The sequence below is a fragment of the Flavobacterium cupriresistens genome, from assembly GCF_020911925.1.
Taxonomy (GTDB): domain Bacteria; phylum Bacteroidota; class Bacteroidia; order Flavobacteriales; family Flavobacteriaceae; genus Flavobacterium; species Flavobacterium cupriresistens.
Genome location: NZ_CP087134.1, coordinates 4,497,219 through 4,612,561, shown reverse-complemented (window position 1 = coordinate 4,612,561; position 115,343 = coordinate 4,497,219). Strand labels below are relative to the sequence as shown.

53 protein-coding genes, 4 tRNA genes, 3 rRNA genes and 2 pseudogenes (2 of these 62 cut by a window edge) are annotated in these 115,343 nt (G+C 37.0%); 33 read left to right on the top strand and 29 right to left on the bottom strand.

Annotated elements, in window-relative coordinates; translation table 11 throughout:
- The 6 genes from LNP23_RS18670 to LNP23_RS18645 form a co-directional block, all read left to right on the top strand.
- Positions 1 to 23,174 carry the 3' portion of a non-ribosomal peptide synthase/polyketide synthase gene (locus LNP23_RS18670; RefSeq protein ID WP_230002378.1) on the top strand. The gene continues 5,701 nt to the left of window position 1, outside the view, so 23,174 of the gene's 28,875 nt are visible here — the last part of the coding sequence; its start codon lies off the left edge, out of view; it ends in the stop codon at positions 23,172 to 23,174.
- A 28-nt stretch (positions 23,175 to 23,202) separates the two neighbouring features.
- Positions 23,203 to 43,245 (top strand): non-ribosomal peptide synthase/polyketide synthase, encoded by a 20,043-nt coding sequence (locus LNP23_RS18665; protein WP_230002377.1) that lies wholly within the window; start codon positions 23,203 to 23,205, stop codon positions 43,243 to 43,245.
- Positions 43,246 to 43,519: 274 nt separating this feature from the next.
- A complete protein-coding gene (locus LNP23_RS18660) occupies positions 43,520 to 45,133 on the top strand; it encodes an MBL fold metallo-hydrolase (protein ID WP_230002376.1) in 1,614 nt (537 codons plus the stop codon).
- 911 nt (positions 45,134 to 46,044) lie between these two features.
- A complete protein-coding gene (locus tag LNP23_RS18655; protein ID WP_230002375.1) occupies positions 46,045 to 48,654 on the top strand; it encodes a TonB-dependent receptor in 2,610 nt (869 codons plus the stop codon).
- 4 nt (positions 48,655 to 48,658) lie between these two features.
- Complete coding sequence (locus LNP23_RS18650) at positions 48,659 to 49,498, top strand: DUF4249 domain-containing protein (protein WP_230002374.1); 840 nt, start codon at positions 48,659 to 48,661, stop codon at positions 49,496 to 49,498.
- Positions 49,499 to 49,941: 443 nt separating this feature from the next.
- Positions 49,942 to 50,022: transfer RNA gene (locus LNP23_RS18645), tRNA-Tyr, on the top strand.
- A gap of 759 nt (positions 50,023 to 50,781) precedes the next feature.
- On the opposite strand, the gene LNP23_RS18640 is transcribed toward LNP23_RS18645, so the two are convergent.
- The 9 genes from LNP23_RS18640 to LNP23_RS18600 all read right to left on the bottom strand — a co-directional run bounded on the left by LNP23_RS18640 (position 50,782) and on the right by LNP23_RS18600 (position 69,629).
- Entirely contained in the window at positions 50,782 to 51,672 is an 891-nt protein-coding gene (locus LNP23_RS18640) for a Fic family protein (protein ID WP_230002373.1), read from the bottom strand.
- Between the two features lie 192 nt (positions 51,673 to 51,864).
- Positions 51,865 to 52,413, bottom strand: a complete 549-nt coding sequence (locus LNP23_RS18635; protein WP_230002372.1) for a hypothetical protein — start codon at positions 52,411 to 52,413, stop codon at positions 51,865 to 51,867.
- 7 nt (positions 52,414 to 52,420) lie between these two features.
- Positions 52,421 to 53,674, bottom strand: a complete 1,254-nt coding sequence (locus LNP23_RS18630; RefSeq protein ID WP_230002371.1) for a condensation domain-containing protein — start codon at positions 53,672 to 53,674, stop codon at positions 52,421 to 52,423.
- A complete protein-coding gene (locus tag LNP23_RS18625; RefSeq protein WP_230002370.1) occupies positions 53,671 to 54,942 on the bottom strand; it encodes a condensation domain-containing protein in 1,272 nt (423 codons plus the stop codon). The genes LNP23_RS18630 and LNP23_RS18625 overlap by 4 nt, the downstream gene beginning before the upstream one ends.
- A 3-nt stretch (positions 54,943 to 54,945) precedes the next feature.
- Positions 54,946 to 57,351, bottom strand: a complete 2,406-nt coding sequence (locus LNP23_RS18620) for a glycosyltransferase (protein WP_230002369.1) — start codon at positions 57,349 to 57,351, stop codon at positions 54,946 to 54,948.
- A 10-nt stretch (positions 57,352 to 57,361) separates the two neighbouring features.
- The gene (locus LNP23_RS18615; RefSeq protein ID WP_230002368.1) at positions 57,362 to 58,126 is read right to left on the bottom strand and encodes an alpha/beta fold hydrolase; all 765 of its coding nucleotides are present in this window, start codon (positions 58,124 to 58,126) and stop codon (positions 57,362 to 57,364) included.
- Positions 58,117 to 58,416: an acyl carrier protein gene (locus LNP23_RS18610; protein WP_047779296.1), complete on the bottom strand. Its 300-nt coding sequence runs from the start codon at positions 58,414 to 58,416 to the stop codon at positions 58,117 to 58,119. The genes LNP23_RS18615 and LNP23_RS18610 overlap by 10 nt, the downstream gene beginning before the upstream one ends.
- Positions 58,404 to 62,642 (bottom strand): type I polyketide synthase, encoded by a 4,239-nt coding sequence (locus LNP23_RS18605; protein ID WP_230002367.1) that lies wholly within the window; start codon positions 62,640 to 62,642, stop codon positions 58,404 to 58,406. The genes LNP23_RS18610 and LNP23_RS18605 overlap by 13 nt, the downstream gene beginning before the upstream one ends.
- A 21-nt stretch (positions 62,643 to 62,663) precedes the next feature.
- Complete coding sequence (locus LNP23_RS18600; RefSeq protein WP_230002366.1) at positions 62,664 to 69,629, bottom strand: type I polyketide synthase; 6,966 nt, start codon at positions 69,627 to 69,629, stop codon at positions 62,664 to 62,666.
- 800 nt (positions 69,630 to 70,429) lie between these two features.
- Here LNP23_RS18600 and LNP23_RS18595 point away from each other — a divergent pair.
- The 7 genes from LNP23_RS18595 to rrf all read left to right on the top strand — a co-directional run bounded on the left by LNP23_RS18595 (position 70,430) and on the right by rrf (position 79,708).
- Positions 70,430 to 72,151, top strand: coding sequence for a flavin monoamine oxidase family protein (locus LNP23_RS18595; RefSeq protein ID WP_230002365.1), 1,722 nt, complete (start codon positions 70,430 to 70,432; stop codon positions 72,149 to 72,151).
- Between the two features lies 1 nt (position 72,152).
- On the top strand, positions 72,153 to 73,913 hold the full coding sequence (locus tag LNP23_RS18590; RefSeq protein WP_230002364.1) for an alpha-keto acid decarboxylase family protein: 1,761 nt from the start codon (positions 72,153 to 72,155) through the stop codon (positions 73,911 to 73,913).
- 540 nt (positions 73,914 to 74,453) lie between these two features.
- A 16S ribosomal RNA gene (locus LNP23_RS18585) occupies positions 74,454 to 75,967 on the top strand.
- Positions 75,968 to 76,091: 124 nt separating this feature from the next.
- Positions 76,092 to 76,165, top strand: a tRNA-Ile gene (locus LNP23_RS18580).
- 166 nt (positions 76,166 to 76,331) lie between these two features.
- Positions 76,332 to 76,405: transfer RNA gene (locus LNP23_RS18575), tRNA-Ala, on the top strand.
- Between the two features lie 147 nt (positions 76,406 to 76,552).
- Positions 76,553 to 79,431 (top strand): 23S ribosomal RNA (locus LNP23_RS18570).
- A gap of 167 nt (positions 79,432 to 79,598) precedes the next feature.
- Positions 79,599 to 79,708: ribosomal RNA gene (rrf, locus tag LNP23_RS18565) — 5S ribosomal RNA — on the top strand.
- Together the 16S, 23S and 5S rRNA genes with 2 tRNA genes alongside form the textbook arrangement of a ribosomal RNA operon.
- Before the next feature lie 657 nt (positions 79,709 to 80,365).
- Here rrf and LNP23_RS18560 read toward each other — a convergent pair.
- Positions 80,366 to 81,601 (bottom strand): sensor histidine kinase, encoded by a 1,236-nt coding sequence (locus LNP23_RS18560; protein ID WP_230002363.1) that lies wholly within the window; start codon positions 81,599 to 81,601, stop codon positions 80,366 to 80,368.
- 100 nt (positions 81,602 to 81,701) lie between these two features.
- The gene (locus tag LNP23_RS18555) at positions 81,702 to 83,045 is read right to left on the bottom strand and encodes a sigma-54-dependent transcriptional regulator (protein WP_230002362.1); all 1,344 of its coding nucleotides are present in this window, start codon (positions 83,043 to 83,045) and stop codon (positions 81,702 to 81,704) included.
- A gap of 140 nt (positions 83,046 to 83,185) precedes the next feature.
- Here LNP23_RS18555 and LNP23_RS18550 point away from each other — a divergent pair, with 140 nt between their 5' ends.
- The 8 genes from LNP23_RS18550 to LNP23_RS23000 all read left to right on the top strand — a co-directional run bounded on the left by LNP23_RS18550 (position 83,186) and on the right by LNP23_RS23000 (position 92,203).
- Positions 83,186 to 84,427, top strand: coding sequence for an efflux RND transporter periplasmic adaptor subunit (locus tag LNP23_RS18550; RefSeq protein ID WP_230002361.1), 1,242 nt, complete (start codon positions 83,186 to 83,188; stop codon positions 84,425 to 84,427).
- Between the two features lie 23 nt (positions 84,428 to 84,450).
- Complete coding sequence (locus LNP23_RS18545) at positions 84,451 to 85,164, top strand: ABC transporter ATP-binding protein (protein WP_230002360.1); 714 nt, start codon at positions 84,451 to 84,453, stop codon at positions 85,162 to 85,164.
- A 5-nt stretch (positions 85,165 to 85,169) separates the two neighbouring features.
- Positions 85,170 to 87,593 (top strand): ABC transporter permease, encoded by a 2,424-nt coding sequence (locus LNP23_RS18540; protein ID WP_230002359.1) that lies wholly within the window; start codon positions 85,170 to 85,172, stop codon positions 87,591 to 87,593.
- Entirely contained in the window at positions 87,586 to 88,881 is a 1,296-nt protein-coding gene (locus tag LNP23_RS18535) for a TolC family protein (protein ID WP_230002358.1), read from the top strand. The genes LNP23_RS18540 and LNP23_RS18535 overlap by 8 nt, the downstream gene beginning before the upstream one ends.
- 57 nt (positions 88,882 to 88,938) lie before the next feature.
- A complete protein-coding gene (locus LNP23_RS18530) occupies positions 88,939 to 89,364 on the top strand; it encodes a hypothetical protein (RefSeq protein ID WP_230002357.1) in 426 nt (141 codons plus the stop codon).
- Between the two features lie 826 nt (positions 89,365 to 90,190).
- On the top strand, positions 90,191 to 91,072 hold the full coding sequence (locus LNP23_RS18525; protein ID WP_230002356.1) for a bestrophin family protein: 882 nt from the start codon (positions 90,191 to 90,193) through the stop codon (positions 91,070 to 91,072).
- A 36-nt stretch (positions 91,073 to 91,108) separates the two neighbouring features.
- Entirely contained in the window at positions 91,109 to 91,564 is a 456-nt protein-coding gene (locus LNP23_RS18520) for an MgtC/SapB family protein (RefSeq protein WP_230002355.1), read from the top strand.
- A 207-nt stretch (positions 91,565 to 91,771) separates the two neighbouring features.
- Positions 91,772 to 92,203, top strand: a complete 432-nt coding sequence (locus LNP23_RS23000; RefSeq protein WP_428979166.1) for an IS6 family transposase — start codon at positions 91,772 to 91,774, stop codon at positions 92,201 to 92,203.
- Here LNP23_RS23000 and LNP23_RS18515 read toward each other — a convergent pair.
- The 6 genes and pseudogenes from LNP23_RS18515 to LNP23_RS18490 form a co-directional block, all read right to left on the bottom strand.
- Positions 92,122 to 92,835, bottom strand: a pseudogene (locus LNP23_RS18515) (arsenic resistance protein); the annotation flags it as partial. The gene LNP23_RS23000 and the pseudogene LNP23_RS18515 overlap by 82 nt on opposite strands.
- A complete protein-coding gene (locus tag LNP23_RS18510; RefSeq protein WP_230002354.1) occupies positions 92,822 to 93,451 on the bottom strand; it encodes an arsenate-mycothiol transferase ArsC in 630 nt (209 codons plus the stop codon). The pseudogene LNP23_RS18515 and the gene LNP23_RS18510, both read right to left, overlap by 14 nt.
- A 38-nt stretch (positions 93,452 to 93,489) precedes the next feature.
- Entirely contained in the window at positions 93,490 to 93,963 is a 474-nt protein-coding gene (locus LNP23_RS18505) for a DUF6428 family protein (RefSeq protein WP_230002353.1), read from the bottom strand.
- Between the two features lie 43 nt (positions 93,964 to 94,006).
- Positions 94,007 to 94,492 (bottom strand): GNAT family N-acetyltransferase, encoded by a 486-nt coding sequence (locus LNP23_RS18500; RefSeq protein ID WP_230002352.1) that lies wholly within the window; start codon positions 94,490 to 94,492, stop codon positions 94,007 to 94,009.
- A gap of 10 nt (positions 94,493 to 94,502) precedes the next feature.
- On the bottom strand, positions 94,503 to 94,835 hold the full coding sequence (locus tag LNP23_RS18495) for an ArsR/SmtB family transcription factor (RefSeq protein ID WP_047779333.1): 333 nt from the start codon (positions 94,833 to 94,835) through the stop codon (positions 94,503 to 94,505).
- Between the two features lie 112 nt (positions 94,836 to 94,947).
- Positions 94,948 to 95,403 carry a hypothetical protein gene (locus LNP23_RS18490; RefSeq protein ID WP_230002351.1) on the bottom strand — a complete coding sequence of 152 codons (456 nt, stop codon included), beginning with the start codon at positions 95,401 to 95,403 and terminating at the stop codon, positions 94,948 to 94,950.
- A gap of 129 nt (positions 95,404 to 95,532) precedes the next feature.
- On the opposite strand from LNP23_RS18490, the gene LNP23_RS18485 reads away from it, so the two are divergent.
- Positions 95,533 to 95,685, top strand: coding sequence for a hypothetical protein (locus LNP23_RS18485; RefSeq protein ID WP_230002350.1), 153 nt, complete (start codon positions 95,533 to 95,535; stop codon positions 95,683 to 95,685).
- A gap of 277 nt (positions 95,686 to 95,962) precedes the next feature.
- Here the strand turns inward: LNP23_RS18485 and LNP23_RS18480 are convergent.
- From LNP23_RS18480 to LNP23_RS18460, 5 genes and pseudogenes are all read right to left on the bottom strand, one after another.
- Positions 95,963 to 96,043, bottom strand: a tRNA-Tyr gene (locus LNP23_RS18480).
- Between the two features lie 858 nt (positions 96,044 to 96,901).
- Positions 96,902 to 97,288 (bottom strand): annotated as a pseudogene (locus LNP23_RS18475) (TlpA family protein disulfide reductase); the annotation flags it as partial.
- 18 nt (positions 97,289 to 97,306) lie between these two features.
- Positions 97,307 to 98,068 (bottom strand): DUF4369 domain-containing protein, encoded by a 762-nt coding sequence (locus LNP23_RS18470; RefSeq protein ID WP_047777119.1) that lies wholly within the window; start codon positions 98,066 to 98,068, stop codon positions 97,307 to 97,309.
- 260 nt (positions 98,069 to 98,328) lie between these two features.
- A complete protein-coding gene (locus LNP23_RS18465) occupies positions 98,329 to 98,769 on the bottom strand; it encodes a KTSC domain-containing protein (protein WP_047777121.1) in 441 nt (146 codons plus the stop codon).
- Positions 98,770 to 99,008: 239 nt separating this feature from the next.
- Positions 99,009 to 99,260 (bottom strand): hypothetical protein, encoded by a 252-nt coding sequence (locus LNP23_RS18460; protein ID WP_047777125.1) that lies wholly within the window; start codon positions 99,258 to 99,260, stop codon positions 99,009 to 99,011.
- Positions 99,261 to 99,349: 89 nt separating this feature from the next.
- Between LNP23_RS18460 and LNP23_RS18455 the strand changes: the two genes are divergently transcribed.
- The 10 genes from LNP23_RS18455 (at position 99,350) to LNP23_RS18410 (ending at position 108,402) form a co-directional block, all read left to right on the top strand.
- Positions 99,350 to 99,889 (top strand): hypothetical protein, encoded by a 540-nt coding sequence (locus LNP23_RS18455; RefSeq protein WP_230002349.1) that lies wholly within the window; start codon positions 99,350 to 99,352, stop codon positions 99,887 to 99,889.
- Positions 99,889 to 100,038, top strand: a complete 150-nt coding sequence (locus tag LNP23_RS18450) for a hypothetical protein (protein ID WP_230002348.1) — start codon at positions 99,889 to 99,891, stop codon at positions 100,036 to 100,038. Before LNP23_RS18455 ends, LNP23_RS18450 begins: the two co-directional genes overlap by 1 nt.
- Before the next feature lie 167 nt (positions 100,039 to 100,205).
- A complete protein-coding gene (locus LNP23_RS18445; protein ID WP_047777341.1) occupies positions 100,206 to 100,439 on the top strand; it encodes a hypothetical protein in 234 nt (77 codons plus the stop codon).
- Positions 100,429 to 100,809 carry a YchJ family protein gene (locus LNP23_RS18440; RefSeq protein ID WP_230002347.1) on the top strand — a complete coding sequence of 127 codons (381 nt, stop codon included), beginning with the start codon at positions 100,429 to 100,431 and terminating at the stop codon, positions 100,807 to 100,809. Before LNP23_RS18445 ends, LNP23_RS18440 begins: the two co-directional genes overlap by 11 nt.
- Before the next feature lie 106 nt (positions 100,810 to 100,915).
- Positions 100,916 to 102,034, top strand: a complete 1,119-nt coding sequence (locus tag LNP23_RS18435) for a vWA domain-containing protein (RefSeq protein ID WP_047777132.1) — start codon at positions 100,916 to 100,918, stop codon at positions 102,032 to 102,034.
- 56 nt (positions 102,035 to 102,090) lie between these two features.
- Positions 102,091 to 103,554, top strand: coding sequence for an AAA family ATPase (locus LNP23_RS18430; RefSeq protein WP_230002346.1), 1,464 nt, complete (start codon positions 102,091 to 102,093; stop codon positions 103,552 to 103,554).
- Between the two features lie 247 nt (positions 103,555 to 103,801).
- Positions 103,802 to 104,395 (top strand): 2OG-Fe(II) oxygenase, encoded by a 594-nt coding sequence (locus tag LNP23_RS18425; protein WP_047777135.1) that lies wholly within the window; start codon positions 103,802 to 103,804, stop codon positions 104,393 to 104,395.
- 62 nt (positions 104,396 to 104,457) lie between these two features.
- The gene (locus tag LNP23_RS18420; protein WP_230002345.1) at positions 104,458 to 105,309 is read left to right on the top strand and encodes an EamA family transporter; all 852 of its coding nucleotides are present in this window, start codon (positions 104,458 to 104,460) and stop codon (positions 105,307 to 105,309) included.
- A gap of 453 nt (positions 105,310 to 105,762) precedes the next feature.
- Entirely contained in the window at positions 105,763 to 107,049 is a 1,287-nt protein-coding gene (locus tag LNP23_RS18415) for a Glu/Leu/Phe/Val family dehydrogenase (protein WP_230002344.1), read from the top strand.
- Between the two features lie 129 nt (positions 107,050 to 107,178).
- Positions 107,179 to 108,402 (top strand): sterol desaturase family protein, encoded by a 1,224-nt coding sequence (locus LNP23_RS18410; protein WP_230002343.1) that lies wholly within the window; start codon positions 107,179 to 107,181, stop codon positions 108,400 to 108,402.
- A 115-nt stretch (positions 108,403 to 108,517) separates the two neighbouring features.
- On the opposite strand, the gene LNP23_RS18405 is transcribed toward LNP23_RS18410, so the two are convergent.
- The 3 genes from LNP23_RS18405 to LNP23_RS18395 all read right to left on the bottom strand — a co-directional run bounded on the left by LNP23_RS18405 (position 108,518) and on the right by LNP23_RS18395 (position 110,865).
- Positions 108,518 to 109,432 carry a hypothetical protein gene (locus LNP23_RS18405; RefSeq protein ID WP_230002342.1) on the bottom strand — a complete coding sequence of 305 codons (915 nt, stop codon included), beginning with the start codon at positions 109,430 to 109,432 and terminating at the stop codon, positions 108,518 to 108,520.
- Positions 109,433 to 109,703: 271 nt separating this feature from the next.
- Complete coding sequence (locus LNP23_RS18400; protein ID WP_230002341.1) at positions 109,704 to 110,138, bottom strand: DUF6526 family protein; 435 nt, start codon at positions 110,136 to 110,138, stop codon at positions 109,704 to 109,706.
- A gap of 223 nt (positions 110,139 to 110,361) precedes the next feature.
- Positions 110,362 to 110,865, bottom strand: coding sequence for a DNA-deoxyinosine glycosylase (locus LNP23_RS18395; protein ID WP_230002340.1), 504 nt, complete (start codon positions 110,863 to 110,865; stop codon positions 110,362 to 110,364).
- Between the two features lie 210 nt (positions 110,866 to 111,075).
- Between LNP23_RS18395 and LNP23_RS18390 the strand changes: the two genes are divergently transcribed.
- Complete coding sequence (locus tag LNP23_RS18390; RefSeq protein ID WP_230002339.1) at positions 111,076 to 112,098, top strand: helix-turn-helix domain-containing protein; 1,023 nt, start codon at positions 111,076 to 111,078, stop codon at positions 112,096 to 112,098.
- Positions 112,099 to 112,144: 46 nt separating this feature from the next.
- Here LNP23_RS18390 and LNP23_RS18385 read toward each other — a convergent pair whose 3' ends face one another.
- The 4 genes in view from LNP23_RS18385 to LNP23_RS18370 are tightly spaced (at most 18 nt apart) and all read right to left on the bottom strand, a layout consistent with a single transcriptional unit that may run on beyond the window.
- Positions 112,145 to 113,344 (bottom strand): NAD(P)/FAD-dependent oxidoreductase, encoded by a 1,200-nt coding sequence (locus LNP23_RS18385; RefSeq protein ID WP_230002338.1) that lies wholly within the window; start codon positions 113,342 to 113,344, stop codon positions 112,145 to 112,147.
- Entirely contained in the window at positions 113,341 to 113,829 is a 489-nt protein-coding gene (locus LNP23_RS18380; protein WP_047777160.1) for a low affinity iron permease family protein, read from the bottom strand. Before LNP23_RS18380 ends, LNP23_RS18385 begins: the two co-directional genes overlap by 4 nt.
- A gap of 7 nt (positions 113,830 to 113,836) precedes the next feature.
- Entirely contained in the window at positions 113,837 to 114,679 is an 843-nt protein-coding gene (locus tag LNP23_RS18375; protein WP_230002337.1) for an MlaD family protein, read from the bottom strand.
- Positions 114,680 to 114,697: 18 nt separating this feature from the next.
- Positions 114,698 to 115,343: the 3' portion of an ABC transporter ATP-binding protein gene (locus LNP23_RS18370; protein ID WP_230002336.1), read on the bottom strand. It continues 134 nt past the right edge of the window; 646 of the gene's 780 nt are visible here — the last part of the coding sequence; the start codon falls outside the window, past its right edge; it ends in the stop codon at positions 114,698 to 114,700.

Here is a 115,343-nt window from a genome sequence, read left to right as displayed (position 1 = left end):
GCATGAATGATTTCAAAAGAGTGTATGTTAGATTTGGACATTCCATGAGAATCATTAACAGTTATGGTACTACAGAAACTACCATTGACAGTTCTTATTTTGAAGTTGATACCATTAATAATCTGGATGGTTTAGTTCATGTACCAATTGGTAAACCTTTGTGGAATAATAAGTTTTACGTATTAAATCAATCGAATGTACTTTTACCGGTTGGTATAATTGGAGAGTTATGTATCGGAGGAACAGGAGTTGCCCTTGGCTATCTGAACCAAGAAGAGTTAAATAGAGAGAAATTTATCATAAATCCTTTCATAGAAGGAGAGAGAATATATAAAACGGGCGATTTGGCACGTTGGTTGCCTGATGGTAATCTTGAACTTATCGGTAGGAAAGACGACCAGGTTAAGATCCGTGGGTATCGTATCGAGCTGGGTGAGATTGAGAATGTATTATCATTATTAGAATCAGTTACCCAATGTTGTGTTTTGGCCAAGGAAGATGTAAGCGGTATCAAACGTTTGGTTGGTTATGTAGTGGTAGAAGGGAAACTCAATAAAGCCGATTTACAAGAACAATTAAAATCAAGTTTACCCGAGTATATGGTTCCGATGATCTGGGTTGAGCTGGATCAGATGCCGCTGACTCCTAATGGTAAACTGGACAGGAAAGCCTTACCGGATCCGGATAATTCTGATTTGTCTAGTCAGGCCTATGTTGCGCCACGTACAGAAACGGAAGAACAATTAGCAGTAATCTGGCAGAACTTATTGGGTATAGAAAAAATAGGTATTTATGATAATTTCTTTGAATTGGGAGGCCATAGTTTATTGGCTGTTCAGTTAATCTCTCGTTTACAGAAGTTAGATTTTCATATTGGAGTAAAAGATGTTTTTTCGGGACCAACGATAGCTTTAATGAGTGAGAAGTTGTCTTCTTTCTCTTTAGCATATCGTGTTCCTGCTAATAACATTAAAGTTGATAGTGAGACTATCACTCCGTCAATGGTTCCTTTGGTGGATTTGAGCCAGAGTGATCTGGATAAGATAATTGATACGGTAATGGGAGGTGTTTCCAATATTGAGGATATTTATCCTTTATCGCCATTACAGGAAGGGATTCATTTTCATCATTTGATGAGTGATTCTAAAGAGGGAGATCCATATGTTCTCCCAAGTTTACTTTCCTTTTCAGATCAAAATAAACGGGATTCTTTCATTGAGGCGCTACAATTTGTAGTGAACCGTCATGATGTTTTACGTACCTGTGTTTTAAGTTCGGGGTTACCAAGAGCTGTTCAGGTTGTTTTACGCGAAGCTCCTTTATGGATTGAAGATTTAGAATTGGATCGTTCTGAAGCTGTTTTACCACAATTAGAGCTTATGATAGCTCCGGGAGGCTGTTGGATGGATATTTCAAAAGCACCATTATTGCATTTGAAATCGGCAGAAGATGTTGAGAATGGCTGTTATTATTTGATTATATACGAACATCACTTAATAATGGACCATGTTAGTATGGAGAAAATTATATCAGAGGTGATATCGTATTTATCCGGAAAAGGTGCCAGTTTAGGAGTTCCTGCTTTGTATCGCGATTTTATAGGTCATACTTTGAATGCGCAAGCGGTTAATAATGGAGCATCTTACTTTAAGACTTTATTTGGAGCGATCGAAGAACCTACCTATCCTTTTGAATTATCTAATGTTTTAGGAGGCGGTAAGGGCATTGAAGAGTCTCGTGTAGTACTCTCAAAAGATTTAAGTACAGAGTTGCGTAAATTGAGTGTGTTGCATGCGATAAGCCCGGCAGTCTTGTTCCACGCCGCTTACGGATTGGTAGTAGCCAAGTGTAGTAATAAGGATTATGCTGTCTTTGGATCCTTGTTTTCGGGAAGACTTCAGGGTTCTGTAGGAGCAGCAGATTCTCTAGGGTTGTTTATCAATACATTGCCGGTACTTTTAGAGTTAAAAGGGAATGTAGTAGAATATGTGAATCAGGTAAAAGTTTTGTTACAGGATTTACTATCATACGAGCAAACTCCTTTATCCCATATTCAGGATTGGAGTGGTATAAGCAATGATAAAGCCTTTTTCAGTGCTTTATTGAATTACCGTCACTCGGCACCTGCTTTAACAGAAGAGGAAGATGCAAGTGAATTTGATTTCGGTATAACGGTTCTGGGAGGTCAGGAACGCACCAATTATCCATTCACTTTAAGTGTAGACGATTTTGGAGATGATTTTGGATTAACAGCTCAGATTGATGGAAGTATAGAGGCTAAGCGTATTCTGGTTTATATGGAAAATGCTTTGACGGAACTTCTGGAAGGTCTAAAAAACGAAGAAGTAAATACAACGGCTTTACCTATTTTATCAGAAGAAGAGTCGCACCAGTTATTGGATATTTTCAATGATACAACGGTAGAATATCCAAAGGATAAAACGCTGATTGATTTATTTAAGGAGCAGGTTAAAAAGACTCCTGATGCTATTGCAGTGGTTTATGAGGGAGAAGAGTTGAGCTATAAGGCATTGGATAAGCGTTCTAATGCGTTGGCAAATTATCTGTTAGCTCATAATACGATTCATTCGGAGCATTTAGTTGGCGTTATTTTAGAACGCAGTGATTGGTTAATTGTTTCATTTCTAGCAATATTAAAAACAGGTGCTGCTTATGTTCCTATTGACGCTAATTATCCGGAAGAAAGAAAAGAATATATAAAAAACGATAGTGGTTGTAGGGTAATTATAGATAATTCATTTCTGAATTTATTTAAAGAAACGATTTCTGATTATTCAGATGTTCAGCCTGAGATTGCTATAAAGTCAAATGACTTGGCCTATGTTATTTACACTTCGGGAAGTACAGGGCAACCTAAAGGAGTCATGATTGAACATAGAAATTTAATTCATTTATGTTTTTGGCACCAAAGAGCGTATGCTGTTACGGCTCAAAGCAGGGGTACTTTATTTTCCGGAATTGGTTTTGATGCCAGTATTTGGGAAATATGTCCTTATTTAGTTTTTGGAGCGAGCTTGTATCCTATCCCGGATAAAATGCGCTATGATTTGGATCAACTTTCAATGTTTCTGATTGATCATTCGATTACACATAGTTATATACCAACTTCCCTGTGTGAAAGTTTTATAGAAGAAGAGATTTCGTTGCCAAACCTTGTTGTTTTAACAGGAGGAGATGTGCTGCATTTAAATAAATCGACTGATATTACTATTTATAATAATTATGGACCAACAGAGATTACTGTAGTTGCGACTAGTTATAAAGTAAAAAAGGATAGACCAATTAAAATTCCTATTGGTAAACCTGTAGACAATACCAAGGTTTATATTATGGATGAAAGGCATCAGTCTTTACCCATTGGAGTAGTTGGAGAATTATGTATCGGAGGTTCAGGAGTGGCTCGTGGTTATTTAAACCAAGAAGAGTTAACTAAGGAAAAGTTTATAACAAATCCTTTTGTAGCAGGAGAAAGAATTTACAAAACAGGCGATTTAGCACGTTGGCTTGCCGATGGTAATATTGAATTTATCGGAAGAAAAGACGATCAGGTAAAGATTCGCGGTTATCGCATCGAGTTAGGTGAGATCGAAAATGCTTTATCGTCATTAGAAGCTGTCAGTCAGTGTTGTGTTTTAGCCAAAGAAGATGCAGGAGGTACCAAACGTTTGGTTGGTTATGTAGTGGTAGAAGGTGAGCTGAATAAGATTGATTTACAGGAGCAATTAAAGTTAAGTTTACCGGAATATATGGTTCCGATGATCTGGATTGAACTGGATCATATGCCTTTGACTCCCAATGGCAAATTGGACAGGAAAGCCTTACCGGATCCCGACAGTTCAGATTTGTCCAGTCAGAGCTATGTTGCTCCACGTACAGAGATTGAGGAACAATTGGCAATCATCTGGCAGAATTTATTAGGTATAGAAAAAGTTGGAGTTTATGATAATTTCTTTGAGTTGGGTGGTCATAGTTTATTGGCTGTTCAGTTAATCTCTCGTTTACAGAAGTTAGATTTTCATATTGGAGTTAAAGATATTTTTGCAGGCCCTACGATAGCATCGATGAGTGAGAAATTATCTTCTTTATCTTTAGCATATCGTGTTCCGGCCAATGGTATAGCTGTAAATAGTAGTTCTATTACTCCGTCAATGATTCCTTTGGTAGATCTGAGCCAAAGTGATTTAGATAAGATAAGTGATACGGTAATGGGAGGTGTTTCTAATATTGAGGATATCTATCCTTTATCACCATTACAAGAAGGGATTCATTTCCATCATCTAATGGGGGATCCTAAACAAGGAGATCCTTATATCCTTCCTAATTTACTTTCTTTTTCAGATCAGGATAAACGAGATTCTTTTATTGAGGCATTACAATTTGTAGTGAACCGTCATGATGTTTTGCGCACCGGTATTTTGAGTTCAGGTTTACCGGCTGCAGTTCAAGTTGTTTTACGCGAAGCGCCTTTATGGATTGAACATTTAGAATTGGATCATTCAAAAGCAGTTTTACCACAATTAGAACTTCTGATAGCTCCGGGAGGGTATTGGATGGATGTTTCAAAAGCACCATTATTGCAGTTAAAATCAGCAGATGACGCTGAGAATGGCAGTTATTATTTGATTGTATACCAACATCACTTAATAATTGACCATGTTGGTATGGAGAAAATTATATCAGAAATTACGCTGTATTTATCGGGTAAAGGAGATAGTTTAGGAGTTCCTGTTTTGTACCGAGATTTTATAGGTCATACTTTGCATGCGCAATCGGTTAATAATGGAGCATCTTACTTTAAGTCTTTATTTGGAGTGATCGAAGAGCCTACTTATCCTTTTGAATTATCCAATGTCTTAGGAAATGGCAGGAGTATTGAAGAATCTCATATAGTGCTTTCCAAAGATTTAAATACAGAGTTACGTAAATTATGTGTGTTGCACGGCATAACCCCGGCCGTCTTGTTTCATGCCGCGTACGGATTGGTAGTGGCCAGGTGTAGTAATAAAGATTATGCAGTTTTCGGCTCGTTGTTCTCTGGAAGACTTCAAGGCTCTTTAGGAGCAGCAGATTCCTTAGGGTTGTTTATCAATACGTTGCCGTTATTGTTGGATTTGAAAGGTGATGTAGTAGAATACGTGAATCAGGTCAAAGGACTGTTGCAGGATTTATTGTCCTATGAGCAAACGCCTTTATCGCATATTCAGAATTGGAGTGGTATTGGTAATGATAAAGCCTTTTTTAGTGCTTTATTAAATTATCGTCACTCGGCTCTGGCAGTAGCAGAGCAGGATGAGACTGTTGAATTTGATTCGGGCATCACCATTCTTGGTGGTCAGGAACGAACCAATTACCCATTTACCTTAAATGTAGATGATCTTGGAGATGGTTTTGAATTAACGGCTCAGATTGATGGAAGTATAGGGGCAACCCGTATTTTGGGATATATGGAAAATGCTTTGACGAAACTTTTAGAAGGTCTAAGCAAGGAAGGGGTAAGTATAAGTACCTTAAATGTTTTATCAAAAGAAGAAAGTGGCCAATTATTGGATGTTTTCAATAACACATTGGCTATTTATCCGAAAGATAAAACGTTGGTCGATTTATTTGAAGAGCAGGTTAAAAATACTCCTGATGCCATTGCGGTGGTTTATGAAGGAGCAGAATTAAGTTATAAAGAATTAAATGAGAAGTCCAATCAACTAGGATCTTATTTAAGAGCACAAGGCGTTGAGCCGGATACGCTTGTGGGTATCTGCATAGAGCGTAGTTTGGAGATGTTAATTGGAATCTTGGGAATCTTGAAATCAGGAGGGGCTTATGTGCCAATCGATTCAGATTATCCACAGGATCGAATTGCCTATATGTTAGATGATGCAGGTATGAAAGTGGTGCTAAGTAGCACAGCAAGTCATAAAGTGTTAGAGGAATATAGCGCTATTAATGTTGTATTGTTAGATACAGATTGGGATAAGATTTCGGGATATTCAAAAGAAAATCTAAGTGTTGTAGTGGCACCGAATCATCTGGCTTATGTGATTTATACTTCAGGAAGTACAGGTAATCCAAAAGGGGTGATGAACGAGCATGGAGGTATTGTAAATCGATTGTTATGGACGCAATCCCATTATCAGTTAACGGCTGAAGATACTATTCTTCAAAAAACTTCCTTTAGTTTTGATGTTTCTGTTTGGGAATTATTATGGTCTGTTATCTGCGGTGCTAAATTGGTTTTTGCGAAACCGGAAGGCCATAAAGATGCTGTTTATTTAAAAGAACTCATCGAGCAAAATAATATCACTACGATCCATTTTGTTCCTTCGATGTTAAGCGTTTTCCTTAGTTCAATTGAATTAGGAGACTGTAGTTCATTGCAGCGTGTTTTATGTAGCGGGGAAGCTTTACAACTGGATCATGTTAGTCTGTTTAGAGAGAAATTTAATAATGTACGTTTAGATAATTTATACGGTCCTACTGAGGCAGCGATTGACGTTAGTTCTTGGGAAGTTCCTTTGAAAGGTCACTTGTCAGCCGTTTTAATTGGTAAACCGGTCGCCAATACCAGCTTGTATGTTTTAGATGAAGCACACGAACTTTTACCACTTGGTGTAACAGGTGAATTATGCATTGGAGGGATTCAGGTAGCCCGAGGTTATTGGAATAAAGAAGAATTAACACAAGAGAAATTTATAGTAAATCCTTTTGTAGAAGGAGAAAGAATTTATAAAACGGGCGATTTAGCACGTTGGCTTGCTGACGGTAGTATAGAATATATTGGCAGAAAGGACAATCAGGTTAAGATTCGTGGTTTCCGTATCGAATTGGGTGAGATCGAGAATGCTTTGTCATTGTTAGAATCAGTTACACAATGTTGTGTTTTAGCCAAAGAAGATACATCAGGTAACAAACGACTGGTTGGTTATGTAGTTTCAGAGAACAAACTTGATAAGACTGATTTACAGGATCAATTGAAACTAAGTTTACCGGAATATATGGTTCCGATGATTTGGGTTGAACTGGATCAAATGCCATTGACTTCAAATGGTAAATTGGACAGAAAAGCATTACCGGATCCGGATAGTTCAGAATTATCTACACAGGAATATGTTGCTCCGAGAACAGAGATTGAGGAGCAATTAGCCGCTATTTGGCAGAATTTGTTAGGTATAGAAAAAGTCGGAGTTTATGATAACTTCTTCGAATTAGGAGGTCATAGTTTATTGGCTACGCGATTGGTATCGATGATTCGTAAAGAGCTGTCTATTGAAGTATCTATCAGAGAAGTCTTTGAATACACGACTATAGCAACTTTAAGTACTCATGTATCGAGGCAATCGGCAGGAATATTGCTGCCGGCTATTGTTGTTGAAGAACGTCCGGAACGTATTCCAATGTCTTTCAGTCAGGAACGTTTGTGGTTTATGGATCAGCTGCAGGGCAGTATAGAATATCATATTCCTATTGTACTGCGTCTGGAAGGAGCACTGTATGTCTCAATTTTAGAACAAACATTGCAAAGTATAGTTTCTCGTCATGAGGTACTTCGCACAGTTCTTTTATCAGAGGATGGAGTAGGTTATCAAGAAATAATAGGCGCAGAAAACTGGATATTAGATCAGGTAAAAATAACAGAGCAAGGATTATTGGAAAGTAATCTGCAGCAGTATTTAGTAAGCCCTTTTGATTTAGCAAAGGATTATAAGTTAAGAAGTTGTCTGTATGATTTAGGAAACCAACAGTTTGTATTGGCTTGTGTGTTTCATCACATTGCCAGTGACGGTTGGTCAGAAGGTATTTTGGTGCGTGAGTTTACGGAGCTTTACAGTGCCTTGCAGTCAGGAAGAGCAACGGTTTTACCGGAACTTACTCTGCAATATTCCGATTATGCGATCTGGCAAAGAAAGTATCTTGAAGGAGCTGTTTTAGAATCCCAATTAGCGTATTGGGAAACGAAACTTCAGGGAGTGGCTACTTTATCTTTACCAACAGATTATGCTCGTCCAGCTGTGCAAAGTACAGCAGGATCGAATGTTTCTTTGGTCTTAAATAAAGAAATTAGCGAATCGTTAAATGTTTTATGTCAAAGAGAAGGTGTTACCTTGTTTATGTTGATGTTATCGGCATTTAAAGTAGTGTTGTCTCGCTATAGTAGTCAGGACGATATTTGTGTAGGAACACCAATAGCAAACCGTACCCAGTCAGAATTAGAAGGTATGATTGGCTTTTTTGTCAATACGTTGGCACTTCGTACGGATCTTGGAGGCAATCCAAGCTTCAGGGAATTCTTAGGAAGAGTAAAAGAGACTACTTTGGGTAGTTACGATCATCAGTTGGTTCCATTTGAGAAGATAGTGGATCGAGTGGTTACTACCCGTGATAGAAGTATGAGTCCTCTATTTCAGGTGATGTTTGAATTAGAAAACGCACAGGCAAGTTCAGGAGATTCAGAAAAAGGGTTGCAAGATATTACCCTTTCAGGTTACGCGTTTGACATTGTTACGGCTCAATTTGATTTAACATTAAATGTATCCGAAAGCAATAATGGTATTGTTTTGAATATGAATTATTGTACCGCTTTATTCGATAAAGCTACGATTGATCGTATGTTGTGGCATTATCAGGAGTTATTGGCAGGTATTGTGAATGATGTCAATGAACCAATAGGTACTCTGTCAATGTTGACTATAGAGGAAGAATACCAGTTATTAGATATTTTTAATAATACGGCAGTAGACTATCCAAAGGACAAAACGATAGTTGCTTTATTTGAAGAGCAGGTTAAAAATACTCCTGATGCCATTGCGGTGGTTTATGAGGGAGAAGAATTGACTTATAGAGAATTAAATGAGAAGTCGAATCAATTAGGTCACTATTTGCTAAAACAAGGTGTCCAAGCCGGGGATTTAGTCGGCATTTGTTTGGATCGTAGTTTGGAGATGCTGATAAGTGTTTTAGGGGTTATAAAATCAGGAGGGGCTTATGTGCCAATCGATCCTGATTATCCGCAAGACCGTATTGATTACATTATAGAAGACAGTGGTATTTCCTTTTTTGTTACCCAAAAGGAGTATGAATTTCTAATTGCTGATAAAATTAAGATTACAGGAGTTGTAATAGATTTATGTAAAGAGCATATACATCAGCAACCGATCACAGCTTTAAATATAACTTTAGATTCAGAACAAAAGGTATATTGTATTTACACCTCAGGTTCTACAGGTAGACCCAAAGGAGTTGCCATTAGTCACACCAGTTTATTGAACATAGCCTTAAGCTGGGAAGCATCGTATAAACTCGATCATACGACTTGTTTATTACAAATGGCCAGTTTTTCTTTTGATGTATTTTCAGGAGATTTATGCAGAAGTTTGTTATTTGGAGGTAAAATGATACTTTGCTCTTCAGATATTCGACTTGATCCGGCTCGATTGTATAGCTTGATTTCAGAAACCGGTGTTACTATATTGGAGGGTACTCCGGGATTAGTAATTCCATTAATGGATTATATCCATGATCAGAATTTAGATTATAGCTGGATGAAGCTTTTGATTTTAGGTTCTGATATCTGCAGCATGAATGATTTCAAAAGAGTGTATGTTAGATTTGGACATTCCATGAGAATCATTAATAGTTATGGTACTACAGAAACTACCATTGACAGTTCTTATTTTGAAGTTGATACCATTAATAATCTGGATGGTTTAGTTCATGTACCAATTGGTAAACCTTTGTGGAATAATAAGTTTTATGTATTAAATCAATCGAATACACTTTTACCTGTTGGTATAATTGGAGAGTTATGTATCGGAGGAACAGGAGTTGCCCTTGGCTATCTGAACCAAGAAGAGTTAAATAGAGAGAAATTTATCATAAATCCTTTCATAGAAGGAGAGAGAATATATAAAACGGGCGATTTGGCACGTTGGTTGCCTGATGGTAATCTTGAACTTATCGGTAGGAAAGACGACCAGGTTAAGATCCGTGGGTATCGTATCGAGCTGGGTGAGATTGAGAATGTATTATCATTATTAGAATCGGTTACCCAATGTTGTGTTTTGGCCAAGGAAGATGTTAGTGGTATCAAACGTTTGGTTGGTTATGTAGTGGTAGAAGGAAAACTCAATAAAGCTGATTTACAAGAACAATTAAAATCAAGTTTACCCGAGTATATGGTTCCGATGATCTGGGTTGAACTGGATCAGATGCCGCTGACTCCTAATGGCAAACTGGACAGGAAAGCCTTACCGGATCCGGATAATTCCGATTTGTCCAGTCAGGCCTATGTTGCGCCACGTACAGAAACGGAGGAGCAATTAGCAGTAATCTGGCAGAACTTATTGGGTATAGAAAAAATAGGTGTTTATGATAACTTCTTTGAGGTGGGAGGTCATAGTTTATTGGCTACCCGATTAGTGTCGATGATTCGTAAAGAATTGTCTATCGAAGTATCAATCAGAGAAGTATTTGAATACACTACTATAGCAGCTTTAGGGGCACATGTATCGGTTCAGTCAGAGGGAGTATTGTTGCCTGCTATTGTTGTTGAAGAACGTCCGGAGCGAATTCCATTGTCTTTCAGTCAGGAACGTTTGTGGTTTTTGGATCAATTGCAAGGCAGTACAGAATATCATATGCCTACTGTACTTCGTCTGGAAGGAGCACTGGATATATCCATCTTGGAACAAACATTACAAACTATAGTTTCCCGTCATGAGGTACTTCGTACGATATTATTGTCAGATGATGGTGTAGGGTATCAGGAAGTTATAAGTACAGAGAACTGGACTTTGGACCAGGTAAAAATAGCAGATGAAGGATTATTGGAAAGTAATCTGCAGCATTATTTAGTAAGTCCTTTTGATTTAGCAAAAGGTTATAAATTAAAAAGCTGTCTGTATGATTTAGGAAACCAACGGTATGTATTGGCTTGTGTGTTTCATCACATTGCCAGTGATGGTTGGTCGGAAGGTATTTTGGTCAATGAGTTCATTGAGCTTTACAGTGCGTTGAAATATGGCAGAACAGCTGTTTTACCCGAATTAACTTTACAATATTCCGATTATGCGATCTGGCAAAGAAAATATCTCGAAGGAGCTGTCTTAGAATCCCAGTTATCCTATTGGGAAGAAAAGCTGCAAGATGTAGTTACCTTAACCTTACCAACAGATTATCCCCGTCCTTCGATACAAAGCACAGCGGGATCAAATGTTTCGGCTGTCTTAAATAAGGAATGTAGTGAGTCATTAAATACGTTATGTCAGAGAGAGGGTGTTACCTTGTTTATGTTGCTGTTATCGGCATTTAAAGTATTGTTATCTCGTTACAGCGGGCAGGAGGATATTTGTGTGGGAACTCCAATTGCAAACCGTACCCAATCGGAATTAGAGGGAATGATTGGCTTTTTTGTCAATACGCTGGCGCTTCGCAGTGATCTTGGAGGTAATCCAAGTTTTAAGGAACTTTTAAAGCAAATAAAAGAGACTACATTGGACAGCTATGACCATCAGTTAGTTCCATTTGAGAAGGTTGTAGATCGCGTGGTTACTACCCGTGACAGAAGTATGAGCCCTTTATTTCAGGTGATGTTTGTATTGCAAAATACACCGGAAGGTTCAGACGAACTGACTTTAGAGAATATCATGCTTTCGGGATATGAGTCTGATGCATTTAATTCAAAATTTGACTTAACGCTAAATATATCTGAAACTAAAGATAATATTATTTTAGATATAGAATATTGTAGTGCTTTGTTTGATAAGGCTACAATTGATCGTATGCTGTTGCATTATCAGGAGTTGTTGACAAGTATTGTGAAGGATGTCAATCAGCCTATAGATGGGCTTTCTATGCTTACCGGAGCAGAAGAACATCAATTGTTGAATATTTTTAATGATACGGAATTAGCTTACCCTCAAGATAAAACGATAAGTGATTTATTTAAAGATCAGGTTCTTAAAACACCGGATGCGACAGCATTGGTTTTTGGAGATCAGGTAATGACTTATAAAGAACTGGATGAGCGTTCCAATCAATTGGTTCATTATTTTGAATCGGTTGGAGTGATAAGAAACTCCCGAATAGGAGTCTTGTTTAACAGAAGTTTTGATATGATCATTAGCATATTAGGTATCCTGAAATCAGGAAGTACTTATGTTCCTTTAGATCCTACATTACCGGCTGAACGATTATCCTATATTTTGAAGGACTCGAGTGTCAATTTTCTGATTTACAGGGAAGAATCTTTATTATCAGGTCTATCTTCAGAGTTTATTGTCTTCCTGGATATAGATAAATCGGTTAATTATAAAGCTTCTGAAATTTCACATAAAACAGAGCCTGCTTCAGTTGCTTATATTATGTATACTTCAGGAACAACGGGTAATCCGAAAGGAGTGATGGTAACACATCGTAATATTGTCAGTTTATGTACAAGTTGTGATTATATCTCATTAAATTCAGATACGGTATGGTTGTCAACAGGATCTATTTCTTTTGATGCTACTACTTTAGAATTTTTTGGAACCTTACTAAATGGAGGTCAATTAATATTAGCAGATACAAATGCATTGCTAAATGTCAGCAATCTAAAAGAACTTATTGTAAAAAATAAAGTTACCACTATGTGGATGACAGCCTCTTGGTTTCATCAAGTAGTAGAAGATGATGTAACTGTTTTTGAAAATTTGAGTGATTTAGCAGTTGGTGGTGATGTGGTTTTGTTTAATTATACCAATAAATTAAAAGAGCTTTATAGCGATTTAAATATGGTCAATGGGTATGGTCCGACAGAAAACACTACGTTTTCGACGACCTATACGATTGATAAAGTTACTTATACCAATCTTCCTATTGGTAAGCCTATTAAAAATAGTCAGGCCTATATCGTAGATTCCAAATTGAATTTATTGCCAATTGGTGTTATTGGAGAATTATGTGTTGGAGGCTCAGGAGTTGCACTTGGTTATTTAAATCAAGAAGAATTAACGCAAGAGAAGTTTATAGCAAATCCATTTATAGAAGGAGAAAGAATTTATAAAACGGGCGATTTAGCACGTTGGCTCTCGGATGGAAATATTGAATATATTGGCAGAAAGGACAATCAGGTTAAGATTCGAGGCTATCGCATCGAGTTAGGTGAGATCGAGAATACATTGTCATCGTTAGCATCGGTTATTCAATGTTGTGTATTGGCTAAAGAAGATGCAGTAGGTACCAAACGCCTGGTGGGTTATGTAGTTTCAGAGAACAAACTCGATAAGACTGATTTACAGAATCAATTGAAATTAAGCTTACCGGAATATATGGTTCCGATGATCTGGGTTGAATTGGATCAAATGCCTTTAACTTCAAACGGTAAACTGGATAAAAAAGCATTACCGGATCCGGATAATTCGGATTTGTCTACAAAAGAATATGTTGCGCCTCGTACAGAGATTGAGGAACAATTAGCAGCCATCTGGAAGAACTTATTAGGTATAGAAAAAGTTGGAGTTTATGATAACTTCTTTGAGTTGGGAGGTCATAGTTTATTGGCTACCCGATTGGTATCGATGATTCGTAAAGAGCTGTCTATTGAAATATCTATCAGGGAAGTATTCGAATATACTACTATAGCAACTTTAGGAACTCATGTATTGGGACAATCGGCAGGTATATTATTGCCGGCAATTGTTGTGGAGGAGCGTCCGGAGCGCATTCCAATGTCTTTCAGTCAGGAACGTTTGTGGTTTTTGGATCAGTTAGAAGGAAGTATTGCGTATCATATCCCAATAGTGTTGCGTTTAGAAGGAGCAGTAGATGTATCAATTTTAGAAAAAACATTACAAAATATAGTATCACGTCATGAGGTATTGCGTACGATACTTTTATCAGAGGAGGGTGTAGGATACCAGCAAGTAATAGATGCGGAAGATTGGAAACTGGATCAGATAAAAGTAACAGAGCAAGGATTATTGGAAAGTAATCTGCAACATTATTTAGCAAGTCCTTTTGATTTAGCAAAGGATTATAAGTTAAAAAGTGGTTTCTATGATTTAGGAAATCAACAGTATGTATTGGCTTGTGTCTTTCATCACATTGCCAGCGATGGTTGGTCAAGTGGTATTTTAGTGAATGAGTTTATGGAGTTTTACGGCGCTTTTCAGTCAGGAAGGTCGGCTGTTTTACCGGAACTTGCTTTACAATATTCAGATTATGCGATCTGGCAAAGAAAGTATCTCGAAGGCGACGTATTAGAATCCCAATTATTGTATTGGGAAACGAAGCTTCAAGGAGTGGCTACTTTATCCTTACCAACAGATTATGCACGTCCTTCAATTCAAAGTACAGCAGGATCGGATGTTTTCTTAGTTTTGGATAAAGAAATCAGTGAGTCTTTAAAAGCATTATGCCAAAAAGAAGGCGTTACCTTGTTTATGGTAATGTTGTCAGCTTTTAAAGTGTTACTGGCGCGTTATAGCGGTCAAGACGATATTTGTGTGGGAACGCCAATAGCAAACCGTACCCAATCGGAATTAGAGGGGATGATTGGCTTTTTTGTCAATACCCTGGCGCTTCGCACTGATCTGGGAAGCAATCCAAGTTTCAGTGAGCTCTTAGGAAGAGTAAAGGAAACGACTTTGGAGAGTTATGACCATCAGTTAGTTCCATTTGAAAAGGTAGTAGACCGAGTGGTTACTACCCGTGACAGAAGTATGACACCATTGTTTCAGGTAATGTTTGTATTACAAAACACACCCGAAGAAGCTACAGAAACAGTATTAGAGGATATTGAGATTTCAAACTATGAATTTGAGACTTTCGGTTCAAAATTTGATTTGACCTTTAATGTATCTGAAAATAGTAATGGTATCGCCTTAAATATGGGATACTGTACCGATTTATTTGATAAAGGTACAATTGATTGTATGTTGTTGCATTATCAGGAGTTGTTGGCAGATATTGTGAATGATATCAATCAGCCAATCGGTAGTCTGACGATGTTGACTGCAGACGAAAAACACCAATTGTTAACTGTTTTCAATGACACAGCTCTTGCGTATCCAAAGGATAAGTCATTAGTTGATTTATTTGAAGAACAGGTTAAAAAGACTCCGGATGCCATTGCTGTGGTTTATGAGGGAGCAGAATTAAGTTATAAGGAATTAAATGAGAAATCGAATCAATTAGGATCTTATTTAAGAGAACAAGGAGTTCAAGCTGATACCCTTGTGGGGATCTGTGTAGAGCGCAGACTGGAAATGCTTGTAGGTATCTTGGGAATTTTGAAATCTGGAGGGGCTTATGTTCCAATAGATCCTGATTATCCATCAGATCGTATTACTTATATGTTGCAAGATGCGGGTATGAATTTGGTGTTAAGCAGTATCGCAAGCCATAAAGTATTAGCAGAACATACCCATCTTAAGGTGGTATTGTTAGACAAGGATTGGGATGTGATCTCAGGGTATTCTGCAGAAGATTATGGTGGTCTAGTAGCGCCGAATCATTTGGCTTATGTAATTTACACTTCAGGAAGTACAGGAAGACCTAAAGGGGTAATGATTGAACATACAAATAGTATAAATCTGGTTACTTCTCAGGTTAATACATTTGCGATTGATTCAAGTGATGTTGTTTTGCAGTTTTCAAACTTTGCTTTTGATGCTTCTGTTGAGCAAATTTTTATAACCTTGTGTAGTGGTAGTAAATTGATCCTTGTAAATAAAGAAACGATTCTTGATACTGAAAATTTACTGAATTTTATTGATGTTCAAAAGATAACACATTTTCATACTACTCCAAGTATGTTAAGCACTTTACCTGTAAGGACCGATTTAAAATCCTTGAGAAGAATAGTTGTTGGAGGGGAGATTTGTAATAAAGATTTAATGGAAGCCTGGAATGAAGGATATTCATTTTATAATAAATATGGCCCAACAGAAACGACCGTAACTTCTACCATCTCTTTTTATGATAAGGGTACTTGTAACGATAGAGAAATAAACATAGGAAGACCTATAGGTAATACTCAAATTTACATTTTAGATTCGCAGCTGAGTTTAGTACCGGTAGGCGTAGTTGGGGAGTTATGTATTGGCGGTTCAGGAGTATCCCGAGGTTATTTAAACCAGGAAGAACTAACCCAAGAGAAGTTTATAACAAATCCATTTATAGAAGGAGAAAGAACTTACAAGACAGGCGATTTAGCGCGCTGGCTTGCGGATGGTAGTATTGAGTTTATCGGCAGGAAAGACAATCAGGTTAAGATTCGAGGTTATCGTATTGAGTTGGGTGAGGTTGAGACTACTTTGTCATTGTTAGAATCGGTGATTCAGTGTTGTGTTTTGGCCAAAGAAGATGCAAATGGTAACAAACGTCTGGTTGGTTATGTGGTTGTAGAAGGGGAGCTAAATAAAACAGATTTACAAGAACAATTAAAGGTAAGCTTACCCGAATATATGGTTCCGATGATCTGGGTCGAATTGGATCAGATGCCATTGACTTCAAATGGTAAATTGGACAGGAAAGCGTTACCGGATCCGGATAATTCAGATCTCTCTACACAGGAATATGTTGCACCACGCACAGAGACAGAAGAACAATTGGCTGTTATCTGGCAGAATTTATTAGGAATAGAAAAAATAGGTGTTTACGATAACTTCTTTGAATTAGGAGGTCATAGTTTACTGGCGACCCGATTGGTGTCGATGATCCGTAAAGAATTGTCTATTGAGTTAGCTATCAGAGAAATATTTGAATATACTACTATAGCCGCATTAGGGGCTCATGTATCGGTTCAATCAGAAGGAGTCTTATTGCCGACTATTGTTGCGGAGGAGCGTCCGGCACGAATCCCATTGTCCTTTAGTCAGGAACGTTTATGGTTTTTGGATCAATTGCAAGGTAGTACAGAATATCATATTCCTACTGTTCTTCGTTTGGAAGGCACAGTAGATGTTTCGATCCTGGCGCAAACCTTACAAAGTATAGTTTCGCGTCATGAGGTATTGCGCACAGTTCTTTTATCAGAGGACGGAGTAGGGTATCAGGCAATAATACCTGCAGAAAACTGGAAGCTGGAGCAGGTAAAAATAACAGATGTATCCTTATTTGAAAACAGTCTGCAGGACTATCTGATGTTGCCTTTTGATTTAGCAAAAGAATATAAGTTAAGAAGCTGTCTGTACGATTTAGGAAACCAGCAGTACGTACTGGCTTGTGTACTTCATCATATTGCCAGTGATGGTTGGTCAGGTGGTATTTTGGTGAATGAGTTTATGGAGCTTTACAGCGCTCTTCAATCCGGCAGAACTGCTGTTTTACCGGAACTTACTCTGCAATATTCAGATTATGCGATCTGGCAAAGAAAGTATCTCGAAGGAGCTGTTTTAGAAGCACAGTTATCGTATTGGCAAGAGAAGTTACAAGGAGTGACTACCTTATCTTTACCAACAGATTACGCTCGTCCTTCTGTACAGAGTATGGCAGGTTCAAGTATTTTCTTAGTCTTGGATAAAGAATTTAGCAATTCCTTAAATGCATTGTGTCAAAGAGAAGGTGTTACGTTGTTTATGGTAATGCTGTCTGCCTTTAAGGTATTGTTGTCGCGTTATAGCGGTCAAGATGATATCTGTGTAGGGACACCAATAGCAAACCGTACCCAAGCAGAGTTGGAAGGTATGATTGGCTTTTTTATAAATGTGTTGGCACTTCGTAGTGATCTTGGAGGTAATCCAAGTTTCAAGGAACTTTTAGAAAAAGTAAAAGAAACCACATTAGACGGTTATGACCATCAGTTGGTTCCATTTGAAAAAGTAGTGGATCAAATGATTACGAGTCGTGACATGAGTACGAGCCCTTTATTTCAGGTGATGTTTATATTGCAAAATACACCTGAACTATATAAAGAGGAAAGTTTAGAATTACAAGATATTGTCCTCTCAGATTACGGGTTTGAAACTTCTAATTCGAAATTTGATTTAACATTGCATATAACTGAAAGTAATAACGGTATTACTTTAGATATGGGGTATTGTACCGCTTTGTTTGATAAAGCTACAATTGATCGAATGCTGTTGCATTATAAAGAATTGCTGGTAAGTGTTGTCAATGATATGAACCAACCAATAGAGAGTCTTTCTATGCTTGACCCAGAGGATAAGCAGCAGTTATTGACTGTTTTTAATGATACTGCATTTGCATACCCTCAGGATAAAACGATAGTGGATTTATTTAATGATCAGGTTCTTAAAACACCACAAGCGATAGCCTTGGTTTTTGAAGATCAGGTGATGACTTATAAAGAACTGGACGAGCGATCCAACCAATTGGTTCATTATTTTGAATCGATGGGAGTGATTAGTGATTCGCGAATAGGAATCTTGTTTAACAGAAGTTTTGATATGATCGTTAGTATATTAGGGATCCTAAAATCAGGATGTACTTATGTTCCTTTAGATCCTACCTTGCCTTCTAAACGATTATCATATATAGTAGAGGATTCGAGTGTGAATTTTCTTCTTTACAGAGAAGACTCTTTATTATCAAGTTTATCCGTTTCAGATTTTATTTTCTTCTTAGATATAGCAGAATCTTCTGCTTATGAATCTTCAAAAGTGGTAAATGAAAGACATTCTGCTTCCGTAGCCTACATCATGTATACTTCGGGCACAACAGGAGTACCAAAAGGAATTTCGATTAGTGACGAGAATGTAATTACTTTGATTAATGATCCATCGAGTGCGATCGCAATTAATTGTTCAGATCGAGTACTTCAATGGTCTAATTATGCTTTTGATGGATCGACCTATGAGATTTTTGGCAGTCTTTTAAATGGAGCGAGTCTTTATTTAATAGATAAATCTGTGGCTTCAGATGCCGGGGCTTTATCTAAGGTTATAAACAGGAATGAATTAAGTGTTATTTTTATTACTACTGCTTTGTTTAATTCTTTGGCAGAATATGATTTATCCTTATTATCGAGTTTAAGATTGTTGTTATTTGGAGGTGAAAAAGTTTCAATAACTCCAGTGCGAAAAATGTTATCAGGATTAGGATCCGGAAAAATTCACCATGTCTATGGACCTACAGAGACAACCGTGTATGCTACTTGTTATGCTGTTTTTGAAATCTCAGATTCAGCAACAACGATTCCAATAGGTAAGCCTTTGACCAATACCAATTTGTATGTTTTAAATCCTTCATTAGATCTAGTACCAATTGGTGTTATTGGAGAGTTATGCATTGGGGGATCAGGTGTGGCCAGCGGTTATCTGAATCAGGAAGAATTAACGAAAGAGAACTTTATAGCGAATCCTTTTGTTGAAGGAGACAGAATGTATAAGACCGGTGATTTAGTACGTTGGTTAGCTGACGGAAATATAGAATATATCGGTAGAAAGGACAATCAGGTAAAGATTCGCGGATACCGCATCGAGTTGGGTGAGATTGAAAATGTATTGTCTTCATTTTCAGAAATTATCCAGTGTTGTGTTTTAGTCAGAGAGGATGAAGTTGGGAACAAACGTTTGATCGGTTATGTAGTTTCAGGCGATAAATTAAATACAACAGATTTACAGGAACGCTTAAGAGTAAGCCTTCCGGAGTATATGGTTCCGATGTTCTGGGTTGAGATGGATCAGTTGCCATTAACCTCTAATGGTAAATTGGACAAGAAAGCTTTACCGGATCCGGATAGTTCCGAGTTATCCAGTAAAGAGTTTGTAGCTCCGGGTACAGACCTGGAAAAACAGTTGGCTGTTATCTGGCAGCAGTTGTTGGGAATAGAAAAAATAGGGATTCATGATAACTTCTTTGAGTTGGGTGGACATAGTTTATTGGCCACACGATTAGTATCGATGATTCGTAAAGAGTTGACGATAGAAATTGAAATTGTAGACGTATTTGAACACACTACTATAGCAGCTTTAGGAGCTCATGTATCGGTTCAGTCAAAAGGAGTATTGCTTCCTACTATTGTTTCAGAGCATCGTCCCGAGCGAATTCCATTGTCTTTTAGTCAGGAACGTTTGTGGTTTTTGGATCAGTTGCAAGGTAGTACAGAGTATCATATTCCTACAGTGCTTCGTTTGGAAGGAGTGGTAGATGTATCGATTTTAGAGAAAACATTACACAGTATAGTGTCACGTCATGAGGTATTGCGTACGATTCTTTTATCCGAAGATGGTGTAGGGTATCAGCAAATAATATCCGCAGAAGACTGGACACTGGATCAGGTAAAAATAACAGAGGAGTCCTTATTAGCAAGCAGTATGCAAGATTATCTGATGAGTCCTTTTGATTTAGCAAAGGATTATAAGTTAAGAAGCTGTCTGTACGATTTAGGAAATCAGCAGTATGTACTGGCTTGTGTACTTCATCACATTGTTAGTGATGGCTGGTCAGGTGGTATCTTGATAAATGAGTTTATGGAGTTTTACAGCGCTCTTCAATCTGGAAGAACAGCTGTTCTACCGGAGTTAACGTTACAATATTCCGATTATGCGATCTGGCAAAGAAAGTATCTCGAAGGAGCTGTTTTAGATGCACAGTTAGCGTATTGGGAAGCGAAGCTTCAAGGAGTGGCTACCTTATCTTTACCAACAGATTATCCTCGCCCTTCTGTGCAGAGTACGGCTGGTTCAACTATTTTCTTGGTCTTAGACAAAGAAATCAGAGAGTCTTTAAAAGCATTATGCCAAAGAGAAGGGGTTACCATGTTTATGGTAATGTTAGCTGCCTTTAAAGTATTGTTGTCACGTTATAGTGGTCAGGATGATATTTGTGTGGGAACTCCAATTGCTAACCGTACTCAATCGGAGTTGGAAGGTATGATTGGCTTTTTTGTCAATACCTTGGCACTACGCAGTGATTTGGGTGGTAATCCGGATTTTAAAGAACTTTTATCCCGAGTAAAAGAGACGACATTGGGTAGTTATAATCATCAGCTGGCTCCATTTGAGAAAGTGGTAGACCGGGTAGTGACTACTCGTGACAGAAGTATGACACCTTTGTTTCAGGTAATGTTTGATTTTCATAATGATATTGAAAATACCAGTGAAGAAAGCCCAATAGTAGAAGATGTTATAATTTCCAGGTACGAGTATTCACAAATGACAGCTCAATTTGATTTGATGTTGAGTATCTCAGAAAGTGATTTTGATATTTCGGTAGGAATAAATTATTGCACCGCTTTATTTGACCAGACTACGATTGATCGTATGCTGTTGCATTATAAAGAGTTGTTGGTGAATATGTTGAGTGATATCAGTCAGCCAATACATAGTTTGCCTATGTTGACTGCGGCGGAATCCCATCAGATAGCAGCTGTTTTCAACGATACGTTTGTAGAATATCCATTGGATCAGACGGTAGTTGATTTGTTTGAGCAGCAGGTACAAAAAACACCTGATGCTATCGCTGTAGTTTTTGGCTCGGAAGAGTTAAGTTACAAAGAGTTAGATAAGCGTTCTAATCAGCTGGGCCATTATCTTCGTGATCAGGGTGTGGTGGCAGATAGCTTGGTAGGTATCTGTGTAGATCGTAGTTTGAATATGCTTGTGGGGATCTTGGGTATTTTAAAATCAGGAGGTGCTTATGTGCCTGTTAAACCGGATTATCCGGCATCCCGTATTTCCTATATTGCTCAGGATACCGGTTGTTCTTTGGTTCTTACCGATGCATCAAGTAAAGAGGCTTTGTCTGCGATTTTAAGTGATAGTAAGATTATTGTTTTGGATGATTCCTCTTTGGTATATGCCAATTGCTCTGTAGAACCATTAGGTATTTCGTATTCACCTGCTTCGTTGAGTTATGTTATTTATACCTCGGGAAGTACGGGAGCTCCCAAAGGAGCTATGATTGAGCATAGTGGGTTATTGAACCATCTTTTGATTATGATTGATGACTTGAATATGGACAGTACCAGCGTTGTTGCCTTTACAGCGCCTTTTACTTTTGATATTTCGGTATGGCAATTATTAAGTGGTTTATTATGTGGAGGTCGTATTGCGATTTACAGTGAGTCCATGATCTTGGACACCAATGATTTTCAGAATGCTTTATGTTCTTATGGAGTTACGCATCTTCAGTTAGTTCCTTCTTACATATTGAATTTATTGGAAACAGGCTCAAGAAAAGGTTTGGAAGATTTACGTTATTTTCTGGTTACAGGAGAAGCGGCTACGATTTCATTATTGGAATCCTGGTTTGCATCGTTTCCTTCTATTGCTGTAGTGAATGCTTATGGTCCTGCAGAAGCATCAGATGATGTCAGTCTTCATATTATGTACGAGGCTCCTTCTGGAGTTGTAGTTCCTATAGGTAAACCTGTAGCCAATATGCAGTTGTATGTTGTAGATGCGTATGATAATTTATGTCCGATTGGAGTTATTGGAGAGTTATGGGTTAGTGGTGTAGGAGTAGGACGTGGTTATTTAAACAGAGAAGAATTAACCCAAGAGAAGTTTATAGCAAATCCTTTTGCAGGAGGAGACAGAATTTATAAGACAGGCGATTTAGTACGTTGGCTTGCTGACGGAAGCCTTGAGTTTATCGGCAGGAAAGACAATCAGGTTAAGATTCGAGGGTATCGTATTGAGCTTGGTGAGATCGAGAATGCTTTGTCTTCTTTATCTGGAATTATTCAGTGTGGAGTATTGGCCAAAGAGGATGCAAGTGGTAACAAACGTTTGGTTGGTTATGTGGTGGTAGAAGGCAAACTGGATAAAGCAGATCTACAAGAACAATTGAAATCAAGTTTACCCGAGTATATGGTTCCGATGATCTGGGTTGAGCTGGATGAGCTGCCGTTAACTCCTAATGGTAAATTGGACAGAAAAGCGTTACCGGATCCGGATAATTCGGATCTTTCTACACAGGAGTATGTTGCGCCACGCACAGAGACAGAAGAACAGTTGGCTGTTATCTGGCAGAATTTATTGGGAATAGAAAAGGTAGGGATTTATGATAACTTCTTTGAATTAGGAGGTCATAGTTTACTGGCGACCCGATTGGTGTCGATGATTCGTAAAGAATTATATATTGAAGTATCGATTCGAGAAGTGTTTGAGTACACAACAATAGAAGGACAAGCATCACTTGTTGACCTTTTTGAATTGGATTTTGATGAAGATGAAGAGGATGAAGAAAGCTATAATGAAAGTATTACACTATAACAAAACTATTAAAATATAATTTTTAACCATGCAGGCAGAAATTTTAAGTATTCTAAAAGAGGCTCATAATAAGAAAATTAAAATTGGGATTGATAAAGGATCTTTGACAATAAAATCAGTTAATCCGATTGATCCTGATTTATTGCAAAAAATAAAAGAAAATAAGGAAGCAATAATTAAATATTTTGAGAAGCGTCAAAGTAAAAAACAAAGAAATGTTTTAGAAAAAATTGTTGCTTACGATCGAAACAGTATAACACAAATTCCATTATCATTTGGCCAGGAACGTTTGTGGTTTTTGGACAAATTACAAGGCAGTGCAGAGTATCATATGCCTGTAATTTTGAGATTAAACGGGGATTTGGATTTTTCTTCTTTAGAGAGTTCTTTTTATAAAATTATAAATCGTCACGAAGTATTACGCACGAATATTCGTTCTGAAAATGGAGTAGGATATCAAGAAGTAATGTCGCCTGAAAATTGGAAATTAGAACATAAGGTTGTAAATGAAAATTACAATCTGGAAGAAATTATTGCTTCTTTTATAAAACTTCCTTTTGATTTATCCAACGATTATAAGTTAAGAAGTTGTCTGTATGATTTAGGAAACCAGCAATATGTACTGGCTTGTGTGTTTCATCACATTGCCAGTGATGGTTGGTCAGAAGGTATTTTGATAAATGAATTTACGCAGCTTTACAGCGCATTGAAGTCAGGAAGAACTGCTGTTTTACCGGAGCTTCCTTTGCAATATTCAGATTATGCGGTCTGGCAAAGAAAATACTTGGCAGGAGCTGTTTTGGAGTCCCAGTTAGCGTATTGGGAAGCGAAGTTAAAAGGAGCAGCTACCTTATCCTTACCAATTGATTATGCACGTCCTTCTGTGCAAAGTACAGCAGGATCAAGCGTTTCCTTGGTTTTGAATAAAGAGCTTAGTGAGTCTTTAAAATTGCTGTGCCAAACAGAAGGTGTTACGCTTTTTATGTTGATGTTGTCTGTCTTTAAGGTATTGTTGTCGCGTTATAGCGGACAGGAAGATATCTGTATAGGAACGCCAATAGCAAACCGTACCCAATCAGAGTTAGAGGGAATGATTGGTTTTTTTGTCAATACTCTGGTACTTCGCAATGATTTGGGAGGTAATCCAAGTTTTAAAGACCTCTTAGAAAGAGTAAGGGAGACTACATTGGATAGTTACGACCACCAATTGGTTCCATTTGAAAAGGTCGTGGATCGAGTAGTTACTACCCGAGACAGGAGTATGACTCCTTTGTTTCAGGTGATGTTTATATTGCAGAATACTGCGGAAGAGTCGGCAGAAGAAGGAAATGGAAATGGTCTGGAAGGGATAACATTCTCAGGTTATGATCTTGAGACTATTAATGCAAAAGTTGATTTAACATTGAGTGTATCTGAAAACAATAATGATATTGATCTGGATATCAATTATTGTACAGCCTTATTTGATAAAGTAACGATTGATCGCATGTTACTGCATTACCAAGAACTGTTGACAGGTATTGTAAGTGATATCAATCAGCCAATAAATACCTTGTCAATTTTGACTAAAGGGGAGGAACACCAATTATTGGATATTTTCAATAATGTGACAGTTGCTTATCCAAAAGATAAAACCATAGTAACCTTATTTGAAGAACAGGTTAAAAATACTCCTGATGCCATTGCGGTGGTTTATGAAGGAGCCAAATTAAGTTATAAAGAATTAAATGAGAAGTCCAATCAATTAGGATCTTATTTAAGAGAACAAGGCGTTGAGCCAGACACTCTTGTGGGGATCTGCGTAGAGCGTGGTTTGGAGATGTTGGTTGGAATCTTGGGAATTTTAAAATCAGGAGGTGCTTATGTGCCAATCGATCCGGATTATCCAGAGGATCGTATTGCCTATATGGTGGGTGATGCCGGAATTAATTTAGTATTGAGCAGTGCAACAAGTCATAAAGTACTGGAGGAATATACCAATCTTAATGTTGTACTCTTAGATACAGATTGGAATAAGATCTCAAACTATTCAACAGAAAACTTAAGTGTTGTAGTGGCACCGGATCATCTGGCTTATGTGATTTATACTTCAGGAAGTACAGGTAATCCAAAAGGAGTTTTAATTACCCATAGTAATGTAGTTCGTTTGTTTAAAAATGAATCTTGTCTATTTGATTTCGGAACTCATGATGTCTGGACGCTGTTTCATTCGTTTTGTTTTGATTTCTCGGTATGGGAAATGTATGGAGCCTTGCTTCATGGAGGCCGTTTGGTAGTGGTTCCAAAAGCAGTAACCAAAGACGCTATTTCCTTTAAAGAATTATTGATCAGTGAAGGGGTAACGGTTTTAAACCAGACTCCTGGATCTTTTTATGCACTTCAAGAAGCATTCTTATCCGAGAATTTTGATCATGCGATCAGATATGTGATTTTTGGAGGAGAGGCATTAAATCCTGTTTATTTACAAAATTGGAAAGCATTATATCCGTCTTGTAAAATGATTAACATGTATGGTATTACCGAGACTACGGTTCACGTTACCTATAAAGAGCTAACAAGTTCAGATATGTTAAGTTCTGTTAGTGCTATTGGTTCAGCGATTCCTACTTTAGGATGTTATATTTTAGATGCCAATCTAAATTTAGTACCGGTAGGGGTTATTGGAGAGTTATGTGTTGGAGGAGCAGGAGTTGCAAGAGGTTATTTAAACAGAGAAGAATTAACGCAAGAGAAGTTTATCACAAATCCTTTTGTAGCAGGAGACCGCTTGTATAGATCAGGTGACTTAGGGCGCTGGCTAGCTGACGGTAGTATAGAATATATTGGAAGAAAGGATAATCAGGTAAAGATCCGTGGTTATCGTATTGAATTGGGAGAGATCGAAAATGCTTTGTCATTGTTAGAAACGGTTACCCAATGTTGTGTATTGGCCAAAGAAGATACAGCAGGCAATAAACGTTTGGTTGGTTATGTAGTGTTGGAAGGTTCATTGAACAAAGAGGTACTACAAGAACAATTAAAGTTAAGTTTACCCGAATATATGGTTCCGATGATTTGGGTTGAACTGGATCAGATGCCTTTAACTTCTAATGGAAAGCTGGACAAGAAAGCCTTACCGGATCCGGATAGTTCTGAGTTATCCAGTAAGGAATATGTTGCGCCGCGTACCGATACAGAAAGACAGTTGGTGGAAATCTGGCAGAATTTGTTGGGTATCGAAAAAGTAGGGATTTATGATAATTTCTTTGAAATAGGAGGAGATTCTATTATATCGATCCGATTGATATCAAAAATAAATGAAACATTTAAGCAACGTATTCAACTACGTGATCTCTTTAAATATAGTACTATTGAGCGTTTTTCAATTTCAGTATTAAATGATGATAGTTATGATGATAAGACAGAACAGCTTTACCAAAGGATTGATGCTGAGTTAGTAACACTAGGTCAGTCTGTCAGAAGTTCTGTTGCGAATTCAGATCTGATAGAAGATATCTACCCTATGAGCGATGTTCAGCAAGGGATGATTATGGAATCATTAGTAGATCCAAGTTTAGGGGTTTTTCATGATCAGATGGTATTCCCTTTTATAGATGGCTCTTTCGATCCTATTAATTTTCATAAAGCAGTTGCATTATTAATTGAAAAGCACTCTATATTTCGCACCAGTTTTAATTTTTCAGATTATGAACAACCAGTTCAAATCGTATATAAGGATATTTCATTTGATATAGAAGAAATAGATTTAACGCTATTTAATAAACAAGAACAAGAAAGGAAAATTGAAGAATTTCTGGTTTCAGAAAGAACAGTTCCTTTTACTATTCAAGAAGGATCATTATATCGTTTTACTATTTTTACTATTGACGCCCAAACTAAGTTATTTGTATACCAGTTTCACCATGCTATCATGGATGGATGGAGTGTTGCTTCGTTCGTTACGGAACTGTATAAAACTTATTTTGAATTAAAAAAAGGAAATGATTCTATTGCTACTACAGCAATGGCTTGTAGTCAGCGTGATTTTATAATCAAAGAATTGATGGCTAAGCAAGATGTTGATGCTATTTCTTTTTGGAAGGAAGAATTGTCAGGATATAAATATTTAGATATTTTCTCAGAGGAAACAGAAATAACCGAATATTATACAGCACAATATGATCTTTCTTTTTTAAATGATCTAAAGCAACAATGTAAAGAGCATAATTTGACGCTTAAGAGTGTATTGTTTGGAGCCTACATCTATGCATTACAGCTCTTCACTCATGAAACAGAGTTGACCGTTGGTTTGGTTGCAAATAATCGTCCATCAATTAAAGATGGGGATAAAGTTTTAGGATGTTTTTTAAATACCGTACCAGTTCGCTATATTTTTGAATCAGGAGGAAGTTGGTTGTCCTATTTTAAAAATGTCGAAAAAAAGATGAATGAAATAAATCTCTATGGGCATTTGACCTTTTTTGAGATCAAACGTCTTACCGGATTAAACAGAGAGGATTCTTTTTTTGATGTATTGTTCAACTATATTGATTTTCATGTATATAATGATGTTATTTTAGAAAATTCTTCAACAGCTGTTTTGCCTCATAATGATGATGCAGATAGTATGGAAGAGTTAAAAACGTCTTCTTTTGAGCGAACAAGCTCGAGCTTAAATTTAACAGTCAATTTAACCGGAGGTACAGAAATTGAGTTTCAGTATGTCTTGCATAAGAACTTAAAGTCAGGAGTATCATTAGAACGTTTTCATATTTACCTGGACAGTATTTTGAATTGTTTTAAGGACCAGCTGCAGACTAATGTAAACAAACACTTAATTCTGCCAAAAGAGGAATCTTACCAATTATTAGATGTTTTTAATACTACGGCAGTAGAATATCCAAAGGACAAAACAATAGTTGCTTTATTTGAAGAGCAGGTTAAAAATACTCCTGCTGCTATTGCGGTGATTTATAAGGGAGAAGAGTTAAGTTATAAAGAATTAAATAAACGCTCTAATGCACTTGCTAATTATTTATTATCTACTAATAGTATTAATTCGCAGAGTTTAATTGGCGTTGTTTTAGAGCGCAGTGATTGGTTAATAGTATCATTTTTAGCGATATTAAAAACAGGAGCTGCCTATGTTCCTATTGACGTTAATTATCCGGAAGAAAGAAAAGAATATATAAAAAACGATAGTGGTTGTAGTATAATTATAGACAATTCATTCCTGAGTTTGTTTAAAGAAACTATTTCTGATTATTCAGATGTTCAGCCTGAGATTGCTATAAAATCAGATGACTTGGCCTATGTTATTTACACTTCAGGAAGTACAGGGCAACCTAAAGGGGTAATGATTGAACATAAGAGTATTACCAATACCATTTTATCTCAAATTAAGGCTTTTTCTATTGGCAATAGTGATAGTTGTTTGCAATTTGCGAGCCCTTCATTTGATGCTTCCATTTGGGAAATTTGTATTTCGCTTTTGAGTGGTTCTCGTTTGTGTATTATAGAAGAAGAAGTAAAGTCAAATATTGAATTTTTTAGAAGTTTTATAGACAACAATAGTATCACGTTTACAACTTTACCACCGGCATTTTTGCAATTGTTGTCCGTTGAAGACTTGAAAGGTATTAGAACTTTAGTTACTGCAGGGGAGTCGATACCTTTGGAATTAGCGAAGACATTTTCTAAGCACTATAATTACATCAATGCTTATGGTCCTACAGAAGCAAGTATCTGTTCTACAACTTTTAGAGGAGATATAAATAACCTTGTTTCTATTGGTAAGCCTATCGATAATACTACTGCTTACATTGTGGACGAAAGCAACCGACTTTTACCAATCGGTGTTGTTGGAGAGTTATGTGTGGGTGGAGCTGGTGTAGCCCGTGGTTATTTGAATCAGGAAGAATTAACGAAAGAGAAGTTTATAGTAAGTCCTTTTGTAGAAGGAGACCGAATGTATAAGACAGGCGATTTAGCACGCTGGTTACCGGATGGAAATATAGAATATGTTGGAAGGAAAGACGATCAGGTAAAGATTCGTGGTTATCGTATCGAGTTGGGTGAGATTGAAAATGCATTATTATCATTAGAAGCAGTAAGCCAATGTTGCGTTTTGGCTAAAGAAAATGCAGGAGGTACCAAACGTCTGGTTGGTTACGTAGTGCTGGAAGGTGAACTGGATAAAGTTGATTTACAAGAACAATTAAAATTAAGTCTGCCGGAGTATATGGTTCCAATGATCTGGGTCGAACTGGATTATATGCCGTTAACTTCAAATGGTAAACTGGATAAAAAGGCGTTACCGGATCCGGATAATTCGGATCTTTCTACGCAAGAGTATGTTGCACCACGTACAGATACAGAAAAACAGTTGTCTATAATCTGGCAACAGTTGTTGGGTATAGAAAAAGTAGGGATTTATGATAACTTCTTTGAGTTAGGCGGACATAGTTTATTGGCGACCCGATTGGTATCGATGATTCGTAAAGAGCTGTCTATTGAAGTTTCTATCAGAGAAGTGTTTGAGTACACAAGTATAGCAGCTTTAGGAACTCATGTATCAGTTCAGTCAAAAGGAGTATTACTGCCTACTATTGTTTCAGAGCATCGTCCCGAGCGAATTCCAATGTCCTTTAGTCAGGAACGTTTGTGGTTTTTGGATCAGTTGCAAGGTAGTACGGAGTATCATATTCCTACAGTGCTTCGTTTGGAAGGAGTGGTAGATGTATCAATTTTAGAGAAAACATTGCACAGTATAGTGTCACGTCATGAGGTATTGCGTACGATTCTTTTATCCGAAGATGGTGTAGGATATCAGCAAGTAATACCTGCAGAAGACTGGACACTGGATCAGGTAAAAATAGAAGATAAAACACTCTTAGAAAGTAGTTTGCAAGATTATCTAATGAGTCCTTTTGATTTAGCAAAGGATTATAAGTTAAGAAGCTGTCTGTACGATTTAGGAAATCAGCAGTATGTATTGGCTTGTGTGTTTCATCACATTGCCAGTGATGGCTGGTCAGGTGGTATCTTGATAAATGAGTTTATGGAGCTTTACAGTGCTCTTCAATCTGGAAGAACAGCTGTTTTACCGGAGTTAACGTTACAATATTCCGATTATGCGATCTGGCAAAGAAAATATCTCGAAGGAGCTGTTTTAGATGCGCAGTTAGCGTATTGGGAAGCGAAGCTTCAAGGAGTGGCTACTTTATCTTTACCAACAGATTATCCTCGCCCTGCTGTGCAGAGTATGGCAGGTTCAAGTGCTTTCTTGTTTTTGGACAAAGAAATCAGTGAGTCTTTAAAAGCGTTATGCCAAAGAGAAGGGGTTACTATGTTTATGGTAATGTTAGCTGCCTTTAAAGTATTGTTGTCACGTTATAGTGGTCAGGACGATATTTGCGTGGGTACTCCAATAGAGAATCGTACCCAATCAGAATTAGAAGGTATGATTGGCTTTTTTGTCAATACCCTGGCACTTCGTAGTGATTTGGGTGGTAATCCGGATTTTAAAGAACTTTTATCCCGAGTAAAAGAAACGACATTGGATAGTTATGACCATCAGCTGGCTCCATTTGAGAAAGTGGTAGACCGTGTAGTAACTACTCGTGACAGAAGCATGACACCTTTGTTTCAGGTAATGTTTGATTTTCACAACAGTGTTGAAAACGCTAAAGAAGGAACCTCAAGAATAGAAGATCTTGTAATTTCCGGACATGAATATTCAGATACTACAGCTCAATTTGATTTGATGTTGAGTATCACAGAAAATGATTTTGATATTTCGGTAGGAATAAATTACTGCACCGCTTTATTTGACCAGACTACGATTGATCGTATGTTGTTGCATTATAAAGAGTTGTTGGTAAATGTGTTGAGTGATATCAGTCAGCCAATACATAGTTTGCCTATGTTGACTGCGGCAGAATCCCATCAGATAGCAGCTGTTTTCAACGATACGTTTGTAGAATATCCATTGGATCAGACGGTAGTTGATTTGTTTGAGCAGCAGGTACAAAAAACGCCTGATGCTATCGCTGTAGTTTTTGGCTCAGAAGAGTTAAGTTACAAAGAGTTGGATAAGCGTTCTAATCAGCTGGCCCATTATCTTCGTGATCAGGGTGTGGTGGCAGATAGCCTGGTAGGTATCTGCGTAGATCGTAGTTTGAATATGCTTGTTGGGATCTTGGGTATTTTAAAATCAGGAGGTGCTTATGTGCCTGTTAAACCGGATTATCCTGCATCCCGTATTTCCTATATTGCTCAGGATACCGGTTGTTCTTTGGTTCTTACAGATGAATCAAGTAAAGAGGCTTTGTCTGCGATTTTAAGTGATAGTAAGATTATTGTTTTGGATGATTCCTCTTCGGTATATGCCAATTGCTCTGTAGAATCATTAGGTATTTCGTATTCACCTGCTTCGTTGAGTTATGTTATTTATACCTCGGGAAGTACGGGAGCTCCCAAAGGAGCTATGATAGAGCATAGCGGGTTATTGAACCATCTTTTGATTATGATTGATGATTTGAATATGGACAGTACCAGCGTTGTTGCCTTTACAGCGCCTTTTACTTTTGATATTTCGGTATGGCAATTATTAAGTGGTTTATTATGTGGAGGCCGTATTGCGATTTACAGTGAGTCCATGATTTTGGACACCAATGATTTTCAGAATGCTTTATGTTCTTATGGAGTTACGCATCTTCAATTAGTTCCTTCTTACATATTGAATTTATTGGAAACAGGTTCAAGAAAAGGTTTGGAAGATTTACGTTATTTTCTGGTTACCGGAGAAGCGGCTACGATTTCATTATTGGAATCCTGGTTTGCGTCGTTTCCTTCTATTGCTGTAGTGAATGCTTATGGTCCCGCAGAAGCATCAGATGATGTCAGTCTTCATATTATGTACGAGGCTCCTTCTGGAGTTGTGGTTCCTATAGGTAAACCTGTAGCTAATATGCAGTTGTATGTTGTAGATGCGTATGATAATTTATGTCCGATTGGAGTTGTTGGAGAGTTATGGGTTAGTGGTGTAGGAGTAGGACGTGGTTATCTGAACAGAGAAGAATTAACCCAAGAGAAGTTTATAGCGAATCCTTTCGCAGGAGGAGACAGAATTTATAAGACAGGCGATTTAGTACGTTGGCTTGCTGACGGAAGTCTTGAGTTTATTGGCAGGAAAGACAATCAGGTTAAGATTCGAGGCTATCGTATTGAGCTTGGTGAGATCGAGAATGCTTTGTCTTCTTTATCTGGAATCATCCAGTGTGGAGTATTGGCCAAAGAGGATGCAAGTGGTAACAAACGTTTGGTTGGTTATGTGGTGGTAGAAGGCAAACTGGATAAAGCAGATGTACAAGAACAATTGAAATCAAGTTTACCCGAGTATATGGTTCCGATGATCTGGGTTGAGTTGGATGAGCTGCCGTTAACCCCTAATGGTAAATTGGACAGAAAAGCGTTACCGGATCCGGATAATTCAGATCTCTCTACACAGGAGTATGTTGCGCCACGTACAGAGACAGAGGAACAGTTGGCTGTTATCTGGCAGAATTTATTGGGAATAGAAAAAGTAGGGATTTATGATAACTTCTTTGAATTAGGAGGTCATAGTTTACTGGCGACCCGATTGGTATCGATGATTCGTAAAGAGCTGTCTATTGAGGTTTCTATCAGAGAAATATTTGAATATACTACTATAGCCACTTTAGGGGCTTATATATCGGTTCAATCTACAGGAGTATTATTGCCGACTATTGTTGTGGAGGAGCGTCCGGCGCGAATTCCATTGTCTTTCAGTCAGGAACGTTTGTGGTTTTTGGATCAGTTAGAAGGAAGTGTTGCCTATCATATTCCTATAGTTCTTCGTCTGGAAGGAGCAGTGGATGTGTCTATTTTAGGACAAACTTTGCAAAGTATAGTTTCGCGTCATGAGGTATTGCGCACAGTTCTTTTATCAGAAGACGGAGTAGGCTATCAGGAAATAATAGGTGCAGAAAACTGGAAGCTTGATCAGATAAAAATAGAAGATACAGCACTGTTAGAGAGTAGTCTGCAGGATTATCTGATGTTGCCTTTTGATTTGGCAAAAGAATATAAGTTAAGAAGTTGTCTGTACGATTTAGGAAACCAGCAGTATGTATTGGCTTGTGTGTTTCATCATATTGCCAGTGATGATTGGTCAGAAGGGATTTTAGTAAATGAGTTTATGGAGTTTTACAGTGCTCTCCAATCTGGAAGAACTGCTGTTTTACCGGAACTTACTCTGCAATATTCAGATTATGCGATCTGGCAAAGAAAGTATCTCGAAGGAGCTGTTTTAGAAGCACAGTTATCGTATTGGGAAGAGAAGTTACAAGGACTGCCTACCTTATCATTACCAACAGATTATGCTCGTCCTTCTGTGCAAAGTACAGCAGGTTCGAGGGCTTCTTTAATTTTGGATAAAGAACTAAGTGAGTCTTTAAATGCATTGTGTCAAAGAGAAGGTGTTACCTTATTTATGGTAATGCTGTCTGCCTTTAAAGTATTGTTGTCGCGTTATAGTGGGCAAGATGATATCTGTGTTGGTACTTCTATTGCTAATCGAACCCAAGCGGAGTTGGAAGGCATGATTGGCTTTTTTGTAAATGTGTTGGCACTTCGCAGTGATCTTGGAGGTAATCCAAGTTTCAAGGAACTTTTAGAAAGAGTAAAAGAAACTACATTAGGAGGATATGACCATCAGTTGGTTCCATTTGAGAAGATCGTAGATCGAATGATTATTAATCGTGACAGGAGTATGAGTCCATTATTCCAGGTGTTATTTGTATTGCATAATGCACCGGAAGAGTCGGGAGAAACAGGAAAAGGTTTAGAAAATGTTACCCTTTCAGGTTATGAATTTGATGCCGTTACTTCGAAGTCAGATTTAACATTGAACGTGTCGGAAGAGGATTCAATGATTCTGTTAACTATAGAATTTTGTACCGCTTTGTTTGATAAAGCTACAATTGATCGTATGCTGTTGCATTATAAAGAATTGTTGGGAAGTATTGTCAAAGATATGAACCAACCAATAGAGAGTCTTTCTATGCTTGACCAGGAGGATAAGCAGCAATTATTGACTGTTTTTAATGATACTGCATTTGCATACCCTCAGGACAAAACGATAGTGGATTTATTTAATGATCAGGTTCTTAAAACACCACAAGCAATAGCCTTGGTTTTTGAAGATCAGGTGATGACTTATAAAGAACTGGACGAGCGATCCAACCAATTGGTTCATTATTTTGAATCGATGGGAGTGATTAGTGATTCGCGAATAGGAATCTTGTTTAACAGAAGTTTTGATATGATCGTTAGTATATTAGGGATCCTAAAATCAGGATGTACTTATATTCCTTTAGATCCTACCTTACCTTCTAAACGATTATCGCATATAGTAGAAGATTCAAGCGTGAATTTTCTTCTTTACAGAGAAGACTCTTTATTATCAAGTTTATCAGTTTCAGATTTTATTTTCTTCTTAGATATAGCAGAATCTTCTGCTTACGAATCTTCAAAAGTGGTAAATGAAAGACATCCTGCTTCCGTAGCCTACGTTATGTATACGTCAGGAACTACAGGCAATCCGAAAGGAGTGATGATAACAGATGATAATATTGTTAGTTTATGTAAAAGCTGTGATTATATCTCATTGAATTCAGATACGGTATGGTTGTCAACAGGATCTATTTCTTTTGATGCTACGACCATAGAATTTTTCGGTACTTTATTAAATGGAGGACAATTAATATTAGCAGATACAAATACATTATTGAGTGTCGTAAATTTAAAAGAACTTATTATAAAACATAAAGTTACTACTATGTGGATGACAGCCTCTTGGTTTCATCAAGTAGTAGAAGATGATGTAGCTGTTTTTGAAAATTTAATTGATTTAGTAGTTGGAGGTGATGTAGTTTTGTTTAATTATACCAATAAATTAAAAGAACTTTATCCACAGCTGCATATTGTCAATGGTTATGGTCCTACAGAAAATACTACTTTTTCTACCACCTATAGTATTGATGAAGTTACTCATAGAAACATTCCGATCGGTAAACCTATTAGAAATAGTCAGGCTTATATTTTAGATTCCAAATTGAATCTATTGCCAATTGGTGTTATCGGAGAGTTATGTGTGGGTGGATCAGGTCTGGCCAAGGGGTATTTGAATCAGGAAGAATTAACCCAAGAGAAGTTTATAGCGAATCCTTTTATAGAAGGAGACCGAATTTATAAGACAGGCGATTTAGCACGCTGGCTCCCGGATGGAAATATAGAATATGTTGGAAGAAAAGACGATCAGATAAAGATTCGTGGTTATCGAATTGAGCTTGGAGAGATCGAGACTGCGCTTTCTTCGGTATCAGGAATTATCCAGTGTTGTGTTTTAGCCAGAGAGGATGAAGGAGGCAATAAACGTTTGATCGGTTATGTAGTTTCAGAAGGTAAATTAAATACAACAGATTTACAGGAACGCTTAAGAGTAAGTCTTCCGGAGTATATGGTTCCGATGTTCTGGGTTGAGCTGGATCAATTGCCATTAACTTCTAATGGTAAATTAGACAAGAAAGCCTTACCGGATCCGGATAGTTCCGAGTTATCCGGTAAAGAGTTTGTGGCTCCGGGTACAGATACAGAAAAACAGTTAGCTATTATCTGGCAGCAGTTGTTGGGAATAGAAAAAATAGGGATTCATGATAACTTCTTTGAGTTGGGTGGACATAGTTTATTGGCCACGCGATTGGTATCGATGATTCGTAAAGAGTTGACGATAGAAATTGAAATTGTAGACGTATTTGAACACACTACTATAGCAGCTTTAGGAGCTCATGTATCGGTTCAGTCAAAAGGAGTATTACTTCCTACTATTGTTTCAGAGCATCGTCCCGAGCGAATTCCATTGTCTTTTAGTCAGGAACGTTTGTGGTTTTTGGATCAGTTGCAAGGTAGTACAGAGTATCATATTCCTACAGTGCTTCGTTTGGAAGGAGTGGTAGATGTATCGATTTTAGAGAAAACATTACACAATATAGTGTCACGTCATGAGGTATTGCGTACGATTCTTTTATCCGAAGATGGTGTAGGATATCAGCAAGTAATAGCTGCAGAAGACTGGACATTGGATCAGGTAAAAATAGAAGATAAAACACTCTTAGAGAGTAGTCTGCAGGATTATCTGATGAGTCCTTTTGATTTAGCAAAGGATTATAAGTTAAGAAGCTGTCTGTATGATTTAGGAAATCAGCAGTATGTATTGGCTTGTGTACTTCATCACATTGTTAGTGATGGCTGGTCAGGTGGTATTTTGATAAGTGAGTTTATGGAGCTTTACAGTGCTCTTCAATCTGGCAGAACAGCTGTTCTACCGGAGTTAACGTTACAATATTCCGATTATGCGATCTGGCAAAGAAAATATCTCGAAGGAGCTGTTTTAGATGCACAGTTAGCGTATTGGGAAGCGAAGCTTCAAGGAGTGGCTACCTTATCTTTACCAACAGATTATCCTCGTCCTGCTGTGCAGAGTATGGCAGGTTCAAGTGCTTTCTTGTTTTTGGACAAAGAAATTAGTGAGTCTTTAAGAGCGTTATGCCAAAGAGAAGGGGTTACCATGTTTATGGTAATGTTAGCTGCCTTTAAAGTATTGTTGTCACGTTATAGTGGTCAGGACGATATTTGTGTGGGAACTCCAATTGCTAACCGAACTCAATCGGAGTTAGAAGGGATGATTGGCTTTTTTGTCAATACTTTGGTTCTTCGTAGTGATTTGGGTGGTAATCCGGATTTTAAAGAACTTTTATCCCGAGTAAAAGAGACGACATTGGGTAGTTATGATCATCAGCTGGCTCCATTTGAGAAAGTGGTAGACCGTGTAGTGACTACTCGTGACAGAAGTATGACACCTTTGTTTCAGGTAATGTTTGACTTTCATAATGAGATTGAAAATTCGAAAGAAGAAAGTCCAAGTTTGGAAAATCTTATAATTTCCGAACATGAATATTCTGATGCTACATCTCTATTTGATTTGATGTTGAGTATCACAGAAAATGATTTTGATATTTCGGTAGGAATAAATTATTGCACCGCTTTATTTGACCAGACTACGATTGATCGTATGTTATTGCATTATAAAGAGTTGTTGGTAAATATGTTGAATGATATCAGTCAGCCAATACATAGTTTGCCTATGTTGACTGCGGCGGAATCCCATCAGATAGCAGCTGTTTTCAACGATACGTTTGTAGATTATCCGTTGGATCAGACGGTCGTTGATTTGTTTGAGCAGCAGGTACAAAAAACGCCTGATGCTATCGCTGTAGTTTTTGGCTCAGAAGAGTTAAGTTACAAAGAGTTAGATAAGCGTTCTAATCAGCTGGGCCATTATCTTCGTGATCAGGGTGTGGTGGCAGATAGCCTGGTAGGTATCTGTGTAGATCGTAGTTTGAATATGCTTGTTGGGATCTTGGGTATTTTAAAATCAGGAGGCGCTTATGTGCCTGTTAAACCGGATTATCCGGCATCCCGTATTTCCTATATTGCTCAGGATACCGGTTGTTCTTTGGTTCTTACAGACGAATCAAGTAAAGAGGCTTTGTCTGCGATCTTAAGTGATAGTAAGATTATCGTTTTGGATGATTCCTCTTCGGTATATGCCAATTGCTCTGTAGAACCATTAGGTATTTCGTATTCACCTGCTTCGTTGAGTTATGTTATTTATACCTCTGGAAGTACGGGAGCTCCCAAAGGAGCTATGATAGAGCATAGTGGGTTATTGAACCACCTTTTGATTATGATTGATGATTTGAATATGGACAGTACCAGCGTTGTTGCCTTTACAGCGCCTTTTACTTTTGATATTTCGGTATGGCAATTATTAAGTGGTTTATTATGTGGAGGTCGTATTGCTATTTACAGTGAGTCCATGATCTTGGACACCAATGATTTTCAGAATGCTTTATGTTCTTATGGAGTTACGCATCTTCAGTTAGTTCCTTCGTATATATTGAATTTATTGGAAACAGGTTCAAGGAAAGGTTTGGAAGATTTACGTTATTTTCTGGTTACAGGAGAAGCGGCTACGATTTCATTATTGGAATCCTGGTTTGCATCGTTTCCTTCTATTGCTGTAGTGAATGCTTATGGTCCTGCAGAAGCATCAGATGATGTCAGTCTTCATATTATGTACGAGGCTCCTTCGGGGGTTGTAGTTCCTATAGGTAAACCTGTAGCCAATATGCAGTTGTATGTTGTAGATGCGTATGATAATTTATGTCCGATTGGAGTTGTTGGAGAGTTATGGGTTAGTGGTGTAGGAGTAGGACGTGGTTATTTAAACAGAGAAGAATTAACCCAAGAGAAATTTATAGCGAATCCTTTTGCAGGAGGAGACAGAATTTATAAGACAGGCGATTTAGTACGTTGGCTTGCTGACGGAAGCCTTGAGTTTATCGGCAGGAAAGACAATCAGGTTAAGATTCGAGGGTATCGTATTGAGCTTGGTGAGATCGAGAATGCTTTGTCTTCTTTATCTGGAATTATTCAGTGTGGAGTATTGGCCAAAGAGGATGCAAGTGGTAACAAACGTTTGGTTGGTTATGTGGTGGTAGAAGGCAAACTGGATAAAGCAGATGTACAAGAACAATTGAAATCAAGCTTACCCGAGTATATGGTTCCGATGATCTGGGTTGAGCTGGATCAGTTGCCGTTAACCCCTAATGGTAAATTGGACAGAAAAGCGTTACCGGATCCGGATAATTCAGATCTTTCTACACAGGAGTATGTTGCACCACGCACAGAGACAGAAGAACAGTTGGCTGTTATCTGGCAGAATTTATTGGGAATAGAAAAGGTAGGGATTTATGATAACTTCTTTGAATTAGGAGGTCATAGTTTACTGGCGACCCGATTGGTGTCGATGATTCGTAAAGAATTGTCTATTGAGGTTTCTATCAGAGAAGTTTTTGAGTACACTAGCATAGCCGCATTAGGGGCACATGTATCGGTTCAATCTACAGGAGTTTTATTGCCGACTATTGTTGTGGAGGAGCGTCCGGCGCGAATTCCATTGTCTTTCAGTCAGGAACGTTTGTGGTTTTTAGACCAATTGCAAGGCAGTACAGAATACCATATCCCGATTGTCTTCCGTTTGGAAGGAGCAGTGGATGTGTCGATTTTAGGACAAACCTTGCAAAGTATAGTTTCGCGTCATGAGGTATTGCGTACGATTCTTTTATCCGAAGATGGGGTAGGCTATCAGGCAATAATACCTGCAGAAAACTGGAAGCTTGATCAGATAAAAATAGAAGATACAGCATTGTTAGAGAGTAGTCTGCAGGATTATCTGATATTACCTTTTGATTTAGCAAAAGAATATAAGTTAAGAAGTTGTCTGTACGATTTAGGAAATCAGCAGTATGTATTGGCTTGTGTGTTTCATCATATTGCCAGTGATGCTTGGTCAGAAGGGATTTTAGTCAATGAGTTTATGGAGTTTTACAGTGCTCTCCAATCTGGAAGAACAGCTGTTTTACCGGAACTTACTCTGCAATATTCAGATTATGCAATCTGGCAAAGAAAGTATCTCGAAGGAGTTGTTTTAGAAGCACAGTTATCGTATTGGGAAGAGAAGTTGCAAGGACTGCCTACTTTATCATTGCCAACAGATTATACTCGTCCTTCTGTGCAAAGTACAGCAGGTTTGAGGGCTTCTTTAGTTTTGGATAATGAACTTAATGAGTCTTTAAATGCATTGTGTCAAAGAGAAGGTGTTACCTTGTTTATGGTTATGCTGTCTGCCTTTAAAGTATTGTTGTCGCGTTATAGCGGGCAAGATGATATCTGTGTTGGTACTTCTATTGCTAATCGAACCCAAGCAGAGTTGGAAGGCATGATTGGCTTTTTTGTAAATGTGTTGGCACTTCGCAGTGATCTTGGAGGTAATCCAAGTTTCAAGGAACTTTTAGAAAGAGTAAAAGAAACTACATTAGGAGGATATGACCATCAGTCGGTTCCATTTGAGAAGGTTGTAGATCGAGTGGTTACTACCCGAGACAGAAGTATGACACCATTGTTTCAGGTGGCGTTCGTATTGCAAAATACTCCACAAGGGTCGGAAGAATCAGAAGAAGGAAATGGTCTGGAAGGTATTACTCTTTCAGATTATGAATTTGATACCGTTACATCTCAGTTTGATTTAACACTGAATGTATCAGAAGAGAGTAATGGTACTGCATTGGATGTAATGTATTGTACCGCCTTATTTGATAAGACAACGATTGATCGTATGCTGTTGCATTATAGAGAATTGCTGGTAAGTATTGTCAATGATGTGAACCAACCAATAGAGAGTCTTTCTATGCTTGACCAGGAGGATAAGCAACAATTATTGACTGTTTTTAATGATACTGCATTTGCATACCCTCAGGATAAAACGATAGTAGATTTATTTAATGATCAGGTTCTTAAAACACCACAAGCGATAGCCTTGGTTTTTGAAGATCAGGTAATGACTTATAAAGAACTAGACGAGCGATCCAATCAATTGGTTCATTATTTTGAATCGATGGGAGTGATTAGTGATTCGCGAATAGGAATCTTGTTTAACAGAAGTTTTGATATGATCGTTAGTATATTAGGGATTCTAAAATCAGGATGTACTTATGTTCCTTTAGATCCTACCTTGCCTTCTAAACGATTATCGTATATAGTAGAGGATTCGAGCGTGAATTTTCTTCTTTACAGAGAAGACTCTTTACTATCAAGTTTATCAGTTTCAGATTTTATTTTCTTCTTAGATATAGCAGAATCTTCTGCTTATGAATCTTCAAAAGCGGTAAATGAAAGACATTCTGCTTCCGTAGCCTACGTTATGTATACGTCAGGAACAACAGGAGTACCAAAAGGAATTTCGATCAGTGACGAGAATGTAATTACTTTGATTAATGATCCATCGAGTGCGATCGCAATTAATTGTTCAGATCGAGTACTTCAATGGTCTAATTATGCTTTTGACGGATCGACCTATGAGATTTTTGGCAGTCTTTTAAATGGAGCGAGTCTTTATTTAATAGATAAATCTGTAGCTTCAGATGCCGGGGCTTTATCTAAGGTTATAAACAGGAATGAATTAAGTGTTATTTTTATTACTACTGCCTTGTTTAATTCTTTGGCAGAATATGATTTATCCTTATTATCGAGTTTAAGATTGTTGTTATTTGGAGGTGAAAAAGTTTCAATAACTCCAGTGCGAAAAATGTTATCAGGATTAGGATCCGGAAAAATTCACCATGTCTATGGACCTACTGAGACAACCGTGTATGCTACTTGTTATGCTGTTTTTGAGATCTCAGATTCAGCAACAACGATTCCAATAGGTAAGCCTTTGACCAATACCAATTTGTATGTTTTAAATCCTTCATTAGATCTAGTACCAATTGGTGTTATTGGAGAGTTATGCATTGGGGGATCAGGTGTAGCCGGCGGTTATCTGAATCAGGAAGAATTAACGAAAGAGAACTTTATAGCGAATCCTTTTGTTGAAGGAGACAGAATGTATAAGACCGGTGATTTAGTACGTTGGTTAGCTGACGGAAATATAGAATACATCGGTAGAAAGGACAATCAGGTAAAGATTCGCGGATACCGCATCGAGTTGGGTGAGATTGAAAATGTATTGTCTTCATTTTCAGAAATTATCCAGTGTTGTGTTTTAGTCAGAGAGGATGAAGTTGGGAATAAACGTTTGATCGGTTATGTAGTTTCAGAAGGTAAATTAAATACAACAGATTTACAGGAACGTTTAAGAGTAAGTCTTCCGGAGTATATGGTTCCGATGTTCTGGGTTGAGATGGATCAGTTGCCATTAACCTCTAATGGTAAATTGGACAAGAAAGCCTTACCGGATCCGGATAGTTCCGAGTTATCCAGTAAAGAGTTTGTAGCTCCCGGTACAGATACAGAAAAACAGTTGGCTGTTATCTGGCAGCAGTTGTTGGGAATAGAAAAAATAGGGATTCATGATAATTTCTTTGAGTTGGGTGGACATAGTTTATTAGCAATAAAACTAGTTGCAAAAATTAATGAAGTATTGGATTCGAATACAAATATTATGACCATATTTGAATATCCAACGATATCTAATTTTGTAGAAAATATAGATTCAATGCAATCTGCTAAGGAAAATATCTTAATACCTTTACAAAAGAAAGGTAGTAATAAAGCGATATATTTGGCTCCACCGGGAGGTGGAACAGTTAACTGTTATATTGAACTAGTCAAATTACTGGGAGATGACCAACCGGTATATGCATTTCAATCCCCGGGATTAAATGGAAAATCTCCAGTTTCAGAATCTATTGAAGAAATGGCTTCTAAGTTTATAGAAGAAATGCAAAAAATAGATCAATATGGACCATATCGAATTGGCGGATATTCCCTTGGAGGAATACTGGCTTATGAAATGGCAGTGCAATTGCAAGATAAGGGATTTGATGTTGAAGAATTATTGATTTTGGATAGTTCTTTTATGGGATTTGACGTTGATAGAAGTGAAAATAAGGAACGAGATGATTCGTATCGCAGTTCATTAAAAACACTTATTCAAGCCATGTTCGGAGATGAATTTAATTGGTCTGATTTAGTGCTTGAAAACAAAACAGCAGAAGAACAAATCGAGGCTGTGAGTAAAGTGTTAAGTGACTCCAAACTAAAAATTAATGAGGATGAAGTAAGAGGCCATTTAGAAGTTATTTTCCGAAACGAAAATTACATTTATATAGCCAAAAACAAGCCAAAATTAAAGGTGCCAATTATTCTGTTCAGAGCAATGTATACTGAAATAGAAAGTGAAATTGAGAATAAAATAATAACGGTTGAAAATGATCTCGAAGAATTTGATTACGGATGGCAAGAGTATACTACTGAACAGGTAATAGTACATAATATTCCTTCTACCCACATCACGTTATTAGACAACACTTATATCAAAGAAATTTCAGATATTTTAATAAGTTTAAATGAGCTCACGTCAGAAATACAACAAATAAATAATTAAGTAAAATGCAAAAACAAAAAAATAAAACATAAATAAAGAGATACTAATTTTTTTAGGGATGATGAACAAACTTTCTCTGACACATACAGGAGAGTGTATACGAAATGTAGAAAAGTTGAATTTTAGGGGTCAAATAAAGTTTTTGACCCTATAAAAGATTTCCAGAGTTATCCATACTTCATTCCTAAAAAGCATTGGTGTCAACAGCTATCATAAGTAATAAAAAAGAAAAAAAGCTTTCTATTTAAGCTTAATATTAAACTATTTGAAAAAAATGAATAATCAGAAATTGTTTCTAAAGCCAAATGTAGTAATTGAACCATTGTTTGATAATTGGTATGCATGGAGTCACTTGATTTCTCCTGCCACCAGTGCAATGAATATAACAGGTCGAAATTTAAAAATTATGAACTCCTATATTCAGGCACCTTCAGCTCATGCTGCGGCAGTTAAAAACCCTAAAATGTTAGGAGGTCCTTTTATTGATTATGGTGGAAAAAGGGTTGACGAAATCCAGAAATTAAAAGAAGAAACTCTAGAGAAACAAAAAGATATGATTGCTTTTAGTGAAGCGATCAAGACTCTTGACACTCTTGTGAAAAACAAAGCAAAAGGGTATTCTTTAGATCCATTGTATGATGAAATTCCTGAAATACTTAAAGGATATGTAGAACTTTATTATGATCTGAACAATCAAGCTTCTTTTCGATTTTTTGAACCACTTTTGTATCATAGCAAATTTTACAATCCAGCTTCACAAAGTATATTATTGTGGTTAACAGAAAATGATGAGCGTCCTTTTGTTTTAAGTACACCGCGTTTAGCAGATAACGAAAAAATTCATTTGAATATTCCATTTAGCCATAAAGGTCTGGATGCGTTGAGCAAAATGAAGAAAAATCCGGGCGATTTTGATTCTATAAAAGAATTATTAGGAATTAGTGAAGAGCAAGCGCCTCTCTTTGAGTCCTTTTTTACTACTGAGGCTCCAAAAGAGTACAATAACTATGAAGGAGACAAAGTTAGAATGAGATATTTCGGTCATGCTTGTATTCTCGTGGAAACAAAAGAGGTCAGTATAATGTTAGACCCCGTAATCAGTTATTATGGATACCCTCAGGAAGTAGAGCGATACTCCGATATGGATTTGCCGGATAGTATTGATTACGTTTTGATTACACACAATCACCAGGACCATATTTTATTCGAAACTTTAATTCCTTTACGTCACAAGATTAAGAATATTGTAGTGCCCAGGGCATCTAATGGTGCTTTACAGGATCCAAGTATAAAATTGATGTTAAATGCTATTGGTTTTGACAATGTGATCGAAATTGATGAGATGGAAGCAATCAAATTTAGTGATTGTGTAATAACCGGTGTGCCTTTTGTTGGAGAACATTCGGATTTAAACATACAGGCAAAAATTTGCCATCATGTAAGTGTTGGAGATTTTAAAATGCTTTTTGTTGCAGATTCCTGTAATATTGAGTCCAGATTATATCAACACGTTCAAGCAGTTTTAGGAGATATTGATGTTCTTTTTCTGGGAATGGAGTGTGATGGTGCTCCTTTATCATGGCTTTATGGTCCGTTGTTAACAGAGAGTTTGCCTAGAGATAAAGATATATCGCGCAGATTGGCCGGTTCTAATTTTGAAAAAGGTAAGGGACTTATTAATGCTTTTAATGCAAAAGAAGTATATGTTTATGCCATGGGACAAGAACCTTGGTTGGAATTCATTAGTAGTATAAAATATACCGATGAATCCAATCCAATTGTACAGTCTAATATCCTTATCGAATACTGTAGAGAAAAAAACATTATTTCTGAAAGACTTTTTGGAGAAAAAGAAATTTTTTATAATTACTCAGATGTACTGGTATAATTAAAAGTAGAGATCTTGCATGTCATATTTTACAGCATTAAAATACGAGCACGAGAGATATTCGCTTGTCTTCTGATATAGTATAGATTGAAAATTTAATGGAGTAATACCGATGTTTTAGTTTAAGAATCTAAAAATTGACTAAATAAAAAAGCTGCTTCTGATGCATTTCAGAATGCAGCTTTTTATTGTTATAGTTCTTCGATGCAGTACCTTTTTTTTACTGTATTCTCAGATCAAGGATTCGGTGGTGTAATTGTATAATGCCATCATACAATCGGAAATATTTGATGCGTTTTCGTTTCTGAAAAGACATTTTTCAATAAAAAGAAACCATTCAAGTTGATTTTTCCCAGGCCGAATGACATCTTTAGAGGCATAAATGGGAATCTTTGAGAAAAGAAAATAAGATTTTTACATTTTTATAAATCGGTCATCAGTTCCACATTAAAAACACCGTAATCTGTAAGGTGTTGCTTGTTAGTTAGTTATTTATTCTTAAGGCTTTTCTTAAAATAAAATTATGACTTGTATTTTGGTTTGTAAGTAAAATTATAAAAAAAACAATGTTTTTGATTAGGAACTTTCCTATTTCCGTTTGTTATACTTAAAACAAAAGCATGTCGAAGAAAAGAGTTGTCGCATTTTTAACAAGAAAGAATTTGATAGACAAAAACTTCGATTTTGCATTTGGTTAAAACTTATTTCAATACCGTATTGCAACAAATAAAGTACAATGTGAATAAGTAAAAAGAAGGTTAAAACGATAATAATAGTAGAAATGTCTAACTTAAAACTTGTAGTAAATGGATCATTAAAATAGATTGCTTTTCAATAGAAGAGAAAGAATGTACTTATGTCAAGGGTAGTATAAAACTATCTAATTTAATAATATTTTAAATATAAAATTCATGAAGCATATCATTTTAGCATGCTTTTCTTTATTCAGTTTACGTATGTTTTCCCAAAATGTAACTGTAGCCGTAGATAGTAAGATAACCCTCAAAGAATTATTTAAACAAATTGAAAATCAGACAGATTTAAATTTTTCAGTTGCAGATCAAATTGATACAAATCAAAAATATTTTACAAAAGAAGATATTTATAAAGATACACCAATAAATGAGCTTGTTGTTGCGCTAAACAAGAGCTCTTCTATTGAATTTTCAATTGCAGGGAATTCTATTTTAGTAAAACAAAAAACTTTAAATACAACTAAAAAAAGTAAGTTAAGTGGACAGGTTCTCGATGAGAGTAATCAACCTGTAATAGGTGCCAATGTTTTTATAAAAGAGCTAGCAAGGGGTGTTGTGACCGATGCAAATGGAATGTTCTCTATAGAATTGGAAAAAGGGAGTTATACGGTTCGGATTCGTTCTATGGGCTTTAAAAATATAGAAGAACTGGTTACAATTTCGGATGATATGACAATGAATTTTGTTATGAAAGATGACAGCCAACAATTGGAACAGGTAATCATAATCGGTACGAAAGCAGTTGATATCAAGAACCCTCAAATGAGTGTCAATAAGCTTAATATGGAAGAGATAAAGAGGATTCCGGTTGTTATGGGCGAGGCAGATCCTTTAAAGGCGATCTTGACATTACCGGGAGTTACTAACGGAGGAGAAGCTTCATCAGGATTTAATGTTCGCGGTGGTGCTGCTGATCAGAATTTAATTCTTTTGGATGGTGCTCCGGTATACAATGATTCTCATTTGTTTGGTTTTTTCTCTGTTTTTAACGCAGATATTGTTAGTGGATTGGATTTATACAAAGGAGGTATTCCTTCTAAATTTGGTGGTCGTGTTTCTTCTGTTCTTGATGTGAGCCAACAAACTGGAAATTTTGAAGAATACAAGATAAATGGAGGTATTGGTACGGCATCCAGTAGGTTATTAGTGCAAGGCCCTGTAAAAAAAGACAAAGGTTCCTTTATTATAGCAGGACGTGCTTCGTATGCTCATTTATTTTTGAAAGTGACAGATATTAAGAGTACCGCTATGTTCTATGATCTTAATGCAAAGTTTAACTATCGATTGAGCGCCAATAACACGCTTGCTTTCTCGGGATATTTAGGGAACGATACATTTGAAATAAGCAAACGATTTACCAATTCATATGGGAATACAATGGGTATCTTAAATTGGACCCATAAATTTTCTGATAAATTAGATACAAAGCTAGGCGTCTTTTATAGTGACTATAAATTTAGTCTAGGAATTGAAATGGAAGATTTTGAATGGAAAAGTGCTATTAAGAGTTATGGACTTAAATACAATTGGAATCATTGTCTATCAGAAAAGTTTAAACTCAACTATGGAATTGATGGTTTGTATTATAATTTTAATCCAGGTGTTTTAGAACCTACAACTTCGGATTCTCAGGTTAATTACAGACAACTTGACAAAAAGTTTGCGTTGGAAACTTCTGCATATATTGATTTTGAACATCAGATTACTAAGAATCTTAACCTTCGTTACGGATTGCGTTATAGTATGTTTTATCGTTTAGGTGCAGAAGAGATCAGCACCTATGAAAATGATATGGCCGTAGTATATAATCCAATTTATGATATTTATGAACAAGGTACTCCAACAGGATCAGTTTCATACGGAAGTGGAGAAGTCATAAGCAGTTTTAATAATTTTGAACCACGTTTTGCATTATCCTACGCTTTTAACGAAAACACTTCAGTAAAAGCAAGTTACAACAGGATGGCACAATATGTTCATATATTATCCAATTATCAGTCCCTATCACCAATGAATGTTTGGACACCTAGCGGACCATTTACCAAACCTCAACTATTAGATCAATATGCGGTAGGATATTTTAAAAATTTTAAGGATAATGATTATTCTTTTGAAGGAGAGTTATTCTATAAAAATGTTCAAAATCGTATGGATTATATTGATGACGCAAGTATATTAGGAAATAATAATATCGAAAGAGTTATTCTGAATGGTAAAGCCAGATCTTATGGTGCTGAATTATTATTTAGAAAAAACACCGGTAGATTTACAGGATGGGTTTCTTATACGTTGTCCAAAACGGAACAAAAAACTCCGGGTAGAACTGCCGATGAGCCTGGTATCGCAAACGGGAATTGGTATTTATCAGGATATGACAAACTGCATAATTTAAATATTGTGACAAGTTATGCACTAAGTCCGAAGTGGTCTTTTAATACCAACTTTGCATTGCAGTCCGGCCAGCCTGTGACGTATTCGAATGGTTACTATGAATTTGGAGGTAGAAATATACCAAATTATGGAGTGAGAAATGCAAACAGACTACCGGTTTATCATCACTTGGATATAGCGGCAACTTATACGCCAAAGCCGGATAAAAAGAAGGGATGGCAAAGTTATTGGGTATTTAGCATTTATAATGTTTACGGTAGAAAAAATGCTGCTTCAATGACGTTTACAACAAACGATGATACAGGAGATAATGAAACAAGAAAGTTATCCATTTATGGGTTTGTACCTGGTATTTCTTATAATTTTAAATTTTAATAGCATGCAGAGATTAAAAAAATATATGTTAAAAAGTAAAGGATTGACTTTGTTTAGTCTTCTTTTTGTTTTGTTCTTTACATCTTGTGAAGAGGTCGTACACCTGGATTTGGACACTGGAGAACCTAAAATAGTTATAGATGCCGAGATACAATGGAAGAAAGGAACAAGTGGCAATAATCAGGTAATAAAGATCAGTAAAATGGCTCCTTATTACAGTACAACTACACCAAAAGTTTCCGGAGCGCAAGTAAGGGTTGAAAACACTAATGGAGATGTTTTTACTTTTGCGGAGTCTGCACCGGGTTCCTATGTATGTACTAATTTTGTTCCCGTTATTAATATGGAGTATACTTTGTATGTAACAGTAGAGGGACAAAGTTTTACAGCAGTTGAAAAGTTAACTTCTGTAACTCCAATTAATAGGGTTGAACAGACGTTAATGCCGGATATAACAGGACCGGATTTAATTGTGCTGACCTATTATTTTAATGATCCGGTCGATCAGGAGAATTATTATCTGGTAGATTACACAGGAGACTTTCTGCGTTATCCAGAATACACCTTAACTGATGATGAATCAACAAATGGAAATATTATGAATACCAGTTTTGCAGATGCGGATATGAAGTCCGGGAAAACAGTTGCGATTGTACATCGTGGTATTTCTAAAAAGTTTTACAATTATATGAATCTAATATTGAGAGCGTCAGGTGGAAATGCCTCTTCTACGCCACCAAGTAACATTAGAGGAAATATTGTGAATAGTAATGATGCTAAAAATTTCGCATTAGGATATTTCAGGCTTTGTGAATCCGATACGATTTCTTATTTAGTAGAATAAAAGGTTTTAATTATTGAGGTTGGTTTTTAATTACATCTGGTATATAAAATAATTTATACCAGATGTTTTTTTTATAGTATAAGTAGCGATTTTTTTAGAAACAAGAAGTTATGGGTGTGTCTTTTGTCCGCACTGTCTTCTTGTAATGTCGAAAATAGGTTAACAATATTTATCTTTACTTCTTGATTTCACAGAGCTTTTGGACTTGAGAGCTTGATTTTATAAAAAAAAACGACTTTCTTAGAATAAATTTTCTCAACAGTAAGAGTTCAGTTCTTAGTGTTAAAACAGTTATTTTCAGAATGTTCAACATCTTAGAAAATCAATTTTCAAAAAACACACAAAAGATTCCTGTATGAGCAGAGGATTTTTATTTGCAAACATGAAAAACATTCCTATATTTGCAACCGCTTAGCACAACAAAGCGCAACAAAACAAGCTTCGGGGAGATACTCAAGCGGCCAACGAGGGCAGACTGTAAATCTGCTGTGTGAACTTCGCAGGTTCGAATCCTGCTCTCCCCACTAAAAAGTCCTAATTTTCATTAGGGCTTTTTTTTTGTTCTTTCTTTTTATAGTAATTCCAATATTTCTACTACTGCTTTTCAAAGTTTTGACAGAACCTGGATCAAGTCCGAAAGTTGTGGGGAAGTAAAAATCTCGCAGAGTCGCAAAATCGCAAAGTTTTAATGAAAAAACAGAAAAAAGTTTGAGACTCTATACTATTTTTAGAAATCCAAAGCGAGAAAGTAGAAAACAGAAAGGTGGAGCTTAAAAACAGGAAAAAACTTAGCGGCTTGGCGTCTTTGCGAGATCGTCAAAGCGAGAAGTTAGAAAATTAGGTACTTAAAAAGCTCTGGCCAAAAAGTATATGATCTGCTACTTCTAACAAAAGAAATTTCTAAAAATTATTTCACAACTTTTTAACTTGATTAGAAATTACAGAACTACAAGATATTTGTTCCTCCACAACAATATGTCTTGATCCCAGAATCTGCCATGCAAATGCTCGTGATAAGAAATCTGAAAGTGATATCTTTTTTGATCACACATAGGATTTTAGAAAATTTAAAGTACATAACTGAATTAATGCAATCCTGTTAAAATTTGATGTTCAGTGATCTAAAATATTTTATAAAAGGATCATTAAATTTAAAATAGAGCTAAATACCCTAAATACTAAAGCTGACAGGTTTTTGAAACCTGTCAGCTTTAATTTACAAAAGCGAAGGAAATACTCTTTTTACTTCTCGACAACTTTAGATTTGACTCATTATTTAGTCTTTACTTGAATTCTATCTCGAAATAATTGAGAATTGTTTTATAACTATCCTGTGCAGTAAGACAGGTATCGAGTAGATATTCTTTCACATTATTCCATTCCTGAAGCCCTCTGTAATAAAAAAGCTTAAGCTGTTCATCTATTATAAATGGTACTATATTGTTTGCGAGACATTCTTTAAAAATAATTAACCGTCCTACACGACCATTACCATCTTGAAAAGGATGTATGATTTCAAATTTATGATGAAAATCGATGATGTCTTCGATGGTTTTACTTTTAATGTTATGGTAAGTAATGAGAAGTTTTTTCATTTCTTCAGAAACTTGACGGGGATGGCATGTCTCATTCCCTCCAACTTCGTTAGGTAGTTTTTTGTATTCACCAACGTTAAACCAATCTTTACCGCTATCGGAGGTACCGGACTTTAATAAAAAATGTAGTTCTTTAATGATTGATTCAGTAAGTTTTGCATTCGCTTTTTCGATAATAAAGTCGATGCAGCGAAAGTGATTGGAAGTTTCGATAATGTCATCTATGTTTACGCTTTCTTTGGAAATACCAATGGTATTAGTTTCAAAAATGTATCTCGTTTGGTCGTGAGTAAGTCTGCTACCTTCAATTTTATTTGAATTATAGGTTAAATCAATCTGCGTACGGTGATAGATACCACCTTTCAGTTTCATTTCCTTTTGTTCTTTCAGGCTGTTCAGTAAAATATTCTTGCTTATTTTTTTATTTCCTTTTTGCGGAATTACAGCATCTTCAGGAATACTCCAGGTTTTACCTGTTAAGAAAGCTCCTTTCAATTTCCCTGAAGCACAATAGTTGCGAATAGTCCTTTCGGATAGCTCCAGCTTTTTTGCAAATTCTACTACTGAAAGATATTTCATGGTTTTTTCAAATTCCGTTATCGGCAAATATATAACAAAATTTAATGTAAAAAGTATTCAATTTTTGCCGATATCGGAAATGTGAAATAAAAAATACGTATCGTCAACACTCCAAGATGGTGTGTTTTAGATATTTTTTGACAGAATAAAAGGCAACTCCACATCTTTCAATACAGAATACCTACACCAATATTAAACTCCCCGGTAAGAATCATCAACTTCTATCTGCACCTTTGGCAGAGGTTTGTGTAAATGTTTTTTTAACCTATATATCGGCAGATAAGTAAACAATATCGAAAGTAGACCTGCAAGAACCGCATCCAGAAGGGCCATAAGAGTAGGATCTAATTTATGGTTAACAGTTAGGCTCTGCTGTGCAAGGAGTAATACAGCTAATACCAGTAAACCGGTTACGATGCCGTGTAACAGACATAATTTTGTTATAAATCTATTTTTATTCAGGGTATGGTCTATCGTTACTTCGATTGATTCTTTTTGGGCGGCAACAATAACGCGGTTAATGATATCCATGGTCAGGATTACGGGTAAAAATATAGCCATTGGCAATGTTAAACGGGCTAAGCTTTGGGGACCGGCAAAAAAATGAGTATACCCCAATTCTTGAAAACTGGCATAAGCAACAATAAAATTGAAACATACGTTGGGAATGATATAGTAAATCGCACGCTTTCTTAGAAAACGTTTGAGGGATGTTTTTTTGGGCTTGGCTGCTGTTGTCATAAGTAATTTATAAAGAGGAAGTCAATATAGCTATGGCCTTGTCTCTAATTTTTAAGGCTTCTTCTTTAGGTAAGAAATCTTGATTGGACATCAACGTAAAGTCCATTTGATCCCGATAGGTAGACGTAACTAGAGTATTTGAATTCAACCAAGGAAATGCTACCGTTGGGCTAATGATATCTTCCAGAGTGAAATTTTTATAAGTATTCGGGATCTGAAGGCTCCCCATATTGGAAAGCGTCAGATCGTGTCCACCTCGGCTTGATTTTAACAGTCCAATCATTCGATTTACCAGAGGGTGCATTTGTTCCCCCATCCATAGCAGTTCCCGGGCGTCCATTTTTTCTATTTTTTGAGTAAGATCCTGTTTGATATGTTTGGCTTGGTCCAGTATCTGAGAGGTATTCTTTTTTAATGACAATTCTACTGTTGGGGCAAAGGCAAACAAGTGGTCTTTTTTAATTTCAGGAATAAAATGGCGGATATCAATTGGACTAATTACTTTTTTTTTCGCCGCTTTACCTTGTGCATCTTGAAAAGCTTGCATAAACGCGGTACAAAGAAGTGCGTGCACAGAAATACCACTGTCTTTACATTTCTGCTTTATAAAAGCGGAGTTGGTTGGATCAACTTTCCAATGAATGGCATAATTTTTCCCGAGATTTCTTTTTTTATTTTTGCGTTGCAGCAAAAAGAAGGATTTTGCCAAAAGTAAATAAAGCTTTGCTTTGCGTGTTTTTTTTTGAATATCAAACTGTGGCGACAAAAAATGGTTTACTGATTGGAAGAGTTGATAAGGTTCTAAATCAAGGGTCGGATCATCTATTAAAGCAAGTAATTCCTGCATCAAAGTGACCATGCCGGTTCCATCGCAGATGCAATGCGGCAATACCCATAACAATTCAGATAATTCCTGTCCTTTGACCCATACCAATTGACCCAGAGGGGAGCCTTCCTCTTTAAACTGTCGATACCATTCTTGCTCGGATTCCGCTAACCAATCCGTATCTGTTTGACGTTGCACGATACGAAGCGGAATTGGTTTCATATTTTCCTTGATGACAAAAACAGGATGTTGCTTATCCTGTAAATCAATTGCTGCACGTAGCAACGGATGTTTGTTTTGGATTTTTGCCAAAGCAATTTGGAGGTGTTCTTTTTGAATCTCACCTTTGATTTTTGCCGTAAACACACAATTTAAAGGGGTGTTGGCATCAATAAACATGATTCGTTCTACTAATAAGAGTTTTCGTTTGATCATGAGGCTGCTTGATAATTTAATCGGCGTTTAATGGAATCAATTAGTTCATCACGAATGGCTAAGGCTTCGTGATAAGGCAAATAACCTTCACTTCCCACAAACGAGAAGTCCATAACACCTTGATAAGTGGAGGTGACCATCGTCGTTGTATTGCCTAGTGGCCCAAGGACTGATGGACTGAAAATAGTTTCTAACGTAAAGGATTGGTATTGATGTGGTATCTGAATACGCCCCAAATTGGAAAACATACAATCATTAGACGACTTACCCCGTTTGAGAAGCTTTGTAAAACTGTTTAACGCATTATGAGCAGATTCCATAACCATCATGGTGATATAGGGATTAAGTTTGGCTGTTTTGCGATCCACATAATTCTGCATTAAACGTAAATTGTCTAAGAAATCGAGTTTGGGATTGGAGGATAGAACAATCATCAAACCGAAGGCGAAAATATGATCTTCTTTTACCTGAGGAGCAAAACGCCTGATATCTACCGGACAAGAAACTTTATTAAAAGCTTTGTCTCCGCGCACGTTTTTAAAGATGTCCAGTACGGTTGCACTTAAAAAAGTATTGACTGTGATTTCTAGTGATTTGCAGTGGGAAATAAGCTGTTGGCTCGTAGTTTGGTCTAATTTCCAATGAATCAGATAGTCTGTTTGTCGATCAATTGCTTTTTTGCTCACGGGAATACATTTGATCGTTAAGGTTGCTAGTCGACCAATCATTTTTGCCTTAAACCTTTGTCTGTTATTTTTTAAAATAGGTGCAGGAACAACGTCCTGAATACCTAGAATAGGATTTTCCATGCCTATATCTGCTGTCGGATCATCCAATACTTTTAAAAATTCATAAATTAAAGTGATCGCAGAGCCACCATCACATAGGCAGTGATGGAATACAAGCAACATATCTGAGCTATCGTTTCCTTTGATCCACACCAAGCGGATCAAAGGTTTGTTTTTGTAATCAAAGAGTGTATGCCATTCTTGCATAGATTCTTGTTGCCAGTCCTCTTCGCTTTTTCGATCCACAATACGGATCGGAATTGGACTCGTTTGTTCAGGCACTTCAAACCAAGGGACATTCTTCTCATCAATATGGATGTTTGCTCGTAACCAAGGATGTTTTTTCTGAAGTCTGCCTAAAGCATACTGAATATCTTTTTCCTCAAATACACCACGAAGGCGAAAAGGAATAACGGCATGGAACGGTTCTTTTCCTTCACCCAATAACATGCGCTCTCCAAATAATAATCTTCTTTTCATCTTTTATATTGAAGTTAATACCGAACGTTCTTGTTTTACAAAATCTTCCAATAAGGCAACCGCCTGTTCATTACCGCCTGCTGTTAGGAAAGCTGCCTGAACTTCTTTGGCCGCATTTCTGTATTTAGGGTTTTCTAAGAGCTCAAAGACGGTCTCTCTCAGGGCATCTATTCGAAGTCGTTTGTATCGGATACTAATTCCACAACCGGCCTGTTCAATTAACTTGGCTGTATGGAAGTGATCGTAAGCGATTGGTGTAATCAACATGGGAAGGCCATTCGTAAAGGTGTCGTTTACGGTATTGAAACCGCCGTGACAGATCACCATATCCATATGCGGCATCAATGTGGCTTGTGGGACAAAACCATTTACGATAAAATTAGCGGGCCATTCGTCAAATATGTCGGGTGGCGTTGCTGCAATAATAGTAACGGGTTGGTCTGCAAATGCTTCAATGAGTTTACCGAAAAAAGCTTTCCGGATATCCACTAATAAAGTACCCAAAGACACAAATATTTTTGGCGTTGTGCTGGCTGCCAGTCGATCCCAGTCAAAGGGACTATTATTGGGACGGCCTTTTACCGGACCTACAAATTTCATGTGTGAAGGTACGGTTTCAAAACCTGCAAAGGCTTGTGAGGTGAACACCAGGTTTAATTGATGCGAATGTATAAAAATGCCTTCTTCAACAATACCGACCTCTTTTTGTAACTCTTTGATGAGGTTTTGTTGCCATTCAAATATTTTGGGAGCACTTTTCTCTGTGTCGCCCATGACATCCGGAGGTACAGGGGTTGTCGTCACAGAGGGGATGCGATGTTTGTGTGCGAATAAAGCGCCGCCAAAGGTGATACAATCATTGATAATCACATCAGGTTGCCAGTGATTGTGTAGTGTTTCTAATCCCGGCATCATCATTTTAGCAAAGGGAACATAGGTTTCTTCCAGTGCTAATTTCATGACTTCCGGTCCCGAACAAGAAGGCCCATCATCTTGACGTTTTAAGATCTGCTGAAGTTCCTGCTGAAAGGGTATAAGGTCCTTTTCGGGATAGATATAGGTTCCTCCTGTTGGAATATGTTCGTCTGCCAGTGGTGTAATGCCAAACCATTTGACTTCATGACCACGAGCGAGTAAACTGGCACCCAAACTTAATGTCGGACTGATATGTCCAAAAAAGGGTGGAACAACAATGAGAAATTTGGCCAGAGGTTCGATAGAGGTTTGCGCAGGAGCTATGGCATGTTCAAGTAGATCTGCTGCGGTTTTTGTTCCGCCTGCCTTTATAAAAGATTGACGTACTTTGAGGGCGGCTTCACGATATTGCGGCTGATTCAAGATAGTATCAACAGCGTTTCTTAGGTGATTTGCTTTAAATCGGTTAAAATTGAGACGTTCACCTGCACCGGTACGTACGACACGCCCCGCAACATGGGATTGATCGTATGCAATTGGAATAACAACGAGTGGCAGACCATGTGAAAGGGTTTCAGAGACCGTGTTGTGTCCACCATGACAAACGACGGCATCTAAATGAGGTAGCAAATCCAATTGTGGGACTTGCGAATAGACCATAAAATTTTCAGGCCACTGATCAAATAGATTGGAATCTGAAACAACTACGACCTTTAGATCTTCGTCCTGAAAGGCATCGATTACTTTTTGAAAAAAGGCTTTCTTATGTTCGTGATCAAATGTGGTACCTATGCTGACTAAAATTTTTTTCCTTGGACTACTTTTCAGCTGCTCCCAATCGAAAGCACAGGATAAACGGCGTTCTGTTAGTACCGGACCTGTAAATTGATAGTTGGAGGTGAGCTCCATTTCTCCAAAGAAATACGGAGAAGTTAATACTAAAGTAAGCAAATCAGAACAAGCCAACGATTGGTTTTCTTGGACACCGAGTTCTTTTTGTAGAGCCATGATCTGCTTGACTTCCCACTCATGCACTTTCGGTAACTCACTGATAATCTTGATGGCTGCCGGGGCTGTTACGGAGGTCGCATAAGGGCGATTCACTTTTTTTGCCGCTATTGCCGCCGCAAATAATTGATGATCACCGATTACTAAATCCGGTTCATAGGCTTCCAACAGCTTAACGATTCCTTTATAACAATGTCTGTTTAAAGGGATCAAAACTTCTTCATATAAAAACTTGATACTATCAATGCCGTAAACGACTTTCTTTGATATGATATCCAGATAGTGTTCACTCTCTCTCTTTTCTTCGTCAGTCTGATCGTATTGGATAAGCAATAGTTGTCCACCTACAGGAAGTTTGGAGTTTAAGTTTTGGTCCAAACTGATCCACGCTACTTGATGTCCTCTTTCCAAGAGTTCGGCACCAATGCTCAATGTTGGATTTACGTGACCTGTTAATGGGGGAACAACAAATACAAATTTAGCCATGGTTGTGTAATTAATGGTTAGTTAAAAATTGAACAATAGTTTCTGCGATCTGAATGGGCTTCTGAATGGGAATATTGTGATCTCCATCGATGAGCTTTAGCTCGGCTGTACCGATTTGAGAGTGTAACCATTCTCCTGTCGGTTTGCAATTGGAAGCCGATCCATAGAGTAACAGAGTTGGTATGTGTAATTCGGAAATAGGATCGTGATGTAGAAAATGTTTTTCTTTAACCATATCTGCTTTGATGCTCGTCTGATTAAATAAAAACTCGTATAACCGATGGTTTTTTTCCAACTGTCTTTTTCCCATTTGCATTTTTGTGGTATCCGTAAAATTGGCTACGTAATGTTCGAGAAATTCCTTGCTATAGGCTTCGATAATATTTCGCGCTTCTTCATCTTTCGGATCCGGTGCTTCGATGATAACCAATTGACCTAAACGTTTGGGAGCTATCAAAGCAGTTTTGAGTGCAATAAGCCCCCCAAAACTATAGCCAACTAGGTGTGCTTTTTTGATTTGGAGATAATCCATCATGGCGATTAAATCGGATGACATATTTTCTAAATCATAGCCTTCCAATGTGCGCTCACTTCTGCCATGACTCTTTAGATCATAAAGTACCACATGAAAGTGCTGCGCCAAAATGGGAGCAATGTTAAAATAATAAATAGCAAGATTACTAAACATACCGTGGATCAGTACCACGGTATCTTCAGCCTCTTTATTGAGTTCTTGTATGTGAACTTTTTTATTGTTAACTGTAATTATTGGCATTCGTAGATGTAATTGATGATTTGATTCAGATCAAGATTGATCAGTTCATCAAGATCCATAGAAGACAGCCATCCGGTGAAATCAATTTGATCGCCAAAGTGTGCTTTGATTTTTTCTGAAAAGGAAACAATCTCGATACTGTCCATTTCCAGATCTTTAGTGAAAGAACTTTCCGGACTGATATCCATCTCTTCTACAAATTCTTCACCAATAATTTCTGTAATAAAACCCTTTAACAGGTTGAATAACTCCTCATGATTCATTTTTAATGTCGTGTTTAAAGTGTCCATCCGATAATGTAATTTAGGTGTTTGATTGTTTTGATTTCTATTTGATCGATCCATAGATGATCTCCTTGTATGCGTGTTACTTCATATCTTTTTGGGTTTCCTTTTAACCCCGTTCCCAATAATTTTCCATAAGCTTCTTTTGCTACCCAAAATCGGGTGGTCCATTCGGCTTGATCTCGTTCTTTTAATAATGCTGATTCGACATCGGTGAATACCAATTGATAAAATTCAGGGCTGCGTTCGGCAATGATTTCCATGTCAATGCCAACAGGTTTATCTTGCCGCGCAATGGCTACTGCATCTTTTCCTTTATGTGCCAATGAGATTTGGATCTGTTCTGTGGCATTACCTCTGAGATAAGGTTTGCCTGCGTTATCAGAATAAATTTCAAAGGTTATAGGATAATTGGGTTGATTTTTCTGTTCACTCAATAAATGGCGTACGGCATCTTTTACCGCTACACGACTTACCATCCAATTCTTTCTGCGGTTGGGCAGGAGATCCTGATAATATTGTTTTTCTCTTTGATTGAAATAACGTTTCAGTATAAAATCCCAAGAAGATACGCGTGAATAGGCCTGATGAAAGAAAAAGACCTGTGGGGCAATTTCTTCTGACAGACGGTTGTGGAGTGGCGACATGGAAACATTCCATAAAGCTTCATCAATTTCTAATCTCCGGTTTTGCCATCCTTTTATGGAGCACCAAACTTTTCCGTTTCTTTGAAGTACAAGGTCAGCGATTGCAAATTCATCGTTTAATTCGGTTAATACACAGGTACATTCAAATTCACCATCCTGATCGTGCATATCTTCGAAGTATTCAATTTGTTTAATTTTTACAGGGAAAGCAATGCGGTCTTTGGTTAAGGTAAGCTGTAACCATAATCCAAATAATTGTCCTGCATTGTCCAATAAGGAACCTTTACCACCATTACCTTTTATTTGTCCGATAATACCTTTCTCTCCAACAGCTGATATAGCGGTAATACCTTGATAGGCTTCTCCATGAAACATATGTTTCTCATAAATTTCCAAAGGAGTTCGCTCGATAGGCAATCGTTCCCCTATAGACAGATCAAAAGTAGGCCGTTGAGGATGTGATGCTGCTAAAAACACTTCAGCATTGGCAAAATTCTCGATATCCAAATAAGCGTGATTGTTGGAGCGCCAAATGCCTTTTATTGTTTTTTCAAAAGGTTTGGCAACATTCATCCATTGAAATACACTGACGTGCATGATCTTGTGAATTTTTGTTTCCGGTCGTTCAGCCTGCGCAGCTTCTGCCAGTAATTCGAAGATCATGGTCATCGGAATCACAGGTTCCATATCTGCCACATCCGACCAGCCTTTGGGTTGTCGTAAAAGACTGTGATCAATCAGATAGGGATGTGTTGCCAAATTGACTTGTAGTGTTTTTGAAAAAGGATCGTTAGTCACTTGTTTTTTCGTTAAGATAGGTGCGGAAATAACAGTTGGTGTATGATTTTGAAACACGTCCAATACTTCTTCTTGCATTCGGATCATATCGGTGATATTATCTTGAAAGGCCTGAACTAATGGGTGATTTACTTTTGCAGTTGCATTAGTAAAAACCTCTTTTGGTCGTACGGTATCGATAGATTTACGCAAGTTTTTTATTGCTTCAAGATCACGGATAATCGGAGATCCTAATTGTAATTTTATACCCTTTTTCGGTAGTGTTTTTCTGTGATTTTGAATGTCTAAAAAATCGAGTGCCAGAACTTTGCCTTCTACAAATAATGCGGCTACTACCCGTTGCAATTGGGCAAGTGCTGTTCGGGTGGCTACACTTGAGGCAAGTGTACTGAATGCTTTCCCTTTTAATGTATCATCAATAAAACCGATTAATCCTCCTGTACCCACTTGGATAAAAAAACGGACTCCTTCGTCATAAAGCTTTTCCGTCAGTTCTCGGAATCTTACCGGTTGTACAAGATGTTCGGCACTTAGTTTACGAATAGACTGCTGATCTGCCGGATAAGGTAGGAGTGTAGTGGCAGACCACAACGGGATTTTTGTTTTTTGAAATTGAACTTTTTCCATACCCGCTAAAATCAAAGGCAGTTTATCTGCCACAAAAGGAGAATGAAAGCCGGATTGAAAGGGTAAAATCTGGTGAAATATCTGCTTTGATTTTAATATAGGTGTCAATTGTTGGAGTGCAACAAGAGTACCACACAGGATTACCTGATGTGGACAATTATCATTTGAAACATAAAGATTAGGAATTTGTTCAATCAATGGCGTTATATCGGCAAGACCCGCTCCAATGGCAATGAATTTGGAGTCTTTTAGTTCAAATGTTTTTGGATCAAGGACATCAATCAGATCCTTAACTGAACTTGCTTCGGCCAAGTCTGAAGCATATCCCGCCAACCATTCTCCCATACTATGTCCAGCATTCATATCCGGATAGATTTCCAGTTTTTTTAAAGCACTGTCCAATAAGGCACAATTGTTAAAAATGCCTAATGCGTCGTTTAGCAGTCCTTCGCCCCCAGTTTCTATGGGTGCTGTCAGTCCAAAATACCGACTGATTGTTGCGACTTCGCCTTTTTCTAAACCATCCAGCCCCGGGAATACAAAGGCCAGTTTGCCACCAGCTTGTAAAAGAGGAGTGGAGGTATACCATATATCTTGTTTATTGCGCCAAGCATTATTTTTAGACACAATTTTGATTGCCTTTTGGATACGTTCGGGTGTTGGATCAAAGAGTGCAATACGATAATCGCCATCTCCTAAAGAAGTATCATTATCTTGAAGTGCAGAAAGCAATGCTTCACGTGTGGATCTGGCAAGTAATAATACAGCGTCTTTTTTGGGTATATCATAGCCTTCGAGGACTACGTGGGCGTTGATACCTCCAAATCCAAATGCATTTACTGCAGCGATTTTTGGTAAACCTGTTTGTGACCAGTTTTTAGCTTCTTGAACCGGTGTAAATCGGGTGAGCTGCAGGGAAGCAGTTGGGTTTTCACAATATAATGTAGGGGGCAATGTGTCGTGATGCAGGGCCAGACAGGTTTTGATTAAACCCGCCATTCCCGCAGCAGGCATGGCATGGCCTATATTGGATTTGACAGATCCAATACCGGCACGTGCGGCTGTTGCTGCTTCGCCGAAAAATTGAGCCAGAGTTTGTAGTTCTGTTTTATCTCCTAACGGAGTTCCTGTACCATGAGCTTCCAGATAACCGATTTGTTCTTTATCTAAATCGGCATGTGCCCATGCTTGTTCTAATGCTTTTAATTGACCTTTTACCGAAGGGCTCATGACACTTGCTCCATTGCCATCACTGCTTACGCCTACGCCTTTAATGACGGCATAAATTTTATCCTGATCGCGTACCGCATCTTCCAAGCGCTTCAAGATAACAAAACCACAACCTTCTCCAATGAGGAGTCCGTCCGCATCTTCGCTAAAGGGTTTGATTTGTTGCTGACGCGATAATGCCCCTAATTGACTAAAGATGCTCCAAAATGCTGCATTTTGACCGGTGTGAACGCCTCCTGCAATCATCATATCACTGCGGCCACATTGCAATTCTTGCACAGCACGGTCTACGGCTATAAGAGCGCTTGCACATGCCGCATCAACGGTAAAAGCAACACCTCCAAGATTGAATCGGTTGGAGACTAACGAGGCAACAAGGTTGGGGATTAGCCCCATAGCGGTATCTGCAGAAAACCGCCCTTTACGTTCCTGAAAGGCCTGTTTTATTTTTTCAATGTCTGCAGAAGATACCTCCGGCAATAGTTCTTGTAAAAGGGAGAAGATCTGTTCGCCTGTACGTACAATTTCAATGGCACGAGTAGCTCCGGGTCCTGTGTAGTTTCCTTTTCCGATGATAATTCCCGTTCGTTCCAATGAAACTTTTTTTTGGAATACCCCTGCATCTTCTAATGCTTTTTGAACGAGATCAAGAGTTAACAGATGGTCGGGTTCAGTGCCTTCAACAGCAAGCGGTAAAATACCAAATGCGGTAGGGTCGAATTCATAATCAGGAATAAACCCGCCGCGATTACAATAAAAGCGGTCCATAGCTTCCTTGCTATCGCTAAAGTGGATGGGGTCGATGCGCTCAGCGGGGGCTACTTCTGTGGAGTCGACTTTATTGATGATATTCTGCCAGAACGCCTCGGCGTCTTTTGCTCCGGGAAACAGGCAAGATAAACCTATAATTGCAATATCTGTTTTTTTCATAGTAGATGAATACAGCGGTTTTTACCAATTTTTACCGGACATGATTAATACTTGACTTTCGGTTCCATATTTGATTTCGTTCAGAAATAGTTCTTTTCCTTCCTCTAGTGGTATCAATGAAATTCCGCGACGTTCGTACTCATTTTCCAATGATGAGGTAACCATTCCAGCCCCTTTCCATGGTCCCCAGTTGATCGAGATTACTTTTCCTTTCAACCTTTTGTTTAAGGCATTGGCATAATCATCCAACACACTGTTTGCTGCTGCATAATCGGTCTGTCCTCTGTTACCATAGACCGAAGCGATGCTTGAAAACAGGACTACGAATTGACAATCGGAACGCAATTGTTCCGCCAGTACGCGTAAGGGTTTTACTTTTGTGTCAAAAACACGTTCAAATGAACTGGTTGTTTTCTGCTTGAAAAGTTTGTCTTCCAATAGACCTGCGCCATGAATGACACCATCTAATTGTCCGTATTGTTCATAAATATGATGGAGTAGTTGTGTCAATCCTTCTTCATCGCAAAGGTCTAAGGAGTGATATACTACTTTATTTCCCAATTGTTCCATGTGGTGAATGGTACTCAGGATTTGATTGTTTTTGAAAATACGAGAGGTCTCTTTTTCAATTTGAGGTGGCGTAGTGAAAGTACCGCTTTTGATGAGGTAGCTTCTGATTTCTTCTCTCGATTTCATTAACTCTACTTCTTTTGAATCGGCGATAACTTCTCTCGGGTCTATTGATCTGCCCACAAGAATGTAGGTACAGGGATAAGCTGCGGACATATGTTTGACCAGTTCAGAAGTAATGCCTTGCCCGCCTCCGAGGACTAAAACAACAGATTTTTGATCCAGTTGGACATGTGCCTGGTCAAGAGCTGTTAACATGGGCGAAGGTATCATGTCGACTTTGTGTCGTTGATTGTCTTTATAAATGACTTCAACTGATTGGTCTGTTGTCAGGATCTCACTTAATGCAATTGCCGCTATTTGATCCGTTTCCTGTGCCGTATTGAGACTGATCAACCTGAAGTTAATTTGTTCAAACTCACGGGCTAAACTTTTGAATAAGCCGGGATAACCCTGATAATGACGCAGTGCACGGAGGTCTTTTAATTCTTCAACATGTGCGGGGATATCTGAGATCAAATAAATCCATTGCGCTTTTTCAAGATCCATCTTTTTAATTAAACCAACGTGGTCGATGATACTATGTTTGACAGTAGCGGAGCCTATATCGGAAATAATCAGTCCATCAAAAATGCTCAAATCTTCTTCAACATGAACCAATTGCACAATTGCACCATGTTGTTCCAGTATCGTTTTAATTGCCGCTGTTTGAGTTCCATTGTCCGGGGCTATTGCAAATAACTTTCCTTTTAGTATTTCAGTATTCTGTCCTTCGGGAATAGCGGTTGGTATCAAATCAAATCGCAGGCGTGTTACTAAACTTTGTATGGGTTCAGTTGTGCTCATTTCACTTATCCAGATTGCCAGACCATTTAGCGTTTTTATGGCTGCTAATTTTTCCATAAGATCATCAGCTTGCTCCTGGTCAGCACCAAATCCGATTTTGACTTTTAGATCGCCGATGATTTCCATTCGTTTAATGGAATCGATACTTAAATCGGCTTCCAAATCCAGATCCAGTCCTAACATTTCTTTTGGATAGCCGGTTTTTTCACTCACGATATCTAAAATGATACTTTGTAGTTCTGCAAGTGTACAGGTAGTTTTATCTGCTGGTATAGCTGATTCGTGTGATAATTCAATTTTTGTTGTAGCTGAATCAACAGTGCCGGTGTATTCAGTAAGCCAGCTTAGAAGCCCATTTAAAGTCTTTATTGCTGACAGTTGTTCCATGACCGTATCTTCATTTTCATGAGCAACGGTAAGTATGCCGAGTTCACTGCGAAGTGTTCCGATGATTTCAATTCTTTTAATAGAATCAATACTGAGATCCGCTTCCAGATCCATTTCCATTCCTAACATTTCTTGAGGATAGCCTGTTTTTTCACACACTACAGTTAACAACAAGGATTTGATATCTGTTGCTGGTGTTTGTACGGTTACTTTAGAGATCGGTTTATCGTTGGTAATTAGCGTAGATACTAATGGATCAGCGGGTCTATTTTCTACTGCTGTAGCATAAACGGGAACGGGACTTAGGTGTCCCTGCTGTCCTAAGAAGGAAAGCATGACATCTCGTTGTGCTTGGATCAACATCTTCATGCTGTTTAAATATTCTTGTAGAATGTGTTCTACGGCAGGTTGTGTCTCAGGTGTTTGGATGATCGTAGCGTTTGTTATTTGAATGGGAGTTACTATAGGCAACGCACCATGAGCAGGTAATGTACCTGTTGTTGGATGAGCAGCTTGTCCATTTACCCGCCAAATCGTTGGACTTTTTTGGTAAAGGTCAGGTTGATCAATCTGGATTAAAGTCGCGTGTCTGTCTTCAAAAAGTTTATTTAAATTAAAGGTGTGACCAGTTCCAAGGTATTGCGCAAGCATACAAAGGAGATGGGTAAGACTGTTACGGTTGTTATCGTCGACATGTAGTGTCAGCTCTTCTTGGTTTAAGCAAGCTTTTGTTAATCCGGACAATACTTTTCCGGGACCTACTTCAATAAATATCCTTGCCCCATCGGCATACATCGCTTGGATTTCGTCAGCAAAATGTACAGGTTGGACCAAGTGATCGGTCAATTGTAGTTTGATATCAGCTGCCAAAGTAGGGTATAAGGTTGCTGTGGTGTTGGACCAAACCGGAATCTGCATTTCCTGAAAAGGAATTTCTTTCAAAACATTCGCATACAAATCTTTCGATTTACTTACCAAAGGACTGTGAAAGGCACAGGCGACCTCTAGTTTTTTGTATGAAATACGTTCGTTTTTAAGTAACACTATAAATTTGTCGATGGCTGCAGTGCTTCCGGCAACAACGCATTGAGTTGGTGAATTATAATTGACAGGATAACAATCTTGATGTTGGTCAAGAATCGTTTTCAAGCGATCTGCATCGATGTTTAGGGCTACCATAGTTCCGGGATCACCATCTTGAATAGCATCTAAAATAGATTGTGCCCGTTTGCTACTGAGTTCAACCAACTGTTGCTCGTCAAATACACCGGCAAAACATAATGCGGGTAACTCTCCATAACTATGTCCTGCCAACATATCAGGTATAATGCCAAATGACTGTAGCAATTGAGCTAAGGCAAGATCTACAATGCCTAAAAGAGGTTGCGCCAGACGTGTATCTTTAATAGTTTCTTTTTGGGTTTTTAATATCGCGGTATCAAATGTAGCGGAAGGAAAGACCACTTTTTCTAAATCCGGATATTGTGCGATAATTTTGCGCAAGGACGGAAATAGTACAAATAGCTCTCGTGCCATATGAAGGTGTTGGCTGCCTTGACCGGGGAACAGAAATGCAGTTTTACCGGCTCGTTTGTTGACAATAAAGATGTCTTTACTTTCAATGCCCGTTAACAAGAGTTCTATTTTCATTACCAAATCTTCGGCTGTATCTGCCACAATGCTTAGTTGAATCGGTTTTTCGGAACCGGCGACTAAGCTGTAAGCAATGTCTTTTAAGGTTAGGCTATCATTGATTTCCAATAAAGTTTTTACCTGCCCTAATTGAATTTTGGCTTGATCATAATCGTCACCACGGAAGACGAATAGTTCGGATGGCCAAGATTGTAGTATGGCGGTTTCTTCTTTTTGAGGATGATTTTCGATTACCATATGAAAATTGGTGCCGCCAAAGCCAAAGGCGCTAATACCGGCATACCGTTTTTTTTCGGACCATAATCCTGTTGCTGCGTGAAAAGCAAAAGGGCTTGTATCTGCATTGAAGTAGGCATTGGGCTGTTGCAGATGAAGAGTAGGAGGTTTTACGCCATGAAATACTGCCATAGCGGCTTTGATAAGTCCAGCTAAACCGGCAGCACATTTGGTGTGCCCAATTTGGGTTTTTACAGATCCCAGATGTGTCTGAGCCGGTAAAGCTCCCGACCTGCTAAATAAATTGGTGAGCGCAGTAAGTTCTGTTTTATCTCCGACTATTGTTCCGGTACCATGAGCTTCGACTAAACCAACAGCCGCTGCACTGATACCTGCTTGATCATAGGCACGTTCTAATGCGCGTACCTGACCAATTTTTCGTGGTGCTGTAAGACCAAGGGCTTTACCGTCGCTGGATCCTCCCACACCTTTAATAATGGAATAAATACGGTCACCATCACGTACAGCATCTTCATATCGTTTTAAAACCAAAATGGCCACCCCTTCGCCAAGAGCAATACCGTCGGCAGCACTGTCAAATGTTGCGCAACGTCCTTTGCGGGAGAGGGCATGTGTGCTGGAAAACATCAAATAATCGTTGATACCATTATGTAAATCGACTCCTCCGGAAAGTACCATATCCGATTTGCCCAATATCAGTTCCTGACATGCTAAATCAATGGCAGCCAGTGAGGAGGCACATGCAGCATCTACGGTAAAATTTCTTCCACCCAGATCCAAACGGTTGGTGATTCTTCCGGCAATAACATTGGCTAATATACCCGGGAACGAATCTTCAGTGGTATTTGGGAATGCTTTTTCTACTTCTTCATGAAGTTCTCCAAAAACTTGTTTATAATAACCTCTGAAACTGTAGCTGTTGGCAAGATCATTTCCTCCTTCAGCGCCGATTATAACCGATATATTTTCTCTGTTGATTTGTTTTTCACCATAACCGGCATCTTCCATGGCACGTTTGGCAACAAGTAAGGTTAAAAGCTGTGTGGGCTCTATCGCTGCAAGTGATTGTGGTGGAATACCAAATTCTATGGGATCAAAATCTATTTTTGGAATAAATCCACCCCATTTTGAATGGGATACATCTGAACCATTGGAATCAGGCTGATAATAGATTTCTTTATTCCATCGCTCGTCCGGTACTTCGGTGACGCAGTCTTTTCCAAGAATGATATTACACCAGTATTCTGCTAAATTTTTGGCACCCGGGAACACGCATTCCATACCTATAATAGCGATATCCAACGCTTTTTCGGTTGATGAAGGTTCTTGTGGCAATGCTGCCTGTTTAATATATTTTTGATTGTCGATCGCAACGTCATGGTGCAGTGATTCCAATGTAATCACTTGGTTGTGCATGGTGGCTACTTGTCCGATCATATACATGCCCAAATCGAGCTGTTGGTTTTGAGGTATAGTAACGAGTGCTTCACCTTGACGGTCAATACCTTTTGCTGCAATCCTGAGACGTCCTACATTCAGTTTTTCAAGTTGTTCCCAAATTTGCTTTTTGTCCATTCCAGTGGCTTGGAGTTTTTTCTTTTCCTCCTCAAAATATAAGGCGAATGCCGTATTTAAACAACGTGTTTCATGACCTGGTGCAGTTTCCAGCAGCACGGTATCTTTGGCTTGCATCGCTTGTTGCTGGAACTCTTGCTGAATGGCACCTGTACGCACAGCTTCCTGTGTATACAAATAGGCTGTTCCCATCAATACACCGACCTTTACACCTCGGGCAGCCAGAGGGGCAGCCATTATAGAGACAAAGGCTGTAGAAAAAGCATTATGAATTCCACCGGCAAAAAATACACTTATATTTTCCGGATGATCTTCTTTTAGGATGCGTTCGATTTGTTTTTCCCAAAGTACGGTGCTGGAGAGTGGGCCAACATGTCCACCACATTCCCGACCTTCAAAGACGAAATTTTTGGCACCTTCTTTTAGGAAAATATCCAATAATGCAGGGGATGGGACATGTAAAAAGGTTGTGATACCGGCTTTTTCAAATACTTTAGCTTGGGCAGGTCGCCCTCCCGCGATCAGTACTACCGGAGGTTTTGCTTCAAGGATATAAGCGGTCTGTTCTTCTCGCAATTCTTGTGGTGCAAAACCTAATATACCTACACCCCAAGTTTTATCGCCGGCAAGTTTTTTAGTTTCTACAACTAGTGCTCTTGCTTGTTCACCTTTGAGCAAGGAAAGCGCGATAAAAGGCAAAGCTCCCGTTTCTGCTACAGCATTGGCAAATGCCGGAACATCACTCACGCGGGTCATGGGGCCTTGTGCAATAGGGTAGCGCAGGCCAAGTTGTTTTGCTAATGGATTGTTCTGGTCAATAATTGGTGTTGCTTTTGCTTGCTTCAGATGGCCATATAGGGCTTCTTTAAATCCAAAAATCAATTTTTTTAGCGTTTTGAAATTTTCATGCAGCTCCGTTGCTAAAGCAATATCTTGTCCCATAGGAATGTAACTCCTGTTGAGGTCAAGGTCATTAAAATACTGTTCTAACTCTTCGATAGAAACATTTTCAGATAAAACAGGCGAATTGGGTCTAACCAAAACGCGATGATGTGCGATGATCTTGGTTTCTGTCCCATTTAATTTTGAACATAGATTTTTAAGTTCTTGAGGAATGGTACTTTCCGGATATAGTGCCAATTGACTGTCTAATACAATACCTTTTGCACCAAGTGCTGTTGCAGCAGCGGCCGTATGAAGGCCTATTCCTCCTTGTACCCATACCGGTATGGTGTTGATTTCTTGTATGATACGTTGAAATAAAACAAAGGTAGATTCATAACCAACTAATCCTGCAGCTTCGTTTCCTTTCACAATAATTCCAATAGCTCCCAGTTGTTCAGCCTCTCTTGCTTGCTCAAGATTACTTACCTGATAAATCCGTGATATATTAGGATAGGTGTTTATTGCGATCCCAAAGGGAAGGATAACTAGACTTACCTGCTCGGACAGTTGAAGTGATGCTAGCTTGTCATTTGTGAGATAGATACCGTAGGAAGGTATACTGATCCGGTCAAGTTGATTTAATGCTTCTTGAGCGATTGTTAGATCATTTCCTAAACTTAATACGGGGAATGCTCCGGCCTGATGTAGTGTAGACATCAAATTGACGTCAGGCTTTTCAAAAGGTGTTATTCCTATAATGGTTAAATTTTTCATTCGTTGATGATATTTAATTTATATATGGGGATAATAAAATTATAATTAAGACCTTAGGAGTAATATTCGCTAGTGAGGCATAGTAGAGTAAAAGTAGTTAATTTCTGCTAAATTTGTAAGAGACAATGTTAATTTTATGGTTATTTTTTTACATAAATGAGAAATAGCGGATTGTCATTAGTCTGGCGCTCAGAAATTAATTTATTTTTTAGCCCTTTTTAGGGATGTTTTTGATTTTTTCGTACGGTTATCTACTGTGTTTTTTTCTTTTTGGTAACATTCAGATCTCCATTAGTAATGACTTGATAACTTTGGACAGGTAAAGGAATTTTGATGAGATGTTACCTTTTAATGAATTGGTTCTCGGTGGGGATCTGGGGGTTGTAGGCAGGCTTTAATTGCTCGTTTTTCATGTTTTTTTGTTTGGTTCTCAGGAACGTGGCGGCAGGATCAGTTTTACTGTAAGAGTTTCTATTGGCTTCATAACATTTAAGTTAAGGCATAATGCTTTTTGTTAATCAAAGAATAAATACTACTATTCATAATTCTTTAACCTCTTAGAGCTATGAGTAGTTGACCGCTTTCTGTTTTAGTATCAATTAAAGTATCACCTCCACTTTTGAATACTTATTCTAAATAGCCTAAAATACTTTTTTAAATCAGAGAGATAAAAAAATTGGCTTTCTATCTCCTAAAAACAGGTAGAACTACGCACGATAATCAAAGTTTTAGTGAGTTTATTTGTTGTTAATAAAGATTTTATTCACATAGTATAAATCAAACAACTAAACTCCCTGATCATGGAAAACTACTTACATGGCTTACTCGATGAAGAAAAAGACCCAATTATTACGCAATATTTAAAATATATAGACGAAGGAATTCCACATACAGATAAGCCAAAAGACGTACTAATCATTGGTGCCGGAATGGCCGGAATGGTAGCTGGAGCGATGTTAAAGGAAGCGGGCCATAATGTAACGATAGTCGAATCTAATACCCGTGTTGGTGGAAGGATTAAGACTTTCCGAAATTCTACGGACAAAAAATACTTTGAAGACGATACCGTTTATGGCGAAGCCGGTGCAATGCGTATCCCGACTATACATAACATGGTACTCAGATACATCGAAAAACTAGGACTCAAAACAGAGCCTTTTTATTATTTGTCTGTCGATAAGGCTCAGGCAATTGCACATCAGGCAGATCCTGCCAAACCGGAACCGGAAGTTACAAGAAACTCTCTTTTCTATATTAACCGAAAACGTGTTGTCCAAAATGAATATATTCCAAAGGATAAGAAGAAAATTGTCGATGTAAATGAATTGCTCGACTTTAATTTGGGTAGTAGCGAAAACATGCGTGCCGACCAGTTAATGGCGAATCTCATCAATCCGCTTAAAGATTTTATTGCAGAAGATCCGATGAAAAACTGGCCGTTGCTGATCGAGCGTTACGGAGAATATTCGATGCGTCGATTCTTGAAAGAACATTCTATGTACTCAGAAAATGCTATCGAAATGATTGGTGTCATTCAAAACCTGGAATCCAGGATGGCTTACGATTTTATCCAGAGTTTTATAGAGCAGAATATTATTAAAGATTCTACGCAATTTATGGAAATTGTAGGAGGATGTGACATGCTGCCCAATGCCTTTTTTAAAGCCCATAAACTAGAAGAAAATACCTATTTCGATTGCAGGATGACAAAAATGATGCTTGTCAATGAGAAGGTAAAAATAGAGGTAAACATAGAGGTGAAGCGCGACTCCCAGTTTTATGAAGATGCAGGGTACAAAGCATTAGAAACATCTGTTAGTGATATGGAATTTGATGAAGTAATTGTGACTATACCTTTTTCGGCACTAAGGCACGTTTATGTAACACCACAATTCGAGCAAGAAAAACGAAAAGCAATTCGGGAATTGCATTATGATTCTGCTACTAAAATATTGCTTGAATTTCGTGAAAAATGGTGGCAGGAAGCACCGTATAATATCGTTGGGGGTGGTACAATTACTGATTTTTCCAACCGTTTTACGTATTATCCGAGTAATGATTTAGGAAGTAAAGGGCATGGTGTAGTACTGGCTTCCTATTGCTGGTCAGACGAAGCGAGCCGCTGGGATTCTATGGATGATGATGACAGGTATTTCTATGCACTTAAAAATCTTGCCATTATGCACTCCGATGATAAGAAAGAACAGCAACGCATTATCGACCTTGCTGTAATCACTTCAAGCATCAAAAACCGCAAAGGGGAAACCGGAAAATTAATTGGTGCCGCAACACAAAGTTGGATGCGTGATCCTTATGCTTATGGCGAAGCAGCAATCTTTAACCCGGGTCAGCTGCAGTTATTACAGCGTCATATCATTTCGACCGATTGGCAAGGAAAAGCACATTTCGCTGGAGAGCATACTTCCCTGAAACATGCCTGGATAGAAGGTGCTATCGAGTCCGGAATCCGTACCGCACTGGAAGTTAACGAAAATACAGGTAATCTCAATAACCCGATTTAAGATGTCAGAGAAAAAAATATCAGTTGCAAAATACCTGCAAATACGCCTTGAACAATTAGGTCTCACCCACTTATTTGGTATTGCGGGCAATTATACCGCACCGTTTTTAAATACGATCCTTGAGGACAAAAACGCGAAAATTAAAATCGTTAATGATACAAATGAAATAAATGCCGGACACTGTACCGATGCTTATGCAAGACAAAATGGTTTTGCAGCAGTAGCGGTAACTTATGGAGTGGGAGCATTTACATTGTTGAATTCCGTTGCAGGTTCTTATGTAGAACATTGTCCTGTGCTTGTCATTAATGGGGCTCCGACCAACAAAGATCAGCAGCGAAGCCTTGTTCAAGGCATGCTGGCATCACATATGACAGGTGATATGTACAGTAACATCAATGTCTTCCGAAATGTTACCGTTGCGGCAGAACAAATCACAGGTTCATCAGATGCTCCTTATAAAATTGATGCAGTGCTGAATGCCTGTATTTTATATGGAAGACCGGTTTACCTTGAGGTTTTTGAAGATGCATGGCGAATGGAATGTAATCCGCCTGTCGCTCCATTGGTAGAAAGAGAGACATCAAAATGTCAAACAAGCGCACGCAAGGCAGCACAAAGAGTCGCTGCGATGGCTCGTGGAAAAGAAATCATTTTCTGGGGCGGAATTGAAATCCAGCGCTACGGTATTCAAAAAGAATTCCTGGATCTGATTGAAACTACCAATACGGAATTTGTAACTTCCATACTCGGGAAATCAATCGTATCCGAAAACCATCCTAAGTTCAAAGGGGTTTTTAATGGCAAGGCATCTCCAAAAGATGTTAAGGAACAATTCGAAAAAGCCCAGCTAAAAATAGGCCTTGGTGTATGGACCACCGGTAAAAACCTGGGTGGTTTTGATGTTTGGAAAGACGATACGGTACTTGCCAATCACAGCGGTGTCAGGATAGGTCCTTCTTATGTAGCGAATGTATCGCTAAGGGATTTTATGATATTTCTGAAAGAAGAACTTACCAAAGTTACCTTTAGTGCCTACGAAATGTATGACACAAATTACCTGCCTGAATCATTTTTTGTAGCTGATGACGAGATAACGGAAAAAGAGAAACCAGCCCTTACCTACGATACTTTTTTTCAACGTATCAATAGCTTTATAAATGGTAGTCATATAGTAGTTGCCGATGCCGGTTTCCCTTTATTGGGTGCCCAAGGCATTCGTATTGCAGAACCTAATGGATTTGTGGCGCAGGCATCATGGCTTTCTATCGGTTATTCGGTACCTGCTGCAACCGGAATAAAATGTGCAAGACCTGATAAAAGACCAGTAGTATTTGTTGGAGATGGTGCTTTTCAGGAAACCTGTCAGGCAATATCAACACAGAATAAATTGAAACATGATACTATTGTTTTTGTGTTGGATAATGGTATTTATGGTATTGAACAAATGCTTGTGAACCCAAATCCTTTCCGTGGCGCTGACAAAGTAGAATATAGTATCCCCGATTTAAACAGCGTTTATGACTACAATGAAATGCACCGTTGGAAATATGCCAAGCTCGTTGATGTATTTGGGGGAAAAGGTTTTGAAGTTAGCAGTCTCGACGAACTCGAAGAAGTTTTGGAACAACTTGATACTATTAAGGAAAATACAATTATACATGTGAACATTCCAAAGACATCCATTCCGGAAGCGATTGCTTACAAAACAGAAGAGCCGGGTGAGGATGAATTTTTAGATAAAGACTGGAATTTATGTTAAGTTAAAAATCAGAGACTTTGTTGTATCTGTGTGTAACTTGTTGTCTTTAGTGCTTTGAAAAATATTATATGAATAGCAAAGGACATTGTTATCCTACAATAGTAATTTACAGAGCGCGCATTAGTGTCTATATATCGTATGAGGTTTTGAAAATTTTCATTAAAGCTTGGTAGATGTTGTAAATTATGTAAAAATAGAGTTCGTAGAATCAATGTTTTTGCTGAAATAGCACAAAAGAAAGAATAATCTTAAAATTACTTAAAGAGTTTTTTAGTGTAAACTTTATGTTATCAGATTGTTATGAAAAACTTTGAAAAAAAGAGTAAAAAAAGAGGGTTGAAAGTATTGTAAATGTGAATTAAAGATGTAATTTTGCACCCGCTTTGCAACACAAGCGAAACACAGAAACACACGTTCGTAGACATATTGAATTGACAGCCGTTTTAACAGAGATGTTAAAACAAAAGAATAAGAGTAATAGAATCGAGAGATTCGAAAAGAAGCACTAGAGAACGCATCGCAATATAATATAAAAAATATACGATGAAGAGTTTGATCCTGGCTCAGGATGAACGCTAGCGGCAGGCTTAACACATGCAAGTCGAGGGGTAGAGTTCTTCGGAGCTTGAGACCGGCGCACGGGTGCGTAACGCGTATGCAATCTACCTTTTACAGAGGGATAGCCCAGAGAAATTTGGATTAATACCTCATAGTATAATTGAATGGCATCATTTAATTATTAAAGTCACAACGGTAAAAGATGAGCATGCGTCCCATTAGCTAGTTGGTAAGGTAACGGCTTACCAAGGCTACGATGGGTAGGGGTCCTGAGAGGGAGATCCCCCACACTGGTACTGAGACACGGACCAGACTCCTACGGGAGGCAGCAGTGAGGAATATTGGACAATGGGCGCAAGCCTGATCCAGCCATGCCGCGTGCAGGATGACGGTCCTATGGATTGTAAACTGCTTTTGTACAGGAAGAAACACTGGTTCGTGAACCAGCTTGACGGTACTGTAAGAATAAGGATCGGCTAACTCCGTGCCAGCAGCCGCGGTAATACGGAGGATCCAAGCGTTATCCGGAATCATTGGGTTTAAAGGGTTCGTAGGCGGTTTGGTAAGTCAGTGGTGAAAGCCCATCGCTCAACGGTGGAACGGCCATTGATACTGCTAGACTTGAATTATTAGGAAGTAACTAGAATATGTAGTGTAGCGGTGAAATGCTTAGAGATTACATGGAATACCAATTGCGAAGGCAGGTTACTACTAATATATTGACGCTGATGGACGAAAGCGTGGGTAGCGAACAGGATTAGATACCCTGGTAGTCCACGCCGTAAACGATGGATACTAGCTGTTGGGCGCAAGTTCAGTGGCTAAGCGAAAGTGATAAGTATCCCACCTGGGGAGTACGTTCGCAAGAATGAAACTCAAAGGAATTGACGGGGGCCCGCACAAGCGGTGGAGCATGTGGTTTAATTCGATGATACGCGAGGAACCTTACCAAGGCTTAAATGTAGATTGACCGGTTTGGAAACAGACTTTTCGCAAGACAATTTACAAGGTGCTGCATGGTTGTCGTCAGCTCGTGCCGTGAGGTGTCAGGTTAAGTCCTATAACGAGCGCAACCCCTGTTGTTAGTTGCCAGCGAGTCATGTCGGGAACTCTAACAAGACTGCCAGTGCAAACTGTGAGGAAGGTGGGGATGACGTCAAATCATCACGGCCCTTACGCCTTGGGCTACACACGTGCTACAATGGCCGGTACAGAGAGCAGCCACTGGGCGACCAGGAGCGAATCTACAAAACCGGTCACAGTTCGGATCGGAGTCTGCAACTCGACTCCGTGAAGCTGGAATCGCTAGTAATCGGATATCAGCCATGATCCGGTGAATACGTTCCCGGGCCTTGTACACACCGCCCGTCAAGCCATGGAAGCTGGGGGTGCCTGAAGTCGGTGACCGCAAGGAGCTGCCTAGGGTAAAACTGGTAACTAGGGCTAAGTCGTAACAAGGTAGCCGTACCGGAAGGTGCGGCTGGAACACCTCCTTTCTAGAGCCTAAGTGTTAGCAAGCAATTGCACGGTTAGGAAAAAAGATGCAGATCTAAATGTTTCTGAATCATGAAATTTTATTACTCTTGCTGTTAGTTCAAATAATAAATTTAAGTAAAACAGAGTCTCGTAGCTCAGCTGGTTAGAGTACTACACTGATAATGTAGGGGTCGGCAGTTCGAGTCTGCCCGGGACTACTTTTTAAAGAGAATTAATTAAAAATCAAAAATTTATAATTAAAAGTAACTTAAAAAGACTGAAAAGCTTAAAAAAAGGAAATTCTAGAAGTTGGAATTCACCAAAGAAATTAGAGAAGAATTAAGAAATCTAAAATCTGAATTCTACAATCTAAGATTGCAAAATGGGGGATTAGCTCAGCTGGCTAGAGCGCCTGCCTTGCACGCAGGAGGTCAACGGTTCGACTCCGTTATTCTCCACTGATTTACTATAAAAGTAGTAAATAAAAGTTCATTGACATATTGAGATAAGAAATAATAAAAAGTAGAAAGCGTTTTTTGTTATTGGTAGTAATACGGATAATAAAAGACAAAAAAAAACGGTCATAATTGATTTTATGATTGGTACAATAAGCAAAATAAGGGCGTATGGGGGATGCCTTGGCTCTCAGAGGCGATGAAAGGCGTGATAAGCTGCGAAAAGCTACGGGGACGGGCACACACCGATTGATCCGTAGATACCTGAATGGGGCAACCCACTATGTTGAAGACATAGTACACCGATAGGTGGGCAAACCCGCTGAACTGAAACATCTAAGTAGGCGGAGGAGAAGAAAACAAAAGTGATTCCGTAAGTAGTGGCGAGCGAACGCGGATTAGCCCAAACCAATGTTGTTACGGCAAGATTGGGGTTGTAGGACCACGACATTTTATGCACAAGGAACTAGAAGTGACTGGAAAGTTATGCCATAGAGAGTGATAGCCTCGTATAGGTAACAAGTGTAATAGATAGTGGTATCCTGAGTAGGGCGGGGCACGTGAAACCCTGTCTGAATTTGGCGGGACCATCCGCTAAGGCTAAATACTCCTGAGAGACCGATAGTGAACCAGTACCGTGAGGGAAAGGTGAAAAGAACCGTGAATAACGGAGTGAAATAGATCCTGAAACCATACGCTTACAAGCGGTCGGAGCCCTTTCGTGGGGTGACGGCGTGCCTTTTGCATAATGAGCCTACGAGTTAACGTTGCTGGCAAGGATAAGTGGTTAAGCCACGGATCCGTAGCGAAAGCGAGTCTGAATAGGGCGCTTTAGTCAGTAGTGTTAGACGCGAAACCGTGTGATCTACCCATGGGCAGGATGAAGCGCTGGTAACACAGTGTGGAGGTCCGAACCGGTTGACGTTGAAAAGTCTTCGGATGACCTGTGGGTAGGGGTGAAAGGCCAATCAAACTCGGAAATAGCTCGTACTCCCCGAAATGCATTTAGGTGCAGCGTTATTTTAGTTATATAGAGGTAGAGCTACTGATTGGATGCGGGGGCTTCACCGCCTACCAATTCCTGACAAACTCCGAATGCTATATAATGATTGATAACAGTGAGGGCTTGGGTGCTAAGGTCCAAGTCCGAGAGGGAAAGAACCCAGACCATCAGCTAAGGTCCCCAAATATATGCTAAGTTGAAAGAACGAGGTTTGTCTGCCCAGACAGCTAGGATGTTGGCTTGGAAGCAGCCATTCATTTAAAGAGTGCGTAACAGCTCACTAGTCGAGCGGACGAGCATGGATAATAATCGGGCATAAGCATATTACCGAAGCTATGGATTTACAGTTTACTGTAAGTGGTAGGGGAGCATTCTAACAGGGTTGAAGGTGTATCGTAAGGTATGCTGGACTGGTTAGAAAAGAAAATGTAGGCATAAGTAACGATAATGCGGGCGAGAAACCCGCACACCGAAAAACTAAGGTTTCCACAGCTATGCTAATCAGCTGTGGGTTAGTCTGGTCCTAAGGCGAACCCGAAAGGGACAGTCGATGGCTAACGGGTTAATATTCCCGTACTACTAATTACTGTGATGGGGTGACGGAGTGATGAAAGCGCCGCGAACTGACGGAATAGTTCGTTGAAGTACCTACCTATAAGCTGCGCAGGCAAATCCACGCGGCTTGGGGAAATACGATAGTACTCGGAGTCTTCGGACAAAGAGATAGTGCGCCTAAGGGCTTCCAAGAAAAACCTCTAAACTTCAGGTAATTAGTACCAGTACCGTAAACCGACACAGGTAGTTGAGGAGAGAATCCTAAGGTGCTCGAGAGATTCATGGCTAAGGAATTAGGCAAAATAGACCTGTAACTTCGGGAGAAAGGTCGCCAGCGCAAGCTGGCCGCAGTGAAGAGGTCCAGGCGACTGTTTATCAAAAACACAGGGCTCTGCAAAATCGTAAGATGAAGTATAGGGCCTGACACCTGCCCGGTGCTGGAAGGTTAAGAGGAGATGTTATCTTCGGAGAAGCATTGAATTGAAGCCCCAGTAAACGGCGGCCGTAACTATAACGGTCCTAAGGTAGCGAAATTCCTTGTCGGGTAAGTTCCGACCTGCACGAATGGTGTAACGATCTGGACACTGTCTCAGCCATGAGCTCGGTGAAATTGTAGTAACGGTGAAGATGCCGTTTACCCGCAGTGGGACGAAAAGACCCTGTGCACCTTTACTATAGCTTAGTATTGACCTTGGATAAATGATGTGTAGGATAGGTTGGAGACTGTGAAGTGGCGTCGCTAGGCGTTGTGGAGTCATTGTTGAAATACAACCCTTTGTTTATCTGAGGCCTAACCCCGCGTTGTGGGGGACATTGCTTGGTGGGTAGTTTGACTGGGGTGGTCGCCTCCAAAAGAGTAACGGAGGCTTCTAAAGGTTCCCTCAGTACGCTTGGTAACCGTGCGTAGAGTGCAATGGCATAAGGGAGCTTGACTGAGAGACATACAGGTCGATCAGGTACGAAAGTAGAGCATAGTGATCCGGTGGTTCCGCATGGAAGGGCCATCGCTCAAAGGATAAAAGGTACGCCGGGGATAACAGGCTGATCTCCCCCAAGAGCTCATATCGACGGGGGGGTTTGGCACCTCGATGTCGGCTCGTCACATCCTGGGGCTGGAGAAGGTCCCAAGGGTTGGGCTGTTCGCCCATTAAAGTGGCACGCGAGCTGGGTTCAGAACGTCGTGAGACAGTTCGGTCTCTATCTACTGTGGGCGTTAGAAATTTGAGTGGATCTGATTCTAGTACGAGAGGACCGAATTGGACAAACCTCTAGTGTATCTGTTGTCCCGCCAGGGGCACCGCAGAGTAGCTACGTTTGGAAGGGATAAGCGCTGAAAGCATATAAGCGCGAAACCCACCACAAGATGAGATTTCTTTTAAGGATCGTGGAAGATGACCACGTTGATAGGCTATAGATGTAAAGGCAGTAATGTCATAGTCGAGTAGTACTAATAATCCGTAAGCTTATGTACACCCTTTTCCCCACACTTCGGTGTGGGGAAGAAACTTTCTCCCTTCGACTCATGTCAAGGACTTTTTTATATTCTTTATCTCAGTATGTTAAGATATTGTTGCAATTATTTAATTATTAATATTAAATTTTTAATTAATTGTACGTTACCTCAAGTAACAACGACCTTAAGGTGGTTATTGCGGCGGGGCTCACCTCTTCCCATCCCGAACAGAGTAGTTAAGCCCGCCTGCGCAGATGGTACTGCAGTTATGTGGGAGAGTATGTCGTCGCCTTTCTTTTAAAAACCCTATCCAAATCGGATAGGGTTTTTTGTTTTATATAACTTTTTGGTTGTTGGTTTTTTTAAACCATATAAGTGATGTAAGTTCAGTTTAGATTTACTTTGCGACTCCTTGCGTAAATCCTTGCGTGCTTTGCGGTTAAGCAGCACATATAGGAAACGCCATTATAACTGCTGTAATGATCAAATTTACAGATATAAATTGGGTAGTTTCATCTAAAATTTTTCTTTGTATTGTTTATGAAATCTTTGTGAACTTGGTGTTTAAAAGAGGTTAGAGGGTAATTTAGTAAACTGAATGTAATAGTACAGAATAAACAATGACCAGAATAACGTCAGCAAGATTATTAATACCTCTAGTAGCTTAATAACACTTAAATACTCAGGTGTTGATATTGTAGAATGCCTATAGCAAAATAAAGCGAAATTTGAAGGGTAAGAATACAAAAAAAGATTGTTAGAATTGAAACTATTGCTGTTATCTTAATAGTAGTAACCATTTACAAGATCAAGAGTATTGGAATATAAAAAGTATTACTGATGCCGGAACTTATGATACAAGTGCAAAAATTAGGTACCAAGTATTAAAGACAGAGATACTTGCTAATTAAGTGTTTGTTTTTTTTGTAAAAATATAATAGTATTGAAAGTACTATTCATCTAAAAGACAAATCGAAAAAGTTGTTTTCTTATTTATAATGCGGTAAGTAAGATAACCACCATGGGATTCAATAATACTTTTTGACAATGTCAATCCAATTCCTGCTCCTTCTTTGCGAGTAGTAAAAAAGGGTAAAAATATTTTCTTTTGTATTTCTTTTTCAATACCCCTTCCTGAGTCGCTAATCATAATAAAAGTTCTCCTCTCTTTGATTTCGGCGGAAATAATAATTTGTTTTTTTTCCATTCCAGCCAAAGCGTGAATGCAATTTGTCAAAAGATTAATGAGTACCTGTTCCATTTGTTGATTATCAATGGATATGAGACGGTCGAAAGAAATGGTATTTATAACTTCAATATTTTCTTTTTCAAATAGGACAGCCATAATTTTCAGACCATTTTCAATCCACTTCGATAATTCAGTGCTTAGTTTTTTGGGTGCAGGGAGCATGGCTAATTTGCGATAACTTTCGACAAACTGTTGTAAATGATCGCTTCGTCTTAATATAGTAGACACGCTATTTTTGACATCTTCCAGATCTTCTGTTGAAATGACTTCCTGCTGTACTAATTCTTGCAGATTTTTAGAAATAGATCTTATTGGGGTTATGGAATTCAAAAGTTCATGAGAAATCACATTCATAAGATTTACCCAGGCTTGTTTTTCTTTTTTTTCTATTAAATTTTGAATGGAGTTCAGTAAAATAATAAAATAATCCTGATCATAAATTTCGCTTCTGGAAGTTTGCATTACATAAAGCTGTGCATCTTGGTGCTTAAAGCTTATTTCCAGTGGTATTTTTACTTCCTTAAAATCATTTTTTTCAATAATTTGGTACAGAGAGGGTAGAAATTTTTTAAGATATTTCCACTTTGTTATTTTCGGTATATCAAAATGCTTTGAAAAATAATTATTCATCAAAAAGACATCCCAATCTTCTCCCTCTTTTTTTAGAATAATTATCCCTGTATCTATGTTGTTTAAAATGGAACGATAAATAATATCTTTTGATATTTCTAAACTCTCTTTATTTTTTAAAGTTTCATATAATTGAAATAAGTTCGCATAATTTTTATAAGATTTATGTTTTGAAAAATCGGATGAGAAATCATTATTTAAAATTGAAATAATTGTTTTATCGTAAAGTAAAAATGCATTTTTTATATAATAACAAATTTCAATAATTAGAAATAAAATTATAAGTAGAAAAAATACAAACGAAAGCAACAAGTTTTTTTTAAGTAGAAATAGGGAAATTTCGGTGCAACAAAGAATTAAAAGTATTTTAAAGATTACGACTTGAAACGTTTTAAAAGATTTGAACATGTTATTTAGTACTAATATTATATTTCTCAAAACGTCTGTATAGTGCTGCTCTGGACAAACCTAATTCCTCTGCTGTTTTTAGGATGTTATTATTGTTTTTTGCTAATATTTTTTCAATAGCAGTTTTTTCAACTGCTGAAAGTTGAATATCCGTATTTTCTATTTTTGTTATTTTTTCCAAATCTAAATCGGAGGAATTAATAAGATTGTTTTCGCAGATAATTACGGCACGTTCTATTCGGTTTTCCATTTCTCTTATGTTTCCCTTCCAAGCATGAATTTTTATTTGATCCAAGGCTTTTTCATCAAAGGTTATAGCATCCTTGTTGTATTTAGTAAGCATTTTATTTAAAAGGTAATGGGCTAATGGGATTTTATCTTCCTCTCTATCTCTTAACGGAGGCAAAGTAATTTCCATTGTATTAATACGATAGTACAAATCTTCACGAAAATTCTTATCCTCAACCTCTTGTTGCAACTCTAAATTAGTGGCAGTAATAATGCGCACATCCAGAGGTCTCGCAGTTGATTCACCTAATCTTGTTACTGTTTTGGTTTGAATTACCTGCAAAAGTTTAGCTTGCAGATGGAGGGGTACATTTCCGATTTCATCCAAAAAAATAGTCCCTGTTTGGGCCATTTCAAAACGTCCGGCGGTATCGCTTTTGGCGTCTGTAAAAGCACCTTTTGCGTAACCAAACAATTCACTTTCAAAAATATTAGAATTTAATGAACCCAGATCTACATGAATAAAAGGATTGTTTCCTCTTTCAGATTGACAATGAATATAATGCGATAAAACAAATTTACCCGTTCCATTCTCTCCAAGGATTAAAACATTAGCATCCGTTTTAGCTACTTTATCAGCTAATGAATACGCTTTTTTCATTACCTCTGAATTACTTAAGAAATAATCAGTTGTATTTTTTTTACTATTTGTTTTTTTAATTCCCTTCCGACTCTTATGAACAGCTTGTTTCACAATATCTAACAATTCTTCGTTCGTCCATGGCTTTAAAATATAGTCAAAAGCACCAGATTTTAAACCTTTGACAGCTGTTTCTATTTTGCCAAAAGAGGTCATTAAAATAACAACAGTAGTTGGTGAAATTGTTTTTATTTCTTTTAATAAACGTAATCCCTCTTTTCCGTCTTCAAATCCTATTCTATAATTCATATCCAGCAAGACCACATTAATGCTATTTTCCTTTAATATGTCAATCATATTTGCCGGATTATTAATGGTGTAAATAGATTCAAAATATTTTTTCAATAGCAATTTTGAAGCAAAAAGAATATCTTCTTGATCATCTATAACTAATATGGAAGCGTTAGTCTTGTTCATGATTGTTCATTTTCGTACACACCGTGTTCAAAAACGAACACTTTTCAGATTTCTTTAAAAATAATAACTTAAAAATAAGGCTATTACGAAATTTGGATTTATGGCACAATATTCTCTTTAAGGGTTAGTAAATAATTGCAATGGACAGTAAAGTAGTACGTAAAAGTAGCAAAAATAAATATCTAATAATCTCTTTCATAATTATGTTGTTTTTGGGGTATTTCATTTTTATTTCAGCCACTAAAAAAAGAACCCTCACTATAAAAAAGAGTGAAATAACTATTAAAACAATTGAAAGGAATTCTTTCGAAGATTTCATGTCTTTTCAAGCTAAAGCGGTTCCTTTAAATTCAATGCTGATTAATATTATTGAAGGTGGTGCAGTTCAGGAAATTTTTGTTGAAAATGGCGATCGTGTAACAAAAGGACAGTCATTGGTAAGATTATATAATCCAAATGCTGAGTTGGCTTATATGCAACAAGAAACAGCAATTATTGAACAAATTAATAATTTGAATAAAGCTAAGCTTGATTTAAGAAATCAAGAATTGAGTTTAGCAAAAGATTTGATTTCAATTGGACATGATTATCAAGATGCTGAAGATTTATATGACTTGAATAAAAAGCTCTTTGAAGAACAAATACTGGCAAAAAGTGAGTGGGTGAAGACTAAAGAAAATTTTCGTTTTCAGCAAGAGCGGATGAATATTATTAAACAAAGTGTAAAGAAGGAGAAGCAGGCAAATCAAATCCAAATAGTGCAGCTTAATCAGTCCATTGCTGTTATGAATAAAAGTTTAGAGGTGCTACGAAATAACCAAAAGAACTTTTTAATTACAGCTCCTCTTTCCGGAAGATTATCTTCTTTTGAGCCAATTTTGGGTAAGACTTATACCCAGAATACAAGTATCGGGACTATCGATGACAGGAAGGGGTATAAACTTTCGGCAGACGTTGATGAATTCTATCTGGATAGAATAGCAATCGGTCAAAAAGGAACTGTGGATTTTAATGATAAGACCGTTGATGTTCAAATAACAAGAGTAATTCCCGAAGTAAAGAGCGGAAGGTTTCAAGTAGAATTAGATTTTGTGTCCGCAAATAAACTAGATTTAAAGCAAGGTTTAAGTTTCGGAGTTAAATTAAATCTTTCTGAAAAGACAAAGACCAACCTATTGGCTAAGGGAGGTTTCTATGGAGAAACCAGTGGAAAATGGATTTTTGTAGTTAATGGAAATAAAGCTGAACGAAGAGAGATCAAACTAGGTAGAGAAAACCCTTTGTACTATGAAATCATAGGTGGATTGAAAACAGGCGAAAAAGTGATCACTTCTTCCTATAAAGATTATAAACAAGTAGAAGTATTAGACCTACAAGAATAGATAAAAATTTAAAAAAAATAACGATGATTGAAATTAAGAATCTTTCAAAAGTTTTTAGAACAGAGGAAGTTGAAACAAAGGCATTAAGTAATATTACTCTAAAAGTAAATCAAGGAGATTTTGTTTCCATTATGGGGCCATCAGGAAGTGGAAAATCAACCTTATTGAATATTTTAGGATTGTTAGACAGTGCCGATAGTGGAAGTTATCAGTTGGTGAATAAAGAAATGGTTGGATTAAAAGAAAAAGACAGATCCAAAGCAAGAAAAGAAAATATTGGATTCATATTCCAAAATTTTAATTTGATTGACGAACTTTCTGTCTACGATAATATAGAACTACCACTAATTTATAATAAGGTTTCGGCGGTAGCACGAAAAAGAAAGATAGAAGTGATAGCTAATAAATTAGGAATTTCTCACCGATTAAAACATTTTCCACAGCAGCTTTCAGGAGGACAACAACAGCGTGTTGCTGTAGCAAGAGCGCTAATCAATGATCCATTACTTATTTTAGCTGACGAGCCAACGGGAAATTTGGATAGTAAAAGTGGGAATGAAGTTATAGAATTATTAATGGATTTACACGCTAATGGTGCAACAATTATAATGGTAACACATTCTGAACATGATGCGTCTTTTTCTCAGAGAACCATTTTGATGAAAGATGGTGAAATCGTATTGGAGAAAAATAACAGTAGAAATTTTGATGTATTGGTAAAAGAATCTAAAAATTAAAAAACATGATTAAAAATTGGACTAAAATATTTTTTTTCCACATCAAAAAAGATAAATTATTTTCTGCTCTAAATGTTTTGGGTTTGTCAATTGGAATTGCAGGTGTAATTTTTGCTTTACTGTACTGGAACGATGAACAGAATTACAACGACTGGAATTCTGAAAAGGATAATGTTTATCAGGTGTTAGTTAAATTGGGAGATATGCCTTTTGTTGGAGATAATTCCTTGCGATTAAAAAGTCATTTAGAAAAAGATTCAAATGTTGAAAAAATTGTTTTTGCTGATCGCTGGTATCAAAAGGACAAAATTATTTATAAAGGAAAAAAGGAATCAGTAGATAAAATTATCAATACTGAAAAAGATTTCTTTTCTCTTTTCCCGTTTACAATTATTCAAGGAAATACGATTTCTGCATTAAAAGATGATACAAGCGTTGCAATATCGGACGACCTTTCCAAAAAACTCTTTGGCAACGAGAATCCAATTGGAAAGCAGTTTTCTCTCTCTAATTCAATGGTGTCTGTGCGAGCTGTATACCATATACCCGGGAATTCGTCATTGGCTCCGGAAATTGTAATGAGCAGAATGAAAGATTTGATGTCTTTAGATAAAAATTCAGGTCTTTTTGTTTTAAAAATTCTTTTGAAAATTAAGGACCCTTCGAAAGTTGATGATACCAGAAAAATGCTGGAGAAGGCTTATTTTGATGAAATTCTTGTTAGAACTGCTAAAGAAGCTGGCTTTACACTTGAAGAGATTACTAAAAAAGCGGGTCGTTTTACAGTCGTAATGGAACCACTTTCAGGAGCAAGATTACATTCTATTACTGATGGATATCCAGAGGGTAGAGGAAATTATCAGTTCTTGCTAATTATGGTAGGCTTATCCGTTTTAATTCTTGTACTGTCTATTTTTAATTATGTTAATATGGCTACTGCCAATGCAGTAAAACGTGCTAAAGAAGTTGGTGTGCGTAAAATCCTGGGTGCGTCAAAAAGTAATATTAGAGTACAGTTTATTTGTGAGACCATATGCATTACTTTATTTTCAATCTTGTTAGCTTCAGTAGTTGTTGAATTAACGCTACCGTATTATAATAATTTTTTAGGCAAAGATCTCAGGTTTATTGGAGAGCAATTCTATTTGCAATTAGTTGTAATATTTATCATAACAGTTTTATTTGCAGGACTTTTTCCGGCGATTTACGTTTCTAATTTTGAAACGCTTAAGGTTCTGAAGGGGAATTTTGGCAGGAGTAAAAATGGAGTTTGGTTAAGAAACGGGATGTTAATTTTCCAGTTTGCTGTTGCCGCATTTTTCATTATTGGATCAAATATTGTCTATGAACAAGTAAAGTATTTAAACAACAAGGATTTAGGCTTTAAAGGGGATCAGGTAATAGCGGTATCATTAAATTTTCCCGATGCAGCATATCAGGTCGAAAAGGTTGGGCAAAATATTTACAATAAATATTCGACTATAAAACAAGAGTTATATAAAATTAAAGGTGTAGAAAGTATTTCTACAGGTTTGTTTTCTTTTGATGGAAGTGATAATTCTTTAGATCCAATTTTGTATCAGGATGTACTTTTTAGAGAAAAATATATCGGGATGGATTTTGGGATGCTTGACATGATGAAAATTAAAATGGTCAAAGGAAGAGGACTCAATGAAAAATTAGCTTCAGATACTATTAATTCTATTCTGTTGAATGAATCTGCTGTTAAATTAATGAATATGAAAGATCCCATAGGACAGGAAGTTGTAATAAGGGGTCGGAAGTTGAAAGTTGTAGGAATTGTGAAGGACTTTAATTTGTTGAGCCCTGAATCTAAAGTACCTCCGATGACTTTTTTCCATGTCAAAAGTTTGGATATGGCTGCTAATATTAACCAGGTTTATATCAAAATAAAAGCAGATGATATGGGGAATACAATTGCTGCAATTGAAAAATTCTGGGGAACTCATGTCGATAGAGAATATCCATTTAAGTATGATTTTGTAGATAAACAATATGCAAGAACCTACGAGGCCTATGTAAAACAAAAAAATCTTTTTTCATTGTTAAATGTAGTGGTCATTCTTGTTGCTCTTTTTGGACTTTTTGCTTTGGCTTCTTACTCTATAGAAAGACGAATGAAAGAGATTGCCATCAGAAAAACATTAGGTGCGGAAACCAATGAATTATTGAAAGAATTATCAAAACAATATGTTGTGTTTTGCATTATTGGATTTCTAACCGCATTGTTCCCTGTTTATTACTTTTTAAACAAATGGCTTGAAAATTTTGCATTCAGAGTGGATATCACTTTATTTCCATTTTTATTAGGGTTTGTTGTGTTGTTAATCCTTACGCTGATTATTGTATTGTCAAGGGCCTATCAAGCAACAAAAAGTGATGTTTTGAAATATTTAAAATATGAATAAAAGGATCGCTCTTACCATTCTCTTTTTAACATTTTCTGCTTTTGTAAGCGGCCAAGATATTTCTTGGACGCTTACAAAATGTATGGAAGTAGCTTTGCAAAATAACATAGATATCAAAATTAGGCAGCTTGAGGTTAAAAGAGTAGAAAAATTACAGAACTCTGTATTAAATCGGATGTTACCCGGTATTACTTTACATGGAGAGGAAGTATATAATTTTGGATCAACGATAGATCCTTCTACGAATGGTAGGGTAAGTTCTAATATCCAACAAGATAATTTTTACCTGAATGCAAGATCAAATTTAATTGATTTTAGCCACTTTACTAATGCTAAAAAAGACAAGATAAATATTGAATTGGCTCGTGTCGAAAAAGAAGTTTTAGAAAATGAATATAAGCTACAACTTTTAGAAAGTTACTATCAAGCTCTTTATACGCAAGAGTTATTAAAAATTCAGAATGAAGAACTTGTCCAATCTTTATTTAACTTAAATAGAGTTACAAAGGAAGTTGCTATTGGCAATAAGCCGCAAAGTGATTTGTATGACATGCAATTAAGTTATTCAGAAGATGAAAATCGGAATTTACAAACAGAGCAATTATATCTAATTAAAAAAAAGGAGTTGTTTCAATTAATGAATGTCTTTGATTTTGATGTGGATAAAATTAATTTAGAAACATCCAGAGAAGAAAATTCGCTTAATATTTCCGAAGAAAAGTATAATCCTAAAATAAAATTTTCGCTGCTAAATTATCAAAATAGCATGAAGTCAATAAATTTAGAAAAGGCAAGTAAATTACCTGTGTTATCGGCTTATTACGGGTATTCTACTTTTTTTTATAAAAATATTAATCAAACTACTTCAAATGATTTTTTTGTTCAATTATCAGATAATAAAAATCAGGAAGTAGGTATGCAGTTAGCTATTCCGATTTTTAATGGATTTAGAAGTAATAAAAGAATAAGTGCGGCTAAGATAGAAAGTGAAAAGGCAAAACTTGCAATGGAAAGAGCGAAACAAGAATTGGATAAAGAACTTGATTTAGAGGAACAAAAGAAAACAAACTATTTAAAGCTTCAGCAAAAATTGAATGAAAAACAGATGTTTGCAGAAGCTTCTTTCGGTACTACTCAGGCAAAATTCACTAATGGAAAAATAGAAGCTATTTTATATGCTACAGTAAAAAATCAATTTCTCGTAACAAAATATGAAGTTTTAAAAAATGATCTTCAATTACAATATATAGACCTTAAAATAAATTTATTGAAAAATAATAGTTTGTAAAAAATTAATGAAATCAATATGCAAAAAATAAAGAGGTTACTAAAAAACAGTACTATTATGCTATTGATACTATTTTCATTAGTGTTTTTCATTAGCTGTAATAGGAAAAATAAATTTAGAGAGAAATATCATTATTACAGGGCGATTAATGGACGTGATACAGCTGACTTAACTATTTCAAAAAGTAAAAATTATTTTAAGGGTGAATTTAAAATAATGTATGGAAGTAAGGCAATTATGGATTCAGGATATGTAAGGGGTAAAATAGTTGGAGATACATTAATTGGTAATTATTATTATATTTCTTATGGTGGTCAGGGAGAATCTCTACCAATTACACTATTGATGAGGAACAAAAAGTTAATTTATGGTTCCGGTGTTTTAACCAAATGGTTGGGTTTTCGTTATTTTGATACCGAAATACCAATTGATTTTGAATCTCCAAAATACATTTTTGAAAAAATAAATGAAAATGTAAAATAGTTTTAGGGATATTCAAATCCTTAAATTTTCAGATCTTCTCACGATTTTTGAGTCTCTTTGAAATAAAAAAAAGTCCTAATGAAAATTAGGACTTTTTTGGTGGAGAGAGCAGGATTGGAACCTATCGTTGTAAAGGCCTGCTTATACTACAATTTTATTTTTTTATTAGCGCTTGTGCCATGATTCTGCCACAAAACTAAAATTGTTAATTTTTAAGGTTAACTTTTAAAAATCACTTATATTTTCAAGATTATTTATTCTTTACAAGAATGCAAAAAATGGGAGTGCGAAAATGTTGTTTGTTTCTGTTTTTTAATTACTTACAACATGATGAGAAATGGATCAGAACTATAGCTCCGCATCCTGCTTATATATTGCATTTCTCAATATTTTTTTATGCTGCGCCACAAATTTTCTAAGTGTTTTTATAAATGTTGAACTCTCCAGACTTGTTTATCCGTTTAAATTTACACTATAATTCATTATTGCTTCAAGTGGAGAAAATACAAAATTTTCACGACTTTTCAATGACTCAAAGAAAAATTGCCTTAACATTTTGTGGCGGAAAAGGTATCAAGTCCAGGAGAAAAGCAGCTTGGGTCATGCTGTTTTTTCTTTTTATGATGTAGAGCCGCTGGAGTTCGTTACTTAATTCGGCGGTTTTAAGTTTTGGTATTCCTTTCTGAACCTTTACGTTTTTTAAAGTTTAATAACAGGCAGTCCAAATAGCGCTGTCGCATTTATAAAATAACTTTTACGTCAGTTTAAATTTTTATATTTGAATAATCAGATATTGAGTCAGTCGTTAAATTTATAATCATCATTTATGTTATTAAATAAAAGAATATCACTTTTGTATTTTGTCAATGAGATAAGATCGCAGATTTTACTGATCGTAGTATTTGCGGTATCAATTGGACTGCTCGATATGCATCCCATATTTCAACAGGTATCTCTGCCGTTAAGTATTCCCGCATTAGTGGGTACTGCGGTTTCTCTTCTTCTTGCTTTTCGGACAGCACAGTCGTACGAAAGATGGTGGGAAGCCCGAACCGTTTGGGGAGCTATAGTAAATGATTCCAGGACTTTAATCCGACAGATAATCCAATTTACCTCAAAGGAAAATAAAGAGATTGTTGAAGTTTTTACAGAAAGACAGATCATCTGGCTTTATGCATTGGGAGAGTCATTACGCAAGCAGCAGTTCTCATCCAGGGTACAGACTTACCTTACTACCTTTCAGATCAAAGCAGCTAATATACCAAATGCTTTGTTGGATGAGCACTCTTTGAACATTGCAGAAATGGCATCACGAGGCTTAATTTCAGAATTTAAACAGGTGCAGTTAAATGAAACATTAGCCAGGCTTTGCGATAGTATGGGCAAATGTGAGCGTTTAAAAAATACCGTCTTTCCAAAATCATACAGTGTATTGGTTCATATCTTGATCTATGTATTTGCAGCGATACTTCCCTTTGGTCTCGAAGACTCACAGTTGGTTGCAGAGGTTCTTATAACGATATTAATTCCTGTTTTGTTTATTTCGATAGAAAAAACAGCTATCATAATGCAGGATCCTTTTGAAAATACACCTGTTGACACACCAATGACTTCGCTTGCAAAAACAATAGAGATCAATCTGCTCGAAATGACAGGGGCAGTAAATATACCTGTAAAGGAAAAAAATGAGCTGTATTACGAGATGTAATAAGAGTTCAATGTGGCATTAAAAAAGTATTTCACTATGGATATAGAATTTGAACTGTTGCTCTCTGCCAAACTATTGTTGGCGCTTCTATTGGGAGGAATTATTGGTGTTGAGAGAGAAAGAGAACATCAGAATGCAGGTGTGCGAACTTTTGCCTGTATTTGTGTGGCTTCTTGTCTTTTTGTTTCTATTGCTGCTCATCTCACAGAAGATAAATCTGCTATTGCCAGAATGCTTGCGGCTATTGCAACAGGACTTGGTTTTATAGGAGCCGGACTTATTTTTAGGGATGAAAAAAATCTTCCTAAGGGATTAACAACTGCAGCTGGTTTATGGACAACTTCTGCTGTAGGTATGGCCATCGCACTCAATATGTTTGTTATTGCAATCTGTTCTACAGCCATTATCCTTTTGATTTTTACAATTAATCAGTTTTCTTGGTATAGAAAATTTGTTGGGAAATTATTTAAAGATAAAAACCTTAAAAAATAATAAATCGATGGGCGCTGCGCAGAAATCTTTCAAAAAGTTAAGATTCTACCGCTCCCGTACGAATCCTTTTGTTTGGTGCATAGAAAAATCGACAAAGACAACAAATACAAAACCCGTTATTTAGCGGGTTTTGTTGTAAATACAACAAATCTTGGCTTTGTCGCATTTGCAAATAGCTTTTACCTTTAAAGATTTAAAACTCATCAAATGAATACTAAAGGTCATTGTTATCCTAAGTCTATTATTCTTCAAGCGGTTTATTTTAAATTAAGATTTACATTGAGTTATAGGGATGTCGAGGATATAATGAAAATGCTTGGAATACAAGTGGATCATTCGACAATTCAGCGCTGGTTATTTAAATTTACTCCACTGATCGAATCACAGATGAGGAAGAGAAAAGGTAGAGTGGGAGCTAGCTGGAGAATGGACGAAACTTATATAAAAATTAAAGGTATTTGGTGCTATTTATATAGGGTAGTCGATAAATTGAGTAACACAGCAGATTTTCTTCTGACCAGAAGAAGGCAAAGAATGAGTGCTCAGTCATTTTTAATTAAGGCAATAAATAATAACTGCAGACCCAGGTTAATAAATATAGATAAAAGCGGCTCGAACACTAGTGCTATAAGAGTATAACGACTTACGATTCCGAGTGCAAAAGGAATACCTAAATATATGCCGACACTCTCGGCGATCTGTGCAATACTGATATTTACTTCAAAACCGTTGTACCCAAAATAAGGAGGGAGAATGGTAATAAAGATATAAGCATATACGCTGTAAAGCAAAACTTGAAAAATACTGTTAAGTGCTATCAGACCAGCAGCATATTGTCTATTTCCATCTGCCAGATCATTCCATACAACAACCATAGCAATACAGCGTGCCAGACCGATAAGAATAACTCCGATCATGTATTGAGGATATCCGTTTAAAAACAGCAGAGCTAATAAAAACATCAAGATAGGACCCACAATCCAGTTTAGAAATAAGGAAGTAGCTAGAACTTTAGTATTTTTGAAAACCTGTCCCATCTGTTCATATTTTACTTTAGCTAACGGAGGATACATCATAAGAATAAGTCCAATGGCAAGAGGAATATTTGTTGTTCCGCTTGAAAAAGAATTGATAAAATCACCGCTGGAAGGAATGAAATATCCTATTGATACGCCGACAGCCATAGCAATGAAAATCCAAAGTGTTAAATATCGATCAAGGAAACTTAATTTTTTGCCTCTTAAGGTTGGCGTAAAGTTATCTGCTAACATTTTGATATTTGATTTTTGAAAATATATAAAACATTTCGGCTCCAATTTGAAGACTTCGCTTAAGATATATTTCTTTTTGTTCTGGTGTACCGTCAGAAATTTTGGGGTCTTCAAAAGTTATTGGAATTCGTTTTTCTGCACCAGCTATAAAAGGACATCCTGCGTCAGCCTGTGAACAGGTCATTATTGCTGCAAATTCGCTTTCCGGGTTGAATTCATCATCATAAGCTTTAGAAAAACCAATCACAGGAAATTCATTCGCTGAGTACTTTATAGAATATACCGGGTTTGTTCCTTCAGATATTGTTTTAATCTTAAATCCTGAAATCTGCAAAGTTTCTGCTACTATAGGAAATAGAGCTGTAGTTTCCGTTCCACCTGAATAGCATGTAACACTCTTTATTTTATAATAGGCAGCAGCGGTCTGTGCCCAGACCTGCGATAAGTGACTCCTTCTGGAATTATGGGTGCAGATTAAATTCAATCTGATTTCCAGTTTATTATCTGTTTTATTTTGAATATAATCAATCAATGGTTGTACAGCACTTTTTCGATCTTCTGAAATCTGCTCAAAATCAAACAAATTAATTGTTTTTTTAATCTCGGAATATAACATAGTTTTATTGGCTGTAATGGTTTAAAAATGTTTAATAGTTAGCAGCATCCTCCACCTGGCGTACAAGAATTGGTGTTGTCAGAATTTAATTGCGATAATTTTACTTTGGGCTTATCCGACGGAATTCCGCACTGTTCCTGAGCAAGGCAGGCTGTCTGCTTATTTAGTAAAACGAAATTTGAACCATTAAAATCTAAATCATATTTACCGATAGTAGTGTCTTGGTATTCTACTTCAATTTCATGATCTTCAATACCAAGAACTTTCTGAGATAGTTCAATTATATGAATTAGTTTTTGAGGTTTGAGTCTGTGCTCATAATCATTAGCATCCCAAAGTTGGAAATTTACTACAGTTTCTTCTCTTACGGTTCCTCCGCAGTCTATGAAGTTTTTAGTAATTAAACCAATTTCGGTTACGTGAAAGTATTCCGGAACAAGTTTCCCATTTGGCAATTCAAAATTTACGGCATTTGCTGTTTTTAATACTTCTTTAATTTCTGAAAGTTTCATAATTTTATATATTTAGTTAAACTATTTCTTCTTTTAATAAGAGTTAAATGACAAGACTGCTTCTTCTTTCTAGAAGAACGGTGTCTCTCCAAATTCCATTTTGTTTTCCAATTTTTTCTCTTATTCCAAGTATTCTGAACCCTGCTTTTTCATGTATGCGAAGACTTGCTATATTCTCAGGAAAGATTCCAGCTTGTAGTGTCCAGATCCCTTCTGTTTCACTTTTCTTTACAAGTTCATTTAAAAGCATAAAACCTATTCCTTTTCCGGAATGAGCAGGATCAACATATACACTTACTTCAGCAACTCCGGCATAAACGCAGCGAGAAGAAACAGGAGTTAGAGCAGCCCAGCCTATTAGTCTGTTGTTACTTTCGATTACAATTCTGCAGGACGAAAGATGTGACTGATCCCACTCTTCCCACGACGGAGCGCTGGTTTGAAAAGTAGCATTGCCAGCCTGTATTCCTTTTTCGTAAATTAATTTGACCTGCGGCCAGTCTTCAGCTAAAAGTTTTCTGATTTCCATATCTATTAAATTAGCAGCATTCATTTCTTTTTTTAGCAAGATGATCTGATATATGCTCAAAGAAGCCTTTTATCTTTTCAAGCCCGGGTTCATTGATACAGTAGCAGATAGAGTTTCCTTCTATGCTTCCTTTAATTAAACCGGCAGTTTTTAGTTCTTTTAGATGCTGCGAAACTGTTGGCTGAGAGAGAGGAAGTTCATTTACAATATCCCCGCAGATGCAGGTATCTACCTTTAATAAATATTCTATTATAGCAATACGTGCAGGATGACCTAATGCTTTAGCTAATACTGCCAGTTCATTCTGGCTGGCTGTAAAAAAATCTGTTTTTGTAATTCCCATCGGTATATATTTATATTGCAATATTACGATATAGTTTTTAAAGAAAAAAGCAAAAGGTATCGGTTTTTATTGTAAAGCAAAAAAAGAAGCTCATTTTGAGCTTCTTTTTTATTTAATGTTTGCCATTTCCATGACCATTTCCGTGATTACCATTATCATGTTTGTCTTTGTTGTTTCCTTTCCCCGGTTTTTGTCCGATTGTTTTTTGAGGTTTTCCTTTATATCCTTTCCCATATTTTGATTTATGGTTTTTGAAATTATCATAAGGACTATTTCCTCTATAGTCAGTCAATACTACTTTGTATTCATTATATAAATCATAATTTCTATAAACAGAAGGTAATGATCTGTTTCTGATCCATCTTCCGTTACTGATGTATACATAATTTGAGGAGCTTACATCATAATATGCTTCAAGATCGGGCAGGTAGTAATAACGAGCATTATCGTAACCAACCGGTCCCCATGCGGGAGGAGTTCCAATGTTTACATTTACGGATACTTGCGCATGTGAGTTGCTAAAAGAAAGGAACAAAATTCCGATCATAAGATATTTTAGAGTTTTCATAATTTTATTTTTTAGTATTAAAAATTTATAAAAAGCAAAAATAAGGCCAAAATGGTTGTTATTGATCTAATTTGGTTTTGTCGCATCTTGGAATAACTTTTATCTTTAGAATTTTAAACCGATCAAAAAATGAATACTAAAGGTTATTATTTTCCAAAATACATAATTCTTCAGTCAGTATATTTCAAATTAAAATTTACACTTAGTTATTGGGATGTTGAAGAAATAATGAAGATTAAAGGAGTGATTGTAGATCATGCCACGATTCAGCATTGGATTTAAAAGTTTGACTTTTGCTTGAGGCAGATATGAAGAAGAGAAAAGGTAGATTGGAGTAGAGTTGTAGATTGGATAAGACCTATATCAAAGTAAAAGGTATTTGATGTTATTTATATATAGCGGTAGATAAATTAGGCAATACGGTAGGCTTTCTTTTGACCGGAAAAAATAGATAATGAGCGCTCAGTCATTTCTAATCCTTAAATTTTCAGATCTTCTCACAATTTTTGAGTCTCTTTGAAATAAAAAAAAGTCCTAATTTTCATTAGGACTTTTTTAGTGGGGAGAGCAGGATTCGAACCTGCGAAGTTCACACAGCAGATTTACAGTCTGCCCTCGTTGGCCGCTTGAGTATCTCCCCGAAGCTTGTTTTGTTGCGCTTTGTTGTGCTAAGCGGTTGCAAATATAGGAACGTTTTCTATGTTTACAAACAAAAACCGAACTTAATTTTAAGTTATTTTAAAGAAGTTTTTTTAACTCATTGGTGTTGAATAAAATAAAAAAGTATCAAACAAAGATTTTTTTTACTTTGTTCTGAATATTGAGGCCATTTAGTAGAAAGCCCTAGAGTTTTTGCTCTTAAGATGTGTCTTTTTTAGTTTGAGTAGTTGTTTTTTCTGATGAAAAGTGTGAAAGTAATAAAGAGACAAAGAGACAAAGAGATAAAGAGACAAAGCGGCAAAGCGGCAAGGTTTTGTTTAATAGCCTCCAGCTTTAGCTGGAGATAAAAAAAGGGATATAGAGAGGCTTTAGCCAAAACTATATGTTTTCGCTTCTGAGAGGTTAGTTATTCTTCTTATGATAAAGATTTGCAACAACAGCACACAATATTTAAAGCTTATTATAGGATTACGATTAAAGACTAAGGTACTTTGAGAACAATAGTGTTTAAGTCGCACGCTAAGAAACAAAAATGAACAGTCTTAGTGGAAATCTACAGAAAAAGAGTTTGTATCTCTAAGAGCTAAAAACAACACTCTTTGGATAAAATTTGTAGCTTTTACGGTTAATCAGTCAAAGTAAATTGAGAGAAGACGCTCCCAGTTTTAACCTGAAACCTGAAACCTGAAACCTGAAACCTGAAACTTGAAACTTGAAACTTGAAACCTGAAACCTGAAACTTGAAACGTGAAACCTGAAACAAAACCCCCAAGAAAACCCCTCACATAACAAAAAAATCTCCACTAAGGGAGATTTTTTTAAGGTATTCCGACGGCTGTTATTTAGCCAAAAGTTCTAAGATTTTTGCTCTTAATTCGGGACCTCTTAAGTCTTGAGCAACTACTTTACCGGTTGCATCAAGTATAAAAGTGGCTGGAATCGATTCCACATTGTATTGTTTCGCGATTGGCTCTTCCCAGTATTTTAAGTTAGAAACCTGTGTCCATGTAAGGCCATCTTTTGCGATTGCTTCTTTCCATGCACCGGCTTCTTTGTCTAAAGAAACACCAACAATATTTAATCCTTTTGAATGTAGTTCTTTGTAAATAGCTACAACATTAGGATTTTCTTTTCTGCATGGCCCACACCAAGATGCCCAAAAGTCTACAATAGTTACTTTTCCTAAACTCTGTTTAAGCGAAATAACTTTTCCTTCCGGATTAGGCGCAGAAAAATCAGATCTTCATTTAGCGTTACCAACGGCAGGAGCTGTAGCACCAACTGCAGGCATTTTTGCTTGACCTATTTTTGTTTTGATTTCTTTACCAGGAATCGTGTTTTTTAAAGACTCATCTAAAGAGTTGTATAAAGCTTCAGCTTTTTTGATATCAGTTGATGGATCTCCTAACATACCTTGAATGATCAAAGCAGAGATGTAAGATTTTGGGTGACCTTCAGCATAAGCAACATATTTCTTTTTAGAATCTGCTTGTACTTCTGTTTGAATAGTCATGTATTGTTTCATCAAACCGTTGATAGTTGCTGTATCTTGAGCTTGTTGAGCTGCTTGCATTTTCTGAGTGTTGTTTTTCTGAAAATCAGCTAATCTTTTTTGAGTTTTAGTAAGTTCAGCATTAAATGTAGTATACTCATCATTATTATAAGTACCTGACACTTTAGATTTGTGGATGCTGTCTTTATCAACTGCAACAAGAATCTCTCCTGTTTCTAAGATAAAAGGGATTGGATTGTTAGCTCCTTGAAGGATTAAAGTATGAAAAGCCGGTTCAGTTACTTTTCCTTTGATTTCGAATTTTCCGTTTTCAACTTTTACAGTGTCTAGAGCGACAGTCATTTTTGTTGCTGGGTCTTGACCTTGTAGGATGATCGTTTTTCCGTTTTCAATTCCTTTTGCGGTTCCTGTAATTAGGTATTCTCCGTCTTTAACTTTGCTGCATGAAATTATCGCTACAGAAGCAGTTAGTAAAAAAAGTATTTTTTTCATTATAAAAAATTAATTAGTTAATTGATTTGTGCAACAAAAGTATCTAAAAATATAAAATATAAAGAATTTTGTCGCCTAAAATTTTGTTATAGTTTTTTTAGGGTTAAATATCATGTTGTCAGGCTGTTTGTTTGTGAAAAAGACACTGAAACTTATAATGCTATTATTATTTCAAAGTAAATAGCGCAATTTTTTATTTTAAAAACATAAAAAAAGCATCCTGTTGCCAGAATGCTTATATAGATAGTTTGTGTGTAAATCTATTCTTGATTTGTTTTCTTTCTCCAAGTAAAAGAGTTCAAAATGTGTCTTTTTGCAAATCTTCCAGGAGAATCTGCGTTTACCATTTTTACATAAGTAGCTTTAGGAACACTGATGTATTCGTAAACACTTCCGTTAGAGAAATCAATAATTAAACGTCCTTCAACAAATTTATAATCTGTAATAGAACAAGTCGAAATTGTTTCAGTGTATTCAGGTAAATTAGTTTTAATCGTTTCAGGATTAATACTTACCAAAAAGTGATAAGCTTCAATGATCGCTTTACTTTTCTCTTCTGCAGCTTTCAAACCAGCATCATCACCTTGAAATTTATCAGGATGAGATTCTTTCATCGCATTACGATAAATTGTTTTAAGATCTTTTAATTCTGCAGTTTTGTCTACATTTAATAACTTACGGTATTCAACTATTTTTTTCATAAATAAAAGGTAACTTCTTGTCTATTAGTTTGAAATGAATATTTAATACTTCAAAACGACAATTTTTTTGCAAAGGTACACTTTTTTTTAACTTTTTAGATTTCAAGGAAAAAATATTCAGAATTTTTAAAGTTCCGGGACTTGGTTTGCAGTCGTAGTCCCAGTTTTCAGTCTCAGTCGCAAAGAGAGTTGGCGTGCAAGGAGCGACTGCGACTGAAAACTGCGACAGAAAACTCTTTTTACTTATTCTCCGGCTTGTTATTCGCCTTATCGAAGTTTTTAGATTTTTTTGGATACTTATCGTAGCTAATATCGCTTGGATTTTCGATAATCGATTTGATCGTAATCATATCGCCAACAGTAAAATTAGTGTGGGCAATTTTGTAATCTAAAAGATATGCTCCACAAAAATAATTGTTGTTTTCATCTTTTTCTATAACGCCGGTATAAACTCCTTTTTGCATCATTTTATCGTGTGAGTCTTTAGACATAACTTTCTTTGTTTTTAAATTGAAGTTGCAAAGTTAATCAATATATCGTTTGGTTTAGGGAGTTCAGGACAATCTGAGTATATTTGCATATGCAAAAAAACTTTAGACCCCATCCTAATTCTTTTAAAAATACATTTTGTGTCTTTCAGGAAGTTTTACCGGATGCGATTACAGGTTTAAAAATTCAGTTCGAAAGTAAAGCCGGTAGTACTTATTATTATACCGAAAACGGAATGTACAGGATTTCGAATCATTGGGGAAGATTGGCTAACAGTAAATGGCGATTGGTAGCAATGGAGCCGGAGACAGTGTCAAAAACAAAAATAGGTTTTGCGGCCTGGAGCGAATTTCATCCTGACAATGCAATAGAAAAATTGTATTATATTCAGGCCGATTTTGATCAGAATACGGTCAATTATCAGCATAAAAACAATCCTGAGTATGACAAAGAAGCAGTTTTAAGAACTAGTTTTGAAACCACAAAACGGATCAAACAAATTAGAAATCTGCAGCAATTGACTTCTTGGGCCAAACATTTTGAAGAAGATATAGACGTTTTGAGAGAGAAGATAATCACAGAATTGATTTTTACCGAAAAAACATTAGAAGAAATTAAAAGAGAAATATAATGGGACGCAACAACGAAAGGAATATCAAAAAGCACAATGACAAATTGCACAAAGCCCAAAACAAAGTGAAACAGGCTGAAATTGCGCGTAAAGAAAAGCTAAAAGAAATTATAAAAAAGTTTAACGAAGATAAGGCTACTGAAGAATAGTACGTTTGCCACGAATTTCACGAATTGTCACTAATTTTATACGCAATATTGGAAGACATTGGTTAATTAACTGAACTTTGATGGCGACTATTTTTAAAAAGTTTTTTCAAAAGTAATTCGTGATAATTCGTGAAATTCGTGGCTAAAAAATAAAAACAACATAAAATATGAATACAAAATTCGAAGATTTAAAAACAAGTGTACAAGAGATAATTGATTTAATCGCTGCCAAACAAGAGAAGGAAGCCAATAATAAATTACTGGAAGTAAGCGAAACTCTTGACGAATTACTTGATTTTGCAGAAGAAGACGAAGAATTAAGAGAAATTAGCAGGTACCAGGTTTTATTAAATCAACTGCATGTGAAAATCAATGGAGAAGAGCAGGTTGATGGAGAGTAAAAAATGCTTTTGTGATACCGGTTTGTTGTTTGATGAGTGTTGTGGATTGTATCTTGACAAGAATCAGCAAGCACCAACCGCACTGGCTCTAATGCGTTCCAGATATTCGGCCTACGCAACTCATAATGCCGATTATCTATTAGAAACAACTTATGTTTCGGAAAGACCGTATTATTCAAAAGCCGAAATACTGAATTGGGCGACTGCTAATGAATGGCAAAAATTAGAAATTATAAGTTTTGCCGAGACAACAGTCGAATTTAAAGCGTACTTTTTAGACAACGAGCGTAAACCCCAAACGCATTACGAATTTTCTACTTTTAAATTCGAAAATAATAGCTGGTTTTATTTCGACGGAAAGTTTGAATAATATACAATTTCGGAGCTAATTTCGGACTATTTTCGGCGTTTTTTTTAACTAAAAATTAATAAGCGTTTCGTTTTTCATAATTCTAAAAAACCGTAATTTTAGAATTATGAAAAACGAATTTAAAAAAGGTTTTTACTTTAAGACATACGAAGCCCCATTTCAGTCTCCGTTTGAAAAGCTTTTCGGGATTTTCAAGGAGCTTATCACTCATACCTCAGGAGATTTTGATGAAGCTATAGACTGGCTTCGCGAATTGGATAAGGAATACAAACTCACCGATGAACACTACACTATCGATGATTTTATTGAAGATCTGAAAAAGAAAGGTTATATAAAAGACGAAGCCAAAGAAGACGGTACTTCTGGTTTTGGAATAACAGCAAAAACAGAACGAGCCATCAGGCAACAAGCTTTGGATCAGATTTTCGGTAATTTGAAGCGTTCCGGTAACGGAAATCATAAAACCAAATACGCCGGTAACGGTGACGAACATACAGGCGAATTCCGTGAATTTAGTTTTGGAGACGGCCTGGAACGTATTTCTCTGACAGAAAGTTTAAGAAATGCTCAGATCAATAATGGTGTGGAAAGTTTTATGCTTACCGAAAATGATTTGGTGGTCGAAGAAACCCAATATAAAGCACAAATGAGTACCGTTCTGATGATTGATATCAGTCACAGTATGATTTTGTATGGGGAAGACCGCATTACACCGGCAAAAAAAGTAGCCATGGCATTGGCTGAATTAATCACAACACGATACCCAAAGGATACACTCGATATCTTGGTTTTTGGAAATGACGCCTGGACGATTCCAATCAAAGATTTACCGTATTTGCAAGTTGGTCCTTACCATACCAATACCGTTGCCGGTTTGCAATTGGCGATGGATATTTTGCGAAGAAAACGAAATACCAACAAACAAATTTTCATGATTACCGACGGAAAACCGAGTTGTGTTCGCGAGCGTGATGGTTCCTATTATATGAACAGTAACGGTCTGGACGAATATATCGTAGACAAATGTTATACACAAGCACAACAAGCCAGAAAATTACATATCCCGATTACGACCTTTATGATTGCAAACGATCCCTATTTGCAACGTTTTGTGAATCATTTCACAGAAGCCAATCAGGGTAAAGCATTTTATACCGGATTAAAAGGTCTGGGGGAAATGATTTTTGAAGATTATGAAACCAATAGGAAAAAACGGGTAAGGTAGAGACGCACGTAGAGACGCACTGCTGTGCGTCTCTACCAAAATTTTAAATAATTAACATGAAAATAGAAAACATAAATACATTAGGTCAATTAAAAACATCAGGATATAAAACCAAATCGATCAAAGACGAATTGAGAGAAAATCTTAGAGAGAAAATTAAATCAGGACAACCTGTTTTTGAAGGCGTTCATGGCTTTGAAAATACCGTAATTCCAGAGTTGGAACGCGCTATTTTGTCCCGTCATAATATTAATTTATTAGGTCTTCGTGGTCAGGCTAAAACCAGATTAGCGCGTAAAATGATCGAATTGTTAGACGAATACATTCCGTTTGTCTCCGGTTCTGAAATAAACGACGATCCTTTAAATCCGATTTCCCGTTTCGCAAAAAATCTTATTTTGGAGAAAGGAGAAGACACGCCAATTTCGTGGTTGCACAGAAGCGATCGTTTTTTTGAAAAACTGGCCACTCCCGATGTTACTGTTGCTGATTTAATAGGTGATGTTGATCCGATAAAAGCGGCCAATTTAAAGTTGTCTTATGCGGACGACCGTGTGATTCATTTTGGAATGATTCCGAGAGCAAATCGTTGTATTTTTGTAATTAACGAATTGCCTGATTTACAAGCCAGGATTCAGGTGGCTTTGTTTAATATTTTACAGGAAGGAGATATTCAGATTAGAGGTTTTAAGTTAAGAATGCCGCTTGATATGCAGTTTGTTTTTACCGCAAATCCGGAAGATTATACCAATAGAGGAAGTATTGTTACACCGCTTAAAGACAGAATCGGTTCTCAGATTTTAACGCATTATCCGGAAACAGTAGAAATTGCGAGAACAATTACTGAGCAAGAAGCGAAATTAGACGAAAATCAAAGTGAAATTGTCTATGTACCAAGTCTGGCAAAAGACATTTTGGAACAAATAAGTTTTGAAGCGCGTGATAGCGAATACATTGACAATAAAAGTGGTGTAAGTGCCAGAATGAGTATCACAGCATTTGAGAATTTAATCAGTACTGCAGAACGTCGCGCTTTGATTGCAGGAGTTGATAAAACGACCTTGCGTTTATCAGATTTTATAGGAGTCATTCCATCTATTACCGGAAAAGTAGAGTTGGTTTACGAAGGAGAGCAGGAGGGAGCTGCCGCTGTGGCTCAAAATTTGATCGGATTAGCCGTTCGTACTTTGTTTTCGCAACTTTTCCCTAAGATTGAAAAACTCGAAAAACCGGATGAGAAAACTCCATATTCCGATATTATTGATTGGTTTTTTGCAGAGAGCGGATTTGAACTGTTGGACGATTGTTCAGATGCGGACTATCAAGGTATACTGGATGAAGTAACTCCTTTAGAGACTTTGGTAAAAAAATACCATCCGCAATTGGATAAAAAAGACAGGTATTTTGTAAAAGAATTTGTTTTATGGGGATTGGTAGAATATCGAAAACTAAGCAAAGATCGCTTCGCAAAAGGACATCAGTTTAAAGATATATACGGAAGTTATATTAGTAAATTTTAAATAATTTAAAAAAACAAACCCGACAGGTTTCTAAAACCTGTCGGGTTTAATACGTAAGTTATATCAGTAAAATTTAAATTTAAAATAATAACAAACCTAACAGATTTCAAAATCTGTTAATTCTGTAGAAAAACCGATTGCCAATTAAAGGCGATCGGTTTTTTTATTTTGAAAATAAAGGCTTTACTAGTTTAAAATCATCTACCTTGTTCCGTTGGCTGTAATTGCAGTCTTTCCTAAAAATAAAATGGAAGATAGTTTTGAAGATTTAATTGCTTCGTATATTGAGAATAATGTTGGAATAGCGGAAGATTTTTTGAGTCCTGTATTAGCAAATCAGTTAAAACAAAATTTACTCGATTTAAATCAAAATAAAATGTTGTTAGCTGCCGGAATTGGAAATCATGAAAGACCAGCATATGATGATGCCATAAGAAGTGATTCGATTTACTGGCTGGATAAAAAACATAATAATGTTTTTGAAAATGAGTTTTTTGCCAAGATTGACGCTTTTATACTTTATTTAAATGAAAGTTGTTATGCCGGAATTACCGGTTACGAATTTCATTATGCTTTATACGAAAAAGGAGATTTTTATCTCAAACACTTAGATCAGTTTAAAAATAATCCGAGCCGCAAGTATTCAATGATTTGTTATCTCAACGGCAATTGGCAGGAAGCTGATGGTGGAGAATTGTTAATTCATCAAGTAAACAATAATCAGAAAATTGCGCCAACACAAGGTAAAACGGTTTTCTTTAAAAGTGATGAATTGATACATGAAGTTTTGGTAACTCAGAATACGCGAATGAGTATTACGGGTTGGCTAAAGAGCGATTAATATTTTTTTTTTGGAAGTTATAATAAGGATTAATGTTATTTTTGTCTGCAAAATCAAATAGTATGTTATTCCTTATTCTAAGTATATTTTGCAGTGTAATTGTTGGTGTTATTTTTAAAATCACACGAAAATATGCGACCAATCCAACTCAGATTGTAGCTTTCAATTATGTATTTGCGTTATTACTTTGTTATTTTACATTTAGTCCCGATCTAAGTGCGGTAAATTCAGCTGCACCTTGGGGAATTTACTTTTTAATTGGAGTTCTGTTGCCTGTAATTTTTCTTTTCCTGGTGGCTTCAATCCGACATATGGGAATTGTAAAAACGGATACTGCACAACGGTTATCACTGTTTATTCCGATTCTTGCTGCTTGGTTTATTTTTAAGGAAGAATTTAATACCTATAAAGTTATCGGACTTATAATAGGCTTTCTGGCACTTTTGCTAATCTTAAAAAAGCAAGCTGAAAATACGGAGAACAAATGGATTTATCCAGCTGTTGTTTTACTTGGTTTTGGCGTTATCGATATTCTTTTTAAGCAAATAGCATTATACACAACTTTACCCTATACGACTTCTTTATTTGTTGTTTTTACCATTGCGTTGGTTGTTGCTCTGTGTATTGTAGGTTATGAAGTAGTAGTTAAAAGAGGAAAATTGGAATCTAAAAACATTCTTTTTGGAGCATTGGTTGGTCTTTTTAACTTCGGAAATATTTTGTTTTACCTGAAAGCACATCAAGCTTTTTCAGACAATCCTTCTACCGTTTTTGCCGGAATGAATATGGGCGTTATAATCCTGGGAAGCCTTATTGGTTTACTTTTTTTCAAAGAAAAATTATCGAAAATCAACTTTGTGGGGATCATTTTAGCATTAATTGCCATCATTTTGATTGTTATGTCACAATTTTAGTTGTTTTTCTAATATTGTAAACGCTTTATTTACAATGGTTTTTGTACTATTTTTCATTTTATTTGAAATTAATTCTACTAATTCTATAGAATATAAGAAGTAATTTATAAATTTGCAATAACAATGAAAAACTCTAGTCCAAATAATAGTCAGTTTATGTGCAGCTTAATGATGTGTTGCATGATGAATTGTGTTATGAAATGGCGTTAATAGAAGATCTACTTGTTATTTTTTTTTTAGCCTTTCACGCACCATGAAAGGCTTTTTTTTAGAATTAGTAAAAAATAAAATATGAGATCGAATCGAAACAGAAATACAATGATGCAGTGCTGTCTGATAAAAATTCCATGCAGCAGTTGCAATCTTAACTAAACAGAGTAGTAAAAGAAATCACTTTCTGACTTTGAACACTTAAAGCAGGAAAGCATAACCCAAATAAAAAGATAAATAGCTATGAGCACAGAAATAATTAAACAGAATCCCTTTCAATCTATGATTGATCGATTTAATATTGCGGCCGATATTCTTAATTTAGATGAATCGATCAGACAAAAATTGCAACGTCCGGAAAAGCAGATTGTTGTAAACTTTTCTATAGTTTTAGACAATGGAGAAGTCCAAAATTTTGAAGGTTATCGTGTAATTCACAATACAGCCTTGGGCCCGTCAAAAGGAGGAATACGTTATGATACCGCTGTAAACCTTGACGAAGTAAAGGCATTGGCAGCTTGGATGACCTGGAAATCTGCCGTAACGGGAATTCCGTTTGGAGGTGCTAAAGGCGGAATCATTTGTGATCCGAGAAAACATTCTAAAACAGAATTAGAGAAAATTACCAGAGCTTATACCAAAGCCTTATCCGATATTTTTGGACCTGAAAAAGACGTTCCCGCACCCGACATGGGAACCGGTCCGGATGAAATGGGCTGGCTGATGGATGAATTTTCGCTGGTACACGGCAAAACAACGCACGCTGTAGTTACCGGAAAACATTTACATTCGGGAGGTTCATTGGGTAGAGTAGAAGCAACCGGACGAGGTGTTAGTATTATTAGTTTGTTGGCACTTCAAACGTTAAAAATAAGACCGGCAAGAGCAAGTGCAGCAATTCAGGGTTTTGGAAATGTAGGTTTACATTCGGCTTTGTTTTTGTTCGAAAAAGGATTGAAAATAGTAGCGGTTAGTGATGTTTCAGAAGCCTTTTACAATCCGGATGGGATCAATATTCCCGAGCTTATTTTGTATTATAATTTAAACAATAAAAGCATAAAAGGGTATCCGAATTCGATTGTGATTCAACACGAAGAGTTGTTGCTTTTGGATGTTGATGTCTTGATTCCGGCGGCAAAAGAGGACGTGATAACACAAAAAAATGCCAACGATATTCGTGCCAAAATTATAGTAGAGGGCGCAAATGGCCCGGTTTCTTCCGATGCGGATAAAATTTTACATGACAATAATGTTTTGGTTGTTCCGGATATTCTGGCCAATGCCGGTGGGGTTACCGTTTCGTATTTTGAATGGCTTCAGAATTCACTTTCAGAATCATGGAGAATGCATCAGATTAATACCCGTCTGGAGGTAATATTAGAGAAGAGTTTTGATACTGTTTTCAGAACCGCAAAGAAACACCATGTTACGCCACGTATTGCGGCTTATATCCTTGCCTTACAAAAAGTAGCCGTAACGCAATCGGTTAAAGAAGTTGCGTTGGATGCTTTGAAATATAAACAAAATTAAAAATTCGCTCTAAAATCAGCGTAAGATCATTTTCATCAATCGATGCCATTCTGTAGCTGGATGTTGTGTTGATTGGTGAAAATATTTTCTTTTTGAATTATTTATAAATGCAGTAAAGTAATTTTTAAAATGGAACATATTAATTTTCTTGCCTTCGCAATGCCTGCCTTTTTCCTTTTTTTATTTATTGAATATAAAATAGTGCAGCGAAAAAAAAGACCGGAAATTTTCAATTATGAAAGCTCAGTTTCGAATATTAGTATTGGTATAGCCGAAAGATTAATCAATTTATTTATTGCGGCAAGTTTTTACCAATTGTACGATTACATCTACGATCACTATCGCATTTTTGATATCCCGTCAACTATTTTGGTTTGGTTAGGTTTAATTCTCGCAACCGATTTTGTTTGGTATTGGTACCATCGATTAGGACATGAAGTCAATTTTTTCTGGGCGGCGCACATTGTGCATCATCATAGCGAAGAGTTTAATTTTACTGCAGCGGCGAGAATTACAACTTTTCAGGCCATTATCAGAACCGGATTCTGGTGTGTGCTTCCCTTTATAGGTTTTCGTCCTAAAATGGTCATTACGATGTTAATTGTTCATGGCGCCTATTCGTTTTTCACCCATACACAGCTTATCGGAAAGATAAAATGGCTGGAGTATATTTTTGTGACGCCTTCCGTACATGGGGTTCATCATGCCTCTGATGAGAAATATTTAGATAAAAACTACGGAGATATGTTCACCTTTTGGGACCATCTTTTCGGCACTTTCCAAACCGAGGAGGAAAAACCAAAATATGGATTAACACATCCACTCAAAAGCTATAGTTTTTTGTGGCAGCATTTTCACTACTATTTTGAAATTTGCGAACTATGGAAACGTTCAAAAGGATTCAAAGAAAAGTGGAAAGCTGTGTTCGGAAGTCCGGCTCATATGGATCAGGACATACGTCCAATCTTAGAAAAACGGTTTCTACAGGACAAAGCCAATCCCAATCAGCGACTTCGGTTTAAGAATTATCTGTACATTCAATTGGGAGTTTCAACTTTGATTCTGACTGCTTTTACGTATTATTTTGAGTTCTTAAGCGCCTTCGATAAGGTTTTTGTATTGTTCTTTATACTAATTACGTTAGTGAATTGCGGTGCTTTATTAGAACAAAGAAAATGGATTTATTATCTAGAGTATGCCAGAATATATATGGTTGCGGTCTATTTTTTATATGAGAAAAACTTAACTTCTTTTTTCTTTATTCCTTTAGCAATTATGATTTTTGCGGAGCAATTATTTTCACTTAGCAAGCGTTATCAGAATGTTGTTCTACAGTTAGAAACTTCGGAATAGTTTTTTGTCGTCACGAATTTTACCAACTTCCGCAAATTAAACCCGACAGGTTTCAAAAACCTGTCGGGTTTGTTTTTTTTTGGAATTTAGAATTTAACTTTTGGAATTTAAAACTCTAGTGTTTATAGAGCTTAACATGATGTCCAAAGGTATAAACAGCCGTAAGAGTTGGCCCATTATACCCCCATTTCAGAGAACCGTTAAGGTGTTTTTCGATGTCTTCAACTTTAAAATTTAAACCTGTATATCCGGCTGTAAGACTAAAGTTTTTATACACATTGTACAGAAGAGATAAATTGTAGCTTAGGATTCGACCGTCTATAGTATCAATTTTTAAGGCCAGATAATTTACGTTGGCATACAGACCAAAACGTTTTCCGAGTACAAATTCTCCCCATATGCCAATATCCGGTAATGGCGCAGTGAAGTTAAAATTATCATGTACTTCAGCGACGGCCTGTTTGGCATCTACACGTAAACCCAGATCCGCAAAAAGCACATGTGCACCAATTAACAATCCGGCTTCGTATTTTGGTTTAGATAAAAAGGCGTAACCATAGGCGATTCTTGCAATCTGAACGTTAAAAAAAGCCGTTACTCTTGCATTTACCTCATAAGTGTTCTCTCCAAAATTAATTTCTCTTTGCAAGGTTTTAGAGGAGCTTCTGTCCAGCGAAAAGTATTCAAATCCCAATCGTGATCTTCTTGAAATACGCCAATCAAATGTCCCTAAAAAGGAAGCGCTTGATTTAGTAAATCCTAAATCATCTTCGAGGTCTATTGTAGTACCGATTTTTCCGTTATTAGTACCTACCTGAATTTGAGTATTATTTACAGGAAAAAAACTTCCCGCAGAAACTTTAAAGCGTCTGGCATGCCAAGGTAAATCTTCAGAATAAGTATCCTGTTCGATTTTATTTTGGTTCTGAATTACAGTTAAAGTGTCAGTTGGAGTTATTTCGGCAACGGTTTGTGCATTTGATGTCAACCCTAATAATGAAGCGGTCAAAAAGTAAAATAATTTTTTCATAAGATTAAATTTTAGATTTTACCTGGATGTTTGTAGCTATTAAAGTTAACAAAAAAAATCATTCATTTGTTTTAATTACTTTGATTATTTTGTATAATAATCTGTTTATCAGTTTTGTATGGTTTTTGGTAAAGGGGAAAGGCTCGGCGGTTCAAAGTAGCAAAGGTTCAGAGATAGAAGACAATAAAAAAGCCAATAGCAATAAGTAGGTTGCAATTTTTAGACTGCATTTTTTATTGCTATTGGCATTGTTGTTTTTTATGATTTTTTCTTAAACCCTGTTATAATCAGCTCGCCAGTGTACGATTGCTCTTTTTATAGCTGCTCCTGTCAGATTATTTTCAAGGGTATTTGCTACAAGTGTTATTAACTCGTTATCGGGCGCAAAACGTAGTGCAAAAACCTGATCGTCGGTTAGTTTGTATTCGAATTCCTCGAATCTTTTTCCTGTAAGTGTAAAATAACGATAGCGAAGTTCTAATCGTATAATTCTGTTTTGCAAGGTTAAAGCATAATGCTGGCGAAGCATATAAGCAAGCCAGAATAAAAAAACAAACCCAATACTTATAAAAGTCCAGATTAGCTTGTCTTCTGTAGTACACGCAAAATAAATACTAGCTGCTAAAAACCCAATCAGAATTGGGTAATATATAAAATGATGAGGTGTATAAAACCGTATATGATTACGGTATGTTTGAATTTTCATAATTATTTGGTTAAAAAAATAAACCATAAAAGTATAAAAGCTATTCTAATAAAAGAATAGCTTTTTAAATAAACTAACTATCGGCATTTCTTATACTATAGCCTTAGTAGGTGACTTGCCATTACTAAGGAGTCCAGTACTAAAATACTTCAAAAACCTTTTGGTAAAATTATCAGATTGCCTGACGAAATTATTATACTTTACCAAGATAATATTATAGAATTCAAATATCTGTTTGATTGTTTGTGAGTGAATTTATGACTTTCCACTCGGCTAATTTTGATTCGAACGATTGGCCCGCATTTGCCGGACTTGACGATGGGAGCGTAATGAGCTGATAGGATTTTTCAAGTGTAACGTATTTTTTAAAGAATGCCGCTGCTTTTTTTCCGTTAAAGAGAATCGTTGTGATGTTTGGATGTTCGTTTAAGAAGGATTCGAAGTCATTGGCAATTTCATTTTTTATGGCACTGTCTAAACTTCCGACTCTGTCGCAGAATTGTAAAACATCCCAGATGGCAATATTGTTTTTTTGCAAAAGCGCTTTTCTGGTTTCGTAGTCATTTGAAAAATCTTCGTTCAGAATTGGGAACAAAAATTTCCAGAAATTGTTCTGATTGTGCCCGTAATATTGATTGAGTTCTAAAGACTTTAATCCCGGCATCGTGCCCAAAATCAATACATTAGATCGGTCAGAACTAAATGGAGGGAAGGAAAAACTTTTCATGCTTTTTATTGAAATTAAACGGGTAAAATAGTTGTTAATATAGTCATTAATAGGTAATTATAAAACAAAATCTAAAAATTGTATAACATTTTTCGGTGTTGTTTAATCGAACTTTGGAGTATAGATTATAAAGAATTTGTACTTAAAAACAAATTCGCTCTATCGAGTAAGCTATACCCTTTTAGTGTTGAATTTTTAAATCCTGCCCAAATGAAAATAATTAATATACAAACAGATAAAATTAAGAATATATTTGAAACATTAGCCTTGCATTTAGGTGGAAAAATTACTTGTGATTTAGAGGAATATACTTTAGAATTTCATAATGCTTCGGCGCAAGGCTCCATTATCGGAGCTTCGTTTAATGATGCGATTTCTTATATGCAGTTTGATATGACCTTTTCTGATGAGGTGAGAATGAATATCGCAAATTTAAATGCTTCACCGGTTTATTTTGCGTATTGCTCAGAAGGTAATTTGTCTCATCGGTTTAGTGTTTTGGAAGAAGAAAAAAAACTGGAAATGTTCCAGACCGCCATTCTCTCCGCAAGAGAAAAAGAAGAAAATGTTTTGCTCTTTGAAAAGGGCATAAAAACTAAATTTACTTTAATTACAGTTGGAAACCAATCCGGCGCAATGGATCAGGCTAATTCTTTAAACACGAAAGTAAAAGAAACTTTTTTTGAGAATAATAGTCAGGAGAATTTCTTTTATCTGGGGTCTTACAGGAGAATTGCGGAGAAAATAGAACAATTGAGCTCGATCACCCAAACCGGTATTGTGCGCCATTTACTAAAAGAAGGTATTTTAAGAATCATTCTGGCTACAGAAATTCAGCAGCACGCGGATGATTTAGCCACTGCATCAAAAGATTTCAGCTGCCTGACTTTAAGAGAAATGGAAGAAATAAAAGAACTTTCAGAAACGATACAATCCAATCCGGAAGAAGCTTTTACAATTAAATGGCTGAGTAAAAAATCTGGCTTGTCGCCAAACAAACTGCAAGAGGGATTTAAAATGATTCACAATCGTACCGTCAATGATTTTATTACCCATACAAGAGTTTTAAAAGCGGAAATCTTAATTCGGACTTCGGACCTAAACATTTCTGAGGTCGTTTATTGTATTGGATTTACAAGCAGAAGTTACTTCTCTAAAATTTTCAAACAAAAATTCAATTGCAGTCCCAAAGAGTATAAATTTAATCTGAATCCTTTGGCTATTACCGCTTAGATTTGAGTGACTAAGCTTTGAGAGTCTGTGATGCTTAGAAAAAGAATTATCTGTGAAACTTATAATACTCCAAATCAGGATGTTTTTTGTCTTCAATCGAATGCAAAATCGAATTCATTCCGATGACGCTAAAGGTGATTCCGTTTCCTCCGAAACCTAAAACATAGTGTTCATTTTTATTTGGATTTGGTTTTCCGAAATACGGTAAGCCATCTTTGGTTTCTCCAAAAGTACCTGCCCAGGAATAATCGATTTTGAAATCGATTTTTGGAAATTTTCTTTGAAATTTATTCAATAGAAATTGCTCTTTTTTAGGGAGCAGTTTGTCTCGTTTTTTCGGGTCTTTAAATTCTTCGTCTCCGCCGCCCATAATGATTCGGTTGTCCTTTGTCGCTCGAAAGTATAAATAGGGAGAGGAGGTGTCCCAAAAAATGGCGGTTTTAAAATATTTGGGTAAATCCGGAAGACTTTCTGAGGCAATTACATAAGTACTTTTTAGATCAACCACTTTCTCTGTGAGTGTTTCGGTGCTCTCATAACCGCTGCAGTGTACAACATGATCAGCCACGATATTGTATTTCGCTTCCGTATGGGCAATAAGTTTTCCTTTTTGATTTTGAATAGCCGTAATGTTCGTGCGGTCAAAAACCTGCATTCCTTTTTTTTTGCAATAGCGGATTAAATCCTGAGCAAATTGATAAGGATCCATAACCGCTGCGGTTTTAGATTCTATGGCAGCCAGAGCATTTAATCCCAATTTCTCAAGGTCCCATTTTTCGAGCCAGCTGACATCGAAACCGCTGTCTTTTCGGCATTTGAATTCTGTTCTTAGAAAAGGAAGATCTTTTTTTAAAGAACAAAAATAAATGCTTTTTTTGAATTCAAACTGGCAATCACTTTTTATCGTATCGACTATAGCCCGCAGATCAAAAATGGCTTTTTTCCCATTCCTATAGCTGTCGATAGCGCATTCTAATCCTCTGACTTTTATTAGTTCGTGTAGTGACACATCAATTTCATATTGCAATAATGCGGTACTTGCTGCCGTGCTTCCGTTGCAAATATCACGGCGATCGGCCATTACGACTTTTTTCCCTTCGTTTAAGAGTTTGTAAGCAATCAAAGCTCCGGTAATTCCACCACCAATAATTAGAATTTCAGTTTCTAAATCGGAACTTAGGGACGGATAACTTACTTCCATTGCGTGTTTTAAGGGCCAAAAGGTTTCTGTAGAACGTAGCTTCATTTTTTCGGGCTTTTTTGGGTACGTATTTTTGTTCGGTTTTTATCTTTTCGTTGGTGTTGTTCGTGTGCTTCTGCAATAGAGTGGGAGGTTCGTACGCTTTCCTCTTTTTTAGCCAATTCGCTAAGTCTGTGGTAATATTTCTGTACTATAATCATCTCTTCTTCGGTCATACTTTCAATGTCTACCAAACTATTACTGGAATATTCGTTTGAAGCGACTAATTCGTTCAATTTCAATTGAATAGCCAGTGAATCTTTGTTTTGCGCTTTTTGAATTAAAAAGACCATCAGGAAAGTGATAATGGTAGTCCCGGTATTGATAATCAATTGCCAGGTTTCTGAATAATCGAAAAAAGGACCACAAACCGCCCAAACCACAACAATTGAAAAAGCGCCTATAAAAGCGGGCGTACTTCCTGCTGCTTTTGAAACGTGCGAAGCAAATTTTTCGAACGCACTGGTGCTATTTTGTTTTTTAGTTTTCATTTCAATATTATTTTTTGTTTTTTTCAGCCTCCGCTTTTTTAGTGTCTACTTCTTTTTGCTTTTCCTCTTTGGCTTTTTCCTCTTTGGCTTTTTGTTCCTTTTCCTTGTTTTCTTTTTCTTTATTGGCTTTGTCTTGTTGTTCCTCCTTTTTTTCTTTTAGCTCTTCTTGCTCTTTCTCTTTTTGCTTCTCTTTTTTCTTGTAATAACCTCTAAACAGAAAGTTGCTTTTGGCGGCTTCCATATTATCACTAAAACCTTTCGTTCCGGTTTCCAGATTAGAGAGTGTATTAGAAACGCTGTTGGCCATTTTATCATCCCTTACTAATCGGGCCAAAGCCCCGTTTCCGTTATTCATACTATGGCTGAAAATGGCTAATTCTTCAGAAATAACGCCGACATTATCAACACTTTTTTTCACGCTTTTCATAATATCGTTCATTTCAATTCCATTGATTGAAGCGATTTTTCCATTGTTCTGAATTATTTTTTGCGAATGCACACCGGGAGAAATGGTAAGTACTTTGTCTCCCATTAACCCGTCAGAACCAATACTGGCGCGGGCATCTGTTTTTATAAATTCGCGGACTTCGTCTTTTATAACCATACCCACCACAACAGAGGAATCGTTTATCAATCTGATTTCTTCGATTGTTCCGATGTTTATCCCTGAAAAACGTACGTTATTTCCAACCTGCAAACCACTGACGGTTTTAAAATTGGACGTAATTCTGAAGGTATCACCAAACAGGTTTTTTTGTTTCCCAATAAAATAAATGGCAAGTATAAATAGCAACAAACCTATTGTTACAAACATTCCTAATTTCCAAGTATATCCAGATTGCTTCGCCATGATTTCTATTTTTTAGTTTTATTTAAAGAAAGAACTTACCCATTCATCTTCGCTTTTTTCCAGTTCTTTGTAAGTGCCTTCGGCATGTATTACACCTTCTTTTAGTACCATAATGCGGTCTGCTGTCAGTTTTGCACAAGCCATATCGTGTGTAATAATGATCGATGTTGTTTTGCGTTTGTGTTTAATATCAAGTATCAATTCGCTTATTTCTCTTGAGGTGATCGTGTCCAGCCCTGTTGTTGGCTCATCGTACAGAATAATTTCGGGTTTTAGAATTAGCGTGCGCGCCAGACCAATTCTCTTTTGCATACCACCGGATAATTCAGAAGGCATTTTATCTATCGCATCACTCAGACCTACATTATCAAGTGCTTCTAGAATTTCACTTTCTACTTCTTCGGGAGTTAATTCTCGCTGGTGTTTTTTTAAGGTAAAGGCCAGATTTTCCCTAACTGACATAGAATCGTACAAGGCTCCGCCCTGAAACAAAAAACCAATTCGGACTCTGATTGCATTCAGTTCCTTTTTTTTAAGATTCAGAACATTTTCATCAAATACTTTTATTTCGCCTTTATCGGGTTCAATCAAACCAACGATGCATTTTATAGTTACCGATTTACCGGAACCTGATCGACCTAAAATAACCAAATCCTCTCCTTTG

Excerpts from the sequence above, each read along its gene's own strand:
- LNP23_RS18605 (WP_230002367.1), bottom strand. The coding sequence starts at position 62,642 with ATGAAAAAAACAGATATTGCAATTATAGGTTTATCTTGCCTGTTTCCC.
- LNP23_RS18420 (WP_230002345.1), top strand. The coding sequence starts at position 104,458 with ATGTTATTCCTTATTCTAAGTATATTTTGCAGTGTAATTGTTGGTGTT.
- LNP23_RS18545 (WP_230002360.1), top strand. The coding sequence starts at position 84,451 with ATGATTGAAATTAAGAATCTTTCAAAAGTTTTTAGAACAGAGGAAGTT.
- LNP23_RS18535 (WP_230002358.1), top strand. The coding sequence starts at position 87,586 with ATGAATAAAAGGATCGCTCTTACCATTCTCTTTTTAACATTTTCTGCT.
- LNP23_RS18395 (WP_230002340.1), bottom strand. The coding sequence starts at position 110,865 with ATGAAAAGTTTTTCCTTCCCTCCATTTAGTTCTGACCGATCTAATGTA.
- LNP23_RS18425 (WP_047777135.1), top strand. The coding sequence starts at position 103,802 with ATGGAAGATAGTTTTGAAGATTTAATTGCTTCGTATATTGAGAATAAT.
- LNP23_RS18410 (WP_230002343.1), top strand. The coding sequence starts at position 107,179 with ATGGAACATATTAATTTTCTTGCCTTCGCAATGCCTGCCTTTTTCCTT.
- LNP23_RS18660 (WP_230002376.1), top strand. The coding sequence starts at position 43,520 with ATGAATAATCAGAAATTGTTTCTAAAGCCAAATGTAGTAATTGAACCA.
- LNP23_RS18465 (WP_047777121.1), bottom strand. The coding sequence starts at position 98,769 with ATGAAAAAAATAGTTGAATACCGTAAGTTATTAAATGTAGACAAAACT.
- LNP23_RS18620 (WP_230002369.1), bottom strand. The coding sequence starts at position 57,351 with ATGGCTAAATTTGTATTTGTTGTTCCCCCATTAACAGGTCACGTAAAT.
- LNP23_RS18520 (WP_230002355.1), top strand. The coding sequence starts at position 91,109 with ATGGATATAGAATTTGAACTGTTGCTCTCTGCCAAACTATTGTTGGCG.
- LNP23_RS18595 (WP_230002365.1), top strand. The coding sequence starts at position 70,430 with ATGGAAAACTACTTACATGGCTTACTCGATGAAGAAAAAGACCCAATT.
- LNP23_RS18610 (WP_047779296.1), bottom strand. The coding sequence starts at position 58,416 with ATGGACACTTTAAACACGACATTAAAAATGAATCATGAGGAGTTATTC.
- LNP23_RS18550 (WP_230002361.1), top strand. The coding sequence starts at position 83,186 with ATGGACAGTAAAGTAGTACGTAAAAGTAGCAAAAATAAATATCTAATA.
- LNP23_RS18630 (WP_230002371.1), bottom strand. The coding sequence starts at position 53,674 with ATGATCAAACGAAAACTCTTATTAGTAGAACGAATCATGTTTATTGAT.
- LNP23_RS18385 (WP_230002338.1), bottom strand. The coding sequence starts at position 113,344 with ATGAAGCTACGTTCTACAGAAACCTTTTGGCCCTTAAAACACGCAATG.
- LNP23_RS18440 (WP_230002347.1), top strand. The coding sequence starts at position 100,429 with ATGGAGAGTAAAAAATGCTTTTGTGATACCGGTTTGTTGTTTGATGAG.
- LNP23_RS18590 (WP_230002364.1), top strand. The coding sequence starts at position 72,153 with ATGTCAGAGAAAAAAATATCAGTTGCAAAATACCTGCAAATACGCCTT.
- LNP23_RS18555 (WP_230002362.1), bottom strand. The coding sequence starts at position 83,045 with ATGAACAAGACTAACGCTTCCATATTAGTTATAGATGATCAAGAAGAT.
- LNP23_RS18495 (WP_047779333.1), bottom strand. The coding sequence starts at position 94,835 with ATGGGAATTACAAAAACAGATTTTTTTACAGCCAGCCAGAATGAACTG.
- LNP23_RS18665 (WP_230002377.1), top strand. The coding sequence starts at position 23,203 with ATGCAGGCAGAAATTTTAAGTATTCTAAAAGAGGCTCATAATAAGAAA.
- LNP23_RS18510 (WP_230002354.1), bottom strand. The coding sequence starts at position 93,451 with ATGTTATATTCCGAGATTAAAAAAACAATTAATTTGTTTGATTTTGAG.
- LNP23_RS18530 (WP_230002357.1), top strand. The coding sequence starts at position 88,939 with ATGCTATTGATACTATTTTCATTAGTGTTTTTCATTAGCTGTAATAGG.
- LNP23_RS18375 (WP_230002337.1), bottom strand. The coding sequence starts at position 114,679 with ATGGCGAAGCAATCTGGATATACTTGGAAATTAGGAATGTTTGTAACA.
- LNP23_RS18500 (WP_230002352.1), bottom strand. The coding sequence starts at position 94,492 with ATGGAAATCAGAAAACTTTTAGCTGAAGACTGGCCGCAGGTCAAATTA.
- LNP23_RS18600 (WP_230002366.1), bottom strand. The coding sequence starts at position 69,629 with ATGAAAAATTTAACCATTATAGGAATAACACCTTTTGAAAAGCCTGAC.
- LNP23_RS18455 (WP_230002349.1), top strand. The coding sequence starts at position 99,350 with ATGCAAAAAAACTTTAGACCCCATCCTAATTCTTTTAAAAATACATTT.
- LNP23_RS18615 (WP_230002368.1), bottom strand. The coding sequence starts at position 58,126 with ATGCCAATAATTACAGTTAACAATAAAAAAGTTCACATACAAGAACTC.
- LNP23_RS18435 (WP_047777132.1), top strand. The coding sequence starts at position 100,916 with ATGAAAAACGAATTTAAAAAAGGTTTTTACTTTAAGACATACGAAGCC.
- LNP23_RS18525 (WP_230002356.1), top strand. The coding sequence starts at position 90,191 with ATGTTATTAAATAAAAGAATATCACTTTTGTATTTTGTCAATGAGATA.
- LNP23_RS18635 (WP_230002372.1), bottom strand. The coding sequence starts at position 52,413 with ATGACAACAGCAGCCAAGCCCAAAAAAACATCCCTCAAACGTTTTCTA.
- LNP23_RS18400 (WP_230002341.1), bottom strand. The coding sequence starts at position 110,138 with ATGAAAATTCAAACATACCGTAATCATATACGGTTTTATACACCTCAT.
- LNP23_RS18390 (WP_230002339.1), top strand. The coding sequence starts at position 111,076 with ATGAAAATAATTAATATACAAACAGATAAAATTAAGAATATATTTGAA.
- LNP23_RS18415 (WP_230002344.1), top strand. The coding sequence starts at position 105,763 with ATGAGCACAGAAATAATTAAACAGAATCCCTTTCAATCTATGATTGAT.
- LNP23_RS23000 (WP_428979166.1), top strand. The coding sequence starts at position 91,772 with ATGAATACTAAAGGTCATTGTTATCCTAAGTCTATTATTCTTCAAGCG.
- LNP23_RS18540 (WP_230002359.1), top strand. The coding sequence starts at position 85,170 with ATGATTAAAAATTGGACTAAAATATTTTTTTTCCACATCAAAAAAGAT.
- LNP23_RS18490 (WP_230002351.1), bottom strand. The coding sequence starts at position 95,403 with ATGAAAACTCTAAAATATCTTATGATCGGAATTTTGTTCCTTTCTTTT.
- LNP23_RS18485 (WP_230002350.1), top strand. The coding sequence starts at position 95,533 with ATGAATACTAAAGGTTATTATTTTCCAAAATACATAATTCTTCAGTCA.
- LNP23_RS18505 (WP_230002353.1), bottom strand. The coding sequence starts at position 93,963 with ATGAAACTTTCAGAAATTAAAGAAGTATTAAAAACAGCAAATGCCGTA.
- LNP23_RS18640 (WP_230002373.1), bottom strand. The coding sequence starts at position 51,672 with ATGAAATATCTTTCAGTAGTAGAATTTGCAAAAAAGCTGGAGCTATCC.
- LNP23_RS18460 (WP_047777125.1), bottom strand. The coding sequence starts at position 99,260 with ATGTCTAAAGACTCACACGATAAAATGATGCAAAAAGGAGTTTATACC.
- LNP23_RS18625 (WP_230002370.1), bottom strand. The coding sequence starts at position 54,942 with ATGAAAAGAAGATTATTATTTGGAGAGCGCATGTTATTGGGTGAAGGA.
- LNP23_RS18380 (WP_047777160.1), bottom strand. The coding sequence starts at position 113,829 with ATGAAAACTAAAAAACAAAATAGCACCAGTGCGTTCGAAAAATTTGCT.
- LNP23_RS18470 (WP_047777119.1), bottom strand. The coding sequence starts at position 98,068 with ATGAAAAAAATACTTTTTTTACTAACTGCTTCTGTAGCGATAATTTCA.
- LNP23_RS18655 (WP_230002375.1), top strand. The coding sequence starts at position 46,045 with ATGAAGCATATCATTTTAGCATGCTTTTCTTTATTCAGTTTACGTATG.
- LNP23_RS18450 (WP_230002348.1), top strand. The coding sequence starts at position 99,889 with ATGGGACGCAACAACGAAAGGAATATCAAAAAGCACAATGACAAATTG.
- LNP23_RS18405 (WP_230002342.1), bottom strand. The coding sequence starts at position 109,432 with ATGAAAAAATTATTTTACTTTTTGACCGCTTCATTATTAGGGTTGACA.
- LNP23_RS18650 (WP_230002374.1), top strand. The coding sequence starts at position 48,659 with ATGCAGAGATTAAAAAAATATATGTTAAAAAGTAAAGGATTGACTTTG.
- LNP23_RS18445 (WP_047777341.1), top strand. The coding sequence starts at position 100,206 with ATGAATACAAAATTCGAAGATTTAAAAACAAGTGTACAAGAGATAATT.
- LNP23_RS18430 (WP_230002346.1), top strand. The coding sequence starts at position 102,091 with ATGAAAATAGAAAACATAAATACATTAGGTCAATTAAAAACATCAGGA.